The sequence below is a fragment of the Streptomyces sp. PTY087I2 genome (genome assembly GCF_001687325.1).
Lineage (GTDB): Bacteria > Actinomycetota > Actinomycetes > Streptomycetales > Streptomycetaceae > Streptomyces.
This window is the reverse complement of record NZ_LZRD01000001.1, coordinates 1-115343: the sequence shown is the minus strand read 5'-3', so window position 1 is coordinate 115343 and position 115343 is coordinate 1. Positions and strand designations below refer to the sequence as shown.

At 72.3% G+C, this 115343-nt stretch carries 98 protein-coding genes, 1 pseudogene and 1 riboswitch (1 of these 100 running past the window's edge); of the genes and pseudogenes, 50 read left to right on the top strand and 49 right to left on the bottom strand.

The genetic code is table 11. From position 1 onward, the window contains the following. A protein-coding gene (locus tag A3Q37_RS37525) for a DUF5682 family protein (protein ID WP_255311686.1) crosses the window boundary here: on the top strand, positions 1-1185 show its end. It extends 3198 nt beyond the left edge of the window; 1185 of the gene's 4383 nt are visible here — the last part of the coding sequence; its start codon lies off the left edge, out of view; its stop codon occupies positions 1183-1185. Next, positions 1182-3260, top strand: coding sequence for a hypothetical protein (locus tag A3Q37_RS00485; protein ID WP_065475869.1), 2079 nt, complete (start codon positions 1182-1184; stop codon positions 3258-3260). The genes A3Q37_RS37525 and A3Q37_RS00485 overlap by 4 nt, the downstream gene beginning before the upstream one ends. On the opposite strand, the gene A3Q37_RS00480 is transcribed toward A3Q37_RS00485, so the two are convergent. From A3Q37_RS00480 to A3Q37_RS00470, 3 genes are all read right to left on the bottom strand, one after another. Beyond that, entirely contained in the window at positions 3255-5312 is a 2058-nt protein-coding gene (locus A3Q37_RS00480; protein WP_079137587.1) for an acetoacetate--CoA ligase, read from the bottom strand. The genes A3Q37_RS00485 and A3Q37_RS00480 overlap by 6 nt on opposite strands. A 38-nt stretch (positions 5313-5350) precedes the next feature. Next, a complete protein-coding gene (locus tag A3Q37_RS00475) occupies positions 5351-6331 on the bottom strand; it encodes a VOC family protein (RefSeq protein WP_065475866.1) in 981 nt (326 codons plus the stop codon). A 99-nt stretch (positions 6332-6430) separates the two neighbouring features. Beyond that, on the bottom strand, positions 6431-7294 hold the full coding sequence (locus A3Q37_RS00470) for a fumarylacetoacetate hydrolase family protein (protein ID WP_065475862.1): 864 nt from the start codon (positions 7292-7294) through the stop codon (positions 6431-6433). 113 nt (positions 7295-7407) lie between these two features. On the opposite strand from A3Q37_RS00470, the gene A3Q37_RS00465 reads away from it, so the two are divergent. Together A3Q37_RS00465 and A3Q37_RS00460 are read left to right on the top strand one after the other, a co-directional pair. Beyond that, positions 7408-8106: a GntR family transcriptional regulator gene (locus A3Q37_RS00465; protein ID WP_065475858.1), complete on the top strand. Its 699-nt coding sequence runs from the start codon at positions 7408-7410 to the stop codon at positions 8104-8106. A gap of 72 nt (positions 8107-8178) precedes the next feature. After that, the gene (locus A3Q37_RS00460) at positions 8179-9588 is read left to right on the top strand and encodes a CdaR family transcriptional regulator (RefSeq protein WP_065475855.1); all 1410 of its coding nucleotides are present in this window, start codon (positions 8179-8181) and stop codon (positions 9586-9588) included. A 30-nt stretch (positions 9589-9618) separates the two neighbouring features. Here the strand turns inward: A3Q37_RS00460 and A3Q37_RS00455 are convergent, their stop codons facing one another. Beyond that, entirely contained in the window at positions 9619-10827 is a 1209-nt protein-coding gene (locus A3Q37_RS00455; protein WP_065475849.1) for an acyl-CoA dehydrogenase family protein, read from the bottom strand. A gap of 309 nt (positions 10828-11136) precedes the next feature. Here A3Q37_RS00455 and A3Q37_RS00450 point away from each other — a divergent pair, with 309 nt between their 5' ends. Further along, a complete protein-coding gene (locus tag A3Q37_RS00450; protein WP_065475843.1) occupies positions 11137-11706 on the top strand; it encodes a flavin reductase family protein in 570 nt (189 codons plus the stop codon). A 99-nt stretch (positions 11707-11805) separates the two neighbouring features. Here the strand turns inward: A3Q37_RS00450 and A3Q37_RS00445 are convergent, their stop codons facing one another. Further along, complete coding sequence (locus tag A3Q37_RS00445) at positions 11806-12546, bottom strand: IclR family transcriptional regulator (protein ID WP_255311685.1); 741 nt, start codon at positions 12544-12546, stop codon at positions 11806-11808. Between the two features lie 147 nt (positions 12547-12693). Here A3Q37_RS00445 and A3Q37_RS00440 point away from each other — a divergent pair, with 147 nt between their 5' ends. The 4 genes from A3Q37_RS00440 (at position 12694) to A3Q37_RS00425 (ending at position 16606) form a co-directional block, all read left to right on the top strand. Beyond that, positions 12694-13656 carry an amidohydrolase family protein gene (locus A3Q37_RS00440; protein ID WP_065475835.1) on the top strand — a complete coding sequence of 321 codons (963 nt, stop codon included), beginning with the start codon at positions 12694-12696 and terminating at the stop codon, positions 13654-13656. Between the two features lie 140 nt (positions 13657-13796). Then, positions 13797-15236 (top strand): amidohydrolase family protein, encoded by a 1440-nt coding sequence (locus A3Q37_RS00435; RefSeq protein ID WP_065475832.1) that lies wholly within the window; start codon positions 13797-13799, stop codon positions 15234-15236. A 50-nt stretch (positions 15237-15286) separates the two neighbouring features. Further along, on the top strand, positions 15287-15883 hold the full coding sequence (locus tag A3Q37_RS00430) for a nuclear transport factor 2 family protein (protein WP_065475829.1): 597 nt from the start codon (positions 15287-15289) through the stop codon (positions 15881-15883). A gap of 78 nt (positions 15884-15961) precedes the next feature. Beyond that, positions 15962-16606, top strand: coding sequence for a ScbR family autoregulator-binding transcription factor (locus A3Q37_RS00425; RefSeq protein ID WP_065475826.1), 645 nt, complete (start codon positions 15962-15964; stop codon positions 16604-16606). Positions 16607-16911: 305 nt separating this feature from the next. On the opposite strand, the gene A3Q37_RS00420 is transcribed toward A3Q37_RS00425, so the two are convergent. The 5 genes from A3Q37_RS00420 to A3Q37_RS00395 all read right to left on the bottom strand — a co-directional run bounded on the left by A3Q37_RS00420 (position 16912) and on the right by A3Q37_RS00395 (position 20973). Next, positions 16912-17739 carry a pentapeptide repeat-containing protein gene (locus A3Q37_RS00420; RefSeq protein ID WP_065475822.1) on the bottom strand — a complete coding sequence of 276 codons (828 nt, stop codon included), beginning with the start codon at positions 17737-17739 and terminating at the stop codon, positions 16912-16914. 99 nt (positions 17740-17838) lie between these two features. Beyond that, positions 17839-18009, bottom strand: coding sequence for a 50S ribosomal protein L32 (rpmF, locus tag A3Q37_RS00415; RefSeq protein WP_065475816.1), 171 nt, complete (start codon positions 18007-18009; stop codon positions 17839-17841). A 71-nt stretch (positions 18010-18080) separates the two neighbouring features. Continuing rightward, positions 18081-18782 carry a 2-phosphosulfolactate phosphatase gene (locus A3Q37_RS00410; protein WP_065475814.1) on the bottom strand — a complete coding sequence of 234 codons (702 nt, stop codon included), beginning with the start codon at positions 18780-18782 and terminating at the stop codon, positions 18081-18083. A 414-nt stretch (positions 18783-19196) separates the two neighbouring features. Continuing rightward, positions 19197-20009 (bottom strand): dimethylargininase, encoded by an 813-nt coding sequence (ddaH, locus tag A3Q37_RS00400; protein WP_065475808.1) that lies wholly within the window; start codon positions 20007-20009, stop codon positions 19197-19199. Between the two features lie 19 nt (positions 20010-20028). Then, positions 20029-20973 (bottom strand): methionyl-tRNA formyltransferase, encoded by a 945-nt coding sequence (locus A3Q37_RS00395; RefSeq protein WP_065475805.1) that lies wholly within the window; start codon positions 20971-20973, stop codon positions 20029-20031. A 212-nt stretch (positions 20974-21185) separates the two neighbouring features. On the opposite strand from A3Q37_RS00395, the gene A3Q37_RS00390 reads away from it, so the two are divergent. The 3 genes from A3Q37_RS00390 to A3Q37_RS00380 all read left to right on the top strand — a co-directional run bounded on the left by A3Q37_RS00390 (position 21186) and on the right by A3Q37_RS00380 (position 24691). Continuing rightward, a complete protein-coding gene (locus A3Q37_RS00390; RefSeq protein ID WP_065475797.1) occupies positions 21186-22763 on the top strand; it encodes an amidohydrolase in 1578 nt (525 codons plus the stop codon). Between the two features lie 149 nt (positions 22764-22912). Then, positions 22913-23131 (top strand): hypothetical protein, encoded by a 219-nt coding sequence (locus A3Q37_RS00385; protein WP_065475794.1) that lies wholly within the window; start codon positions 22913-22915, stop codon positions 23129-23131. Positions 23132-23365: 234 nt separating this feature from the next. Then, positions 23366-24691, top strand: coding sequence for an MraY family glycosyltransferase (locus A3Q37_RS00380; protein WP_065475791.1), 1326 nt, complete (start codon positions 23366-23368; stop codon positions 24689-24691). 17 nt (positions 24692-24708) lie between these two features. Here A3Q37_RS00380 and A3Q37_RS00375 read toward each other — a convergent pair whose 3' ends face one another. Next, positions 24709-25596 (bottom strand): glycosyltransferase family 2 protein, encoded by an 888-nt coding sequence (locus tag A3Q37_RS00375; protein WP_065475787.1) that lies wholly within the window; start codon positions 25594-25596, stop codon positions 24709-24711. 89 nt (positions 25597-25685) lie between these two features. On the opposite strand from A3Q37_RS00375, the gene A3Q37_RS00370 reads away from it, so the two are divergent. From A3Q37_RS00370 to A3Q37_RS00360, 3 genes are all read left to right on the top strand, one after another. Beyond that, positions 25686-27905, top strand: a complete 2220-nt coding sequence (locus A3Q37_RS00370; protein WP_065475780.1) for a hypothetical protein — start codon at positions 25686-25688, stop codon at positions 27903-27905. A 162-nt stretch (positions 27906-28067) separates the two neighbouring features. Continuing rightward, positions 28068-29048, top strand: a complete 981-nt coding sequence (locus tag A3Q37_RS00365; RefSeq protein ID WP_065475777.1) for a metallophosphoesterase — start codon at positions 28068-28070, stop codon at positions 29046-29048. Next, on the top strand, positions 29045-29764 hold the full coding sequence (locus A3Q37_RS00360; protein ID WP_065475774.1) for a 4'-phosphopantetheinyl transferase: 720 nt from the start codon (positions 29045-29047) through the stop codon (positions 29762-29764). The genes A3Q37_RS00365 and A3Q37_RS00360 overlap by 4 nt, the downstream gene beginning before the upstream one ends. A 76-nt stretch (positions 29765-29840) precedes the next feature. Here A3Q37_RS00360 and A3Q37_RS00355 read toward each other — a convergent pair whose 3' ends face one another. Continuing rightward, a complete protein-coding gene (locus tag A3Q37_RS00355; protein WP_065475771.1) occupies positions 29841-30431 on the bottom strand; it encodes a histidine phosphatase family protein in 591 nt (196 codons plus the stop codon). 113 nt (positions 30432-30544) lie between these two features. Further along, positions 30545-30681, top strand: a riboswitch (adenosylcobalamin (AdoCbl) riboswitch). A gap of 15 nt (positions 30682-30696) precedes the next feature. Between A3Q37_RS00355 and A3Q37_RS00350 the strand changes: the two genes are divergently transcribed. The 4 genes from A3Q37_RS00350 to A3Q37_RS00335 all read left to right on the top strand — a co-directional run bounded on the left by A3Q37_RS00350 (position 30697) and on the right by A3Q37_RS00335 (position 33482). Next, complete coding sequence (locus A3Q37_RS00350) at positions 30697-30912, top strand: CbtB domain-containing protein (RefSeq protein ID WP_030717040.1); 216 nt, start codon at positions 30697-30699, stop codon at positions 30910-30912. A gap of 85 nt (positions 30913-30997) precedes the next feature. Beyond that, entirely contained in the window at positions 30998-31753 is a 756-nt protein-coding gene (locus tag A3Q37_RS00345; RefSeq protein WP_079137584.1) for a CbtA family protein, read from the top strand. A gap of 215 nt (positions 31754-31968) precedes the next feature. Beyond that, positions 31969-32730 carry an SDR family oxidoreductase gene (locus A3Q37_RS00340; protein WP_065475765.1) on the top strand — a complete coding sequence of 254 codons (762 nt, stop codon included), beginning with the start codon at positions 31969-31971 and terminating at the stop codon, positions 32728-32730. A 32-nt stretch (positions 32731-32762) separates the two neighbouring features. After that, entirely contained in the window at positions 32763-33482 is a 720-nt protein-coding gene (locus A3Q37_RS00335; RefSeq protein WP_065475762.1) for a TetR/AcrR family transcriptional regulator, read from the top strand. Between the two features lie 38 nt (positions 33483-33520). Here A3Q37_RS00335 and A3Q37_RS00330 read toward each other — a convergent pair whose 3' ends face one another. After that, positions 33521-34189, bottom strand: coding sequence for a hypothetical protein (locus A3Q37_RS00330; protein WP_065475758.1), 669 nt, complete (start codon positions 34187-34189; stop codon positions 33521-33523). A gap of 112 nt (positions 34190-34301) precedes the next feature. After that, positions 34302-34667: a M48 family metallopeptidase gene (locus tag A3Q37_RS00325; RefSeq protein WP_065475755.1), complete on the bottom strand. Its 366-nt coding sequence runs from the start codon at positions 34665-34667 to the stop codon at positions 34302-34304. A gap of 146 nt (positions 34668-34813) precedes the next feature. Between A3Q37_RS00325 and A3Q37_RS00320 the strand changes: the two genes are divergently transcribed. Then, a complete protein-coding gene (locus A3Q37_RS00320) occupies positions 34814-35779 on the top strand; it encodes a pirin family protein (protein WP_065475752.1) in 966 nt (321 codons plus the stop codon). Positions 35780-36178: 399 nt separating this feature from the next. Continuing rightward, positions 36179-37561, top strand: a complete 1383-nt coding sequence (locus A3Q37_RS00315) for a flavin monoamine oxidase family protein (RefSeq protein WP_065475750.1) — start codon at positions 36179-36181, stop codon at positions 37559-37561. Positions 37562-37709: 148 nt separating this feature from the next. Here the strand turns inward: A3Q37_RS00315 and A3Q37_RS00310 are convergent, their stop codons facing one another. Then, on the bottom strand, positions 37710-38363 hold the full coding sequence (locus tag A3Q37_RS00310) for a TetR/AcrR family transcriptional regulator (RefSeq protein ID WP_065475747.1): 654 nt from the start codon (positions 38361-38363) through the stop codon (positions 37710-37712). A gap of 320 nt (positions 38364-38683) precedes the next feature. Between A3Q37_RS00310 and A3Q37_RS00305 the strand changes: the two genes are divergently transcribed. Continuing rightward, entirely contained in the window at positions 38684-39385 is a 702-nt protein-coding gene (locus tag A3Q37_RS00305; RefSeq protein WP_065475744.1) for a DUF1345 domain-containing protein, read from the top strand. Between the two features lie 84 nt (positions 39386-39469). Here A3Q37_RS00305 and A3Q37_RS00300 read toward each other — a convergent pair whose 3' ends face one another. Continuing rightward, entirely contained in the window at positions 39470-40531 is a 1062-nt protein-coding gene (locus A3Q37_RS00300; RefSeq protein WP_065475739.1) for a zinc-binding dehydrogenase, read from the bottom strand. A gap of 251 nt (positions 40532-40782) precedes the next feature. On the opposite strand from A3Q37_RS00300, the gene A3Q37_RS00295 reads away from it, so the two are divergent. Further along, positions 40783-43998: a bifunctional cytochrome P450/NADPH--P450 reductase gene (locus tag A3Q37_RS00295; RefSeq protein WP_065475735.1), complete on the top strand. Its 3216-nt coding sequence runs from the start codon at positions 40783-40785 to the stop codon at positions 43996-43998. A 70-nt stretch (positions 43999-44068) separates the two neighbouring features. Here A3Q37_RS00295 and A3Q37_RS00290 read toward each other — a convergent pair whose 3' ends face one another. After that, positions 44069-44695, bottom strand: coding sequence for a TetR/AcrR family transcriptional regulator (locus A3Q37_RS00290; protein ID WP_065475732.1), 627 nt, complete (start codon positions 44693-44695; stop codon positions 44069-44071). A gap of 132 nt (positions 44696-44827) precedes the next feature. On the opposite strand from A3Q37_RS00290, the gene A3Q37_RS37520 reads away from it, so the two are divergent. Then, complete coding sequence (locus A3Q37_RS37520) at positions 44828-45112, top strand: hypothetical protein (RefSeq protein WP_255311684.1); 285 nt, start codon at positions 44828-44830, stop codon at positions 45110-45112. Beyond that, entirely contained in the window at positions 45061-45777 is a 717-nt protein-coding gene (locus tag A3Q37_RS36740; RefSeq protein ID WP_255311683.1) for a diacylglycerol kinase family protein, read from the top strand. The genes A3Q37_RS37520 and A3Q37_RS36740 overlap by 52 nt, the downstream gene beginning before the upstream one ends. Before the next feature lie 97 nt (positions 45778-45874). Here A3Q37_RS36740 and A3Q37_RS00280 read toward each other — a convergent pair whose 3' ends face one another. The 11 genes from A3Q37_RS00280 to A3Q37_RS00230 all read right to left on the bottom strand — a co-directional run bounded on the left by A3Q37_RS00280 (position 45875) and on the right by A3Q37_RS00230 (position 59315). After that, entirely contained in the window at positions 45875-46741 is an 867-nt protein-coding gene (locus A3Q37_RS00280; RefSeq protein WP_065475729.1) for a phytanoyl-CoA dioxygenase family protein, read from the bottom strand. Positions 46742-46884: 143 nt separating this feature from the next. Next, positions 46885-47517 carry a sodium:solute symporter family transporter gene (locus A3Q37_RS00275; RefSeq protein ID WP_079137582.1) on the bottom strand — a complete coding sequence of 211 codons (633 nt, stop codon included), beginning with the start codon at positions 47515-47517 and terminating at the stop codon, positions 46885-46887. A 73-nt stretch (positions 47518-47590) separates the two neighbouring features. After that, the gene (locus A3Q37_RS00270; RefSeq protein WP_079137581.1) at positions 47591-49270 is read right to left on the bottom strand and encodes a class I adenylate-forming enzyme family protein; all 1680 of its coding nucleotides are present in this window, start codon (positions 49268-49270) and stop codon (positions 47591-47593) included. A 42-nt stretch (positions 49271-49312) separates the two neighbouring features. Then, positions 49313-50869 (bottom strand): long-chain fatty acid--CoA ligase, encoded by a 1557-nt coding sequence (locus A3Q37_RS00265; protein WP_065475722.1) that lies wholly within the window; start codon positions 50867-50869, stop codon positions 49313-49315. Between the two features lie 99 nt (positions 50870-50968). Next, positions 50969-52225 (bottom strand): aspartate aminotransferase family protein, encoded by a 1257-nt coding sequence (locus tag A3Q37_RS00260; RefSeq protein ID WP_065475719.1) that lies wholly within the window; start codon positions 52223-52225, stop codon positions 50969-50971. Between the two features lie 17 nt (positions 52226-52242). Beyond that, complete coding sequence (locus A3Q37_RS00255; RefSeq protein WP_065475717.1) at positions 52243-53358, bottom strand: Zn-dependent alcohol dehydrogenase; 1116 nt, start codon at positions 53356-53358, stop codon at positions 52243-52245. Positions 53359-53387: 29 nt separating this feature from the next. Next, entirely contained in the window at positions 53388-54746 is a 1359-nt protein-coding gene (locus A3Q37_RS00250; protein ID WP_065476696.1) for an NAD-dependent succinate-semialdehyde dehydrogenase, read from the bottom strand. Positions 54747-54772: 26 nt separating this feature from the next. After that, a complete protein-coding gene (locus A3Q37_RS00245) occupies positions 54773-55477 on the bottom strand; it encodes a transporter (RefSeq protein ID WP_065475714.1) in 705 nt (234 codons plus the stop codon). Then, positions 55474-56868 carry a flavin monoamine oxidase family protein gene (locus A3Q37_RS00240; RefSeq protein WP_065475711.1) on the bottom strand — a complete coding sequence of 465 codons (1395 nt, stop codon included), beginning with the start codon at positions 56866-56868 and terminating at the stop codon, positions 55474-55476. The genes A3Q37_RS00245 and A3Q37_RS00240 overlap by 4 nt, the downstream gene beginning before the upstream one ends. Then, positions 56852-57787 carry an alpha/beta fold hydrolase gene (locus A3Q37_RS00235; RefSeq protein WP_065475708.1) on the bottom strand — a complete coding sequence of 312 codons (936 nt, stop codon included), beginning with the start codon at positions 57785-57787 and terminating at the stop codon, positions 56852-56854. Before A3Q37_RS00235 ends, A3Q37_RS00240 begins: the two co-directional genes overlap by 17 nt. Then, complete coding sequence (locus tag A3Q37_RS00230) at positions 57780-59315, bottom strand: NAD(P)/FAD-dependent oxidoreductase (RefSeq protein WP_065475705.1); 1536 nt, start codon at positions 59313-59315, stop codon at positions 57780-57782. Before A3Q37_RS00230 ends, A3Q37_RS00235 begins: the two co-directional genes overlap by 8 nt. Positions 59316-59765: 450 nt before the next feature. On the opposite strand from A3Q37_RS00230, the gene A3Q37_RS00225 reads away from it, so the two are divergent. From A3Q37_RS00225 to A3Q37_RS00215, 3 genes are all read left to right on the top strand, one after another. Next, positions 59766-60854: a dihydrodipicolinate reductase gene (locus A3Q37_RS00225; RefSeq protein ID WP_255311682.1), complete on the top strand. Its 1089-nt coding sequence runs from the start codon at positions 59766-59768 to the stop codon at positions 60852-60854. Continuing rightward, the gene (locus tag A3Q37_RS00220) at positions 60851-62206 is read left to right on the top strand and encodes an FAD-binding oxidoreductase (RefSeq protein ID WP_065475702.1); all 1356 of its coding nucleotides are present in this window, start codon (positions 60851-60853) and stop codon (positions 62204-62206) included. Before A3Q37_RS00225 ends, A3Q37_RS00220 begins: the two co-directional genes overlap by 4 nt. Positions 62207-62394: 188 nt before the next feature. Beyond that, the gene (locus A3Q37_RS00215) at positions 62395-63630 is read left to right on the top strand and encodes a CdaR family transcriptional regulator (protein ID WP_065475694.1); all 1236 of its coding nucleotides are present in this window, start codon (positions 62395-62397) and stop codon (positions 63628-63630) included. Positions 63631-63700: 70 nt separating this feature from the next. On the opposite strand, the gene A3Q37_RS00210 is transcribed toward A3Q37_RS00215, so the two are convergent. The 7 genes from A3Q37_RS00210 to A3Q37_RS00180 all read right to left on the bottom strand — a co-directional run bounded on the left by A3Q37_RS00210 (position 63701) and on the right by A3Q37_RS00180 (position 72883). Next, a complete protein-coding gene (locus tag A3Q37_RS00210; RefSeq protein WP_065475690.1) occupies positions 63701-64702 on the bottom strand; it encodes an alpha/beta hydrolase in 1002 nt (333 codons plus the stop codon). Between the two features lie 114 nt (positions 64703-64816). Then, a complete protein-coding gene (locus A3Q37_RS00205; protein WP_065475684.1) occupies positions 64817-65854 on the bottom strand; it encodes a hypothetical protein in 1038 nt (345 codons plus the stop codon). 28 nt (positions 65855-65882) lie between these two features. After that, on the bottom strand, positions 65883-67163 hold the full coding sequence (locus A3Q37_RS00200) for a TRAP transporter large permease subunit (RefSeq protein WP_006129243.1): 1281 nt from the start codon (positions 67161-67163) through the stop codon (positions 65883-65885). 4 nt (positions 67164-67167) lie between these two features. Beyond that, on the bottom strand, positions 67168-67800 hold the full coding sequence (locus A3Q37_RS00195) for a hypothetical protein (RefSeq protein ID WP_065475679.1): 633 nt from the start codon (positions 67798-67800) through the stop codon (positions 67168-67170). Continuing rightward, positions 67797-69926: a hydantoinase/oxoprolinase family protein gene (locus A3Q37_RS00190; protein ID WP_065475676.1), complete on the bottom strand. Its 2130-nt coding sequence runs from the start codon at positions 69924-69926 to the stop codon at positions 67797-67799. Before A3Q37_RS00190 ends, A3Q37_RS00195 begins: the two co-directional genes overlap by 4 nt. Positions 69927-70110: 184 nt before the next feature. Continuing rightward, positions 70111-71724: an FAD-dependent oxidoreductase gene (locus A3Q37_RS00185; protein ID WP_065475671.1), complete on the bottom strand. Its 1614-nt coding sequence runs from the start codon at positions 71722-71724 to the stop codon at positions 70111-70113. A 58-nt stretch (positions 71725-71782) separates the two neighbouring features. Next, positions 71783-72883, bottom strand: a complete 1101-nt coding sequence (locus A3Q37_RS00180; protein WP_065475666.1) for a LacI family DNA-binding transcriptional regulator — start codon at positions 72881-72883, stop codon at positions 71783-71785. A 205-nt stretch (positions 72884-73088) separates the two neighbouring features. Between A3Q37_RS00180 and A3Q37_RS00175 the strand changes: the two are divergent. From A3Q37_RS00175 to A3Q37_RS00160, 4 genes and pseudogenes are all read left to right on the top strand, one after another. Beyond that, a pseudogene (locus A3Q37_RS00175) lies at positions 73089-74692 on the top strand (adenosine deaminase). 260 nt (positions 74693-74952) lie between these two features. Beyond that, positions 74953-75393, top strand: a complete 441-nt coding sequence (locus A3Q37_RS00170) for a nuclear transport factor 2 family protein (RefSeq protein ID WP_065475659.1) — start codon at positions 74953-74955, stop codon at positions 75391-75393. Continuing rightward, on the top strand, positions 75390-76586 hold the full coding sequence (locus tag A3Q37_RS00165) for an MFS transporter (protein ID WP_065475655.1): 1197 nt from the start codon (positions 75390-75392) through the stop codon (positions 76584-76586). Before A3Q37_RS00170 ends, A3Q37_RS00165 begins: the two co-directional genes overlap by 4 nt. An 87-nt stretch (positions 76587-76673) precedes the next feature. Beyond that, positions 76674-77339 carry an ATP-dependent endonuclease gene (locus A3Q37_RS00160; RefSeq protein ID WP_065475650.1) on the top strand — a complete coding sequence of 222 codons (666 nt, stop codon included), beginning with the start codon at positions 76674-76676 and terminating at the stop codon, positions 77337-77339. Positions 77340-77394: 55 nt separating this feature from the next. Here A3Q37_RS00160 and A3Q37_RS00155 read toward each other — a convergent pair whose 3' ends face one another. From A3Q37_RS00155 to A3Q37_RS00135, 5 genes are all read right to left on the bottom strand, one after another. Further along, positions 77395-78420: a LacI family DNA-binding transcriptional regulator gene (locus A3Q37_RS00155; RefSeq protein WP_065475645.1), complete on the bottom strand. Its 1026-nt coding sequence runs from the start codon at positions 78418-78420 to the stop codon at positions 77395-77397. A gap of 61 nt (positions 78421-78481) precedes the next feature. Beyond that, complete coding sequence (gene rhaS, locus A3Q37_RS00150; protein ID WP_065475643.1) at positions 78482-79564, bottom strand: rhamnose ABC transporter substrate-binding protein; 1083 nt, start codon at positions 79562-79564, stop codon at positions 78482-78484. Positions 79565-79608: 44 nt separating this feature from the next. Beyond that, positions 79609-80601: an ABC transporter permease gene (locus tag A3Q37_RS00145; RefSeq protein ID WP_065475640.1), complete on the bottom strand. Its 993-nt coding sequence runs from the start codon at positions 80599-80601 to the stop codon at positions 79609-79611. After that, entirely contained in the window at positions 80594-81634 is a 1041-nt protein-coding gene (locus tag A3Q37_RS00140) for an ABC transporter permease (RefSeq protein WP_065475637.1), read from the bottom strand. Before A3Q37_RS00140 ends, A3Q37_RS00145 begins: the two co-directional genes overlap by 8 nt. Continuing rightward, positions 81631-83148, bottom strand: a complete 1518-nt coding sequence (locus A3Q37_RS00135) for a sugar ABC transporter ATP-binding protein (RefSeq protein WP_065475632.1) — start codon at positions 83146-83148, stop codon at positions 81631-81633. Before A3Q37_RS00135 ends, A3Q37_RS00140 begins: the two co-directional genes overlap by 4 nt. 260 nt (positions 83149-83408) lie before the next feature. Between A3Q37_RS00135 and rhaI the strand changes: the two genes are divergently transcribed. From rhaI to A3Q37_RS00115, 4 genes are all read left to right on the top strand, one after another. Then, positions 83409-84569, top strand: coding sequence for an L-rhamnose isomerase (gene rhaI, locus A3Q37_RS00130; RefSeq protein WP_065475627.1), 1161 nt, complete (start codon positions 83409-83411; stop codon positions 84567-84569). 161 nt (positions 84570-84730) lie between these two features. Continuing rightward, positions 84731-86770, top strand: coding sequence for a bifunctional rhamnulose-1-phosphate aldolase/short-chain dehydrogenase (locus A3Q37_RS00125; protein WP_065475623.1), 2040 nt, complete (start codon positions 84731-84733; stop codon positions 86768-86770). After that, the gene (locus tag A3Q37_RS00120; protein ID WP_065475620.1) at positions 86767-88236 is read left to right on the top strand and encodes a rhamnulokinase family protein; all 1470 of its coding nucleotides are present in this window, start codon (positions 86767-86769) and stop codon (positions 88234-88236) included. The genes A3Q37_RS00125 and A3Q37_RS00120 overlap by 4 nt, the downstream gene beginning before the upstream one ends. A gap of 53 nt (positions 88237-88289) precedes the next feature. Next, complete coding sequence (locus tag A3Q37_RS00115; protein ID WP_065475617.1) at positions 88290-91493, top strand: alpha-L-rhamnosidase; 3204 nt, start codon at positions 88290-88292, stop codon at positions 91491-91493. Between the two features lie 58 nt (positions 91494-91551). Here the strand turns inward: A3Q37_RS00115 and A3Q37_RS00110 are convergent, their stop codons facing one another. From A3Q37_RS00110 to A3Q37_RS00100, 3 genes are read right to left on the bottom strand one after another with little or no spacing between them, the layout of a single operon-like run. Continuing rightward, the gene (locus A3Q37_RS00110; protein ID WP_065475612.1) at positions 91552-93699 is read right to left on the bottom strand and encodes an iron ABC transporter permease; all 2148 of its coding nucleotides are present in this window, start codon (positions 93697-93699) and stop codon (positions 91552-91554) included. Positions 93700-93701: 2 nt separating this feature from the next. After that, positions 93702-94676: an iron-siderophore ABC transporter substrate-binding protein gene (locus A3Q37_RS00105; RefSeq protein ID WP_065475605.1), complete on the bottom strand. Its 975-nt coding sequence runs from the start codon at positions 94674-94676 to the stop codon at positions 93702-93704. An 8-nt stretch (positions 94677-94684) separates the two neighbouring features. After that, positions 94685-95596, bottom strand: a complete 912-nt coding sequence (locus A3Q37_RS00100; protein ID WP_176711310.1) for an ABC transporter ATP-binding protein — start codon at positions 95594-95596, stop codon at positions 94685-94687. A gap of 403 nt (positions 95597-95999) precedes the next feature. Between A3Q37_RS00100 and A3Q37_RS00095 the strand changes: the two genes are divergently transcribed. Beyond that, positions 96000-96443 carry a subtilase-type protease inhibitor gene (locus A3Q37_RS00095; RefSeq protein ID WP_065475599.1) on the top strand — a complete coding sequence of 148 codons (444 nt, stop codon included), beginning with the start codon at positions 96000-96002 and terminating at the stop codon, positions 96441-96443. A 198-nt stretch (positions 96444-96641) separates the two neighbouring features. Here the strand turns inward: A3Q37_RS00095 and A3Q37_RS00090 are convergent, their stop codons facing one another. The 5 genes from A3Q37_RS00090 to rpmG form a co-directional block, all read right to left on the bottom strand. Beyond that, positions 96642-98261 carry an MFS transporter gene (locus A3Q37_RS00090; protein ID WP_065475596.1) on the bottom strand — a complete coding sequence of 540 codons (1620 nt, stop codon included), beginning with the start codon at positions 98259-98261 and terminating at the stop codon, positions 96642-96644. An 82-nt stretch (positions 98262-98343) separates the two neighbouring features. Then, complete coding sequence (rpsR, locus tag A3Q37_RS00085; protein WP_065475590.1) at positions 98344-98592, bottom strand: 30S ribosomal protein S18; 249 nt, start codon at positions 98590-98592, stop codon at positions 98344-98346. Positions 98593-98687: 95 nt separating this feature from the next. Next, on the bottom strand, positions 98688-99842 hold the full coding sequence (locus tag A3Q37_RS00080; RefSeq protein WP_065475584.1) for a GTP-binding protein: 1155 nt from the start codon (positions 99840-99842) through the stop codon (positions 98688-98690). Next, positions 99839-100093 (bottom strand): type B 50S ribosomal protein L31, encoded by a 255-nt coding sequence (locus A3Q37_RS00075; RefSeq protein ID WP_030584208.1) that lies wholly within the window; start codon positions 100091-100093, stop codon positions 99839-99841. The genes A3Q37_RS00080 and A3Q37_RS00075 overlap by 4 nt, the downstream gene beginning before the upstream one ends. Before the next feature lie 60 nt (positions 100094-100153). Then, a complete protein-coding gene (gene rpmG, locus A3Q37_RS00070) occupies positions 100154-100318 on the bottom strand; it encodes a 50S ribosomal protein L33 (RefSeq protein WP_006129270.1) in 165 nt (54 codons plus the stop codon). A 70-nt stretch (positions 100319-100388) separates the two neighbouring features. Between rpmG and rpmB the strand changes: the two genes are divergently transcribed. Continuing rightward, positions 100389-100625: a 50S ribosomal protein L28 gene (rpmB, locus tag A3Q37_RS00065; RefSeq protein ID WP_032765457.1), complete on the top strand. Its 237-nt coding sequence runs from the start codon at positions 100389-100391 to the stop codon at positions 100623-100625. Further along, positions 100625-100930 (top strand): 30S ribosomal protein S14, encoded by a 306-nt coding sequence (rpsN, locus tag A3Q37_RS00060; protein ID WP_065475576.1) that lies wholly within the window; start codon positions 100625-100627, stop codon positions 100928-100930. Before rpmB ends, rpsN begins: the two co-directional genes overlap by 1 nt. Before the next feature lie 110 nt (positions 100931-101040). Here the strand turns inward: rpsN and A3Q37_RS00055 are convergent, their stop codons facing one another. Continuing rightward, positions 101041-102318 carry a hypothetical protein gene (locus A3Q37_RS00055; RefSeq protein WP_065475571.1) on the bottom strand — a complete coding sequence of 426 codons (1278 nt, stop codon included), beginning with the start codon at positions 102316-102318 and terminating at the stop codon, positions 101041-101043. A 201-nt stretch (positions 102319-102519) separates the two neighbouring features. On the opposite strand from A3Q37_RS00055, the gene A3Q37_RS00050 reads away from it, so the two are divergent. The 11 genes from A3Q37_RS00050 to A3Q37_RS00005 form a co-directional block, all read left to right on the top strand. Then, positions 102520-103503, top strand: coding sequence for an ABC transporter substrate-binding protein (locus A3Q37_RS00050; protein WP_065475568.1), 984 nt, complete (start codon positions 102520-102522; stop codon positions 103501-103503). Beyond that, on the top strand, positions 103500-104561 hold the full coding sequence (locus A3Q37_RS00045; RefSeq protein WP_065475565.1) for an iron ABC transporter permease: 1062 nt from the start codon (positions 103500-103502) through the stop codon (positions 104559-104561). Before A3Q37_RS00050 ends, A3Q37_RS00045 begins: the two co-directional genes overlap by 4 nt. Continuing rightward, complete coding sequence (locus A3Q37_RS00040) at positions 104558-105625, top strand: iron ABC transporter permease (RefSeq protein ID WP_065475562.1); 1068 nt, start codon at positions 104558-104560, stop codon at positions 105623-105625. The genes A3Q37_RS00045 and A3Q37_RS00040 overlap by 4 nt, the downstream gene beginning before the upstream one ends. A gap of 17 nt (positions 105626-105642) precedes the next feature. After that, entirely contained in the window at positions 105643-106509 is an 867-nt protein-coding gene (locus A3Q37_RS00035; RefSeq protein WP_255311681.1) for an ABC transporter ATP-binding protein, read from the top strand. 68 nt (positions 106510-106577) lie between these two features. Beyond that, the gene (gene amiA, locus A3Q37_RS37515) at positions 106578-106712 is read left to right on the top strand and encodes a streptamidine family RiPP (RefSeq protein WP_255311680.1); all 135 of its coding nucleotides are present in this window, start codon (positions 106578-106580) and stop codon (positions 106710-106712) included. A 144-nt stretch (positions 106713-106856) separates the two neighbouring features. Beyond that, positions 106857-107801, top strand: coding sequence for a hypothetical protein (locus A3Q37_RS00030; protein ID WP_065475558.1), 945 nt, complete (start codon positions 106857-106859; stop codon positions 107799-107801). After that, positions 107798-109354, top strand: a complete 1557-nt coding sequence (locus A3Q37_RS00025; RefSeq protein ID WP_065475553.1) for a CocE/NonD family hydrolase — start codon at positions 107798-107800, stop codon at positions 109352-109354. The genes A3Q37_RS00030 and A3Q37_RS00025 overlap by 4 nt, the downstream gene beginning before the upstream one ends. Next, positions 109351-110718: a YcaO-like family protein gene (locus A3Q37_RS00020; protein WP_079137609.1), complete on the top strand. Its 1368-nt coding sequence runs from the start codon at positions 109351-109353 to the stop codon at positions 110716-110718. Before A3Q37_RS00025 ends, A3Q37_RS00020 begins: the two co-directional genes overlap by 4 nt. A 14-nt stretch (positions 110719-110732) precedes the next feature. Next, the gene (locus A3Q37_RS00015; protein ID WP_107471460.1) at positions 110733-112436 is read left to right on the top strand and encodes a nitroreductase; all 1704 of its coding nucleotides are present in this window, start codon (positions 110733-110735) and stop codon (positions 112434-112436) included. After that, the gene (locus tag A3Q37_RS00010) at positions 112433-114172 is read left to right on the top strand and encodes an ABC transporter ATP-binding protein/permease (protein WP_065475548.1); all 1740 of its coding nucleotides are present in this window, start codon (positions 112433-112435) and stop codon (positions 114170-114172) included. The genes A3Q37_RS00015 and A3Q37_RS00010 overlap by 4 nt, the downstream gene beginning before the upstream one ends. Next, on the top strand, positions 114169-115343 hold a 1175-nt coding region (locus A3Q37_RS00005), incomplete at its 3' end, for an ABC transporter transmembrane domain-containing protein (RefSeq protein WP_255311679.1). The genes A3Q37_RS00010 and A3Q37_RS00005, both read left to right, overlap by 4 nt.

Below are 115343 nucleotides of genomic sequence, written 5' to 3'. Positions count from 1 at the left end.
GCCTTCACCAAGGCGGCCCCAGCCACGGAACCCCCTGCCGAGGCGACCCTCGCGCAGGCTCCCTCCCGTACCCTCGCGCCCGCCGACCGGTGGCGGCTCGTGCTCGGTCGGAGTGCCGACCGGCTGCCGTCCGGAGCTGCCCGTCTCGCGACCGCGCTGGACGAGCTGTACGGCGCGGGGCACGGCGAGGGTTCCCGTAGCGGCATCCCCGGGCGCGACGGTTCCGGAGCGGGCGGTGGCCGGGAGCCGTCGTTCCCCGGCGTCCGCGAGTGGTCCGAGGAACTGGCCTCACTGTTCGGCCCCGGTGTTCGCGAAGAGGTCCTGGCCGCCGCGGCCGTGACAGGGCGGCAGGACGTCCTCGCCGAACTCGACCCGGCCGCCGCCACGCCCTCCGTAGAACTGCTCCGGACGATCTTGCAGTACGCCGGCGGCCTTCCCGAAGCCCGCCTCGCGGCGCTCCGCCCGCTGGTGCGCCACCTGGTCGACGAACTGACCCGGCAGCTTGCCACCCGGCTGCGACCCGCGCTGACCGGTACGACGACGGCCCGGCCCACCCGCCGCCCCGGCGGTCGGCTCGATCTGCCGCGCACCCTCCACGCCAATCTGGCCACCGCCCGCCGTACGGCCGACGGCACGATCCAGGTGATCCCCGAGAAGCCCGTCTTCCGCAGCCGCGCCCGCAGATCGGCGGATTGGCGTCTGATCCTGGTCACCGACGTCTCCGGATCCATGGAGGCCTCCACGATCTGGTCCGCGCTGACCGCCTCCGTCCTGGCCGGGGTGCCGACCCTGAGCACCCACTTCCTGGCGTTCTCCACGGAGGTCGTCGACCTCACCGGCCATGTGCGCGACCCCCTTTCCCTCCTGCTCGAAGTGAGCGTGGGCGGCGGAACGCACATCGCAGCCGGGCTCCGCCACGCCCGCGGCCTGATCGAGGTGCCCTCGCGCACCCTCGTTGTCGTCATCAGCGACTTCGAGGAGGGGGCGCCGCTCGCCGGACTGCTGGCCGAGGTGCGAGCGTTGGTGAACACCGGCTGCCACGTCCTCGGGTGCGCGAGCCTCGACGATGCCGGTCGGCCCCGGTATTCGACGGGCGTCGCCGGGCAGCTCGTGGCCGCCGGGATGCCCGTGGCAGCCCTCAGCCCACTCGAACTGGCCCGTTGGATAGGGGAGAAGACCGCATGAACGCCGACCGGTTGCCGCCCGTCGCGCCGGAGGTCACGGCGACACTCGTGGAGGGCCTTTCGCCCCGGCTGCGCAAGCGCCTGGACGCGGCGGTCGCCAAGCTCGCCGCCCGCCCGACGCACCGCGACGGGGACACCGCGACGATCGAGGTCGACGACGAGACCGAGCTGCGCCTGCACGCCCCGGGCGGGGTGGTGGCGAGGGCCGAGGACATCACCTGCGGCTGCCTTCTCGCCCCGGCCTGCGTCCACCGCCCGGCCGCAGCCTGCGCCGCCCCCGTGGCCGACCCGGCGCCGGAGCCGGTCGCTCCGCCCACCCTGGAGACCCCGGGGGCCCCTGGAGCGGCCTCGGCACCCGGGTCGGCCGAACAGCCCACCCCGGAAGCCCCCGGGGCGGCCGCAGCGCCTGGGCCGGCCGACACCCGTGAAGCCCCCGGAGCAGCCTCAGCACCGGACCCGGCCGCCGCCCTCGGCCTTGCCCCGGCGCCCGACACCGGCTCCGGCCTCGCCCCCGCCCCCGATACCGCCCGAGCCCTCGCGCCGGATACCGCCCCCGACGCCGCCCGCGCGTCCGCGAAGGACACCGCCCCCACCCCCAACATCGCCCCCGCCCCCGACACAGCAACCCCCGACCAACGTGCCGCCGCCGACGCTCTGTGGGCGGCTGGCGCCGCCGTGTTGGAGGTCGGGGTCGACGGGGCCGGGGCCGTCACCCAGTCCGTTCTTCTGCGGGCCGCGCACACCGCCCGGCTCCGGAACCTGCCCCGCGCCGCGGGCGCCGCGCTCTCCGTCGTCACGCTGCTGCGCGCGGCCCGCGCCGGGGACCCGTCGTACCGCACCGCCGACCTCGTCACCGCCCTGGCCGAACTCCTGGGCACCGCCCGCCGCGTGGGGACGGCGTCCGGGGCGGAGCTGGAGGCCGTCAGAGGGCGGGTGCGCCGCCCGTACAGCCCCGACGGGTCGCTCCGCCTGTACGGCCTGTTCACCGAACCCGTGGTCACCGACTCGGGGCACGGCGGCGTCCGCACCTGGGTCGCCGCAGCCGACGGCCGGCTCTTCACCGTCGGCGACGTGGCGCCCGGCGGCGTGGGGCGCGCCCTCGGGGTCGCCGACCGGGCCGTGCGGCTGGGGGACAGCGCCCTCACCCACCGGGAGCTGGGCCGCGCCGGCCTGGCCGTCTCGGGAGCGACGGTCTCGCCGGACGGCAGACTGGGCGCCGGAAAGGGTGTCAAGGCCGTTACCGCCCGGGGCGCGGCCTGGACGGAAGCGCCGCTCGCCGCCCTGTGGGAGACGCCACCGGCCGAACAGGCTGCCCGCGCCCTGCGGTCCACCTCCCGGTACGCGGACCCGGACGGCGCCGGCGGCGACCTGCTCTTCCTGGACGTCGAACTCCTCGGCGCGGTACGGGAACCTGGTGGCACCTGCCTGCTCGCGCTGTGCGAAGGAGGCGTCCTCGTCCGGCTCGCCGTCGCCGACGACGACCCCGCGCTGGCCCACCGTGACAACCTGGCCCTGCTGGCCGCGGCGCCCGGGACCCGGCTGCGGATCATCGGCCGCCTGGTTCCCGCCGCCCACCCCCGGCTCACCCTCCTCGCGTGCTCGCACCCCACCGGCGACGGCGCGATCGGCGAGGGCACGATCGACCTCGGCCTCGACCGGCTGCGCCGCGCCGACCTCCCGGACCCGGCCGCCCCCGCGCACTTCGCCCCGCCACAGCCCGCGGGACCCGGCGCGCAATCGCCCCTGTACCTCCTGGAGCGCCGGGTCGAACAGACGGTTCCCGCGGGCCGCGTCGCCCTCGGCATGCTGGGCGACGTCAGCGCTGAGACCCGTCGGCTCCGCCGCGGTGGTCTCCCCACGGCCGCCGCACTGCTCACCGCCCTGTGCGCCTCGGCGGCCCAACGTGATCGCGATCTGTTCGGCCGTCTGCTCCCGGCCGACACCGACGGCTTCGCCGCGTACTGGCTGGCCGCCGCCCGCTACACCGCCGCCGTGTCCGAATCGCTGTGCGCGGCAGCCTGGAACCCGGCACGAGAGGACGCCGACGAAGTGGCCCACCACAGAGCAGCCTCATGAACTCCCGTCGGCGAACTCGGCGAACTCGGCGGACTTGGCGAACTTCGCGGACCCTGCGGACGACGGCTTCGCGAACCGGGTGAAGAACTCCAGCGCCGCGATGTCGTCGACGGCCTCGCGTCCGGCGACCTGGTCGACGGTGGCGCCCTGGAGCAGGCGTTTGACGGGGACCTCCAGCTTCTTTCCCGTACGGGTGTGGGGCACGGCGGGCACCTCGATCACGGTGTCCGGGACATGCCGCGGCGAGGCGTGGATCCGGATCGCCGTCGCGATGTCGGCGCGCAGGGCGTCGGTGAGCCGGTGGCCGGGTGCCATGACGACGAACAGCGGCATCCAGTACGTCCCGTCGGGGAACTCGGCGCCGATGACCAGGCTTTCGCGGATCCCGGGCAGCTCGTCCACGACGGCGTAGATGTCGGCGCTGCCGAGCCGCACCCCATGGCGGTTGAGGGTGGAGTCGGAGCGGCCGGAGACGATGACGCCGCCGTGAGCCGTCATCGTCATCCAGTCGCCGTGCCGCCACACTCCGGGGAAGGCGGAGAAGTACGCCTGGTGGTAGCGGGTGCCGTCCGGGTCGTTCCAGAAGGCGAGCGGCATCGAAGGCATCGGGCGGGTGACCACGAGCTCTCCGACCTCGTCGGTGACGGGCCGGCCCCGGGGATCGAAGGCGTGGAGGGCCACGCCGAGCAGCGGGGCGGAGATCTCTCCGGGCCGTACGGGGACGGTCGGGGAGCTGCCGGCGAAGCCGCTCACGATGTCCGTGCCCCCGCTGGTGGAGGCCGTCTGCACCCGGGGGCCCACATGGTCGTGGACCCAGTGGTAGGAGTGGGCGGGCAGCGGGGCGCCGGTCGAGCCGAGCGTACGCAGGGCCGAGAGGTCGAGATCGCGGCCCGGTTCCAGGCCCGCCTTGGCCGAGCCCTGGAGATAGCCGGGGCTGACGCCGAGGACGGCGGTCCGGTGTTCGGCGGCCAGCTCCCACAGCCGCTCGGGGCCCGGATGGGTGGGACTGCCGTCGTAGAGGACGATCGTGGCGCCGACCAGCAGGCCGGAAACGACCATGTTCCACATCATCCAGTTGGTGGTGGTGTACCAGCAGAACCGGTCGCCGGGGCTCAAGTCGAGGTGGAGACCCAGGAGTCTGTGGTGGTCGAGGAGGACTCCACCGTGGCCGTGGACGATGCCCTTGGGGGTGCCGGTGGTGCCGGAGGAGAACAGCACCCACAGGGGCGCGTCGAAGGGCAGCTCCTCGAAGACGCACTCCTCATCACCGGCGAGTGCGTCCTGCCAGGTCACGGTGGTCCCGTACGGGGCGGAGCCCGCGGTGGCCGGGTCCTCCGGCAGGCCCAGGTTCGGTATCCGTACGGCGACCCGGACGGACGGCAACGCCTCGCGCAGCGCGGCACTCTCCGTACGGCGGTCGTGTGCCCGGCCGTTCCACCGGTAGCCGTCGGCGGCGAAGAGCACGACCGGTTCGAGCTGGCCGAACCGGTTCGCGGCGCCCTCCACGCCGTAGTCCTGCCCGCACGCCGACCAGACCGCGCCGATGGCGGCGGATGCCAGGAACGCGACGACGGAGTGCGACGTGTTGGGCAGGTAGCCCACGACGCGGTCTCCCGGCCGGACCCCCTGCCGCCGCAGCCAGGCCGCCAACGCGCCGACCTGGGAGCGTAGTTCCGCCCAGGTGGTGTACGTGGTCGTGGCGTCCTCGCCCACCGAGATCATCGCGGTGGCGGCCGGGTCGCCGGTGCGCAGGGCGTGTTCGGCGTAGTTCAGGCGGGCGCCGGGGAACCAACGGGTGCCCGGCATCGGGGTGTTGTCGAGGACCTGGTCCCAACTGCCGGTCATCCGGAGGTCGAAGAAGTCGGCGACGGCCGACCAGAAGCCGGCCAGATCCTCCACCGACCACTCCCACAGGGACCGGTAGTCGGCGTGGGCGGTGCCGGTGCGCCCGGCGACGAATTCGGCGAACCGGGTGATGCGCGCCCGCGCCGCCTCGGCCGGATCGGGGAGCCAGACCGGCTCGGCGGCGCCGGTCCCGTACGACGTGCTCACTGTGCTCCTCCGGTGTGCTGGTACATGGCGGTCGCCTTTCACTGCGCCGGGGTGTGGGCGCCGGTCATGAGGGCCGCGAGGTCCTCCGGGGCGAGGAACGACGGGGGCGGCGGCGGACCCCAGGCGTAGAGACCCTTGGCGCCCTCGAAGACACCGGGCTTCCACAGGGCGTCGTCGACGATGCAGTCGAGGTCGGAGTAGTACTCGGAGAAGGTCCCGGCCGGATCCTTCAGGTACCAGAAGAAGTTGGAGCCGATGTGATGGCGGCCCAGACCCCAGGTGTGGCGGTCGGGGTCCGCCTCCAGCATGGCGGTGGCGCCCCGGCCGATCTCGTCCACGTCGTCGACCTGCCACGAGGTGTGGTGGAGGAAGGCGACGGGCGCCTGCTGCACGAGCACGTTGTGGTGGTCGGTGGAGCAGCGCATGAAGGCGGCGAGGCCCTTGACGGTGTCGCTGACCTTGAAGCCGATCCCCTCCAGGAAGAAGCGCTGGGAGGCCTCCTGGTCCGTGGAGCCGAGGACCACATGGCCGAGCTTGCGCGGCCGGACGGGCACCTCGCGCAGGATGCCGGGGGCGCGTTCACCTTGGCGGACGGCGGCGCCCGGGGTGTTGTACGGGGCGGCAGGCGGCGGGGTCTGCCGAAGTCGCGGCGCTGTCTCCACCCGTACGAGGACTTCGGTGCCCGGGTCGACGGCGCTGACGCTGCCCGCCGTACGGTGCACCGGCACGTCCAGCCGGGCGAGCGCGGCGGCGACCCGGTCCAGGTCGTCGGGGTCGTCGGCGCCCACGCCGAGTTCGACCAGGCGGCGGCGCGGTGTGTGCACGATGCGCAGCTGCTCGCCGCCGTCGGCGGTCGACAGGACGTGCCCGGAACCGGCGGCGGCCGTCTGCGGGGCGGCGGGACGGGAGCCGTCGGCGGGGGAGGCGCCGGGGGTGAGGCCGAAGTCGGTGTAGTAGGCGGCCGTCTGCTCGACGTTCGGGACGCCCATGACGATCTGGGTCAGTCGGTGCAGGGACATGGTTGCGGCTCTCTTTCGGGTCGGCGAAGCGGAGCGGGGAGGTCGGGCTTGTGAGGGAAGGGCGGCCCCGAGCGGGAAAGGCGGCCCCGCGGGCAGCTGTCAGGCCGCGAGCATCCGGGTGCGCAAAGTGCCGATGCCTTCGATCCAGGTCTCCAGCACGTCCCCGGGCGCGAGGAACTTCTGCGGGGTGCGGGCGCCGCCCACCCCGGCCGGGGTGCCGGTGAAGACGAGGTCGCCGGGGAGCAGGGGGCAGACGGCCGACAGCCGGGTGATGAGTTCGGGGACGTCGAAGACCATCGCGGAGGTCCGGCTCTTCTGAAGGATCCCGCCGCCTTCGAGCCGGCAGCCGATTTCCAGGTCGCCGGGGTCGGCGAACTCGTCGGTGGTGACGAGCTCCGGGCCGGTCGGGGCGAAGCCCGGGTAGGACTTGCCCAGGGAGAACTGCGGTGCGGGGCCCGTCAGTTGCAGGCGGCGCTCCGAGAGGTCCTGGCCGACGGTCAGCCCGGCGACGTGCGACCAGGCCGTCTCGCGGGTGGCGCGGTGGCAGGGGCGGCCGATGACCACCACGAGTTCGGCCTCCCAGTCCACGAGCCCGTCGGGGAGGGGGACCGCCGCGTCGTGGCCGGTCAGGGAGGTCGGGAACTTGGTGAAGACGGCCGGTTCCGACGGCACCCCGAGGTTCGACTCCGCGATGTGGTCCCGGTAGTTGAGGCCGATCGCGAAGATCTGGGCGGGCCGGGGCACCGGCGGACCCCACACCGCGCCCGGCTCCGTGCCGACCAGGGGCGCGTCCACCGCGCCGGGCGACGCGAGGAACTCCCGCGCCCAGGACGAGAACGCCTCCCAGTCGCCCAGCGCGCCCTGCGCGTCGGGACCGAAGCGGCCGTCACCCGCCCGCGCCGCGTCGATGTAGCCCCGAGGGCCCTTGATGGCCAGCCGTCCGTCGATGTTCGCCAGGCGCATGGTCGTCCTCCGTGTCGTTGTCGTTTCGGCGCAGTCTTCGCGCAAAATATCGCTGAGGCAAGAAAATAACGATAATTAATGAAGTTGTCGTTCGGCTGCTACGCTCTGCGGCCATGGCTGGTGAGAAGGCGACGAAGGCGGCGAAAGCGACGAGGGGTGGCATCGTCCACGCCCAGATCCGTGAGGAGATCTTCCAAGGGCTCCTCGCGCCCGGACAGCGGCTGCGCCTCGTCGAACTGGCCGAACGCTTCTCGGTGAGTCAGTCGGTCGTCCGCGAGGCCCTGACCCGCCTGTCGGAGCAGGGCCTCGTGCGGGCCGCTCCCCAGCAGGGCTTCAGCGTGGTCACGGTCTCCCGGCACGACCTCGACGAGCTGACCGAGGCCCGCATCGAGATCGAGACCCTGGTCCTGCGCCGGGCGATGGAACGCGGCGACCTCGCGTGGGAAGCCGCCGTGGTCGCCGCCCACCACCACCTGGCGGGCATCGACGCCGTACGGCCGGACGGCACCGTGGACAGCGAGTGGTTCACGGTCCACGAGCACTTCCACCAGACGCTCCTCGCCGCGTGCGGCAACGCCCGGCTGCTGGCCGCCGCCACCACCCTGCGGGACGCGGCCACCCTCTACCGGCGCTGGTCGCGGCCCGTGGGCCACGACACCGGGCGCGATGTGGCGGCCGAGCACCAGGAGATCGTCGACGCCGTGCTGCGCCGGGACGCCGACGCCGCGGCCGGACTGCTCGCCCGGCACATCGACCGCACGTCCGACGCGTTGCGCGCGGTCATCGACGAGGACCCCGCCACGACGGCGTAGCCCGGTCCGGCCGGCCCCGGCGGGACCTGCCGCACGGGTGCATGCTGGTCCCACGACGGCAAGGACGGTGCCATGACGGATCACCGGGACGAGATTCCCTCCGACTGGGTCCTCCGGCTCGCGCCCGGCCCCGCGGACCCACCGCCTCCGCCGCCCGCCAGCTCGGCCCGGAGCATCGCGGAGGCGACGGACCGGCTCGGCCCCGGGCCCGTGGCCTGGGCCGTCGCCGTCGGCCACGAGCTGGCCCGGGTCATCACCCGCGAGGTCCCCGAACTGGGCGGCGGACCGGCCCCGTTCGCAACCCTCCGGATGGGCACCGAGGCCGCGACCCTGCACACGCTGCTCCTGCTGGTCGACCCCGATCCCGACCCCGGGACCGGCCGCCGGATCCCCGAGGAATCCCTGCTGGGAGACCGCGAGTTCGCCCGCCGCCGGCTCGGCCTGGACAACGTGCTGCGCGGCATCCGCGTCGCCCACGCGGTTCTGGCGCGCGCCCTCACCGACGCCTGCCAGGAACTCGCGGCCCCGGCCGAACGGGCCGATGAGTTCCGCCGGCTCTTCGACCTTCTCCTCACCTTCATGGACGCGTTCTCCTCCCGGATGACCGCGGAGTACTCCGCCGAGCACGACCGGTGGGTCACCAGCGGCGCGGCGGCCCGGGAGGAGACCGTCCGCACGATCCTGGACGGGCGCCCGGTACGGGAGGAGGCCGCGGCCGACCTGCTCGCCTACCGGCTGGAGGGCCGCCACCTGGCGGTCGTCGTCTGGTGCGAGAGCCCGACGGCGGACACCACGGGCGATCTCCAGCGGGCGGCGGCGGACCTGCTCCACCTGCGCGGCTGCACCGCGACGCTGCTGGTGCCCGTCGGCCGGACCACGGTCTGGGCGTGGGGCGACGTGCATGCCGCCCCCGCCGACGTACACCCGACGGACCCCGGGCCCGCCGGTGCGACGTACCCGGAGGGCATCGCGACCTACCCGGAGGGAATCCGGTTCGCCTTCGGCTCGGTGCGCCAGGGGGTGGCCGGGTTCCGCCGGTCGCACGAGGACGCCCAGCACGTGGTCAGGGTCGTGCAGCTCAACCCCCTGGGCACCGGACCGGCCGTCGACTACGCCGAGGTCGAGCTGGCGGCCCTGCTCTCCGCCGACCTGCCCGCCCTGCGCCGCTTCGTCCACGACGAGCTGGGCGCCCTGGCGGCGGACACCCGGCAGGCGGACCAGTTGCGCCGGACCCTGCGCCTCTACCTGCGCAACGAACGCGGCCTGACCGTCACCGCGACCCAGCTGCACGTGGCCCGCAACACCGTGACCTATCGCGTCAAGCGCGCCCAGGAACTGCTCGGCCACGATGTGACCGGCCGGCTGCCCGAGGTGATGGCGGCCCTCGAAGCGGCCCGGACCCTCGGTTCCGCTGTGCTTCCCACGGATGCGGACGGCTCGCACGGCGCCTCTCCTCCTTCCTCTTCTTCCCGTCGCTCCTGACCCCGGACCGCCCACCGGCCCGACGGCCCGTCAGATCAGCGGGGTGACCTGCTCCTCGACGCCCAGCAGCGCCCGCCCGTACAGCTCGCCCGCGATGGCCGGGTTGATCACCGCGTGCCGGCTGCCGGTCTCCTGGTCCCGCCAGATCCGCTGGAGCGGGTTGGCCTCCGCGAAGCTCCCCGCCCCCTGGACGCTGAGCAGCAGATCCAGGGCCTCCCGGGAGCGGCGGGCCACATAACCGGTGTCCATCCGCACCCGCGCCCGGGTCCCGAAGGGCATGTACGCCTCCGAGGCCGCCCAGGTGTCGATGTCCTCGGCCGCCCGCATGAGGTGCAGCCGGGCGGTGTCGACCAGCTGCGCCGCCTCCGCCAGCTGGATCTGCGTCGAGGGAGCCTCGTCGGCGCGCTCGTAGAACGTGTACGAGATGCCCCGGCCCTTGGCCAGCGAGGCGGTGACCACGTCCATCCCCGCCTGCGCCAGGCCCACTTGAGGGCCGGCCAGAACCAGCGCCAGCACCGGGACGAGGGCCGAACGGTAGAGCGTCTCGTCCTTGTGCTCGGTGGGGTAGTCGCCCTGGACGGCCCGGGTGACCGACAGGACGCGGTGCTCGGGTACGAAGACCTCGTCGGCGACGAGCGTGTTGCTGCCGGTGCCGCGCATCCCGGCCACGTACCAGGTGTCCTCGACGGTCAGTTCGCGCATCGGGATCAGCGCGGCGCCCTGGTCGGTCTGGCGCCCGGAGGCGTCCACGACGGGGATCCCGAGCGAGGCCCACTGGGCGTGGTGGCTGCCGGAGGCGAAGCCCCAGCGGCCGGTGACGACCAGTCCGCCGTCGACGGCGCGGGTGGTGGCGCTGGGAGCGAGCACCCCGCAGACCCGGGCGTCGGGGTTCTCGCCCCAGACCTCCTGCTGCACCCGGTCGGGGTAGAGGCCGACCATCCAGTTGCAGACGTTGATCAGGGTGGCGACCCAGGCGGTGGAGCCGCAGCCGCGGGCGAGTTCGGACGTGACGTCCAGGAAGGTCCGGAAGTCCGCCTCGTGTCCGCCGAGGCGCCTCGGCACGGTCAGCCGGAACAGCCCGGCCTCGGTCAGGGCCGCGATGTTCTCCTCGGCGATCCTGCGGTCGGCCTCCGTACGGGCGGCGTTCGCCCGCAGCGCGGGGACCAGTGCCGCCGCACGTTCCTTGAGTTCTGCGGCCGGGACTGCGGCCTGCTGCGGGACGTCGGTGCTCGTGGTCATGGTGTCCTCCGGCGGTTCGCGGCTCGGATGGCGTACCTCGTACGACGAGGAGCCAGTACCGGGATTCCACGCCGGGGCGGCCCCGCTGTCCTGTGTCCCGGACCGCAGAGTCGGCCGCGCGTTTTGGGCTGCCGGACCAGTCGGGCCACGGCTTGGGCCCGGGGACCAGGGCGGGGCGCCGGAGTTGGCCGCCCGGACCAATGCCCCGCGGAGACGATCGTGGATTCACTGGGACGCATCCCGCGCCGCCGACGCCGCGTACCGCCCCGGGCGTCGTACGGTCCGGCTCCCGCACCTCTGGAGGTCGCTGTGCCCGCACCCGCATCCGCCCCCGCCGCCACCGGTCTGCCCGCCACCACGGCCGACCCCGCGGTCTTCCGCCGCGTGCTCGGCCATGTGCCGACCTCGGTGTGCGTGGTGACCGCCACGACACCGCAGGGTCCGGTGGGCGTCACGGTCGGCAGTTTCACCTCCGTCTCCCTCGAACCCCCGCTGGTGGTCTTCTACGCCGGCCGGCACTCGGCCAGCGCCGCGGCGGTCGTGGCCGCCGGGCGCTTCTGCGTGAACGTGCTGGCCGAGGACCAGCAGCAGGTGTGCACCGCCTTCGCCGGACCCGCCGCGGACCGGTTCGCCACGGGAGACTGGGACCATGCCCCCGGCACGCCGCCCCGCCTGGGCGCGGCCGCCGCCTGGATCACCTGCGATGTCGAGGAGAGCTTTCCCGCCGGTGACCACCTGGCGGTCATGGGCCGGGTACGGAGCCTGGCCGCGGCCGACGCGCGCAAACCGCTGATCTTCCACCGAGGCCGGCTGGTCCGGCTGGATCGCGCCTGCGGTGTGGACGTGCCGTCCCACCCTTTCGGCTGGTGGGACATCTGAGGCCTCCGACCAGCCCCAACAGCGTCCACCGGCCAATGCCAGCCCCCGCTGGCCCCCGCCGGCCCCCATCGGCCTTCGCCCGGCGCTTTCGGCGGAGCCTCAGCCGGGCGGCCGGACCCCGTCCGCCGAGAGCTGACGTGAGACGGCCCGCGCCGCGGCCCGTACGGCCGGACCGTACCCCGCGTCGGCGAAACCCGTACGGGGCGCCACCACCGACAGCGCCGCCACCACCCCCTCGCCGTCCCGTACGGGCGCGGCCGCGGTGCTCATCCGCCAGGGGTGGTTCTGGTGGGCGACCGCGAAGTCGCCGTGCCGCACCTCCGCGAGCATGCGGCGCAGGTCGGCGGGGGAGCGGAGGGAGTCGTCGCCCCGCCCCGGTACGTAGGCGTCGATGACCGAGTCCTGGAGGGCCGGCGGGGCGAAGGCCAGCAGCACCAGCCCCACGCCTGTCGAGGCCAGCGGCAGCCGCCCGCCGACCCGGTAGCGGACCGGGCTCGCGTCCAGGGCGGACAGCCTCTCCACGAGAAGCGCCTCCCCCTGGTCCAGCACCGCGAGCAGCACATGCTGACGTGTCACCTGGAAGAGGTCCTCCATGAACGGCATCGCCACCGACCGCAGACCGTGACCGCGCGGCGCCAGGGAGGCGATCTCCAGCAGCCGCAGCCCGACTGTGTACCGGCCGTCGTCCAGGCGCTCCAGCGCACCGGTGTCCACGAGCGCCCGGGCGAGCCGCAGAGCGCTGCTGCGGGGGATGTCGCTGCGGTGGGCGAGATCGGCCAGGGTCAGCACACGATGGTCGCTGTCGAAGGCGTTGAGCAGGGCGAACGCCCGCTCGATCACCGGCTGCCCCTCGGCCGGCCTGCCTCCGCGCCGGGGCCGGGGCGCGTCATCCGAAGTCCGCGTTTCATTCATCGGCATCACCGATGCCATCCTACGGCCGCCGTTCCTACGGTGGCCTCGATACGGACCAGTCAGCAGGAGGCACTCATGGCACCCACCGGGCTCATCGACATCCACGCCCACTTCGTCACCGACGGCTATGTCGCGGCGGCGCGATCCGCCGGCATCGAGCACCCCGACGGCATGCCCGGCTGGCCCGACTGGAGCGCCGAGCGGCACCTCCGCCTGATGGAGCGCGGGGGCATCGAGAAGTCCTACCTCTCCGTGTCCTCCCCGGGCGTCCACTTCGGCGACGACGAGGCGGGCCGCGCCCTGGCGCGCGAGGTCAACGAGTTCGGGGCCCGGGTGCGTACCGAACACCCCACGAGGTTCGGCCACTTCGCCTCCCTCCCGCTGCCCGATGTCGACGGCTCGCTCGCCGAGGCCGCGTACGCGCTCGACGTGCTCGGCGCGGACGGGGTGACGGTGGAGACCAACCACCACGGCCGCTACCTCGGCGACGAACGGTACGAACCGCTGTGGGAGGAGCTGGACCGCCGCGGCGCCGTCGTCTTCGTCCACCCGACCTCGCCGCCGCACGCCGGGGCGATCTCGCTGGGCCGGCCGCGCCCGATGCTGGAGTTCCTCTTCGACACCGCCCGCACCGCGAGCGACCTGCTCCTGCGGGGCGTTCTCGCACGTCACCGGCGGATCCGCTGGGTCCTCACCCACGGCGGCGGGGCCCTGCCGCTCCTCGCCGACCGCCTGGAGCTCTTCCGCTCCCTGCTCGGCGGCGACGGGCCGGCGGACGGGCCGGGCGCGGTCGAGGAGCTGGGCCGCCTCTGGTACGACATGGCCGGGACGCCCTTCCCGCGCCAGATCCCGGCCTTCGACGCGGCCTTCGGCACCGAACGCCTCCTGTACGGCAGCGACCACTGCTGGACACCCGCCGAAGCGGTCCTCGCGCAGATCGCCTCCGTCGATGCCGCGGAGCAGCCGGCCGCCGCCGGCACCTGGCGGGAACTCACCACACGTAACGCAAACCGCCTGTTCACCGAGGACGAGCGGTGACGCGCCGAGAACCGAACCGAAACCGCCGAACCGACGCCGCCGAACCGATACCCGGACCGCTGCCTGAACCGATGTCCGACCCGCTGCCTGCACGGATGCTCGCCCCGGCATCCGCACCGACGCCCGAAGGAAGGACACCCGTGTCCGCGACCTCCGCACTCCTCCTGCGCTCCGCGACCGTCGTCAGCACCCGTGACGGCTCGCACAGCCCCGCCACCGACGTCCTCGTCCAGGACGGCGTCATCACCGCCGTCGGCCCCGGACTCACCCCGCCGGACGGGGCGCGGACGGTCGACGTCACCGGCCGCTACCTCGTCCCCGGGTACAACGACATGCACGCCCACCCCCTGGGCCGGGGCGGTGACGTCGCCGCCACCCTCGAACTCATGCTGGTCCACGGCATCACCGGCTACCGCCAGATGTCCGGCGACCTGGATCTCCTGAAGGCGCGCGCCTCCGGCGACCTGCGCTTCCCCGCCGCGTCCCCGGCCCTGCTCGCCATGCCCGGCCCCCTCCTGACGATGCTGAACACCGCCACCCCGGAGGAGACCGCGCGGACCGTACGCGACCAGGTCGCGGCCGGGGCCGACTTCGTGAAGTCCGCTGCGATGACCAAGGAGCGCTTCTTCGACGCACAGGCCGAGGCCCTGCGGCTCGGCGTGCCGATCGTCGGCCATCTGCCCGGCGGGATCGACGTCCTGCGCGCCTCCCGGCTCGGCATGAAGTCGATCGAACACTTCGGCTCCGGACTCGGCGTCCTCGCCTGCTGCTCCACCGATGAGCACGCCATCCAGCGGGCGGCGGGCCAAGGACAGCGGCTCAAGCTGCCGAAGATCAGGCTGCCGTTCCTGGGCGGAGTGGTGGACCGGGTCATGGGCGCGGTCATGCGGCGGATCGTGCTCAACCCCGTCAACCTCAACAAGCCCGAGGACGTCGCCCTGGTCGACCGGGCCGTACGGACGTACGACGAGGAGCGTACGCGGGAACTCGCCGAGCACTTCGTGGCCGACGGCACCTGGCACGTCCCCACCCTCATCCGGCAGAGGACCAGCAAGCTCTGCGACGACCCGGCCTTCCCCGCCGATCCCGACCTCCGCTACATCTCGCGCGCCACGCTGAAGACCTGGAACGGCGCGGTCGCCACCTTCCGGAAGAAGTTCGGCCCCGAGCAGCGTGCCACCTTCGCCGCCTCCCACCGGTACGAGTACGACATGGTCCGCGTCTTCGACGAGGCGGGCGTCGGCATGCTCGTCGGCACCGACTCCTCCGGCGCCGTCTGGGTCGTCCCCGGCGCCGCGCTCCACGACGAGATCGACCTGCTCGCCGAAGCCGGGGTCCCGCCGCTGCGGCTGCTGCGGATGCTCACTCTGTCCGCCGCCGAGTTCCTCGGCACCACGGACTCGATGGGCACCGTCGAGCCGGGCCGGAACGCCGACCTGGTCCTGCTGGCCGCCGACCCCGTCGAGGACGCCGCCCATCTGCACGGCGTCGTCGGCGTGGTCCGCGCCGGTACGTACCACTCGGAGCGGGACCTGACGGCCGCCAAGGACCGGCTCGCCGCGGCACGGGCCGTCGACTGACCCCGCCCCGATCCCCCGACCGACGCCCCCCCCCCGCGAGGAGAAAACCCATGACTGACATCGACGCCATCACCCAGACGGTCCTGCGTGAACGCCAAGGACGCGACCGCGGCTGGTGGGACGAGATGAGGGCCTGCTACTGGCCCGACTCGACCGTCTCCCTCAGCTGGTACCAAGGGGACGGCCCGGGGTTCGTCGACGCCTCCGAGGCCATGGCCGGCCGCGGCGACGTCAGCGTTCACCGGCTCTCACCGCCCGCCGTACGCATCGAGGGCGACCGGGCCTTCGCCGAGATGCCCGCCGCCATCGAGGTGCGGACCATCATTGACGGGGTCACCGCGGACCTGACCTCTCGCACCCGCGTCCTCTACCGCCTGGAGCGCCGCGACGGCCGCTGGGGCATCGTCGCGCTCGACTGCGTGTACGAGCGCGACACCCTCGCCCCTGCGGTGCCCGGCGAGCCCCTCACCGTCCGCCCGGCGGACCTCGCCCCCTACCGGGCGTCGTACGCGGTCCTCGCCTGGCATCTGGACCGGCGCGGGTACAGGGTCGGGGACGACCTGCTCGGCGACGACCGGCCCGAGCGGACGGCGGCCTTCTACGCGGAGACGTGGGAATGGCTCCGGGGGAGCGGCGGGGCTGCCTGAGAGCATCCGGCCGCGTCCCGGGAGCGCACCGCCGGGACCCCGGGTAACGTCGGACGCGGCTGAGGAAAAGGTGTGGCCATGACGCAGGATCGCGGGGAGCAGACGTTTCAGCGGATCGTCCAGGCCGCCGGAATCGTGATCGACCGGGACGGCTACGCCGGTGCCACGACCCCGGCGATCCTCCGGCTGGCCAATGTCTCCCGCAGCGGCTTCTACCACCATTTCGCGTCGAAGGAAGACCTCGGCGACGAGATCCTGGCCCGCCAGCACACGTACTTCCAGCAGGTCTCCGACCAGATGGCGGCGGGCCCGGCCCCGGAGCTCTGGCTCCAGGCCCTGGTGGACATCAGCCACCACTACACCGCCGGCCTCCTGGAGGACCCCGTCCTGCGGGCCGCCGTGCGCCTGTCGATCGAGCCGGGCCCGTACCAGACCGCCGAGAGCTACGCGGGTTCGCTGGGCGCCGTCACCGCCGCCCTCGAATCCGCGCGCGAGGCGGAGGAGCTCCAGGACCACGTGGAGCCCGTGGAGGCCGCGCGGACACTCGTCGGCTGCTACAGCGGCGTACAGATGCTGTCCCTCGCCCTGGCGGAGCGGGACGCCCTGCACCAGCAGGTCAGCGCCATGTGGGCCCTCGTCATGCCCGGCATCGCCCGTCCGGAGGTCTTCGCCCGCTTGCGTCTGGGGCCGCCGCGCTCCATGGGGTCGTCCCCGCCACGCTGAGCTCGCGGTCGCCTCACCAACACCGCCTCCGCCGCCGTTGTCCCCCAGTCCCCACCGCCGACCACCCCGTGGACCGACCTGGAAGTCGCTCAACGGGGAGTGGGGGTTCCTCCGGCGACACCGCGTCCACCGACGGAGCCCGCCAGGACGCCTCCTACCGTACGGTCGCCGGGCGGGCCGACCCCGCTGCTACTCCTCCGAGTCCGTCAACGCCCCGGGCCGCTACCTGCGACACGCCGACAGCACCTGGTCGCCGGCCGCACCGTGGGCACCCTGACAGGCTGAGTCCGAGGGTCCGCCAGGATCTAGGCCGCCCAGTGGGACGGGTGGTTCAGCTCCTGGGGGACCTTCGTGCGGGCGTCGCCCCGCGCGGCGTTCAGCTGGGCCTGGGTGAGGAACAGCGCACCGCGCAGATCCGCCCCGCGCAGATCGGTGTCCCGCATGTCCGCGCCGATCAGGTCGGCGTCGCGCAGATCGGAGCCGGACAGGTCGGCCGCGACGAGAAGGGCGCCGCGCAGGCTGGCACCGCGCAGCTTCGCGCCGCGCAGCCGGGAGCCCATGAGATCGGCGCCCCGGTGGTCCTTCTTCCGCCCCGGGACCGCCGCCCGGACCAGCTCGCTGGCCCGCAGCAGCAGCGGGTTCACCTCGCCGCGCAGCGCGTCCGCGTCGGCGGCGAGCAGGGTCTCGACCGGGTCGTGAGTGAGGGCGTCCAGCCGCTCGTAGGCGCGACGCAGCTCGGGGTGCACGGGCCCGGCCGCGGGCAGATCCAAGGCCTGCGCGAGGTACTTCAACAGCTCGTGGAGCCGGCGTACGACGGGGAAGACCTCGTACATCGCGCGAGCCGAACCCGGCTCCTCGCGCCAGCTGACGCCCTTGAAGGTGACCTGGGAGACCTTCTGGCCCGCCCCGAAGCAGTCGAACACCGTGCAGCCGTTGTACCCCGTGTCGCGCAGCCGCTGGTGGATGCCGCAGCGGAAGTCCTCCTGGAGGTTGCCGCAGGGCGTGCCGGCGGACTTGTTCACCGGGAAGTCCGACGACCGCGAGAAGGGCAGCGCCACGCAGCACAGCCCGAAGCAGCTCCCGCAGTCGGCGTGCAGGTCGGGCTGGGCGGCGTACGAGGTGCGCTCGGACAAGACGGTGACTCCTGGCGGCGTGCGGGCGGGCAGCGGTGTGCCCGGCTGGACGCCCCATTGTCCCGCGTGTGTGGAGTACGCACGTGGGAGGGAAGTCGGTCAGCTCTCCGGACGCAGGAGCCCGCGCTCGTAAGCCTTCACCAGCCGCTGCGGCACGTGGTGGACGGTTCCGTCGATCGTGACGGGGACGAGCTGAGGCGTTGTCGCCTTCCACTGGGCGCGACGGTGACGGGTGTTGCTGCGGGACATCTTCCGCTTGGGGACTGCCATGAGGAACCACCTTTGTCGTTGACCTCGAACGCTATATGAAAACGATAGTCAACACCAAATGGTGGCCGGGGTCAGGCCAACACCCCGTCGACCGAAGCGGGTACGCCGTACGGGCGCAGAACCATCAGCGAGTCCTCCAGGGTCGCGACCATGGCGAAGGGGAACCGGTCGACTTCGAGGCAGAGGGCGACGTCGTCGCGGTGGGATCCTTCGCGGACGCCCTCCGTCAGTTCGGCGGCGGCGCGCGACTGCGCGGCGCGGTGCACGAACGGGCTCGCGTCCGCCCCGGTTCCGGCGGCCCTGTCCGCGATGTACTGGGCGCACGCCAGGTCCTCCTCGGCGCGCCCGTCCTCGCCGGTGACCACGAACGTGACGGCGTCGCCACCGCGTTGGCGCAGGAGCTCCGCCGTCGCCTCCGCGACCACGAAGCCGGCGCACAGCACCAACGACGCTTCCTTGACGGCGAGGGCGCCCACCGTTCCCGCCGTGGTCTTCTGCACGACGGTACGTCCGCCGAGGTAGGCGGAGCGCAGCTGCCCCGGTGAGTTGACGGCGTCGAAGCCGGGCGCGGGCGCGCCGTCCTTGAGCGCCACCCAGTCCGGGTGACGCGCCTTGAGCGCCAGGGCGTCGTCGAGCGACTCGGCGAGGACGATCTTCTCCGCCCCCCGGGCGAAGGCCCAGGCGGCCACGGTGTAGGCGCGCATGACGTCGATCACGACCGCCACGGACGGTGTTTCGGTGAGCTCGGGGATGCCGAGGAAACGAGTCTCCATCCGGTCATGATCGAGTACGCCCGTCCCGCGACACCCGGCTTCGTGACCCACTTCACACCGGCAGGTCCGCCCGCCACGGTTCCCTCGATCGGACACATTGGCCCAGTCCGAACTGGCTGGGAGTGGACGAGGGGGATGCCATGCCGGGCTGAGCCAGGAGGCGGCTGCGTCACGGGCTGGGATCAGCGCCCGAGCGCTGCGCGACATCGAACGCGCCCGGGCCCTGCGGCGCCCCGGGCGTACACCCTGCGGAGCCTGGCCGGCCCGGTACCGTGCACGTGTCCGCGACCTCGAACTCCACGCCCTGCTCCCAGGGTTCGAAGTCGGCCACCGTCCTCGGCTCGGTGGTGGTCATGCGCCCACGCCGACGGCCTCCCCACAGGATTTCCGTGGGGAGGCCGCCCCGCTCGTGCGTCAGGCGTCCCGGCGCAGCTCCAGCGTGCAGCACTTCACGCTGCCGCCCGCCTTGAGGAGCTCCGAGAGGTCCACGCCGATCGGGTTGAACCCGCGCTCACGCAGCTGCCCGGCCAACTCCGTCGCGTTCTGCGGCAGAACCACGTTGTACCCGTCCGACGTCGCGTTCAGCCCGAACACCTCGGCGTCGGCGGCGGTGGCCAGGAGGGCGTCCGGGAACAGCCGCTCCAGGACCGCCCGGCTGCCGGGGGAGAAGGCCGCCGGGTAGTAGGCGACCGTTTTCTCGTCGAGCACGGACAGGGCGGTGTCCAGGTGGTAGTAGTCGGGGTCGACGAGGGTCAGCCCGATCACCGGGCGTCCGAAGTACTCCTGCGCCTCGTCGTGCGAGCGGGGGTCGCTGCGGAAGCCGGTGCCCGCCAGCAGCCAGTCGCCCGCCAGGAGATAGTCGCCCTCTCCCTCGTTGACGAAGGCGGCCGTGCGCAGCTCCGGAAAGCCGTTGTCGCGCAGCCAGTTGTGGTAGGCGGGGCCCTCGGCGATGCGCTCGGCGTCGCGGAACCGGGCCACGAGGGCCCGCCCGTCGACGACCGTGGCGCCGTTGGCGGCGAAGACCATGTCGGGGAGGGAGGGGACGGGGTCGATCGTGTCGACGGTGTGCCCGAGGCTCAGGTAGACCTCGCGCAGCCGCTCCCACTGGGCGATGGCCAGCGGAGTGTCGACGGGCTTCGTCGGGTCCATCCACGGGTTGATGGAGTAGACCACGTCGAAGTAGGTGGGCCGGCACATGAGGTAGTGCCGGGCACGTGCGGTACGCATAAGGGGTAGGTCCCGATCGTCAGGGGCGGCCGGTGAGATATCCGCCCATCGAGGTGAAGTACTCGGTCGCGGGCAGCTCGCGGCCGTCTTCGGTCCGTACGCGGGTGATCGCCAGGCCGCGGTTGCGGCCGAAGCGGGCGTCGGCTCCGGCGACGATCACGACGCCGTCGCCCTCGCGGTAGAAGACGCGGCCCGGGGTGCCGCCGTAGCGGCCCTCGGACACGACCGCCGAGACGACTTCGATCCGCCGCCCCCGGTGGTACGTGAAGGCGGCCGGGTACGGGGCCGACTGGGCGCGGACCAGGCGCTCCAGGTCCTCGGCCGGCCAGTTCCAGTCGATGCGGATGTCCTCCTCGGCGCGCTTGTGGAAGAAGCTCGCCTTCGACCGGTCCTGCGGGGTGAACTCCTTCTGCCCGGAGGCGATCAGCCCGAGGGCCTCGACCGTGACCGGCGCGATCAGATCGACCGTACGGTGGAAGAGGTCGGTCGCGGTGTCCGTCGGTCCCACGGGCACCGCCCGCTGGACGACGATGTCACCGGCGTCCAGCTCCTCGTCCATCATGTGGGCCGTGACGCCGACCTCCGGCTCGCCGTTGATGAGCGCCCAGATCAGCGGCGAGAATCCGGCGTAGGCGGGCAGCAGCGAGTCATGGATGTTGAGCGTGCCGTGGACCGGCAGGGTGAAGATCTCCGGCGGCATCCACGTCCGCCAGTTGTTGGCCACGATGATGTCCGGGGCCACTTCCCGCAGCTGGTCCACGAGTTCGGCGTCCGGCCGGTTGCGGATGATCACGGGAACGCCGTGCTTCTCCGCGAGATCGGCGACCGAATCGCTCCAGATCTTCTCGTAGGCGTGCTCGCTCCGGGGATGGGTCACCACGGTCACCACGTCGTGCTCGGAGTCCAGCAGGGCTTGCAGGGTGCGATGGCCCCAGGTCTGGTATCCGAACATGACGACCCGCATGAAGGTGCCTCCTTGGAGAGCGATAACCGGCGCTTCAGTAAAGCAAGGCTTACCTAAGATCACAACGCCCCATGATTCACAGGGAGGTTGGCAGCCGATGACGGCCGGAAACACACCCTGACGTCGACAGGAAGGAACGGGCGGGTTAACTTGACCCGGCCCGCTCTCCGGCCGCGCGCCGTGGGTCCGAACGCGACGGGGAGGGATCTCCCATGCTCTGTACGAGGCTGACGAACGCGCGCTTCCTCACGATGGACCCCCGCCACCCCGTCGCCCACGACCTGGGGATCTGGCGGGGCCGGATCGTCGGCATGGACGACGCGGTGACCTCCCTGCCCGCCCGCGAGGTCGTCGACCTGGGCGGGGCGACCGTGCTGCCCGGCTTCATCGACAGCCATGTCCACCTAGCCTGGGCCGGGTTGAAGGCCGGTACGCCGAGCGTCGCCCCGTGCGAACGGATCGAGGACATCCTCGCCGTGGTGGACGCGGCGGCCCGGCGAGCCGCTCCGGCCGGTGCCTGGGTCGACGTGGTCGGATATGACCAGCGGGCCCTGGGCCGGCACCTGACCGCCGCCGAACTGGACCGGGTCAGCCACGGCCGCAAGGTCTTCCTGATGCACGACTCCGGGCACGCCTGCGTCGTCAACACGGCGGTGCTGGACCTGCTGCCGGACGGGACCCCGCACGAGAACGGCTTCCTCGCCGAGAGCGCCATGACCACCGCCCGCCGGCTGCGGCTCCCGTACTCCCAGGAAGAGCTGGCCGACGCGATCGAGCTCGCCGCCCGCGCCTGCCTGGACGAAGGGATCACCGCCTGCGCGGAGGCGGGCATCGGCGGCGGACTCCTCGGCCACAGCCCCGTCGAACTGGGCGCCTACCAACTCCTCCGCGACCGTGGCCGACTGCCCCTGCGGGTCCAGCTCATGGCCTCCGGCGACACCCTGCGCCCCCGCGCGGCACACACCGACGACGGGTTCACCCAGGCTCTGGATCTCGGCCTGCGGACCGGATTCGGCGACGACTGGCTGTCGCTCGGCGCGCTCAAGATCTACACCGACGGCGGGATGATGGCCCGTACGGCGGCGCTCACCTCCCCGTACGAGGGCACGAACGACAACGTCGGCCGCTTCCAGGACGACCCGGAACGCCTCGCCGCCCTCATCGTCGACGGCCACCTCGCCGGCTGGCAGCTCGCCGTCCACGCCATCGGCGACCGCGCCGCCGACCTCGCCCTGGACGCCCTGGAGCGGGCCCGGAAGCTGCGGCCCCGCCCGGACGCGCGCCACCGCATCGAGCACGCCGGGCTGATCCGCCCCGACCAGCTGCCCCGGTTCGCCGCGCTCGGCGTGAGCGCGGTGGTCCAGCCCAACTTCCTGCGCTACTTCGGCGACGACTACGCGACGGTGATGGGGGAGGAACGGGCCGGCTGGATGTACCGGGGGAGGGGCTTCCTGGACCACGGCGTCGCGCTCGTCGGCAGCTCGGACCGCCCCGTCACGGACGGCTCACCCCTGCGCGCGATCCAGTTCATGGTCGAACGCGCCTCCGTCTCGGGCCGTCTCGTCGGCCCGGACGAGGCCGTCACCGTCGACGAGGCGCTGCGCGCGTACACGGTCGCCGGCGCCCACGCCTGCCGCTGGGAGGACAGGGCGGGGACCCTCGCGCCGGGGATGCGCGCCGACCTGGTGGTGCTGGGCGACGACCCGCACCGCGTCGACCCCTCCCGGATCGGGGACATCGAGATCGTCCGGACCTTCGTGGACGGCCGGGACACCCGCGCCGCAGCGTGACGGCTACGCTCGACGCCATGCGTACGGAGAAGGCGGGGAGCGGGACGGACACCGCGTGGGTGACCGTCGTGTCGTACGAGAACCTGCCGGGCTGCCCGCGGCCCCCGGCGGCCCTCCGCGCTTGACTGCGTGACCGCGGTATCGACTGGATGCCCTTCGCCGGGGAGCGGATCCGCTGCGATCTGGCCTGCGGCATCGGCGCTGACGGGCACTGGCGCGGCCGGTACGCCGTCCGGGTCGACGCCGACGCGCTGCGCACCCTGGGCCTGCACCCCGATCAGCCCTCCTCCGTGATCACCGCGCCCTCGCCGCCGCGCTGGTGGCGCGCCGCCGCCGAGCGCAACGCCGAACGGCACCCCGGGGGCTGACGGCCCCTCCGCCCGCACCGCCTCCCAACTCGTGCTCTGCCGAGGTCCATTGAGGCCCATCACCCGATCGACGCGTGCCGCGCCGCGAGCGGGCGACAGAACAATGCGTCGCCCTTTTCGTGTTATTTAGGGTGAATCTGGGCATTGGCCCGTAGGTTGGGGACCGGGCGGCCGCAGTTCCGCCGGCCGCCCGGCACCCGCGCCGCAGGTCATGAACGAGGAAAGGCAGGGCAGGTGAACGTGCTGGGGATCATCGCCTCCGGTGTGGCCGCGCTGTTCATCACGGTCGCACTCGCCAAGAGTGCCCGCCGCATGGCGCTCCGCCCCCACGTCCCGGACGAACCGGGCGGGCGTGCGCCACGGGCCGAGGCGCTGCGCAGGACGGGCGGTGCGACGGCCGTGCTCGGCGTCGGCACGGCGACCGGCGTGGCTCTGTGGCTCGGCGCGGCGGGCGACGCGGCGAGCTCCGTCGCGGGGCTGCTCGCCGGGGCCGGGATCGTGGCGGCCCTCGGTCTCGTCCACGACCTGAAGCGGCTGCGGCCCGCCCTGCGCCTCGCCGCCCAGATCGCCGCCGCGATCCTCGTCGTCCACTTGGCCGGGCTCTCACCGGCGGCGGGCGTCCTGGCCGTGCTCTGGATCGTCCTCGTCACCAACGCGTTCGCCCTCCTCGACCACGCGGACGGGCTGCTCACCGCCGTCGGACTGGTCACCGCCGCCGGGCTGCTCGCGTGCGCCGCCGTCGGCGGGGACCCCGCTCTCGCGCTGCTCCCGGCGACCCTGGTCGCGGGCCTCGCCGGCTTCCTCCTCCACAACTGGCACCCCGCACGCCTCCGGCTCGGCGCGTCCGGTGCGCAGTTCACCGGATTCGCCCTGGCGGCCTCCGGCGCGCTGATCCAGGCGGCCGCCCCGTCGGGCCGCGCCGCGTGGGCCGCGCTGCCGGCCCTGGCCATGGTGGCCCTCGCCGACAGCGCCCTGGTCCTGATCTCCCGCCGCCGCGCGGCCCGTTCCCCGCTGCGCGACACGGACGACCACATCGCGCACCGCCTGCGCCGGGTCCGCGTCACCGTGCCGGGCGCCGCGGTGCTGACCGCGCTGTGGGCGGCGGTGCCCGTGGCCACCGGGACGCTGGTCCACGCGGAACTGCTGCACCCGGCGTTCCTCCTCCTGCCGCTGGCCGGTACGGCGGCGGCGGTGTTCGCCCTGCTGAGGATCCCGGCGTACGGTCCGCCCCGCACAGGCTCCTCCCGTACGACTCCGTCTCGTACGGCTTCGACCGGCGTGGCTCCGTCCGGTGCCGCCTCGTCCGGCGGGACTCCTCCCCGTACGACCCCGTCCGGCGCGACCCCGTCCCGTACGGCTGCCGCTCCGCGCACCGAGGCGTCCGCCACCGGTGCCGCGATCCCCGCCGCGGCCCCCGCGCCGGGCGCCGAGGGCTCGGCTTCCGGACAGGCCGCGCCCGCCAGCCCCTCCAGGACCGCCGCGGGACACCCCACCGTGCCGCCTCCGCCCACCGGCCGCCCCGCCGCCGAAGCCGCCACGGCCGCCGCCGAACGGGGCTGACGCCGCACGCCGCCCGATCACCCCCGCAGCCGCCCGAGCGTGGCGCGGGCCGCGGTGCGCGCGTACGGGGAGACCATCAGATACGGCGCCCACGGCCAGGTGTGCCGCAGGCAGTACACCCACCACTGGCGCGGCGGCAGCTCCCGCACGGAGGTGACCCGGCGCAGCGCCTCCCGGACGCCGATCCCCGGCTCCCGGCTCCCGGGAGCCGCCGGTCCGTCCACGCACGCGCCGGCGTGCCCCGGGGCGACGAACGCGGCCACCCCGGCCCGCCGCGCGCGCCGCCCGTGGTCGTAGTCGCCCATCCGGTGCCGGAAGACCTTGTCGGGGTCCCCGACGACGTCGTACACGGCACGGGGCACCAGCAGCACCCGCCCGTCGTACGTGTCGCAGCGCTCGGGCCGGTGCGCGCCGGGCTCGACGAGCGTCAGGGACCGGCCCCGCCGCCCGGAGTACACCGTGTCCCCGTACGCGTTCCGCACCGCGCCGACGACGACCGCGCCGGACCCGGCCGCTTCCGACGTACGCAGCAGCGTCGCGAGGGCGCCCGGGAACAGCTCCACACCGTCGTCGAGCCACAGCTGATGCGTCCACGCGTGGCTCGGGCCGCCCGGGGCGCCGCCGAGCGGGCCGCCGCCCCCGCCGCCGCTGCGGCTGTTCCGGCTCGCGATGCGCAGCGCCTGATTGCGGAGGACGTCCGCGCCCACCGACATGACCTCCACCGCCGGATGGCGCAGCCGGACCGCCTCCGGCGTACCGTCGGTACTGCCGGTGTCCACGAGATGCACACCCAGCGTCGTCCCGGCGGGGAGCCCGCGCTGCTCCTCCAGGGCGCGCAGCGCGGACAGCGTCCGCGCGCGGCGGTCGTGACTCGTCATCAGCACGGCCAGGTGGACGGGGTGCACAGCGGGCTCCTCAGCTCCTGAGTCCCATCATCAGCTCCTGAGTCTCATCATTCATGCATAAAAGCTGATATTCCACATAGGCTGGGTGGGTGAGTGCCGAACCGACCGCGAGCCCGCTCGGACCCGTGCGGGGCCCCAGGCCCCCGCGCCGGTTCGGCCGTCTCGTGCCGGTGCTCGCCTTCCTGCTGGCGGTCCTGTGCGTGAGCACGGTCGCGCTGACCGCGACCGTCCGCTCCACGGTCGCCTCGCCCGGCTTCTACCAGGCGGTGCTGGACGAGGAGTCGGCCTACGACCGTCTCTACAGCGAGGTGCTCGTCGACCCGGAGATCTCGCCCGTCACCCGCGATCTGCTCGCCCATCTGCCCGTGCCCGAGGCGCTGGTGACGTCGAACATCAAGGTCGTGCTGCCGCCCGCCACGGTCCGGGCCCTCACCGACCAGCAGATCGAGGCGGTGACCGGCTATCTGCGCGGTGACCGCGACGAACTCCGGCTGACCGTCGACCTGACCCCGGTGCTGGAGAACCTCGCCGACCTCGCACGCGTCTACTTCGGCGACCTGGTGGCCAATGTCCAGGGCAAGGACCAGCCCGACTTCGAACGGTTCACCGCCGACCTGGCCGCCGGGCTCGACGAACTCAAGGAGGGCCGGGCCCCCGAACTGCCCAGGCTGCCCCTCACCGAGGACCAGGCCGACCGCGCCGCCGACGCCCTCCTCACGACGGTGCCGGAGGAGCAGCGGACGGCGCTGCGCCCCGAGATCGAGGTGGCGCTGGGCGAGGGGGACGTGTCGACCGCGCTCGCCGCCACGGCCGCCGCCGCGCTCTCCGACGGCTCCCGCAGCGCGGCCGCCGACCTCCGCGCCACCCTCCAGGACGGTACGTGGGACCTCACCGGCACCCTGACCGCCGCCGGGGCGGACCTCACCGCCCTCGACGAGGCACGCGCCACCATCAGGCTCCTGACCTTCCTCCAGGTCCTCGCCCTCACCCTCGCGCTCGCCGCCCTCGCGACCCTCTGGTTCACCGGCCCCGCCGCCCCGGCCCGCAGGCTGATGCGGCTCGGGCAGGCGCTCGCCTGCGCGGGCGTCCTGACCGCCGCAGTCGTGCTCCTGGCCCGGCTGATCACCGGCGGACGTCTGCTCACCACCCCGTCCTCGTGGGCCCCGAGCGTCACCGCGCTCGTCGACGACCTCCAGCGCACCGCCGTGAACCAGGCGATGACCACCGGCCTCGGCGCAGCCCTCGCGGCCCTCGTCGGCGGCGTACTCCTCACGGGCGCGGGCTGGGCGCTGCTGGTGCGGCCCGACCGGATGCCGACACCGACCCCGACGGCCGTGCGGACGACGGCGGCGGGCGTGGCCTGTGCCGCGCTGGCCGGCGTCCTGGTCGTACCACCCGTGTTCGGCCCGTCCGCGCCCCGCCAGTGCCTGGGCGGCAGCCGTCTGTGCGACCTGCGCTACGACGAAGCCGCCTACCTCACCTCGCACAACGCCATGTCCACCACCGCCGACCGGTTCATCGGCCCCCTCCAGGACCCCGACATCACCACCCAGCTCAACACGGGGGTCCGGGCCCTCCAGCTCGACACGTACCGCTGGGAGAGCCCCCAGGACATCGCCGCACGGCTCGACTCCCCCGAGTTCACCCCCGAGCAGCGGCGCCTGATCACCGGCGCCATCGACAAGGTCAATCCGCCCCGCGAGGGCCTCTGGCTCTGCCACGGCGTCTGCCGCGCCGGGGCCATCGAACTGGTCCCGGCCCTGGAGGACATCGGCGACTGGCTGCGCGCCCACCCCACCGAGATCGTGACGCTCATCGTCCAGGACGACATCAGCCCCGAGGACACCGAGCAGGCGTTCCACGCGGCCGGCCTGGACGACCTTCTGCACAGCCCCGACCCGGACCCGGACGCCCCGTGGCCCACCCTGGAGGAGATGATCGACAGCGGCCGCAGGCTGGTGGTGTTCGCCGAGAAGGCCGACGGCCCGGCCCCCTGGTACCGCAACTTCTACCGGTACGGCATGGAGACCCCGTTCGCCTTCCGGAACCCCTCCGAGATGACCTGCGCCCCCCACCGGGGCGGCACGGGGAAGCAGCTCTTCCTGCTCAACCACTTCATCACGAACGCCGGCGGCAGCCGCCTGGACGCCGGCCGTGTCAACGCCCGCGACTGGGTCCTGGAGCGGACCCGGGCCTGCGAGGAGGAGCGCGGCAGCCCGGTCACCTTCATCGCCGTCGACTACACGACGATCGGCGACGCGCTCGGAGCGGTGAACGAACTGAACTCCCGCCGTACGCAGGACGACTGACGGCTCGGCACCCGCCCGTCAGCACTCCCGGCCCCGGCCGACGCGGCCGCACCGGAAACCCCGGGAGAGCCGGGAGGGGAGCGTGAGAGGCTACGTCTCCAGGGGCTCCCCACCGTGCGGACGGAGCCGGACGACTGCCGACAGATCAGGAACTCAGCGCCCATGACTCCTCCGAGCGACCCGGCACCGCACGGTGCCCCCGCCGCCGTACCGCCCCCCGGCGACGGATCCCGACCGCAGGGCCGGGGCCGTCTGCTGGCCGTGAGCGACCTGCACGCGGCGGTGACCGACAACCGGCCGATCGTCGAGTCCCTGCACCCGACGTCCGAGGAGGACTGGCTGATCGTCGCGGGCGACGTCGCGGAGCGCCCCGAGGAGATCCGGTGGGCGCTCGGGCTCCTCGCCGAACGCTTCGCCCAGGTGATCTGGACCCCCGGCAACCACGAGCTGTGGACTGTGCCCAAGGACCCGGTGCAACTGCGCGGCCAGGCCCGCTACGACCACCTCGTCGAACTGTGCCGGGAACTCGGGGTGACCACTCCGGAGGACCCCTTCCCGATCTGGCCGGGCCCCGACGGGCCGGTGGCGATCGCGCCCCTCTTCCTCCTGTACGACTACACCTTCCGCGCCCCCGGAACGCACACGAAGGAGGAGTCCCTCGCCGTCGCCCACGAGAGCGGCATCGTCTGCAACGACGAGTACCTCCTGCACCCCGACCCCTATCCGGCCCGGGAGGACTGGTGCCGCGCCCGGGTCGCCGAGACCGCCCGCCGGCTCGCGGAGCACGACCAGCGGATACCCCTCGTCCTCGCCGGACACTGGCCGCTCGTCCGCGAACCCACGTCGGTGATGTGGTACCCGGAGTTCGCCCAGTGGTGCGGCACCGAACTGACCGCCGACTGGCACCGCCGCTTCAACGTCACCGCCGTCGTCTACGGCCACCTCCACATCCCCCGTACGACCTGGTACGACGGGGTGCGCTTCGAGGAGGTCTCCATCGGCTACCCCAGGGAGTGGCGCAAGCGGGGTCACCCGCGCGGCCTGCTCCGGCAGATCCTCCCGTACGACGGTGAGCCCGCCCCACCGGAACGGACCGGGGCCGGACCGTCGGCACAGCCGAGCACCCCCGGAGGCACCTCGTGATCGAGCTGCTGCTGCCCGCCGACGTCTCCTCGGCGGCCACCCGCGCGGAGACCGTCCCGGACGGAACCCTCTTCCCCGAGGAGGAGGCGCTGATCGCCAAGAGCGTGGCCAAACGCAGGAACGATTTCGCGACGGCCCGCGCCTGCGCCCGTCGCGCCATGGCCGGACTCGGCCTGCCACCCGTGGCCGTACTCCACGGTCACCGGGGAAGACCCCTGTGGCCCGAGGGAATCGTCGGCACCCTCACCCACTGCGCCGGATACCGGGCGGCCGCGCTGGCCCGCGCGAAGGACGTGCTGTCGCTGGGCATCGACGCGGAGCCGCACGCCCCGCTCCCCACCGGCGTACGGGAGTTGGTGACCCTGCCCGCCGAACGCGAGCGGATCGGTCCGCCCGCGCCGGAGGGCACGGGCGAAATCCACTGGGACCGCATCCTGTTCAGCGCCAAGGAGAGCGTCTTCAAGACCTGGTACCCGGTCACCGGTGTCGAACTCGACTTCACCGAGGCGGAACTGACGTTCCATCGCACGGACGCCCCGGGAAGCGGTGGCGGGGCTGAGGGCTCTGCCGCCGCCGAGGGCACGTTCACCGCCCGTCTGCTGCTCACCGATCCGGCCCTGCCGACGACGCTGCACGGGCGGTGGCGGGTCGAGGACGAGATCGTCGCCACGGCGGTGCTGGTCAGGCCTGACTGGCAGGAGAGAGAAGGATCTTGACAGTCAGTTAGCTACGCGGGGCGCGAAGGGCTGTGGGGGTGCGGTCAGCCGCCCGGTGAGGGCCGGGCCGTGGTGGTCAGTCGGCCGGGGGAGCGGTGAGGGGGCGTCCGAGCCCCACGTTCCACCGGCCGGAGCGCCCGCTGAGTTCGGTCAGCGTCAGCGGGGCGACGTCCAGCCGCCAGAACGCCTCCGCCGGCAGCCGCAGGCCGTGGACGACCGCCGCCCGGACTACCGCGGCCTCGGTCACCGCCAGGACTCTCCCGCCAGATGCGTCCGGTCTGCCGAGGGAGTCCAGCCACGCTCCGACCCGTTCGACCAGGTCGCGCAGGGACTCGCCGCCGTGCGGAGCCGCCGACGAGTCGCCGAGCCAGGCGGCGACCTCCGCGGGTTCGGCGGCGGCCACTTCGTCGAGGCGGCGGCCGGCCCAGCCCGCCAGGTCCCAGCCGGCCAGGGCCAGTTCGGTGCGGGCCGCCAGGCCGAGGGCCACGGCGGTTTCGCGGCACCGGCCGGAGGTGCCGCTGAGAGTGAGCCCGGCCGTCGGCACCGCACCGGCGGCGGCCCGCGCACGCTCCCGGCCGGACCGGTCGAGAGGGGAGTCCCCGTCGAAGCGCGCCTCCCGGAGCGCCGCGTTCATCGCCGGTGAGATCAACATCACCCGTACTGTCATGTCCCTGCTTTCCCTCCCGTATCAGGGGGCCCAATGCCCTGTCGCCCCAAGGAATCCGCCCTCCGGGGCGCCGCACATTCGACCATGGCGGTGCCTGCGTACAGGCGGTATGGTCACGTCGACCATGACGAGGGTGGCACGGAAGTCCGGTGGGAATCCGGCACGGTCGCGCCACTGTGAAGCCGCCTTCGGGCGGTAAGTCAGACCCGGCACCTTCGTCTGAGGCACCACGACAGGGACGCGTGTTCCCACAGGAGGTTCTGCCATGGCACAGTCCGCCGTTTCCGCCACGGGGACATCCGAGATCACTCCGATCTCGGCGAAGGCCCTTGCCCCGTGGGCGGTCTTCTTCGGCATTCTCATGCTCGTCCTGCTGTACTTCGTCGGCGCCGAACAGGGCGCCACCGCACTCATCTCGGGCGAAGGCGTCCACGAGTGGGTTCACGACGGCCGCCACCTGCTCGGCTTCCCCTGCCACTGACACACCTGAGTAACCAGGGCACCGAGGAACACATCCGCCGGGGGGACCGGCGGACGCGGCAAGCAAGAGAAATCAGGAAACCATCGTGAACTCCATATCTGTCAGAGCCCTGCTCGTGCGCGGCATGCTCGCGGGTCTGATCGCGGGCGCGCTCGCGCTCGTCGTCGCCTACTTCCTCGGCGAGTCCCAGGTGGACGCGGCCATCGCCCTCGAAGAGGCCCACAGCCATGACCACGGCGGCGGCGAGGAACTGGTCAGCCGCACCATGCAGGCCACCGGCGGACTCGCCACCGGCGTCCTGGTCTTCGGCGTCGCGGTGGGCGGGATCGCCGCCCTCGTGTTCTGTTACGCCCTCGGCCGCATCGGCAACTTCGGCCCCCGTGCCACGGCGGCGCTGATCGCGGGAGCCGCCCTGCTCACGGTCTACGTCGTGCCGTTCCTCAAGTACCCGGCGAACCCGCCCGCCGTCGGCAACCCGGACACCATCGGCAAGCGCACCACCCTGTTCTTCCTGATGGTCGCCCTCGGCGTGCTGCTGGCCGTCGCCGCCGTCATCATCGGCAAGCGGCTCGCCCCCCGCCTGGGCAACTGGAACGCGAGCATCGCGGCCGTCGCCGGCTTCGTCCTGCTGATCGGACTCGCCTACGCCTTCCTGCCCTCCTTCGACGAGGTGGGCAAGGACTTCCCGGCGACCCTGCTGTGGCAGTTCCGGCTCTCGACGCTGGCGGTCCAGGCGACGCTGTGGACCACCTTCGGCCTCGTCTTCGGCTATCTCACCGAGCGGCTTCTGACGCCCGCTGCCCGCGAGGCGGCACCGCGTACCGCGAGTGCGGTGAGCTGAGCCGTACCGACGCACGCCGCACGACAGAACCCGCCGGGGAGCATCCGGCGGGTTCTGTCGTGTGCGGGCGGGCCCGGGGCGGGTAACGATGACGGGTAGCGATGCTTATTAACGTCGCTACGATCGAGAGGTAGCGTCGCTATCGTATTGGTGTTAGCGTTGATGTCATCGGGTTTCACGGAACGGCCGCGACCCCCGTCGCCAGGAGCGAAGCCATGACCGAACAGTCCACAGCAGCATCGACATCCGCCCCTCGCCGGGTGGCCGTGGTCACCGGAGGATCCCGGGGCATCGGCCGCGAGAGCGCCGAACGCCTCGCCGCCGACGGCTTCGCGGTCGTCGTGAACTACGCGGGCAACCGGACCGAGGCGGAAGCCGCCGTCGCCGCCATCACCGCCGCGGGCGGCGAGGCGATCGCCCGGCAGGCGGACGTGGCCGACGAGGTGGCGGTCGCCGCGCTCTTCGACGCCGCCGAGGAGGCGTTCGGCGGCATCGACGTGGTGGTGCACGCGGCGGGCGTCATGGCGCTCGCCCCGCTGGCCGAGCTCGAACTCGACACGCTCGACCGGATGCACCGCACCAACATCCGGGGCACGTTCGTCGTCGACCAGCAGGCGGCGCGGCGGCTGCGCGCGGGCGGGGCCATCATCAACTTCTCCAGCTCGGTGCTGTCGCTGTCCCTGCCCGGATACACCGCGTACGCCGCGACCAAGGGCGCCGTCGAGGCCATGACTCTGATCCTCGCCCGGGAGCTGCGCGGCCGGGACATCACGGTCAACGCCGTGGCGCCGGGGCCGACCGCCACCGCGCTCTTCCTGGACGGCAAGGACGAGGAGACCGTCGCGCGGATGGCAGCCCAGCCGCCGCTGGAGCGGCTGGGGACCCCGCAGGACATAGCCGAGGTGGTGTCCTTCCTCGCGGGTCCGGCCCGCTGGGTCAACGGGCAGGTGCTGCGGGCCAACGGCGGCATCGTCTGAGGGCCGCCGTGCCGCTTGATAGCGTCCGTCCGGTGAGCACGAGTACCCGGACACGCATCCTGGAAGTGGCCGCCACCCTGGTCAGGGAATCGCCCGACGGCGACATCTCCACGCGCGCCGTGTGCGAGGCGGCGAAGGTGGGCGCGCCGGCCCTCTACCGTCACTTCGGCGACAAGGAAGGACTGCTGTCGGCCGTCGTCGACCACGGCTTCGAGAAGTACCTGGCGACGAAGAGGGAGCGCGGCGAGACGACGGACGCCGTGGAGGACCTGCGGCGGGGGTGGGACAGTCACGTCGCCTTCGCCCTCGACAACCGCAATCTCTACCGGCTGATGAACTCGCCGGCGATGCGCACGCCACCTGCCGCCGCCCTGGAGTCCCACCGGATCCTGACCGGGGACCTCGAACGGGCCGCCGCCCAGGGCCGGATACGCGTCGCGCCCGAGCTGGCCGCCCAGATGATCATGTCGGCCAATGTGGGGGTGGCGCTGATGCTGGTGTCCCGTCCGGCGACGTTCGACGACATCGAGGTGTCCCACCGGGTACGGGACGCGCTGTACGCGACGGTGCTCACGCCCGAACTGCCGCCGGAGGAGTCGCCGGGCGCACCGGCGGACGCCGAAGTCCCCACGGCGGCGGCCCGGCTGAGCGCCCTGCTGCGGAAGGAGCACGGGGCGGGCCTGAGCACCGCCGAGGCGGCGCTCATGAAGGAGTGGCTCGACAGGGTGGCGAACGCCCGCCCGGAGACCTGACCCGAGGCGTCGGGCCCGGGGGCTTCGGGGTCCTGACATCAAGGGGTGGGGGACGGGGAGGGGGCATCCTGGTCGCGCAGGCCGTTCTCCATACGGCGGGCTGCGTTTCTGATGATCCGTTCGAGGTTCTTCCGCACCTCGCGTTCCGTGCTGCCGTGCGGTGCGTACGCGGACACCGTGAGCACCAGGTCGCCGTTCCACAGGAGGAGGGTGCGGCCGGGGCGGCCCCGGTCGTCGGCCGGTAGCGCGTAGGCGGTGTCGTGCACCTTCTCGGGACCGCGCCCGTGAGCGCGGTCGAGGTCCTGCTTGACGCGGTACGCGTGACGGGCGGGCTCGGGGTCCTCGTACACCCTGGCCGTGGCGCTGAGCTTCCAGAACGTGCCGTCCGAGCCCTTGAGATCCGCGAGACAGCCGGTCTGCCGGTAGCGCGGCCGTGCGCCGTCCTTGCCGACGTCCTCGCGGATGTCGGGGGAGGCGGAGTCCGTGGTGCTGCCGAGGCTGAACCCCTCGGCGGGCGGTGCGTCAGTGAGGAGGTCGCACGGTCTGCCGGTCCAGCTGTGGACCCCCGGCGGACGGGCGATCGGCTCTGCCCCCGCCTCCCCGTTCGTCCCGTCGCCGCCGGAGCAGCCTGCCGAGGCCGCCACCGCCAGCCCGATGAGCGCGGCCGACCGCGCCCGGCGTAACGCGGCGCTCCTGGATCCGGTCATCCCCCACCCCTTCGTTCCGAAGATCCCATTGTCCGATGCTCGTACCGACGGGTAAAGGAGGCCGGGCCCGCACCGAAGGGTGCGGGCCCGGCAGGTGGCGCGGGGTGGCGGCTCAGGAGCGGTCGGTTCCGGGACCGAAGTCACCGGTGAGGGCCGCGGCCATCCGCAGGTGCGGCGCCGCGTCACCGCTGCGCCCCTGGCGCTCCAGCGTCCGGCCCAGCATGAGGTGCGCGTACGTCTCCACCGGGTCGAGCTCCAGAACCCTCCGCAGCTCCTGCTCGGCCTTTCCCAGCCGGGCGGAGTGGTAGTAGGAGCGGGCCAGCAGCAGCCTCGGGGCGACCTGCTCCGGCGCCTCCTCGACAAGTCCGCCCAGGATCCGCGCCGCCGTCAGGTACTCCTTCGCCTCGAAGAACATCTGCGCCCGGTCCCACCGGTCGGCGGCGGTGCCGAACTCGTAGTAGGTCTCGGTCTCGCTCACCTGTCCTCCTTCGTGTGGTGCGGTCCGTCTCCGGACCGCCCGCCGTACGTTCAGCCATGAGAACACCCCACACTGGTTGAACATTCCACTAATATTCCGGCGTGGGGCCCGGTGGTCCACGCCTCTACGGGAATAGGTTGAGCGCCATGAGCAATCTCGATCGCCAGGCCGTGCCCTCTGTCTGCGGAGGGCGGGGTTTCGTCGTCGCCGAGCCCGTCCGTGAGTTGCTGGCTCCCCGCCGCGTCCAGCTGGGCGAGTCCACCGAGGTCCGCCGCCTGCTGCCCAACCTCGGCCGGCGCATGGTGGGCGCGTGGGCCTTCGTGGACCACTACGGCCCCGACGACATCGCCGACGAACCGGGCATGCAGGTCCCGCCGCATCCGCACATGGGGCTCCAGACCGTCAGCTGGCTCCACGAGGGTGAGGTGCTGCACCGGGACAGCCTCGGCAGTCTCCAGACGGTACGCCCCCGGGAGCTGGCCCTGATGACCTCGGGCCGCGCCATCAGCCACTCCGAGGAGAGCCCGAAGGAACACGCCCGGCTTCTGCACGGAGCGCAGCTCTGGGTGGCTCTTCCGGACGCCCACCGCCACGTCGAGCCGCACTTCCAGCACCATGCGGACCTGCCCGTCGTCACCGCCCCCGGCCTCTCCGCCACCGTCATCCTCGGCGAACTGGACGGGGCGGCCTCGCCCGGTACGGCGTACACACCGATCGTCGGCGCCGACCTGTCCCTGACCGGCGGCGCCGAGGCCCGTCTGCCCCTGGACCCCGACTTCGAGTACGCGGTCCTGTCCATGTCGGGCGAGGCCGAGGTCGACGGCGTACCCGTGCTGCCGGGATCGATGCTCTACCTCGGCTGCGGCCGCACCGAACTGCCGCTGCGCGCCGTCTCCGACGCCGGTCTGATGCTCCTGGGCGGCGAGCCGTTCGAGGAGGAGCTGGTGATGTTCTGGAACTGGATCGGCCGCTCCCAGGAGGAGATCGAACAGGCGCGAAAAGACTGGGAGGAGGGCTCTCGGTTCGGCGAGGTGCGGGGCTACGACGGCGCTCGCCTGCCCGCCCCGGAGCTTCCCGCCACTCCGCTGAAGCCGCGCGGACGGGTGCGCTGACCTGGGGGAACCCATTTCTCGAGTTGGTCGTGCTCCCGGTGACGGCCACCACGCCGGAACTCCGGTACGCATCCTGCCCTGTGCTCGGACTCGGAGGTCTGCCGGCTTCGAGGTGAGACGTGTCGAGTCCCACGTCTGAGCTTGTGCGTCAGGGTGCGATCGGATCGATGCTGACCTTTCGCTGACCTTTCCTGACGACTGGTCAGGTGCTCCTGGTCGCTGTCTGCCGTCCGGGTGCCGCGGCAATTCGCCCCTCGGTCTGCCGGTGTCGGCCAGGATCCTGGCGCAGGCGCGCTGCGCACCCTCACCAGGTTGAGTCAACGGTCACTTCTGCCGCTTCGCCGTTTCCATACAACGTATGGTAACAATGAGGGGACGTTCCGAGTGAAGGAGAAAACCGTGACAGAGAAGATCAAGGGCGGCTCCGGAGCCGCGTCGGTGGATGTCGTGATCGTCGGTGCGGGCTTCGCCGGCTTGACTGCCGCAGAGCGGCTTGTGGACATGGGCGTATCCGTCCTGGTCCTCGAAGGTCGGGACCGGGTCGGTGGCCGTTCGTTCTCAGGTGAGGTGGCCGGGGTGAAGGTCGACCTCGGGGCGACGTGGGTCGCCGAACGCCACACCGCGGTCCTCGACCTCGCGAAGCGGCTGGGGTGCTCCACGACCGGCCAGTTCCACGAAGGACTCAACGTCCTGTGGATGGCCGGGCAGCGTCGCACCTGGACGGGCACCATGCCGACGGTCGACCCCGTGGACCTGGAGAACCTGGGCCGCGTCCAGGCGGCGATGGACGAGCTCCTTGCGACCATCGACGTCGACGCCGCCTGGAACTCCCCCGACGCCGAGAAGCTCGACTCGATCTCGTTCGGCGAGTGGCTCGACCAGCAGCAGGCGGCGCCCAGCACCCGCGCGTTGATGACCATCGCCAGCAAGGTGCAGTGGGGCTGCAACCCGGGAGAGGTGTCGCTGCTGCACGTACTGCGCTACATCCAGGCCGTCGGAGGGCTCGACCACATGCTCGCCGTCGAAGGCGGGCAGCAGCAGGACCGCATCACCGAGACCACTCAGGAGATCGCCAACCGGCTCGCCGAGAAGCTCGGCGACAGGGTCGTTCTGGACACCCGTGTCCGCCAGATCTCCCAGGACGACGACGGCGTCACGGTCCACACCGACTCGGCGGTCATCAGCGCCAAGTACGTCATCGTCACCGCGGCCCCCGAGCACCGTTCCTCCATCGAGTTCCTCCCGGCCCTGCCGGAAAAGACCGAGGGGCTCACAAGGACGTGGCCCATGGGTGCGCTGAGCAAAGCGTTCGTCGCCTACGACAAGCCCTTCTGGCGGGCCGAGGGGCTCTCGGGTGAGGCACTGATGGACACCGGGACGGCGTTCATCACCTTCGACGTGACGCCGGACAACGGACCGGGCATCCTGATGGTCTTCTGCGCCCCCCGTGTGTACGACGGCTTCGACCCGGAAACCCGACGCAGCCGAGTCGTCCAGCAGCTGGTCGACCTGTACGGTCCCCAGGCGGCCAACCCCATCGACTACGTGGACCATTGCTGGGGCGCGGAGCCGTTCGCCCCCGGTGGCCCCCACCCCGCTGTGGGCCCCTACGCGGTCACGAGCTACGGCAGCGCCCTCACCGAGCCCCACGGGCGTGTCCACTGGTCCGGCACCGAAACCGCAGGCGAGTGGGTCGGAACCCTGAACGGCGCTGTCCTGACGGGTCTGCGCACCGCCGAGCAGGTCGCTCAGCGACTCGGCGTCGAAGGAGCCTCCGAGTAGGACTCCCCGGCACCCCGGCGGCCCCGGTCCGCACGTTGACGGCCGCCCTGTGACGCGAGCCAGCTGTCAGGGCCGAGAGCGGCAGTGGCCGTGGCGATCAGGGCTGCCGTCCCTGCCCGGGGGCTGCCGGCGCCAGGAAAGACCCGGCTCACAGACCGGCGTCCCGGCCGTCGCCCTCGCCGGCCAGCCGGTTCTCCAGACCCGTGATCAACGTGTCCGTCATGAGACGGAACATGTGATCCAGGTCAGGACCGTCAGGCGCCCCATCCGCGGATTCGGGGGTCGCGTCCCCGGCGCCGTCCGCGCGACCGTCGGAACGGCCTGGCTCGAGGGCTGACCACCGACGGAGCGAGCCGTTGAGTTCGGCGCCGAGGACACCGATGACGACGGCGGCCAACAGCGCCGCGGTCTTCGAGACTTCCGGCCGCGGAACTCCGGCAGCCTCCACGGACTCGGTGAGCGCGATCCAGAACGGATCGTCGGAGTGCAGGAAGTCGGGCTGACGGCTGAACGAGTAAGCCATCAACTTGGGGTGACGGTGCGCCAGGGACCGGAGGTCTGCTGCGAGCAGGCGGAGACGCTCCTGCCAAGGAGCGTCCTCAGGCGTGGCGGTACGGAACTGGGCCCCGACCATCCTTGTCACGCCTCGCGTGACGGCATCCTTGTTCGCCACGTGGTGGTACAGCGACATGGGGTTCGCGTCGAGCTCGGTGGCGAGTTTGCGCATGGTGAGCGCCTCGACGCCGTCCGCGTCGATCAGCCGCAGGGCGGCCGAGTAGATCCCGCCCTCGCTCAGGGGCACGTCCCTCTTCCTCGTCCCCCGTGCAGGCCGCCTCGTCTTCTTCTCCATACGTCGTAGGGTAGCCATGCCGTACGGCATGGGCTTCTTCAAGGTGTCGCGGTCGGCCGGGGCTTGGCCGAGGGAGACCGGGTAGTCCGAGGCTGCCGGCGCGGGCGATGGGCAAGCGCGGCGAAAACGGGAAGCGCGCGTACCAGTGTGTCGCGCACGGGGCATCGGCCCTCGGTGGCCTGCCTCTCGTACGATCACGCTCTGTGCCCGGTCCCTTCGCGGGGTGAGTGGTTGCCCCGGGCGCGTGGGACGATCGAGAGGAGGCACTGCCGGTGCATTCATGGCTCTCCGAGCGCCGCAGGTCCGCGGTGAGTACGGTCGTCGGCTTCTGTGTTGCCGGGCTCCTCGGCCTGCTGGGGGTTGCCGCGCCGGGTCTGGTGTCCGTCTCCAGCGCCGACCTGGGGGTGGTGGCGCTCTTCGCCTACCTGCTGTGCTACCTGGTGGTCACGCTGAGAGCCTTCTCGGCCGCGCCGCCGGAACGGGTCCGGCTGTGGGCCCGGCGGGAGGCGCGGGGCACCGTGCTTCAGCGCTATTTCCTGGGAACCGCGCCGGGGCCGGGAGTGTCGGTTCTCATCGCGTCGGCGGCGCTTGTGGTGTCGGCGGTCTGGCGTCCCGGGCATCTGGGTTCCGCTTTCCCGGCGACGGTGCGGGTGCTGATGGCGCTCGGCCTCGTCGTCGTCGCCTGGATCTGCGTCCTGGCCGCTTTCGCGGTCGCGTTCCATGCCGACAACCTCGTGGAGGACGAGGCGGCGCTGGACTTCCCGGGTGAGAAGACAGGTGAGAAGACAGCGGCCTGGACCGACTACGTGTACTTCGCCCTGTCGGTCATGACCACGTTCGGCACGACGGACGTCACGGTGATGTCGCGGGAGATGCGCCGGACGGTGTCGGCCAACGCGACCATCGCGTTCGTCTTCAACACGGTGATCGTGGCCGGCATGGTCGCGACGCTGGACAGTGGGCAGGGTGCCTGACAGGTGCCGTTGACCCCGGGCGGCGGGGGCGGTGGCCGGGGCCAACGGCGCTGGGTGGGGTGAGCCGGCCTCCGCCCTTCCCGCTCAGGGGATGAGTACGAGGCGGATCGGGTCTCCGGTCTTCTTCTCCAGCTGGGCGACGGCGTCCGCCGCCTCGGCCAAGGGGATGTGGGCGCTGATGGAGGGGCCGAGGTCGATCCGCCCGGTGGCGGCCAGTCCGACGAGCTGCTCCACGTGCTCCGGCTCGGAGCCGTAGTGTCCGCGGATCTGCTGGACGTTGAAGCAGAAGTCGATGCTGTCGGCGACGGTGACCGGCTCCGGGGTGAGGCCGGCGAGCACCAGGACGCCGTTCGGGCCGAGGACCGTGGTGGCCTGGGCGCGGGCCGCTCCGACGCCCGCGAAGTCGAAGGCGACGTCGATGCCCCGGCCTGCCGTGGCCTCGCGTACTGCCTCGGTGAAATCTCCGGCCATGGGGTCGAGCGCGTAGTCGGCGCCGAAGAGGAGGGCACGCCTGCGTGCCGAGGGCAGCGGGTCGACGGCGATGACGGGGGCGGCGCCGACCAGGCGGGCCAGCCGGATGCCGTGGGCGCCGAGACCTCCGGCGCCCCAGATGCCGACGGCCTGCGCGGGGCGGACCGCGCCCGTGTCCACGATCGCGGCGTACGGGGTGGAGACGGCGTCGGGAATGATCGCGGCCTGGTCGAAGGGCAGGCGGTCCGGTACGGGGAGCAGGGTGTCCTCCCGCGCGAGGGCGTACTGCGCCCAGCCCCCGTCGTAGTCCACTCCTCGGGTCAGGGGCTGCCGGCAGGTCATGTGGCGCAGGCAGTCGGCGCAGTCGCCACAGGCCTGGCCGGCCTGGAGCACGACCCGCCGGCCGGGGGTCCAGCCGCCCTTCACGTCGGGGCCGACGGTGTGGACGACGCCGGCCACCTCGTGGCCGGGGGTGATTGCGCCGGAGGCCTTGACGGCGTCCACGGGGTAGAAGGGGCTCAGGCTGCCGTCGATGAGATGGATGTCGGACAGGCAGACGCCGGCGGCCCGCACTTCGACGAGGATCTCGCCCGGGCCGGGGACCGGGATCGGGACCTCCTCGACGGCGAAGGTACGGGTGTCCAGGCGCAGCCGTCCGGCCAGCATGGTGTTCATGCGGAAACCTCGATGGATTCGGTGAGAAGAGCGCACGCAGCTGGGGCGCTCGGGATGGTCGATCGACCATGTCGCTTAACCGTGTCGAGTGACAATGTCGCCTGTCAAGCAGCTGCTGCCAGGACGTTCTCGGAGGGTCGCGAGTTCCTGAGTATGACTGTGTTGATCAATACAGTCGCTCGACATGTTCACCTGACACAGTCGCGTGTAAGTTGATGGGCGACTGCTGGAGTGCAACGAAAGGCACGCTCATGACTCAGGTGTCCGTAAGCGCGGCGCGGGCGATCCCCGAGCGCCCCCCGCTGCCCCTCGTAGGCCACGCGTTCAACGTTCCGGCGGGCGCGGACTTCCTGGCCTACCTGCTGAAGGAGTTCAGGGAGTTCGGGCCCGTGTACCGGCTGCGGCTCTTCGGGAGGGACACCGTCATGGTCGGCGGTCTGGACCTTGTGACCGAACTGTCGGACGAGACCCGCTTCCGCAAGCACGTCCACACCGACCTGGTCGAGGTCCGGGCGTTGGCCGGGGACGGTCTGTTCACCGCCTACAACCACGAACCGAACTGGCGCAAGGCCCACGACATCCTGATGCCCGCGTTCTCGCTCGGCGCGATGCGCAGCTACCACGACCCCATGCTCAAGGTCGCCCGCTCGCTGATCGGCAAGTGGGACCGGCTGGCCGGGGTGCAGACGGTGGACGTGCCCGACGAGATGACCCGGCTGACCTTCGACACGATCGGCCTGTGCGGCTTCGGCTACGACTTCCAGTCCTTCCGCCGTGACGACCTGCACCCGTTCGTCGAGGCGATGGCCCGGGCTCTCGTCTTCGCCCAGGAGAAGGGCGAGTCCATCCCGGGCTCCGAGCTGTTCAAGAGGAAGAAGGTCGAGCAGTTCCGCGCGGACGTCGGCCTGATGACGGACCTCGTCGACGATGTGATCAGGGAGCGCCGCGCCTCCGGCGACACCGGTACGGACGACCTGATGGGGCTGATGCTGCACACCAAGGATCCGGCCACCGGCGAACCGCTGGACGACGTCAACATCCGCCACCAGGTGATCACCTTCCTGATCGCCGGCCACGAGACCACCAGCAGCTCGCTCTCCTTCGCTCTGTATTACCTGACCAAGCACCCCGAGGTGCTCTCCCGGGCCCAGGCCGAGGTGGACGCCCTCTGGGGTGACACCGACTCCCCGGACCCCCAGTACGGCGACATCGGCAAGCTCACCTACATCCGCCAGATCCTCAACGAGAGCCTGCGGCTGTGGCCGACGGCTCCCGCGTACGCCGTCGAGCCGATCGAGGACACCGTCATCGGCGGCACGTACCCCGTGCGCAAGGGCGAGTCGCTGATGGTGATCAACTCGGCCCTGCATCGTGACGCCGCCTGGGGGGAGAACGTCGAGCTGTTCGATCCCGAGCGCTTCACCCCCGAGCGGGAGGCGGCCCGCTCGGTCCACGCCTTCAAGCCGTTCGGCAACGGCGAACGGGCCTGCATCGGGCGCCAGTTCGCGCTGCACGAGGCCACCCTGCTGCTCGGCCTGCTGGTGCACCGCTACCGCCTGATCGACCACACCGACTACCAGCTGAAGATCAAGTCGACCCTGACCATCAAGCCCGACGGGTTCAGCCTGCGGATCGCCCGCCGTACCAGCGACGAACGGCGCCTGCCCACCGCGGCGGCGGCGGACCCCGCCGCGGGCCGGACCGCTGCCGTGACGCGCCGGGCGAGCGGGACCGCGCTGACCCTGCTGCACGGCTCCAACCTCGGCACTTGCGCCGGCCTCGCCCGCGATCTGGGCACGGACGGCGAGGAGCACGGTTTCGCCCCGACCGTCACCTCCCTCGACCGGTACACGGAGAGACTGGCCGGTGCCAAGGGCCCCGTCGTCATCGTCGCCGCCTCCTACAACGGCCGACCCACCGACGATGCCGCCGAGTTCGTCGCCCGGCTGGAGAAGCTTGCCCCCGGCTCGCTCGCCGGGCTGCGGTACGCCGTCCTCGGTGTCGGCGACCGCAACTGGGCAGCCACCTACCAGCGCATCCCCACCCTGATCGACGAGCGTCTGACCGCTGCCGGCGCCGTCCCGCTCCTGGAGCGCGGGAGCGCCGACGCCTCCGGCGACTTCGGCGGAGCGGTCGACCAGTGGACGGAGAACCTCTGGAAGGTGCTCCTGGACGAGTACGGCGAGGCGATCGCCGGTGAAGCGGCCGATGTCACGCCGGAGGTCGAAGGGGAAGGGCTGTACGAGCTGGAGGACACCTCGGAGTCGGTCCTCGGTCCTCTGGCCGAGCGTCACGGTGTTCAGCCGATGAAGGTTCTCGAAGCGTACGAACTCGTCGACACGGACCACGAACTGGGCCGCTCCAAGCGGTTCCTGAGGATCGGGCTGCCCGAAGGCGTCTCCTATCGGACCGCCGACCATCTGGCCGTCCTGCCCAGCAACCCCGAGGCGCTCGTTCAGCGCGTGGCCGACCGCTTCGGCCTCGACCTGGACCGCACCGTACGGCTGCGCGCCCGCCGCCGGAGCCGGGCCGCCCTGCCCGTCGACCGGCCGCTGACCCTGCGCCGCCTCCTCACCGACTTCGTCGAACTCCAGGACGCGGCCACCCAGGAGCAGGTCGCCGTGCTCGCCGAGCACACCGCCTGCCCGCCCGAGAAGCAGCCGCTCACCGCCTTCGCCACCGCCGATCCCGAGACCTTCCGGGAACAGGTGACCGCCGCGGGCCTCAGCATCCTGAACCTCCTGGAGCGCTACCGCGCGTGCGAGTTGCCCTTCGAACGCTTCCTGGAGCTGCTCCCGGTACTGCGTCCCCGGCACTACTCGATCTCGTCGTCCGCCGCGGCCCGGCCCGGCGAGGCCGACCTGATGGTGTCGCTGCTCGCCGCGCCCCACCGGTCGGGGGAGGACACCTTCCGGGGGATCGCCTCGCACTTCCTACAGACCGTGAACGCGGGTGACGTGATCCAGGCCCGGGTCCTGCCGTGCAGCGATGCCTTCCGCCTCCCCGAGGACACTTCCGTACCGGTGATCCTGGTCAGCGCGGGCACCGGCCTCGCACCCTTCCGCGGCGCCGTCCTCGATCGCCACCACACCGGCTCGACCGGGACCCTGCTCTGCTACTTCGGCTGCGACCACCCCGACGTGGACTTCCTGCACCGGGAGGAGTTCGAGGCGGCCGAGTCGGCCGGGGCCGTCAGCATGCGCCCCACCTTCATGCACGCGCCCGAGAACGGCGCCCGCTTCGTCCAGGAGCGCATCGCCCGCGAGAGCGAGGAGGTGTGGTCGGTCCTGGAGGCGGGCGGACGCGTCTACATCTGCGGTGACGGCCGCCGTATGGCCCCGGCCGTACGGGAAGCCTTCATGGCGATCTACCGTGAGCGGACCGGCGCGAGCGATGAGCAGGCCGTGGCATGGCTGGGCGAACTCGTCGAGTCCGGACGCTACGTCGAGGACGTCTGGGCCGGCTGATCTTCCGGAGCAGGCAAACACGTTGTGGGCGCACCCGGAATGGTGCGCCCACGAACGTGTCCGCGTCGCGTCAGGCCGTCGGCACGTCCGGGAGTTCGAGGTCCCCCTTCGCCAGCGCCACGGTCGCGGCCACGAGTGCCCTGAGACCCGTCCGCTCTGCGGCTTCGTCGGGCAGGGCCACAAGGACCTGCATGGTGAGCCCGTCGAAGCCGGAGAGGAAGAACCGGGCCACCGTTTCAGGAGACTCGGCCAGCTTCTGCCCCGTCCTCTTCGCCGTCTCGGTGATCACCTGTGCGGTCACCTCTATGACCCGCTGGTAGTGGCCCTGCCGGGCCTCGTTGAGGCCGGGCACACGCAGGGCGAACATGGTCAGCTCAATGAGCAACTGGTGGTGCGACGTCGGCTCGCGCACGGTTCCCCACAGGGACTGCGCGAAGGCGATGATGGTCTCCTCGAAGCCCGCGTCCTCCGGCGCTGCGCGCTTCACATGCGCGACCAGATCGTCGGTGATCTGGTCCATGACCGCGCGGTAGAGGTCCTCCTTCGAGCCGAAGATGTAGTGGACGGTGGTCTGGGCGACACCGAGCTCCGCGGCGATGGCACGGGTGCTCCCCGCGGCCACACCCTCCCGGGTCATGAGATCGATGGCCGCCTTGATCAACTGAGGGCGGCGCTCCGCCGCGGAAACATGAGCCATGAGATCACTATATCGACTCAGTCGCTCGACACAGTCGGATCCCTCAGCCCCCGGCCTGAGAGCCCGGTGACTGGGCGCCACGCCAGGCTGATGATGAGAATGGGATGGCCCCCCACCTTTGAGGAGAGGGCCATGGACAGGACACGAAAGGCACGGTCGTGGGCATGGCCGGCCGCCCGGCTGCTCGCGCGGTGCGCCGTGGTGGCGGCCACCGCCGCCATGCTCGTGCTGCTGCTCGCGCTGGGCGCGGGCGGACTGCTCGTGGTGGTGGTCGGGCTTTTCGGGCTGGCGATCTGCGCCGCAGGCATCTGGTGGTCCGTGGCCCGGCGCGGTCCGGTGCGGTTGCTCGGCGCAACCATTTCGCCATGGATCTCGGCCTCGACCGCTCCGACCCGGCTCGCTGCCTCGATGCCTTGACCGACGGCGAGGAGATCCGGGTCGATCTCGGTGACGTCTCCGGGCGTCCTTTCGTCAACACGGTGTCCTTCGGCGTGTACGCGGACATCGTGCAGAGCCCGGAGTACCGCGAAGACAAGACGGGCACCGCCCTGAAGCTGATGCCGGACCTCCTCACCAGGCCGGGCGCGCGACGACTCGATGCGTGCGTGGACGGGGCCTGGCTCGCCGACCAGCAGGCGCTGTTGCTCAGCAACAACCCGTACATCTCGCCCGACGAACTGAGCGGCGCCGGGCGCCGGCCCGTGCTCGACGACGGCGAACCGGGTGTCATCGGGCTCGGAGTGGAGAAAGCGGCACAGGCGGCAGAGCTGGCCCTATGGGGCTCACAGGCGCCGGGGCTCACCGTGGCGACCGCGCGGCGGGTCGAGGTGACGGCGGGGGGACCGCGGCACCCGGTGACGGCGGGAGGGGAGGAGGCGCGGCTTCCGGTGGCGGTCGACGGGGAGGCGCTGTGGCTGCGCACACCGGTCGTGTGCACGGTACGGTCCCGCGTGCTGCGCGTGCTGCTGCCACGCGAGCGCCACGGTGAGCCGCCTCCAGCGCCTCCTGTCGACTGGCGGAAACTGCTCGCCCTTGCGTTCGGTCCCGCCCAACACGCGGAATCCGGTGAGAGCCACACCTGATGGCCGTCCCGTCCCTGTCGTCCCCGGTGACACCCGCGCCTCGCTCCGACGATGCACGAGCCCCCGACCAGGGTGCGTCAGCTGATCGGGCCGGCTTCTAGAGATCGAGGTAGTCGCCCAGATCGGCGTAGTCGACCTGCCACAGGCCGGGGGAGCCCGTCGGGTACTGGGAGCGGAAGCCGAGCATGCGCTGGACGCGCGGCGAGAGCGTTCTCGCGATCTCCATGTCGACCAGGAAGGGGTACGCCTCCTCGCCGGTGAGGAACCCCGGGTTGAGAGCGAAGGCCACGGCCCGCCGGTGTTCATCGCTCGTCCGGTTCTCTCCGCCCCCGTGCGCGGTCTTGCCGCTGAACAGCAGGGCGTCGCCGGCATTCATGACCGCCGGAATCGTCTGCTCAGGAGTCCCACGGTCCTTGAAGTCGCCCCAGTGGTTGCTCCCCGGGATGACGCGGGTGGCGCCGTTCTCTTCTGTGAAGTCGGTCAGGGCGATCAGGAAGTTGACGGCGACTTCCGGGCCACTGGGCCCCATCGCGACGAACGGGAACCAGTTCTCCAGGTCCCGGTGCAGCATCTGCGCCTGGCTGTGCGGGCCGATCTCGATCACCTGTGCGGTGGTCATCCAGTACGTGCCCGACTCCGGGAGGAAGATCCGGTCACAGATCTCGTGGACCAGGCGGTGCTCGAGGATCTCGTTGCGGAACGTGGCACTGTGCGTGACCAGGTTCGTGAGCCGCTTGGTGTTGCTGCCGTGGAACGCGGCCACCACGTCGTTCTCGTGGGTCGAGCCCGGGCGAAGCGCCTGCATCGGCGGCTCGATCTCGGAATTGAAGCGGCTCATCTGCTCCTGCGTCAGGAAGTCCTTGACGATGAGGCCGCCGTCGCGGGTCAGGAGCTCAAGGATCTCGTCCGCCGGAGTGCCGACCGCTACCGACGACAGAGTCTGGGGCTGCTTCTGTGCTGTCATGTGAATCTCTCCTCTACTACATGAACTCCGGCTGATCGGCCGGCGGAATCCTGGCTTTCGTGGTCGACCGCGCGTTTGTCCTGGCGACGGTCAGGTGAGCTCGATCGTCATGGCGCTTCTTCGTAGTTCTGTGGCGGGTGGCGTCACTTTCGCCCGACGCCGTCCCGGTCGGAGCCGATGCCTGCCCAAGGGCCATCGCGGCCGGGCGCCGGGACGTTTCCCTGCCGTCCTGCCTCCGGCGACGCAGCGTGCCGACGCCCTGCGGCCCGCTCCCACGGACGCGCGCTGCCGAGCCATCCGAGCAGGAAGGCCGCCGGGACGGAGACCAGTCCAGGGGTGTGGAGCGGGAACAGGTCGAAGTCCCGGTCCGGCAGCAGCGCGTACGCTGTCCCGGACACCGCGGGGGAGAAGAGGGTCAGCAGGACGCAGAGGGACAGTCCTCCATAGACGAGCCACAGCAGCCCTCGGCGGTCGAAGCCGGTCCAGAGGAAGGAGTAGACGAGCGCGGGACATACACATGAGGCCGCGAGACTCAGCGAGAACGCGAGGAGAAAATCGATGGGGTTGCGGTGCACGGTCGTGGTGAGAACGAGGCTCACGGCGCAGAGCGCGACCACGGACAGCCGCATGACCGTCGGCTCCCCTATGCCGGCCCTCGCAAGGCCCCTCTGCCCGATCAGGTCGCGGGTCACGGAGACGGCGGCGGCGAAGGTCACACTCGCCACGGCTGTGAGGACGGCGAGGAAGGCGACGCAGGCCACGAGGGTGATGAGCACGACCCGGCCGGTGGAATGGTGGGGGAGGACCTCCGATGCGAGGAGGATCGGGGCTCCGGTTCTCGCTCATGGATCAGTCCTTCGAGGGGGAGGCCGGCCCCGGACCGTCGAGGCCGCGGAGCGCGGCGCGCCGGATCTTGCCGCTCTGGGTCTTGGGCAGGTCGGCGAGGAAATGGATCGTGCGGGGGCACTTGTAGGCGGCCAGCCGGTCGCGGGAGAAGGCGATCAGCTCGTCCGCCGTGGCGTTCAGACCCGCCTTGAGCGAGACGTAGGCCACGACGGTCTCGCCGCGGTAGGCGTCCGGTTGTCCGATGACCGCGGCCTCATGCACCGACGGGTGCTCGTACAGCGCGTCCTCGACCTCACGTGGCCAGACCTTGTACCCGGACACGTTGATCTGGTCCTTGAGCCGGTCCACCAGGTAGACCCAGCCCTCCTCGTCGATGACGGCGACGTCGCCGGTACGGAGTCGGCCCTCGGGCATGGTCCGACGGGTGGCCTCGGGCTGGTCCCAATAGCCGGGCACCACCTGCGGCCCGCTCAATTCGAGTTCGCCCTGCTCCCCGCTCGGCACCGCGTCACCGTGAAGGTCCACGACGCGCGCGGTGACGTGCGGCAGGGGTTTGCCGATGGACAGAGTCCCGCTCGGCCGGTGCACCGGCGCTCTTTCCCCTGGTGGCACGGCGATGACGGCGGAGGTCGTCTCGGTCATCCCGTAGCCGTTGTGGAGGTAGACGCCGAACCGCTCCTGGAACCGCTCGACGGTCGCCGGGGGGATCGGCGCACCCCCGGAGTACAGGGCCTTTGCCGACGTGAAGTGCTCCGGTCCGGCCTGCGGCAGCTCGTGGATCGCGTTGTACGCCGTGATGGAGCCGATCGTGAAGGTCACCCCGTGCTCGGCGAATGCCTCCAGGGCGACCCCGGGGTGGAAGCGGCCCGTGAGGACGAGCGTGGTGTCGGTGAGCAGGGAGATCGTCGCGTTGACCACCGCCCCGGTGATGTGGAACAGCGGGGCCACGGCGAACACGACGTCCCCGTCGCCCACGCCCATCCACGACGCGCAGGTCGCCACCACGCTCAGGACGTTGCCGTGGGTGTTCATGGCACCCTTCGGCGGCCCCGTCGTTCCCGAGGTGTACGTCAGGAACGCGACGTCGTCGCGGGTCAGCTCCACGGGCGAGGGGCCGCGGCCCCCGAACTCGCCGATCAGGGCCACCAGGTCGCCGTCCGGCGCCGGGGCGTGGCGTTGCGTCGTCGTGAAGACCCGCGGATCGTTCCTCGACTGGTAGTCCAGCGCCGACGTGCTGATCAGCCAGCGCACCGTGCTCCCCGCCAGCGTGCCCAGCGTCTCGTGGACGTCCGCGTCCGCGCAGACGACCCCGACCGCCCCGGAATCGTCGATGATGCGGCGGAGCTCCTGGCGCCGGTACATCGGGTTGAGTCCCAGCGCCGTGGCCCCCAGCTTCCACAGGGCCAGCAGCACCAGCGCGTACTGCGGGACGTTCTGGAGGTACACCCCGACCCGGTCGCCGCGCCCGGTCCCGCGCGTCTCGAACGCGGCGGCCAGGGAATCCGACGCGGAGTCCACCTCCCGCGCGGACAGGACGCCGTCGAAGTAGCGCAGCGCCGCGCCCTCCGGGTTCTTCTCCACGCGCGCCTTCCAGGCGGCCACCAGCGATGCGGGGGCCGCGTCCGTCCCCGTACCGAACCCGCCGGGGAACGTCTCCCGCCGTCGGCCCTCGTCCACGGTCATCTGCCGTCCTTCCCAGCCGAGTTCATGCGCTCGGCGTGCCGGTCATGTGAGTGCGCGCTTGAGGATCTTTCCGGTGGACGTCATCGGCAGGGTCGGCACGATCTCCACGATGCGCGGGTACTTGTAGCCGGCCATCTGCTCCTTGCCCCAGGCGATCAGCTCGTCGGGGCGGGCCTCGGCACCGCGGTCGAGGATGACGAACGCCTTGATCTCCTCGCCGTGGCTCTCGTGGGGCACGCCGATGACCGCGGCCAGGCTGACCGCCGGGTGCGTCATCAGGACCTCCTCGATCTCGCGCGGGTACACGTTGAAGCCACCGCGGATGATCAGGTCCTTCGCCCGGTCGACGATGTAGTAGAAGCCGTCCTTGTCCCTGCGGGCCAGGTCGCCGGTGCGGAACCAACCGTCCCTGATGGCTTCGGCGGTGGCCTCGGGGCGGCCGTGGTAGCCCTTCATGACGTTGTGGCCCTTGACCGCGATCTCCCCGATGGCACTGCCCGTGCCGTCGTCCTCGACCTCCGACCAGTCCGGCCTGACGAGCTTGACTTCCACGCCCCAGATCGGCACGCCGATGGAACCGGGCCGGGGCTCTCGCGCCGGATCGCTGAAGGTCACCACCGGCGAGGTCTCGGAGAGGCCGTAGCCCTCCAGGACCTGGACGCCCAGTCGCTCCCTGACCTGCTTGAGGATCTCCGCGGGGAGCGAGGCGCCACCGGAGACACCGACGCGTAGGTTCCTCGCGATCCTCTCGGCGTCGACGTCCTCGTCGAGCGCTTGCAGCAGGCCCCACCACATGGTGGGGACGCCCGCGAAGAAGGTGATGTCCTCCTGCCGCATCAGGGACACCGCCTGCCGGGCGTCGAACCGCGGCAGCAGCACCAGCGTGCCGGCCGTCGAGAAACCGGCGTTCATCTGCACGGTCGCGCCGAAGGAGTGGAACAGTGGCAGCACGACCAGGTGGGTGTCCAGGGCGGGTCGGTTCTCCAACAGCCTGTTGCAGGCTAGGGCGTTGAGTACGAGGCCGGCGTGGCTGAGTTCGGCGCCCTTCGCCTGTCCTGTCGTCCCGCTCGTGTAGAGGAGCACGGCCGGGTCGTCCCCCGAGGTACCGATGCTGTCGAATGTCGTCGCGGTTCCCTGCACCGCGGTGCCCATGGTCTCGACGCCCTCGATCGGGCTTTCGGCCGCGGAGTCGGCGGTGATGAGGAAGAAGTGCTCGCACTCCGGGGATTCGCTGAATCCGGCGTGTCCTTCCGCGCCCATCGGCAGACCGGCGTCACCCTCGAAGCAGAAGTACGCCTTCGCCTCCGAGTCGGCGAGATGGTAGGCGACCTCCCGGCCCTTGAGCAGGATGTTGAGCGGTACGACGACTGCGCCGGCCTTGAGGATCCCGTAGTAGACGATCGGGAAGCAGAGCACGTTCGGGCAGCTGAGTGCGACCTTGTCGCCGGGCCGGATGCCGCGGTCGACCAGGAGGTTGGCAACCCGGTTGGCGGCGGCCTCGACCTGGGCGTAGGTGAGACGCGTCGTGCCGAGGACGACGGCGTCCCGGTCAGGGTGCGTGCGGGCGGCGTCTTCGAGCAGGACCGAGAGGTTCAGCATGGTGGGTCTTCCGGGAAGGTGGACCGGGCCAGGCCGCGGGGAACAAACACGCGGACTGGCTCGGAGCGGGTGGGGGTTACGCGTGGCTCGACGCGGGCGTCACAACGTCCGCAGGAGCCGGTCGAGAGCCTCGGCCGTCGCCTCGATGTCGGCGCTGGTGTGTGCCGTGCTGAGAAAGACCTTGCCGGACGGCATGAACAGGAAGCCTTGACGGAGCATCCCTTCGAGGATCTCGGTCCAGAGCCCGCTGGTTCCATGAAGCTCCGTGGTCCCGCCGGCAGGGACGTACTGGAGGAGCGAGCCGACCCGGTTGGAGCGGCCGAACTCGGCGGATGGACCGAGAGCGCCGCCGACGCGTGCCTCGAACTCGGCCGAGGTCCGTTCGAGCAACTCGTAGACCGCGGGATCGGCCAGGGCCCGCATCGTCGCCGCGACGGCCGCCAGGGCGATCGGGTTGGCGTTGAAGGTTCCGGCGTGCACGACGCCGGTCGTCACCTGATCGACCAGTTCGGCCCGGCCGACGACGGCGCTCTGGGTGAACCCGCCGGCCATCGCCTTCCCGAAGACGGACAGGTCGGGCAGCACGCCGTACTTCTCGGCCGCCCCGCCCCGGGCGATCCGGAACCCGGCGATCACCTCGTCGAAGACGAGGACGACGCCGTGCCGGTCGCAGAGGGTCCGCAGCGTCGACAGGAACTGCGGTGCGGGCGCTTCGACGCCGGCGTTGCTCATCACCGGATCGACGAGCACGGCCGCGATGTCGCGCTCGACGGACTCGCTCAGCAGGCGCTCGGCCAGCTGTACGTCGTTGAAGCGCGCCACGACCAGGTCGTCGAGCACGCTTGCCGACTGTCCCGGTCCGCCGGGGGTGGCGGGGCGTCCGCAGTCGTCCTCGGACATCCCGGCGTACACGGTGTCGTGCCAGCCGTGGTAGCTCTTGGCGAACTTGAGGACGCGGCGCCGCCCGGTGGCGGCCCGTGCGAGCCGCAGCGCCACCTGCACCGCTTCGGTCCCCGTGTTGCTCCACAGCAGTCGCTCGCCGTGCGGCACGGCCTCGAGGACCGCTTCCGCCGCGAGGTACTCGAGCGGGTGGCCGGTGCCGACGACCTGCATCCTCGTCGCGACCTCGGTCACGGCGGACACCACGCGGGGGTCGCCGTGACCGAGGACGAGCGGGCCCCAGGCCATCACGTAGTCGATGTACCGGTCGCCGTCCAGGTCCCGGACGTACGCGCCTCGCGCCTCGCGCACGAAGAGCGGATGGGGAGGCATCGCGGCGCGCAGCCCCGACCCCACTCCTCCGCCGACGCTGCGGCGGGCTCGCTCGAAGGCCGAGCGTGATGATTCCAGGGCCATGAGATCGTCCCTGCCTTTCAGTACGTGATCACCGAGCGGATGCCGATGCCGCGCTTCATCTGGTCGAACGCCTCGTTGATGTCCTGGAGACGGATCTCGCTCGTCACGAGGGAGTCCAGGTCGATCCGGTGGTTCATGTAGTGGTCGATCAGCAGCGGGAAGTCGGAAGCCGGTTTGCTCGATCCGTAGTTCGAGCCGATGAGCTTGAGTTCCTGATCGGACATGACGAAGGGGTCGATGGAGATCCGCAGGCCGTCCGCCACCTGCCCGGCGACCACCGCCGTGCCGCCCCGGGCCAGGACCTCGTACGCCGACTCGATGGTGCGGGGCAGCCCGATGGCCTCGATGGCGATCTCCACACCGCGTCCGTCGGTGTGCTGGCGCACCCTGTCGGCGAAGTTCTCGCGGGCGTTGTTGATCAGGTCGGTCGCCCCGAAGACGCGTGCCTGCTCCAGCTTCTCGTCGGAGACGTCCGCGGCGATGATCTTCCGCGCGCCGGCGAGCCGGGCCCCCTGGATCGCGTTCAGACCGACGCCTCCGCAGCCGAGGACCAGCACGGTGTCGCTCGGCCGCACGCCCGCGGTGTTGACGGCCGCGCCGACGCCGGTGGTGACGGCGCATCCGACCAGAGCCGCCTGGGGGAACGGGGCGTCGTCGCGGATGGCGATGGCGCCCGATTCGGGCACGAGGGCGTACTGGCCGAACGTTCCGAGGCCCGCGAAGCTGTAGACCTCGTCCCCGTCCACGGAGGTGACCCGGGTCCGGCCGTCGAAGGACAGGTGGTTCGCCGAGTGCCGGCTGACCATGTCACACAGGACAGGCCTGCCACTGATGCAGTAGTGGCAGCGGCGACAGGAGGGCGTCCAGGACAGCACGACGTGGTCGCCCTTCTTCAGGGTCGTGACCCCTTCGCCGACGCTCTCGACGATCCCGGCCCCCTCATGGCCGAGAATCATCGGCGCAGGAACCTCCCACTCGCCCACGAGCACGTGAAGGTCGCTGTGGCACACCCCGCTTGCTTTGAGCCGCACGAGCACCTCGCCGGGGGGAGGCGTCGAGGGGATCGTCACTTTCTCGATGCTCAGCGGTTCGTTCGGTGTCCTGAAGACAGCGGCGTCGAATTCGATGGTCATGAAAGGTCTCCTTCCGAGCCCTGTGGCGATCAGACCCGAGCGGTGCGGATGAGCTTCTTGTTGGCGAACTCGTCGATTCCGGCCCGGCCCAGTTCACGCCCGAAACCGGACTGCTTGACCCCGCCGAAAGGCAGTTCCGCGCCTTCGAGGCCGACGCCGTTGACGAAGACCATGCCGGCGTCGATCCTGTCGGCGACACGCAGCGCCTGCTCGGCGTCCGTCGTGAACACGTAGGAGCCCAGCCCGTACGGCGTTTTGTTTGCCAACTCGACGGCCTCGTCCTCGGATCCGACGCGGTAGACGGTCGCGACGGGGCCGAAGAGCTCCTCGGCGGCCGACGGCGATGTCGGAGAGACGCCCGTCAGAACGCCGGGCGGGAAGTACGCTCCCTCGCGCTGTCGTGCGGACACGAAGGTTGCCCCGTCAGCGACGGCTCGCTCAATCTGCTCCCCCAGATACTCGGCGGCGGCGACCGAGGAGAGCGGCGTCAGCCCGTCGGTCAGGGCGAGTACCTTCTCGGTGAACGTGTCGAGGAAGGCGTCGTAGAGGCCCTCGGCGACGATGAAGCGCTTTCCGGCGTTGCACGCCTGCCCGGTGTTCTCGAACCGCGTCTCGACCGCCGCCTGGACCGTGGCGTCGAGGTCGTGGGTCGACAGCACGATGAAGGGGTCCGAGCCGCCCAGTTCGAGCACCACCTTCTTGAGGCTGCGCCCGGCCTTCTCGGCGACCTCCGCGCCGGCCCGCTCCGAACCGGTGAAGGAGACGCCCTGCACGCGGGGGTCCGCGATGATACGCGCGATCTGCTCGGCGGTGGCGTGGACGTTGACGTAGCAGCCCTGGGGGAAGCCCGCGTCCGTGAACAGCTGCTGGAGCGCCTCGGACGACTCCGGACACTGCGACGCGTGCTTGAGCACGATGGTGTTGCCCAGCGCGAGGTTGGGCGCGGCGAATCGGGCCACCTGGTAGTACGGGTAGTTCCAGGGCATGATCCCCAGCAACACGCCGACCGGCTGGCGACGGACGAAAGCGGTGCCCTCTCCCTCCAGGAGCTCGATCGGTTCGTCGGCGAGGAACTTCTCCGCGTTCTCGGCGTAGTACCGGTAGATCGAGGCGCTGAACTCGACCTCCGCGACGGCCTCGTCCACCGGCTTGCCCATCTCCCGGTGGATGATCTCGGCGAGCTGCACGCTGCGCTCGTCGTGGAGGGCGGCGACGGTGTTCAACAGCCGGGCGCGCTGTTCCACGGAAGTCTGCCTCGACCACTGCGCGTAGGCTTCCGCCGCCGCGTCGACCGCCCCCTCCACGGCCTCGTCCGTCGCGGTCGGGTACTCCTTGACCAACTCGCCGGTGGCGGGGTCCACCACCGCGTACACGTGCCTCTTCGCCATGCTGACTCCTTCTTCGTTCTCGGGGTTCATGCGAGGGTTCCGGTCGTGTGGGCCGGGTTCGCGTCCAACGCCGCGTTGTGGTCGTGCAGCGCGCGGTAGGCACGGAAGTAGACGAATCCCTGGGTGCCCCACGTCGCCAGTGCGGCGGTGTAGAAGATCGTGCGGTCCGCGTCGTCGAACGGCAGGGGGAAGAAGTCGTAGGTGATCGCGATGGCGGTGCCGGCGGCCGTGACCAGGCCCGTCCAGATCGCGGTCCGCTTCGCGCCCGCGTTCCAGAGCCGCTTGGCGACGTACCCGAGGAAGACCGCCGTGAGGAGATTGGCGACCACGAAGAAAACGGCGACCCAGAACGCGGCGCGGTCGGTGTGCAGGTCCGCGCCGTGGAACTGCCGGAGGAAGAGACCGGCCACGATCGCGACTCCGAACACGGCGATGTCGACTCCGCGGCTCGGCTTGTGGCGATGGGTGACCTGCATCAAGCCCATGACCAGGATCAGCGTGATGCCGACCGCCCTGGAGAAGGCGTCGAGGAAGTACGCCAGGTCGTACAGGACGCTGCCGCTGTCGGCTCCGGACAGTGACCAGAGCAGGAAGTTGCTGCCCGATGTGGCGACGACCATCCACTCGAGACCGAGGAGGTAATTGCCGTACCGGCGGATGAACTTCCAGCCGTAGAAGTAGCCGGCGAAGATCATCCACAGGTCGGCGAGCAGGAACAGTATGTCCTTCATCGCAACGCCCCTTCCCGGACGTCGCGGGACAGGAGGGTGATGACGCTCTCGGCGGCGCGTTGGCCGGTCAGAACCGCGCCGTTCATGGTGCCGGCCCATTCCCCGGCGGTTTCGCTGCCGGCCCAGTGGATGCGCCCGTGGGGCTCGGACAGTGCCTTGCCGAAGCTCGTGGTCGCGTAGGGGGCGACGGCGGGATTGGGACCGCCCGGGGCGAAGGGCTCCGCTCCCCAGCGGTGGTCCACGTAGTCGATCGGGGTGCGGGCCTGCGGGCCGTAGAGGTCGGCGAGCTGCTGGACGACGCGGTCGCGCCGGGTCCCGGGGCTGAAGCCGTCGAAGACGCGCGGATCGCAGAAGGCCATCAGGACGCCCGGTCCGCTGGGGGCGGGGGACACGTCGAAGGTGATGAACACGGTTCCGGTATCGGTCACCGCCTCCCCGGAAAGTCCTTCGGCCCGCCAGAACGGCTTCTCGTACGCCACGAAGGCCTTGCTCAGCACGCCCATGCGCCAGGTTCGCGTGAGCCCTTCGCCCCGCTCGGGCAGGGCGGGGTCGAACTCGATGGCGGCGCGATGCGCAGGCGAGGCCGTGACGATCGCGTACCTGGCGTGGAACTCGCCGGAGCCGGTGCGGACGGTGACGCCGCCGCCGTCCTGCGCGATGCGGCGCACCGGTGTCTCCAGGCGCACCCGGTCGCCGAGCCTCTCTGCCACCCGTTCGGCGATCTCCTGGGTGGTTTCGACGATCCGGTCCTGCTGTTGACCACCTTCGACGTCGAGCATGTGGTCGAGTCCGCCCGCCGAGCGGATGTAGCGCAGCGCGTGCAGCAAGGAGACGTCCCCCGGGGTACACCCCCACTGCACCTTGCTGATGACGGTCATCAGCGCACGGGTGCTGGGCAGCGCGTTCTTCCGGTCGAGCCACTCGCCGAAGGAGAGGGCGTCGAGCCGGCCGGCCCCGGGCGTCTCCCAGGCGGCGTCGACGTCGATGGTCGCGACCAGCTTGTTCACCGCCGCCTGCATACGAGCCATGTCTACCAGGGCCAAGGGGGAGACCTTGGGAATGGTGCCGCTGTAGGTGCGACGCCGACCCGTCATCCACAGCACGTTGCGGCCCTGGGCGAACTGGTCGGTCGTGGTGCACCCCATCCGGCTCGCGAGGTCCCGGACGGCGGTGTGGCGCCGTGCCACCCACGTCGCTCCGAGGTCGACCTTCACGCCCGCCACCTCGCCGGAAAGTGAACGGCCTCCGACCCGGTCGCGGCCTTCCACGACCACCACGGACCGCCCCGTGCTCACCAGTCGCTCGGCAGCGCTCAGCCCGGCGAAGCCGGCACCGACGACGACTACGTCGACCGTGGTGCCCTTGGAGCGGGGCTCACGAGATCCGGACATGGTTCCCTCCTTCACCCACGCGGTTCGCGTGCTCCGAGATGTAGGTCGTGATGGGGTCGACGAGGGCTTCGGGGATGTGGTGGCCCATGCCGGGAATGACCACATGCTGTGCCGAGCGGATCGCCCGTACGGTCGCGGCGCCGCCGCTCGGGTCGACCAGCGGGTCCCGGTCGCCGTTGATGACCAGGGTCGGGGCCGTGATCCTGCTCAGCTCGGCCGTCCGGTCGCCGGAGCGCTGTATCGCCTGGATCTGGCGCGCCGTGCCGGCCGCCGGTTCACCGGCGCTGCGATCCCATCCCCGCGCCGCGACGGCGGCCTCGGCCGCATCGTCGATGGGATGGTCCGTTCCCGCGATGTGCCGGGTGAGCCGCAGGTGAGCGCGGACCGCCGCGGTTCTGTTCCTTGCCGGCGGAGCGGCGAGGAGCCGGATCGTCGACAGAGTCGGCCCGCCCACCTTCTTCGCTCCGGTGGTCGAGTAGAGGGAGGTCAGCGACAGCACGCGCTCGGGTGCCGTGGCCGCGATCGTCTGGGCGATCATCCCGCCCATGGACCGCCCCACCAGGTGCACCCGCGAGATCCCGAGATGGTCGAGCACGCCGATGCCGTCCTGCGCCATGTCGGCCAGCGTGTACGCGTCGCCGCGCGGGCACGCGGCGATCTGGCGCCAGAGCTCGGGAGGAGGAGTGGCGACGAACGTCGACTGGCCGGCGTCGCGGTTGTCGATGGCGACGACCCGGAAGCCCCGGGTAACGAGTGAGCCGACGAACGGGTCGGTCCAGAAGGTGAGGTCCTCGCCCAGCCCCGCGATGAGCAGCATCACGGGGTCGGCCTTGTCGCCGTAGTCCCGGAAGCAGATCGTCATCCCGGACGGCAGGGTCGCGTACGCGTCGGCGCCCTCGGCGTCGCTCGCCTCAGGCATGGGTGGCTCGCCTCCCGCCGGGCAACGACGCAGCCGCCCGCCGGGTGCCGAACTCGAGGTGTTCGTCGGCGACCGGGCCGCGGAGGGCCTTGGCGTCCTCGGGGTACGACATCGCCATCCGCCAGGGCTTCTCGAGGCCCTGCTTGGGCAGGAGCTTCTCGCCGCGCTTGGCGTATCCGGCCTGGAGGTCCATGACGGGCTTGCGCTCCGTACCCGACGGTGCGACCGGAACCACCGTGTCGTAGCCGCGGGTGTCCATGTGCTTGACCAGATCGATGAAGTAGCGACACATCAGGCCCACCTTGAGCGTCCAGGACGAAGTGGTGTACCCGATCGCCATGGCCCAGTTCGGGATCCCGCTCAAGAGCATTCCGCGGTAACAGAGTGCGTCCGCGATGTCGACCTGGCGCCCGTCGACCACGATGGGCATCCCGTCGAAGAGCTGTAGGTTCAACCCTGTCGCGGTGACGATGACGTCGGCTTCCAGTTCCTCGCCCGACGCCAGGACGATTCCGCGCTTGCTGAACCTCGCCACGACGTCGGTGACGACGGAGGCCCTTCCCTCCTTGATGGCGTCGAAGAAGTCGCCGTCCGGTGCCAGACACAGCCGCTGGTCCCACGGGTCGTACGGCGGGTTGAAGTGCTTGTCGACGTCGAACCCCTTGGGAAGGCGCTTGATGTTCTCGCGCCGGATGAATGCCCTGCCGGCCTTGGGGAAGGTCCGCAAGCCCTTGACGACGGCGCGGTCGGTCCAGATGTTCTTGAACCGCGTCACGGCGTACCCGCGTTCTTCCCCGAGCAGCTTCGTGAGCGCCAAGGCGACTTTGTCGACGCGGGGGAGCGCCATGACGTAGGTGGGCGTGCGTTGCAGCATCGTCACGTGCCGGGCGGCGCCCGCCCCGGTGGCCAGGTTCGGCACCAGCGTGATCGCGGTCGCGCCGCTGCCGATGACGACGACTTTCTTCCCGCTGTAGTCGAGACCCTCGGGCCAGTGCTGCGGGTGGACGATCCGGCCCTCGAAGTCGTCCCGCCCCGGGAACTCCGGGGAGAACCCCTCGTCGTACCGGTAGTAGCCGGTGGCGGCGAAGACCCATCCCGCGCGGATCTCCTTGGTCCGGGTCTCTCCCGTAGCGAGGTCCGACGTCTGGACGGTGAGGGTCCACTTCGAGTCCGCTGAGGACCAGGCCGAGCGGATGACCCGGTGGCGGAGCCTGAGGACGCGCTCCAGGCCGTTCTCCCCGACCGCTTCCTGGAGGTACTCCTGTATGAGGGGAGCGTCGGCTATCGCGGCTTCGTGGCGCCACGGTTTGAACGCGTAACCGAACGTGTGCAGGTCGGAGTCCGAGCGGATACCGGGATAACGGAACAGGTCCCAGGTGCCCCCTATGCTGTCACGCGCTTCCAGCACGACGAGCGACTTCTCGGGGAGCTCCCGGCTGACATAGGCGGCCGCGCCGATCCCGGAGATCCCTGCTCCGATGATCACCACGTCGAACTCCTCGACGGCGTCCAACACCTCAGCTGTCATGGCGTTTCCTCGCTGTTCCTGTGGCGGTTGCCTCACTGTCGCGAGCGGCGGTCTCCTGCGAGAACGACAGCGAGCACCTCCTTCGCCGGGTCTCGGTGCACGATGCACAGGCGGGCCGGGCCGCTGCGCCCATACGGTGTCCGGCGTTCGGGGCGCGGCCCCGGTCGAGCCCGCGGCCCGGCCCTTCCGGGAGCAGGGCGGCCGGAGACGGCTGTCCGGCGCTTCCGCCGTCACCGACGGCAACACCCACGACTGCCCCGCTTCGCCGACCGGGCTGGGCGCGACCGGGCTGTGCGCCGTGCACCATCCCCGGGAAAAGGAGGTGCTCAGTGTCGTTCTCACCGCGGTCGTGGCTGAGGACAGTGAGATACGAGGCAATCGCCGCAGGCGAAGTCCAGTTCTGCCGACCGGGGTGTCCAGGGGTGTGCGTTGAGTAACCAGACTGTCATCGTGGGGCTCGGTGCCACTGGCCGGGCCATCGCTTCTTCCTTGCTGCAACGCGCGGACGTGGAGATCGTCGGAGCAGCGGACCATGACCCCCGCGTGGTCGGTCAAGACCTCGGAGTGCTGCTCGGCGGCGTCGCGAACGGCGTCGTCGTCGTGAGCGACCCGGCCGACCTGCCCGCCGCCGACCTCGCGATCGTGGCGACCATTTCGGACCTGCGCAGGATGGCCGACGTCCTGCTGCCGCTCTTGGAGCGTTCGTACAACGTCCTGAGCATCTGCGAAGAGCTGGCCTATCCATGGCAGAGCCACCCCGACCTGGCCCGACGGCTCGACGACGTGGCGAAGGCGCATGGCGTGACCGTCCTGGGCAGCGGGGCGAACCCGGGCGTCCTGATGGACACCCTTCCTCTCCTGCTGACTGCGTTGACCCAGCGCGTGGAGAGCGTACGGATCCGCCGCCGGGCGAACATGTCACGCTATGGCGCGATCCTGTCGAAGTTCGGCCTCGGTCTGACCATGCGCGAGTTCGCGACCGCTCGTAGCCGGGGCGAGGTCGTCGGGCACTACGGCTTCGAGCAGGCCATCGGGGCGCTCGCGGCAGGGCTCGGATGGGATCTCGACACGGTGGACGTGGCAGAGGTCGAACCCGCTGTCGTGACGACTTCGCCGCGCGTCGGGGATCACATGCGTATCGAACCGGGGCAGATAGCGGCTGTCACCCATGCCGCCCGGGGCGTACTCGAAGGCGAAGTGGTGATCGATCTGGAGATCACGTTCGGGTTCTTCGAACCGGCCGATGAGGTGGCCGCGGGGGACGACTACCGGATCGTCGGAGAGGAGCAGGTCGTCGACCTTCGTTCCTCCGTGGGCTTCGACTCCTTCCTCAGCACCATCGCAGCGGCGGTCAATGCCTCCGCCGCGGTCGTCGAGGCGCGTCCCGGTCTTCTGTCGATGGGGGACCTTCCGGCCCGCTCGGTCGCGGCCAAGGGAGAGCGACGAGCAGCCAGGGCCTCGGGGGGTGCTGCCGAGCGGGCCACGCGGAGCCCGAGGCAAGCCGGAAATCCCATCCAGAAGGAGATCAGGACATCATGAGGACCGACGGCACGAAGTACAGCAACTTCACCGGCTGGATCGACCGGCCGGACGACGTTCAGCCCGCACTGGACGGCGACCTCACCTGTGACATCGCCGTCATCGGCGGCGGCATGGGTGGCATGGCGGCGGCGCTGCGCCTCGCGGAGCGCGATCAGGACGTGGTCCTGCTGGAGGCCGAGTTCTGCGGCTACGGCGCGGCCTCGCGCAACGGCGGCCAGATCGCCGGGGCGCCGGGTGGCGACCTGCGGATGCTCAGCCTCCAGTCCCCGAAGAAGATGCCGGTCATGGCCAAACTCGCGGAGCACGCGGGCCACTACGTCGAAGACCTCATGAAGAGGCACGACATCGACTGCGACTACGTGGCGAACGGCCTGGTGTGGGGTGCGGTCTCACCCCTCATGATGCTCAGGGTGCGCACTCAGGCGGCGATCCTGCGCGCCTTCGGCGGGAACGGGACCGTCGGGAGCCGGGAGGAACTCGGCCTCCCTGCCGGCTTCGTGGGTGGTATGCGGGAATCCATCGGCGGGATGCTGAACCCGGGCAAGCTCGCCCGTGGTGTGCGTCGCGCGCTGCTCGCCTCCTCGGCCAAGGTCTTCGAGCAGTCGCGGGTGAGCGACGTCCGGCGGACAGGCGGCATCGTCGAGCTCACGACACCGCACGGCACCGTGCGGGCCGACAAGGTGATCCTCGCGACCAACGTCTACGGCGGCGAGTGGGACATCACGCCCAAGAACCTGGCGACGCCGCTGTACGTCATCGAGATCGAGTCGGAGCCCATCGCGCCGGAGCGGCTCGCCGAGCTGGACTGGACCAGCCGGTCCGGCATCATCACTCAGCACCAGCTGATGACCCACTACCGGCTCACCGAGCGCAACACCATCGTCTGCGGGGTCCGCCAAGCACAACGGGGTCAGACCTTCCCGCTCCCGGACCGGGTCCCGGACCCCGGAGTCGTACAGGACATGGGGAAGGACCTGGCCAAGCGGTTCCCGTCGCTGTCCGACGTGGCGATCGAGCGGGCCTGGGGCGGTTGGATCGGCATCAGCCCGGACTGGCTGTCGGTCGCCGGTCAGGTGGGCGACAACGTCTTCTACTCGATGGCCTGCAACGGCCACGGCCTCTGTCAGGTGCCGTACGTGGCCCATCAGCTCGCCGACTACGTCGTCGACGGTGAGATGTCGGATGACCTCGCCAGCATCTGGTCGAACGCCACCAAGTACCCGCCGTCCATGTCGCTGCTCATGCAGCCCCTCGTCCTCCGAGCGATCTGGAGGCTCGACCGGTTCAACGATTTCTTCAACGGCAGCAAAACGCTGGCGCGCCGACGTCGCAGGCGCGGGGACTCCTGAAGGTTCGGGCGGAACCGCCGAGTTCTGCGAAGCTGCCGTAGTCATCGCATCAGGTCCAGCCTGATCCTCCGCAACTGCGCGCCTGTGGACGCTTCGTCATCGTCCAGGCCGCCGACGAGCCCTTCATCTGCCTGTGACGCGGCATGTCGGGAGCCTCGGTTCCCCGAGAGCAGAGGGACACTGAGAACATGGATGAGCTGTGGCCCCCGCCCTCGCCTGAGGTCGCGGATGCGATCAGGTCCCTGTGTCAGCGCCTGCTGACGGAAACGGACGCCCTGGTCGGCGCCTTCGCAAGGCCCTCTCTCGTCGCCCAGAACGATCCCGCCCTCCTCGCGGACGCATCGCTGGTCGAGGAGGATCGCGCGCTCAACCGCTCTGACCTGGTCCAATGGATGACCGCGAATGTTCAGCAACCGGGACGGCGGGTAGAGCCCTACGTCAGCCCCAGGACCACGGCGTACATCAACGATCTGGTCTCCCGGGGCATCGCGCCCGACTTCGCCGGTGCCTGGCGCGTGGCCCTGGGGATCGGCTGGCGGCGGTGGCTGGAGGAGTGCGTGGCGGACTGTGCCGACTCCGCCCTTCTCGTGGAAGTCCTGGACGTGACGGCGCAGTCGCTGGTGCAGTACGCCCTCGACTCCGTCGCGGCCCTGCGTCAAGCCGGCCTCGCCGCGGCGATGGGGAACACGGATGCCGAGGGGATCGCGCTGATCCAGCTGATCGCCAGTGGGGCGCCGATGGCGGAGGACCTTGCCGAAGGCCGCCTGCGCTACCGGATGGCGCGGTGGCACGTGGGTCTTGTCCTGTGGGTCGATGACCCCCGGCAGGCCGGTGCCCTGGACGACGAGGTCTCCGCCGTGCGCTCCGCCGCTGGCGGCCGGAGCGCGCTGGTGGCGCGGGCCAGTGCCACGTCGCGGTGGATCTGGCTCTCGGGAGAAGTCGTCCCGGACCTTCACCACGTGGAGAATGATCTCGCGGCGGCCGACGAGGTCCGCGCGGCGGTGGGACGGCCGGGGCGCGGTCTCGATGGATTCCGCTCCAGCCACCAGGACGCCCTCGCGGCGCAGGCGCTGGTGATCCGGCTGGGATCCGACCGGCGATTCACCGCCTACGCCGATGTCGAGCTGATCGACGCGCTGACGAAGGATCGTTCCGGCGCACGCAGGTTCGTCCTCAACACCCTCGGGCCATTGGCCGAAGCCGACACAGCGCTACGACAGGCCCTCCTCACCTACGTGCAGTGCGGCTTCAGTACCACCCGGGCAGCCGCCAACCTCTATGCGCACCGCAACACCGTCGAACGGAGGGTCTCCCGCGCCAACGAGCTCTCGGCCGTCAAGGTGGAGGCCAACCCGGCCCACGTGGCGGCGGCGCTCCTGGTGCTGGACATCGCGCCTGACATCGTGACGATCGCTCCGAGCTGAGCTCACACCACGGGGTTGTGAGGCCACCTCCTGCCGCTCCTGCTGACTTTCGCTGAGCCGCCGACCGCTCTCAAGCCGCGGGGCCGCGTGCGCTGACCCGGGACCCGGGCTGCCCACCGGGCCCGCCCAGTGCCCGGCGCAGTACCGCGATCTGTTCGCGGGCCGCCCGGCGCGGCAGTGTGAGGTGGGGGAGTACGCCGTCGAAGCCGTGGAACGCGCCGGGCCACAGGTGGAACTCGGTCGACACGCCCGCCTCGATCAGGCGCAGCGCGTACCGGACGCACTCGTCGCGGAAGACCTCCAGCTCGCCGACGTCCACGTACGCCGGAGGGAGCCCGGACAGATCGGCGGCGCGGGCGGGCGCGGCGTACGGAGGGGTGTCCTCGCTCCCCGCGAGCGGGCCGAGCAGGGCCGCCCAGCCGTAGAGGTTGTTGGCGCGGGGCCAGGTGACGGCGTCGGTGAACTCCCGGCTGGAACCGGTGGTGTTGCGGTCGTCCAGCATCGGGCAGAGAAGGAACTGGAAGATCAGGCCGGGACCGCCGCGGTCCCGGGCCAGCAGGGCGGTGGCGGCCGCGAGTCCGCCGCCCGCGCTGATCCCGCCGATCGCCAGGCGCCCGGGGTCGATCATCAGAGGCCCCGCCCGGTCCGCCGTCCACCGCAGGGCGCGGTAGCAGTCCTCCACGGGCCCGGGATACGGGTGTTCGGGTGCCAGTCGGTAGTCCACCGAGACCACGGCGCAGTCGGCCTCCAGGGCGTACGCGGACACCCGGGCGTCGTCCATCTCGGGGGAGCCCAGGACCATGCCACCGCCGTGCACCCACACCAGACAGGGCAGCACGCGGGAGCCCGCCGCGCGCGGCCGGTAGGTCCGGACACGCAGTGGGGTGGGGCCCGGCAGGTGGCGGTCGGTCACCACGACGCCCTCGGCGGGCGGGGCGACAGGCCGCGCGGCGCGCTCGGCCCGCAGCGCGGCCAGGTCCTCGTACGGCAGGCCGTCGAGCACCGTGGGCGGCGGCGGGTCGGTCGCGAGCGCGGCCGCCATTTCGGGGTCCAGGTTGGGGTGGTGAGTCATGGGCGGGGGCAAGCCTTCCTCGGTGCGACGCGGTTCGGTGTCCCGTGGCGTGCGTGGGGTACGCGCGCGGGGGTGCGCCGGACACCTGTCCGGCGCACCCCCCACCCTCCCGCCTCAGCCGCGGGCCACGCAGATCGATCCCTTGAGGCGCTCGCCCGCCTCGTAGACCATGTACGGCACACCCCGGTCCGTACCGAAGCTGGGCGCGGCAGCCCGGCCGTTCTCCGGGGCCGCGTTGCTCGACTCGTAGAAGAGGCCGAGGTGGTTGCGGCGGGAGAAATCGTTGCCGACCTCGGTGATCAGCATGTTCCCGCCGGTCTCCTTACCGGTGTGGTAGACGACGTACGTGCTGTTGTTACGGGTCAGCAGGTGCGCGCCGCTGATGTTGTTCGCGCCGACGTCCGAGTGCCGGATCAACGGCTGCTGCGCGAACGTCCAGGTGCGGCCGTCCTTCGACCAGCCCCAGCCGACGTCACGGTGGTTCGACTGATTGTTGACCATGAAGAGCATCACGTAACGGGCGTCCCGCGCGGGCAGGTTGTGCCGGAACACCCGTGCGTACGAGGTCTCGCTCGTGCCGGCCGGAAGCATGTCCTTGGTGAGCACGGTCCTGTCGTACGTGAAGGTGATGCCGTCCTTGGAACGGGCGAGGCGGGTGGTGTGGTTCTCGCCGTGGAAGTACAGCCAGAGCTCCTTGACGTCCTCGTTCCACAGGACGTGCGGCGAGGAGACATGGCTGACCTTGTAGTGCGGTTGCCAGTCGTTCGAGACGATCGGGTTCGCCGGGTACTCCGTGAACGGCCCCTCCAGCGAGTTCCCGTAGGCCAGGCAGATGCCGCCGGGGGCGTCGTGCGGGGCGTAGTACAGGTAGTAGCGGCCCAGGGGGTCGGCCAGCCGGTCGTAGACGCCCCGGATGCACGGGAAGATGATCTCGCCCGTCGGGTTGTACTTCAGCTGGGAGGGTGTCAGGAGCGGCTTGAGGTGCTTGTAGTCCGGGAAGCCGCCCGGTGCCGCGGCTGCCGGGCTCGCCGTCGCTCCGGTGGCGGCCAGGCCGGCGGTCGCCGCGATTCCGGCGACCGTCCCGCGCAGGAAGATCCGGCGGCTCGGCCGCCCCGCGTCGGGCGTGAAGGAGGAGTCCTCGTGCTGTGTCATGTCGTTCTCCGTCCCGAGAAGTGATGGATCACAGATAGGTGGCGGCGGTGACGCAGAAGCCGCCGAGCGCGACGGCCCAGACGTACGGCAGGGTCCGCAGCATCACCTGCTGCGGGGTCACCCCGGCGTACTGCGCGCTCCACACGGTCTGGGTGCTCGTGGGGTCCGACACCCCGAAGACCTGGTTGTACGAGGTGGCGAGCCCCAGCACCGCGACGGCCGGGTAGATGCCCGCCGCGATGAGGACCCCGGCGATGCCCGCGCCGAGACCGAAGACGTTGAGCGGACCTCGGTAGAGGCAGAGCGGTACGAGCAGCGTGAACACCAGCACGAACAGCACCGGGTTCTGCGGGCTGACCGCCTTGACCAGCGGCTCCAACGACTCGACCGCGCCCGGCAGTTTGACCGCCGCGAGCAGGATGCCGATCGCGATGAACAGCACCATCGGGGCCGCCGCGACCTCGAACGCCCCGTACAGGGTGCGCAGCAGCCGCTTGTTCATCTCGCGCGGCCGGGTGGTGGTCAGCAGCGCGTACACCACGCCGGCCAGCATCGACGGCAGGATCGCCACCTCGAAGCCGAGGGCCAGCACCAGCGGTACGACCGGGGTGAGCAGCGCGTACCACGGGGCGTCGCCCAGCTGCTCGCGGCGCGAAACAGGCTTGGCCGAGGCCGACTTGAGCGACCAGGCGTGCTCCACACCCCGGCGCCGGGTCTCGACGAGGACGAACAGCACGGCGGCGGCCAGCGCGAACGGGAACAGCTTCAGCATGAAGCCGCGCACCGTCGGGATCGGCAGTTCCAGCGCCGTGGAGAAGAACTGCCAGATCGGCAGCTCGAAGGGCATGCCCGCGGCGATGCCCATCAGGATGGTCCCGGCTGCGGTGACCTTGGGAATGCCGACCGCGATCATGGCGGGGATGCCGATGATCCCGGCGAGCATCGCCGCGGGGGCCGACCCGGTGACCGTGCCGACCAGCGTGGAGACCGCGAGGACGCCGAGGGCGACCACCACCGGCCGGTCCCCGCCGAACTCGACGATCTTGCGGACCAGGGTGCCCGCGATACCGGTCTCGTCCAGCAGCTTGCCCAGCCAGGAGCCGAGCAGGATGGCGACCATCGTCGCCGCGAGCGCCGGGGCGCCCTCCTGGAGGACCGTGTCCAGAACACTGTTCTCGCCGGTCAGCGGCGCGCCCGCGATGAAGGCGATGGCGACGGCCAGCAGGACGAGCGCGAAGCCCGTGGGGAGCTTGCGGGTGAGCATCGCGGCGACACCGGCCGCCATGACAAGAAGGATGACGACGCCCATGGCGTTACTTCTCTCTTCCGTGCGGGGATCCGTGCGCGGACCCGTGCTGCGGCTCGGCCGCCGTGGCCAGCGCCGCCGTCAGCAGGAGGGGGCTGCGGCCGAGGCCGCAGACCGTGCGGGCGTGGGCATGGGCGGCGATCTCGTCGGCACCCGCGACATGGCCGTACAGAGTGTGCCGACCGGCGCGCAGCACGACGTGGTCCAGGGCGCGCTTGAGGTCCTTCTTCCGTGGCCCGTGGTGCAGTCGCTCGTGCACCGCCTCGTGCGCGATCGCCGCGGCCCGTACCGAACCGGCCGGGTACCAGTGCCGCCAGCCGAGCAGATCGATCAGCTCGTCGGCGAGCGCCAGCGTGTCGGTGAACAGCTCGACGGTCGGTACCGGCCGCGAGGTGTAGCGGGCCAGCAGCCCTTTCGCCAGGCCCCCGTCGCTCTCCACGATCCGGGCGGTCGCCGCGACCGGCTCCAGCCCCGCCCCGAACGCGTCGGCCGTCGCGGCCCAGTGGCGCAGCAGCGCCGGATCGCGCCGCTCGTGCGTGGGCGTGTTCCGCAGCAGCCGTACGCCGAACTCGACGTCGTCCGCCGCCTCCAGCTCCGCGATCGCCGCGCGCGCCGCCCGGTCCAGCAGCGCGGCCGTCACGACCGTACCTCCACCACGGCCACGACCGGCTCGTCGGCCGCCCGCGACCGCAGCTCGCTGCGGGCCAGCGCCAGCAGCGGGTCCGGATCGAGCACCCCCGACAGGTCGGCGATCCGCGAGCCGAGCAGCAGCCGCAGCGCCGGGGCCCGCACCCCGCCGTCCCCGTACGACGTGGCCTCCTTCACCAGGCCCGCCAGCACCTCGGGGGCCCGGCCCACCGTGGTCGTCTCCACCCGGGCGTCCGGCGCGTGCAGCCGTACGACGCCGTCCGCGTCCACCACCCGCACCGGATGCCGGTCCGCGCGGAACCGGCGCCGCACCTCGGTGCCGTACACCGTGTGGGCCGGCGTGCCCGCGAGGACCCGCACGGACGCCGGGTCGGTGCGGAGGCTGTCGGCGGCGGCGCGCAGCCGGTCCGCCTCGTCCGCCCGGTGGGCACGGTCCTGGGTGCGCAGCTCGGTGGCGCCGGTCGCGACCGCCCGTACGGTGCTGGTCTGCGGGTCGACGGTGACCTCCACCTCCACCCCGTCGGCGGCGGCCCCCTGGGCGATCACGGCGGCCTCGGCCTCCGCCCGTACGGCGAGGATCTGCTCCTGGCCGGCGCCCGGGATGATCCGCTCGACCTGCTCCCGGATCAGCGCGAGGGCCACCCCGATGGGGCTGATCACCTCGTTGTGCCGGGCGATCCGCCCCTCCTGGCCGATGACGGCCGCCAGGTGCGGCGTGACGGAGGCGGCCCCTCCGCCGCCCCCGACGAGCACCGCGGTGTCCTTCTCCAGGCGGTAGTCGCGCATCATCGACTCGACCACCGACTTCACCTGGTCGGTGCCCGCGTCCAGCAGCTTCGTCGCCGCCGTGACGACATCCGTGCCGAGCGCGGCGGCCAGCGGGGCGAGCGCGGCCCGCGCCACCTCCTGGTCGCAGCGGGCGAAGTCCCCCTCCGGTACGCGCCCGAGCGCGTTCGCCGCACAGGTCATGGTGATCGCGAACCGGCCGCCCGCAGCGTCCAGCACCGCGTAGTCCGCCGGGTCGTCGGCCATCGGCCGGACCGTGGTTACCTGCGCGTCCCGCAGATCCTCCGCGCTCGCGAAACAGGCGTACGGCAGGCCCGCGATGTGCGCGCTGCGCGGCCCGACGCCGACGACCTTGCCGCCGTCGATCCGGACCATCGAACCGCCGCCGACGCCCACCGTGCGCACGTCGAGCGCCGAGAGGTACGACGTCCGGCCCAGCATCGTGGCGTGCCGTACGGCGACCTTGCCGCGCCGGACGACACTGATGTCCGTGGACGTGCCGCCGGTCTCCAGGAACAGGCCCTCGCTGATGCGCTCCTGCATCAGCGCCCCGGCGACGCCCGCCGCCGGACCCGACAGCACCGTCAGCAGCGGTCTGCGCCGCATCTCGTCCAGCGACATCACCCCGCCGTCGCAGCGCATCACCATCAGCGGCGCGCTCACGCCCGCCTTGGTGATGGAGGCGTCGACCAGATCGGCGGTGGCGAGCATGCGCGGCAGGATCGCCGCGTTCACCACGGCCGTCCGGGTCCGCTTGTGGAGCCCGTACAGCGAGGTGATGTCGTGGGCGGCTGTCGTCGGCAGCCCACGCTCCCGGGCGGCCGAGGCCACCGCCTCCTCACCCTCGGGGCGGTCGACGCTGAACGGCTGGCTGGCGACGACGACTTCGGCCCCTTCGCGGACGACCTCGTCGAGCGCGGCGCGTACGGCGGGGGCGTCGTCCGGGTCGGCGACATGGGCGTAGGCGAGCGGCAGCCGCTTGCCCGGGGTCAGCTCCAGCTTGCGGAAGGCGGCCAGCCGGCGGGTCAGCGTGGCGCCCGGACCGGTGCCGATGCCGATCAGCCCGACAGTGGCCACATCGCCCTCCAGCAGGGCGTTGGTAGCCTGGGTGGTCCCGTGGGCGAGGAACGTCACGTCCTCGGGCGTGTGGCCGGTCTGCTCCAGCAGCCGGTCGAGAGCTTCGACGATGCCGTGGGCGACACCGTCCTCGTGGTGGTGGCTGGTGGGTACCTTCACCTGCCCCAGCAGTCGCAGGGTCGTGGCGTCTACGGCCACGGCGTCGGTGAAGGTCCCGCCCACGTCGATGCCGACGCGGATGCGGTGGGTGTTCATGGCTGGGCACCTCCTCGTGCGGGTGGGCAGGGCGAGGGCGGCAGGACCGGGCGTCGGCAGACGCCGTGGGTCCTGGGCCGGGCGGGTACAGGTGGAGCTGCGCCCGCCCGGCGCTCCGCTGCCGCCCCTGGGGGCCGTGCGGTGCAACAGGTCGTGCAGATGAAGCGGGCCGGGGGTTCCCCGGTCAGTAGCCGCGTACGTCCGGCCAGTGGCGCTGGACTCCGTCGCGCTCCAGCAGCCGGGCGAACACCTCGAACCGCTTGTCCTCGGCCTGCACCCGGTGCGGCTCGACGTTCTCGGCGACGCAGTGGGCGGCCAGGGCGCCGGCGACCTCGCCGATGTTCCATTCCACCGGGTGGAGCCGGTAGCAGCCGTTGGTGATGTGCGTGGTGCCGATGTTCTTGCCCGCGGGCAGCAGATTGCGGACCCGGCGGGGGATGAGCGCGCCGAGCGGGATCTCGAACGGCACCGAACCGATGTCGATGTAGTTGTCGCCGCCGGTCGACGGGTGCAGATCGATGCGGTAGTTGCCGACGCCGACCGAGTCCCGGTAGCGGGTGCCGCCGTACGGGCCGACGATGTCGATCGACACGTCGTGCTCGGTGACCGTGGTGACGGCCTTGATCCGCCGCGACTCCCGGATGTACGGGGCCTTCGCCAGGCCGTCCGCCGTGCCGGTGACGTCCGGCCGCAGTCGCAGCCCCGGGAAGCCCTGGCCTCCGTCCGCCCGGGGGGCCTCGGTCTGGAGCCAGTACAGGACCGACAGCGACAGCTGGCGCGCCCCGTGCAGCGCGGCGGCCGCCGTCTCCTCGCCGTCGCCGATCAGCGGCTTCAACCAGTAGTCGTTCAGCGGCCAGTTGACCAGCGTGATGTCCGAGTCGAACGCGCCGGGACGGTGCAGCTTGCGGGCCAGGATGCGGCGGAAGCCGAACAGCTCCTTGTCGCCCGCGTCGGCGGACTGGTCGGCGCTGACGTCCAGCGGGTCCAGCTCCGGGTTGGGCACGAAGGTGCGCGGGACGGCCTCCAGGCTGCGCGGGTCCGGGGCGAGGAAGCCGAGCAGCGGACCGGGCCAGAACTCCGGCCGGTAGGTGCGCCAGAAGTCGTAGTCGGCCGGGCGCTCGATGGTGTGGTCCTCGCCCTCGTGGTGCGAGAGCGCGAAACACACCGTGATGCCCTGCTGGTTGAGGGGCTGTGCCTCTTCGGGGGCGTGCGGCTCGTCGAACTCGCTCCGCGCCTCGGCGCCGATCGCATGCTCCACCCCGGCGAGTTCGAGCAGTTCGCCGGTCTCGGTGGCGTCGATGACGTAACGGGCCCTGATCGTAAGGTGGTTGCCGCCGCGCGTGTCGGACAGCGTGACCGACTGTACGGTGTCGTCGTCGCCCGCCTCGGCGGCCACCGGGCGGTGTTCGGTGAGCAGCGTGAGCAGTCCGGCGGAGCGGTGCGGGGCGATCATCGCCTCCATGACCGCGAGCGCGACGCGCGGCTCGTGGCACAGCTTGCTGACGCGGCCCGCACCCGGATTGAGGGTGCGCTGGGCCAGCGCCTCGGAACGCAGCGGGTACCACTGGCGGTAGTAGGCGCGGATGGACTCGCGCAGGGTGCGGTACGAGGCGGTCGTGCCGAACTCCTCGACCCACGGGTGCTCGTCCGGCGGGACCGCCTGCGAGGTGAGCTGGCCGCCGATCCAGTCCGTCTCCTCGGTGAGGACGACGGTGCGCCCCGCCCGGCAGGCGGCGATGGCGGCGGCGACCCCGCCGAGTCCGCCGCCCACGATGAGGATGTCGGGTTCGGATATCACGGTTCTCCTTGAAGTGCTGGACGTACGTGGTGCGGTGACGAGACCTCAGGTCTAGAGGTCAGTACCGGGCGGGGGCCGGGCCCGCCGTGGAGCCGGACCGGAAGGTGCAGGCGACCAGGGGTTCGGCCGCCTCCTCCCCGGAGACCAGCGCGGCGAGCATGCGGACGGCCGCCGCGCCCAACTGCGGCCGGGGAATGTCGAATCCGGTGGGCACAGGTTCCTCGGCCAGGTCCGGCGGCGGGCTGCCGAGCAGCGCCAGCGAGGCGTCGCGCGGGCAGTCGATCCCGACGAAGTGAGCGGCCCCGTGCAGGGCGCGCCAGGCGTCCCCGGTGTCGGTCTCCTCCGCGACGAACGCGGTGACGCCCTCGTCGAGCCAGCCGCGCAGCCGCTCCGCGGTCAGCTCCCGCTCGGGGTCGGCGGAGCGGAAGACGGCGGCGGGCCCGCCGGGCAGCCCCGCCTCCTCCAGGCCCTTGAGGAAGCCGTGTTCACGGTCGGTGGAGGCGGGCGCGTCGTCGTCCTCCCGGACCAGCACGATGCGCCGGTGGCCGAGCGCCGCGAGATGGGCGACGACCTCCTGGCTGGCGCTGATGTAGTCCGCGCCGACCCAGGCGAGCCCCTCCAGCTCGTCCCTTCGGCCCAGATGGACCACCGGGAACCCGTCAGCGACCAGCCGCCGCAACTCCTCGGCCGGCGCGTGCCGCCCGAGGAACAGGCAGCCGTCGGCGAGCCGCACCCGGGCCAGGGCGTTCGGCCCGGCCGCCCCCGCGCCGCCCGTGCTGGACCCGGTGAAGAGCACCAGGTCGTAGCCGCGGGCCGCGGCCTCCTGCTCGACGCCGACCAGAAACGGGTAGTACGAGTGCTGCACATCGGTCGGGAACGTCGACGTGAAGCTGAAGACCCCCAGCAGGTTGTTCCGCGCGGCCGCCAGCCGGCTGGCCGCCGGATCGGGGACGTAACCGAGCGCCCGCACCGCGTCGAGCACCTTGCGGCGCGTCTCCTCGGAGATCGTCGCGCCCTGCTTCCCGGCCCCGAGCACCAGCGAGACAGTCGCCTGCGAGACCCCGGCGAGCCGGGCGACCTCGGCCTGCCGCGGCCGGGACGTACGGCCCGCGGGGGCGGGCGCGCGGCCCGGCCTGGCCCGCTTCCTGGGTTCTTCCACGGTGTTCCTCCGAATCGCTAATGCGTATTACTAATGCGCATTAGTGAGTCACTGTGGACCCTCGCCCCACACCGGTCAAGGGATCGCGCAAGACTTCTTTCGGCCCTTCTGCCGTCAGGCCCGTACAGCACACGATCGGGTGGAACCCGCGTGCGCCCATGAGTTTCGCGCGGGCGGGCGCCGGGCCCGACGCGATCATGCGGCGGTGATCTCAACGATTCGGACGGCCCACCGTCCCCACTCCCTGGTCCCGGCCGGGATCGCCGCCCTCGCCTTACTCACGATGCTGCCCGCGGTCCCGGCCGCCGCCGCACCGGCCGAGGACCCCGCCGCCCCGGCCGCGTTCCGCGTCACCACCCCCGCCGAACGCAGAACGGCCGCCCGCCTCGACGCGCTGGGGGACGACCCGGCACGGCTCAAGGCCTTCTTCGCGGCGCTGCCCAAGGGCGGCGACCTCCACAACCACCTCTCGGGCGCCGTCACCACCGAGTATCTGATCCAGCTCGCGGGCGAGAACGGGCTGTGCATCGACGCCACCGACACCGCGGTGCGCCCGCCCTGCGGACCGGGTACCCGGCCGGCCGCCGACGCCCGCACGGACGCCGAGTTCCGGCAGCGGATCGTCCGCGCCTGGTCGATGCAGGACTTCCCCGAAGGCGAGTCGGGCCACGACCACTTCTTCGACACCTTCGGCAAGTTCGGCGAGGCGACGCGCGACCGCGGCAAGATGCTCGCCAATGTCGCCAACACCGTCGTGGAGCAGAACCAGTTCTATCTGGAGACCCTGGTCACCCCCGCCTCGGACGCCGCGAAGAAGCTCGCCGACTCCGTGGGCTACGACGCCGACCTCGCCGCCTTCCACCGGAAGCTGGTCGCCGGCGGAAAGCTCGACGGGGTCGTGAACGAGGCCGTACGGGAGGCGGACGCCGCCGACGCCCAGTTCCGGGAGACGGCGCACTGCGACACCGACCGCCCCGACCCCGGCTGCCGCCTGCCCGTCCGGTGGATCTCCCAGGTCTCCCGCGGCAGTTCGAACGAGCGCGTCTTCACACAGATGGCCGTCGGCATGCGACTCGCCAGCACGACCCGCGGTTCGTCGCCGTCAACCTCGTCCAGCCCGAGGACGGGGAGAGCGCACTGCGGAACTACCGCCTCCAGATGCGGATGCTCCAGTATCTGCGCACCCAGTACCCGGACGCCCGCCTCACGCTGCACGCCGGTGAGCTGACCCCCGGCCTGGTCAAGCCCGAGGATCTGACGTTCCACATCCGTGAGGCCGTCCTCGTCGCCGGAGCCGAACGCATCGGCCACGGCGTCGACCTGGTCCACGAGGACGACTGGCAGCGGCTCGCCCGGACGATGGCCCGGCGCGGTGTCGCCGTCGAGGTGCCGTTCAGCAGCAACAAGCAGATCCTGGGCGTGGCGGGCGACGACCACCCGTTCAACGCCTACCGCCGCCACGGCGTCCCGGTGGTCCTCGCCACCGACGACCCCGGCGTCTCGCGCATCGACATCAGCCATGAGTACCAGTACGCCCGCGCCACCTACGGCCTGAGCTACACCGAGCTGAAGGACCTGGCGCGCGCCTCGCTGGAGCACGCCTTCCTCGACGGCGACAGCCTGTGGGCCGCCGGCTCCGCGCGCACCGGCTACCGCCCGGTCCGCGCCTGCGCCGGATCGCAGCCGGGCATCGCCCCGCCCGCCCCGGCCTGCGCCCGCCATCTCGCGGACAACGCGAAGGCGGCCGCCGAGTGGCGCCAGGAAGCCGCGTTCGCCGGATTCGAACGCCGCCAGGGCGGAGCGCGCTGACCCCGCGCCACCGCTGAACACCGGGGGCGGGGCCCGCGCGGTCCCGCCCCCGGCCCCTAGGGGGTGTCTTGCCGATCAGGCCGGGCTCGCGTGCCCTGGTGCCGCACCTCGCCGCGTTGTCGTCACTCGCCATGGCTCCGCCATGACTCCCTCCTCCGCCTTGCGATGCACGGCACCAGACCCCGCTCCCTGATCCGGCCTGATCGACAAGACACCCCCTAGAACGCGCGGCCCGCACGGCCCACGGTTACGCTCGCCGCATGGCACAGAGCGGAGAGGAACAGGCCCCCGGGCCGCCCCCGGACCGGGGAGCGTCCGACGCCGACCACGCCCGGCTCACCGCGATTGTCGACGACTGGGCCGCCGCGATCGTCGCGAACGACGCGGCACGGATCGCCGGCTTCATGGCCGACGAGTGGGTCATCGTCTCCGAGTCCGGCATCACGGACCGGGAGACGTTCCTCGACTACGTCCGGTCCGGCGATCTGACCCACTCGGCGATGGAAGCCATCACCCCGCCGAGGGTCCGGGTCCACGGCGACACCGCCCTCGTCACCGTCCGGATCACCAACACCGCCCACTACGGCGGTCAGCGCTTCGACGCCGACGAATGGACCACGGACGTCTTCGTACGGCGCGACGGGCACTGGCGGTGCGTGCTGAGCCACATCACCCCCGCGGCCCCGCCCGCCGGTTCATGACCTCTCCGCCACGCAGCGGGAAGCGTCTCGGCTACCCGGCCGCCGCGGCCGTCTTCGCCATCGGCATGGCGGGCACCACGCTTCCCACCCCGCTCTACGGCCTCTACCGGGAACAGCTCGGCTTCTCCGAGCTGATGGTGACGGTCGTCTTCGCCGTCTACGCCCTAGGAGTGATCGCCACCCTGCTGCTCGTCGGGAACGTGTCCGACGAGGCCGGGCGGCGGCCGGTCCTCCTGGCCGCCCTGGGCTTCTCGGCGGCCAGCGCGCTCTGCTTCCTCTTCGAGGGCGGGCTCCCCGCCCTGTTCGCCGGCCGGCTCCTCTCCGGGTTCGCCGCCGGACTGCTCAGCGGCGCCGCCACGGTTACGGTCATGGAGCTGGCCCCGCCGGGGCGCGCGGCCCGCGCAGGGCTTGCCGCGACCGCCGCGAACATGGGCGGCCTGGGGTGCGGACCGCTTCTGTCGGGGCTGCTCGCCGAGTACGCCCCCTGGCCCCTGCGGCTCCCCTTCCTCGCGCACCTGGCACTCATCGCCGTGGCCGCCGTGCTGACCTGGTTCCTCCCCGAGACGGTCGCCTCCGCCCGGGTGCGGGGACTGCGGCTGCGGCCCCAGGGCCTGGCCGTCCCGCCCGCGATGCGCGGCGTGTTCACGACCTCGGCGCTGGCCGCCTTCGCCGGGTTCTCCCTGCTCGGCCTCTTCACGGCGGTCGCCCCCGCGTTCGTCGCCGAGACGCTCGACGTGCACAACCTGGCCCTCACCGGGCTCGTCGTCTTCACCGTCTTCCTCGCCTCGACGGCCGGGCAGTCGCTCATGGGGCGGGTCGGGCAGCGCCGCGCCCTGCCGGGCGGCTGCTTCGTCCTCGTCGCCGGACTCGCCCTGGTCGGCGCCTCGCTGCTGTTCACCTCACTGTCCCTGCTGGTCGCCGGGGCCGTGTGCGGCGGCCTGGGCCAGGGGCTGGCGTTCCGGGGCGCGGTGGCGGCGATCAGCGCGGCGGCCCCGCCCGAGCACCGGGCCGCGACCGTGTCCGCGTTCTTCGTCATCGCCTACCTGGGCATCTCCCTGCCCGTCGTCGGCGTCGGCGCCCTCACGCTCGGCATCGGACTCCGGAACGCCGGACTGACCTTCTCCGGCTGCGTCCTGGCCCTCGCCCTGGGCGTCGGCCTCTACCTGGCCCGCAGGCCTCCCGCGCCCCGGTGACGTAACGCTGCCCGTGTGAACCAGGGCCTCGTCGGCGTACGCGAAAACCCTTGTCGTACCCGCCGATCACGGTGCGAGACTGGCCGGGTGGACACAGCGACACGCTTGAGGCAGACGGTCATCTCCTGGGCCGCCGACGACAGCGACACCCCGGCGCCCGCCGAGGCCGGTGCCGCCCGTGAGCTGGCGGCCGGGCTTGGCCTGCGTACAGTGGTGCTCGTCGAGGGCGTCAGCGACCGGGCGGCCGTCGAGGCGCTCGCCGAACGCCAGGGCCGCGCCCTGACCGCCGAGGGCGTCGTGGTCGTGCCGCTCGGCGGTGCCACGAGCATCACCCGCTTCCTGCGCCTGCTCGGCCCGGACGGGCTCGATGTCCGGCCCGCCGGTCTCTGCGACGCGGCGGAGCAGCGCTTCTTCCTCCAGGGCCTGGAGCGCACCGGCTTCGGCACCGGTCTCGCCCCCGACGACCTGGAGAGCCTGGGCTTCTTCACCTGCCACGCCGATCTGGAGGACGAGCTGATCCGGGCGCTCGGCACCGACGGCGTCCAGCAGGTCATCGACGACCAGGGCGACCTGCGCACCTTCCGGCTCTTCCAGAAGCAGCCCGCCCAGCGGGAACGGCCGGTCGAGGCGCAGCTGCGGCGCTTCATGGGAACCATCGGCGGCCGCAAGGAGCACTACGCCCGGGCGCTCACCGAGGCCCTGGACCTCACCCGCCTGCCCCGCCCGCTCGACGGCCTCCTCGCCCACCTCTGACCACCGGCCCGCGCTCCGGACCACCGGCCCCCACCTCTGACCACCGGGCGTCTCCTCAGCGGGCGGCGAGACTCGACCGCCGCACCACCAGTTCCGGCTGGAGGACCACCCGCCGGTGCTCGTGCGCCCCCGCGGACGCCCCTGCCCCGGTCTCCTCCAGGAGCAGACCCGCCGCCAGCGCCCCCATCGTCGCCGCCGGCTGCCGCACCGATGTGAGCGGCACCGCGGCCGCCGCCGCGAACTCGATGTCGTCGTACCCCACCAGGGCCAGATCGTCGGGTACGGAGACCCCGGCGGCGAACAGCGACTGCAACACCCCCAGCGCGAGCAGGTCGTTGGCGCAGAACACGGCGGTCGGCCGGTCGGAGAGCCCCAGCAGCCGGGCCCCCGCGTCCCGGCCCGCCGCCACGTCCAGCCGCTCCGTCGGCAGCTCCCGCAGCGCCTCCGGACCGAGCCCCGCCTCGGCGAGCGCGGCGAGCGCCCCCGTACGGCGGTCCCGGACCTGATTGAAGCCGGGCGGCCCGCTCACGTACGCGATGGAGCGGTGCCCGGCGTCCAGCAGATGCCGCACCGCCAGCGCCCCGCCCGCCACGTCGTCGACCGACACCGAGCACTCGGTCGTTCCCTCGGCGACCCGGTCGACGAGGACGAACGGGATGCCGTGCCGCCGGAAGGCCGCGATGTTGCGCCCGGTCGCGTCGGCCGGGGTCAGCAGCACCCCTCGGACCCGCTGTTCCGCGAAGAGCGACAGATACTCCGCCTCCTCGCCGGGGCTCTGCGCGCTGTTGCAGACCATGACGCCGAGCCCCGCCTCCCGCGCGGCCCGCTCGGCACCGCGCGCCACGTCCACGAAGAACGGGTTGCCCATGTCGAGGACCAGCAGCCCCATGATCCGGCTGCGCCCCGCCCGCAGCTGCCGCGCCGACTCGCTGCGGACGTAACCCAGCCGGTCGATCGCCGACAGGACGCGGGCACGGGTGTCGGAACCGACCGTGTCCGGGCGGTTGATGACGTTGGAGACCGTGCCCACCGATACTCCGGCGGCCCGGGCCACGTCCTTGATACCCACCGACCGGGCCATCAGACGGAGACCTCCAGAGGGGTGAGGGACGCGGAACGAGCCCTCAGCCTATCCGCGCGCATCAGAAGTCGAAGTCGTCGATGTTGTCCTGGTCGAACACCGTCGGCTTCCCCAGGTCCACCACCCCGTCCTTGCCGATCGTGTACGTGCCCAGCTCGCCCGCCTCGAAGGTCTGGCCCTCCTTGCCGGTGATCTGCCCGGACGCCAGGGCGATCGAGGCATGGCCGGCCAGCTCGCCGAGCTTCGCCGGGTCCCACAGCTCGAACGCCTCGACCGTGCCGTTCTTCACGTACGACCGCAGATCGTTGGGGGTGCCGAGGCCGGACAGCTTCACCTTGCCCCGGTACTTCGAACCGGACAGGTACTGCGCCGCCGCCTTGATGCCGACGGTGGTCGGCGACACGATCCCGGCGAGCTTCGGATACTCCTGGAGCAGCCCCTGTGTCTGCTGGAAGGACTGCTGGGCGTCGTCGTTCCCGTACGCCACCTTCACCAGCTTCACGTCCTTGTACTTCGGGTCCTTCAGCTCGTCCTTCATGTAGTCGATCCACAGGTTCTGGTTCGTCGCCGTCTGGGCGGCGGACAGGATCGCGATCTCGCCCTTGTAGCCGATCTGTTCGGCGAGCAGCTGGACCTGGGTGCGGCCCAGATCCTCCGCACCGGCCTGCGAGATGAACACGTTGCGGCAGTCGGTCTTGGTGTCGGAGTCGTACGTGACGACCTTGACGCCGTTCTTCATGGCCTGCTTGAGCGCGGTGCACAGCGCGCCCGGGTCCTGCGCGGACACGGCGATGGCGTCGACCTGCTGCTGGGTGAGGGTGTTGACGTAGGAGACCTGGCCGGAAGTGTCGGTGGCGCTGGTCGGGCCGACCTCCTTGAAAGTGGACCCCAGCGCCTCGACGGCCTTCTGCCCGCCCTTGTCGGCGGTGGTGAAGTAGGGGTTGTTGACCTGCTTGGGCAGGAAGCCCACGGTCAGCCCCTTCTTGGTGGGAGCGTCCGGGTCGGCCTCGCCGGCCGAGGCGGCCGCCCCGCTCTCCTTCTTCACATCGCTCTTGGTGGTGCCCCCGCAGGCGGTGACGGCGAGCGCGAGGGAGGTGACGGCGGCCAGGGCCGCACAGGTACGGCGGATCGATGACGTACGCATGGCAGGGTCCTTTGCGGAAGATGGGCGGGTTTACGAAGACGTGGTCAGGGAGTCGGGGCCGAGGCGGCCCGCCGCCCCGCCCTCGCGACGGAGATCTGGCGGACGACGCGCGGGCCGAGCACGGAGAGCACGAGCAGTACGCCGGTGACGACGATCTGGGACTGCGCGGAGACGTCCCCGAGGCTCATCACGTTCTGGAGCGCGCCGAGCAGGAACACACCCGCGATCGCGCCGCCGAGCGTGCCCTTGCCGCCGTCGAAGTCGATGCCGCCGAGCAACACGGCGGCCACGACGGACAGTTCGAGGCCGGTCGCGTTGTCGAAGCGGGCGCTGGCGTAGTGCAGCGCCCAGAACACCCCGGTGAGCGAGGCCATCAGACCGGTCACGGTGAACAGGATCAGCTTCTGCCGCTTCACCCGTACGCCCGCGAACCTGGCGGCTTCCTCGTTGGCGCCCGTCGCGAACAGCGAACGCCCGAACGGCGTTGCGTGCAGGGCGAGTACGGCGACGGCGAGCAGCGCCAGGAAAGGGAGAAGGGCGTACGGGACGAACGTGTCGCCGATCCGTCCGGCGGCGAAGTCCAGGTAGGGGGACGGGAAATCGGTGACCGCGTCCGAGCCCAGCACGATCTGTGCGATGCCCCGGTAGGCGGCCAGCGTCCCGATGGTGACGGCGAGCGACGGCAGTCCCAGGCGGGTCACCAGCAGCCCGTTGACCAGCCCGCACACCACGCCGAGCAGCAGACAGACGGGGATGATCGCCTCGATCGGCAGGCCCTGGTTCCACAGCGCGCCCATCACCGCTCCCGAGAGGCCGGCCGTGGACGCCACCGACAGATCGATCTCGCCGGAGACCACCAGCAGCGTCATCGGCAGCGCGATCAGCGCGATGGGCAGGGTGTTGCCGATCAGGAACGACAGGTTGAGGGCGTTGCCGAAACCGTCGACGAAGCCGAAGGACAGCAGCAGCACCACGATCAGGAGAGCGCCGACGACCGTGTCCCAGCGGACGGCGCGCGCGAGTGCGGAGTCAGCCATGGCGGGCGTTCCTCTTCTTCAGGGCGGACGCCACGCGCAGGGCCACGATCCGGTCGACCGCGATGGCGAGGATGAGCAGGATTCCGTTGATCGCGAGCACCCACACGGAGCTGACGCCGAGCGCGGGCAGCACACTGTTCACCGAGGTCAGCAGCAGCGCGCCGAGAGCCGCCCCGTACACCGTGCCGGAGCCCCCGGTGAAGACCACCCCGCCGACCACGACCGCGCTGACGACGGTGAGTTCGTACCCGCTGCCCGTACCGGAGTCGACGTTCCCGAAGCGCGCCAGATACAGCGCTCCCGCGAGCCCGGCCAGCGCCCCGCAGAAGGTGTAGGCGAGCAGGATCCGCCGGCGTACGGGAATCCCGGCCAGCCGCGCCGCCTCCGGGTTGGAGCCCAGGGCGTACAGCTCGCGCCCGCTGCCGAAGTGCTTGAGGTAGTACGCCGTCGACACCAGCACCGCCAGGGCGATCAGCGCGAGCCACGGCACCGCCGAGATCCCGCCGGAGCCGAAGTCCACGAATCCGCCCGGGAGATCGGCCGCCGTGATCTGCCGCGAGCCGACCCAGATCGAGTCGATGCCCCGGATGATGTAGAGCGTTCCGAGCGTCACCACCAGGGCGGGCACCTGGCCGAGGCTCACCAGCAGCCCGTTCAGCAGACCGAAGCCCACGCCGAGCAGTACGGCCAGGACCACGGCCACCACCGGGTGCCCGCCGCCCTGGAGATACGTACCGGCGGCGAAGGCGCTGATGCCGAGGGTCGAGCCCACCGACAGGTCGACGTTGCGGGTGATGACCACCAGTGCCTGGCCGGTGGCGACCAGCACCAGGATCGTGGCGTTGAGCAGCAGGTCCTTGACGCCCTGCTCGGAGAGGAACGCGCTGTTGCCGAGCTGGGTGAGTGCGAGCATCGCCAATAGAAGGACGAAGATGGCGAGTTCACGCATCTTGAAGACACGGTCCACCAGCCGGGTGCTGCTGGAGGCGGGGATCGGCGCGACGGGCGCCGGTTCGGTCGTCGTCGCCGTCATGCGGCGGCCCTCCCGGTGGCTGCGGCCATCACGGTCTCCTCGGTGGCGTCGGAGCGGGGGATCTCGGCGGTCAGTCGGCCCTCGTGCATCACCAGCACCCGGTCGGCCATGCCGAGGATCTCGGGCAGATCGGACGAGATCATCAGCACCGCCACCCCGTCGGCCGCCAGCGCGCTCAGCAGCCGGTGCACCTCCGCCTTCGTGCCGACGTCGATCCCGCGCGTCGGCTCGTCGACGATCAGCACGGAAGGTGTGGTCGCCAGCCACTTGGCCAGCACCACCTTCTGCTGGTTGCCGCCGGACAGGGTGGAGACGGCATCCGCGATGCGGGCGTACTTCACCTGGAGCCGGACCGCCCAGTCGAGCGAGCGGCTGCGCTCCGCACCCCGGTCCATCAGCCCCGCCCGCCGGGTGGCGCGCAGCCCGGTCAGCCCGATGTTCCGCTCGATGGACATGCCCATCACCAGGCCCTGGGCCCGCCGGTCCTCGGGGACCAGGGCGAGCCCGGCGGCCATGGCGGTGGACGGGGCGCCGTTGACGAGCGCCCGCCCCGCCACCTCGACCTCACCGGCGTCCCAGCGGTCCACGCCGAAGACCGCCCGCGCCACCTCCGTACGCCCGGCGCCGACCAGCCCCGCCATACCGACGATCTCGCCGCACCGCACATCGAAGGAGACGTCGGTGAACACGCCCTCGCGGGTGAGCCGCCGGACGCTGAGGGCGACCTCGCCGGCCTCGACGTGCTGCTTCGGATACAGCTCGTCCAGATCCCGGCCGACCATCCGCCGGACCAGGTCCTCCTCCGTCATCCCGGCCAGCGGTTCACCGGCGATCAGCGCCCCGTCCCGCAGGGTCGTGACGCGCTCGCAGATACGGAAGATCTCCTCCAGCCGGTGCGAGATGAACAGCACGGCCGCCCCCTGCTCGCGCAGCGCCCGGACCACGCCGAACAGACGCGCCACCTCGCTGCCGGTCAGCGCGGCCGTCGGCTCGTCCATGATCAGGACACGGGCGTCGAAGGAGAGGGCCTTGGCGATCTCCACGATCTGCTGGTCCGCGATCGACAGGCCGCGCGCCGGACGGTTGGGGTCCAGCTCGACCCCGAGCCGGTGCATCAGGGCGGCCGTGGCGGTCCGGGTGGCCCGGTGGTCGATGCGGCCGAGCGCACGGCGGGGCTGCCGGCCCATGAAGATGTTCTCGGCGATCGACAGATCGGGGAAGAGCGTCGGCTCCTGGTAGATGACGGCGATCCCGGCGTCGCGGGCGTCGGCGGGGCCGTGGAAGGTCACCGGCTCGCCGTCCAGCAGAACCTGGCCGCTGTCGGGCCGGTGCACTCCGGCGAGCGTCTTGATCAGGGTCGACTTGCCCGCGCCGTTCTCCCCGGCGAGCGCGTGGACCTCGCCGGGGAACAGGTCGAGGGACACGCCCCGCAGGGCGCGCACGGCGCCGAAGGACTTGGAGATGTCCCTCAGGGCCAGCACGGGGGCCGGATCCTTGGCGGACCGGTGGGTCATCGGTGGCTCCTCGACGATGCGGAGGGCGTCCTCACGACATCGTGAAAGGTTTCAAATGAGTTGCCGGGACGTTAGGCAGGTACCTCGGGGCGCGTCAATGGGGCTGAACGGAAATTCTCAACTGCCCCGTGCATTCATAAGGTTCTGCGGCGTCAGGTCTGCCGGAAGGGTTGACAGCCCTCAGGGGCGCTCCTACCTTCAACCCACATGAATCGTTTCAGATTCATTCGCGTTCACACCGACGTCACAGGAGCGACGAAGTGACCGAGCACGCCACGGTGAAGGCCGCCCTCACGTCCCAGGCCATCGAGACGCCCTCCTGGGCGTACGGGAATTCGGGGACCCGCTTCAAGGTCTTCGCCCGGCCCGGCGTGCCCCGCACCCCGCAGGAGAAGCTGGACGACGCGGCGAAGGTGCACGAGTTCACCGGAGCCGCACCGACCGTCGCCCTCCATATTCCCTGGGACACGGTCGACGACTACGCGGCGCTCGCCGGGCACGCCCGCGACCGGGGCCTGGCCATCGGGGCGATCAACGCCAACACCTTCCAGGACGACGCCTACCGGCTCGGCAGCGTCTGCCACCCGGAGGCCGCCGTCCGCCGCAAGGCCCTGGACCACTTGCTGGCCTGCGTCGACATCATGGACGCGACGGGGTCCCGGGACCTCAAGCTGTGGTTCGCGGACGGCACGAACTACCCTGGCCAGGACGACATCCACGAGCGGCAGGACCGGCTCGCCGAGGCGCTGGCCGCCGTCTACGAACGGCTCGGCGACGATCAGCGCATGCTCGTGGAGTACAAACTGTTCGAGCCCGCCTTCTACACGACCGACGTCCCGGACTGGGGAACGGCCTACGCCCACTGCCTCAAGCTGGGCCCGAAGGCCCGGGTCGTCGTGGACACGGGGCACCACGCGCCCGGCACCAACATCGAGTTCATCGTCGCGACGCTGCTGCGCGAGGGCCGGCTCGGCGGGTTCGACTTCAACTCCCGCTTCTACGCCGACGACGACCTGATGGTCGGGGCGGCCGACCCGTTTCAGCTCTTCCGCATCATGTACGAGGTCGTCCGCGGCGGAGGGCTCACCGCGGACGTCGCCTTCATGCTCGACCAGTGCCACAACATCGAGGAGAAGATCCCCGCGATCATCCGCTCGGTGATGAACGTCCAGGAGGCCACCGCGAAGGCGCTCCTCGTGGACCGCGCGGCCCTGGCCGACGCCCAGCGCACGGGCGATGTCCTGGAGGCCAACGCCGTGCTGATGGACGCGTACAACGCCGACGTACGCCCGTTGCTCGCCGAGATCCGCGAGGAACAGGGCCTGGACGGCGACCCGATGGCCGCCTACCGGCGCTCCGGCTGGGCGATGAAGACCGCCGAGGAGCGGGTCGGGGGGCAGCAGGCGGGGTGGGGGGCGTAGGCAGTCCCGGGACGCGCACACGTCGGCCCCGCCGCGTCGCCCGCCCGCCGCACCGCCCAAGCCCACCGCGCCCCGCCGGAAGCCGGCCCCGCCGCTCTGGCCGCCCGCCGCACCCGAACCCCTCCCCGCCCCTCCCTCAGCGAAGGACACCGAGGAACCCCATGCCACTCCACCCCGAAGCCGCCGCGCTCCTGGCCCGCTCCCACCGGCTCGGCTCCGACCCCCGTAACACGAACTACGCGGGCGGCAACGCCTCCGCCAAGGGCCTCGCGCCCGACCCGGTCACCGGCGACGACGTCGAGCTGATGTGGGTCAAGGGCTCCGGCGGCGACCTCGGCACCCTCACCGCCGAAGGGCTCGCCGTCCTCCGCCTCGACCGCCTCCGCGCCCTGCGCGGCGTCTACGCGGGTGAGGAGCGCGAGGACGAGATGGTCGCCGCGTTCGACTACTGCCTGCACGGCAAGGGCGGCGCGGCCCCCTCCATCGACACCGCCATGCACGGGCTCGTCGACGCCCCGCACGTCGACCATCTGCACCCGGACTCCGGGATCGCCCTCGCCTGCGCGGCCGACGGCGAGAAGCTGACCGCCGACTGCTTCGGCGACACCGTCGCCTGGGTCCCCTGGCGGCGCCCCGGATTCCAACTCGGCCTGGATATCGCCGCGGTGCAGGCGGCCAACCCCGAAGCCATCGGCTGCGTCCTCGGCGGCCACGGCATCACCGCCTGGGGGGCGACGTCCGAGGAGTGCGAGGCCAACGCGCTCCACATCATCCGCACCGCCGGGACCTTCCTCGCCGAGCACGGCAGGACCGAGCCGTTCGGCCCGGTGATCGAGGGGTACGAGGCGCTGCCCGAGGCCGATCGTCGCGCGCGGGCCGCCGCCCTCGCCCCGTACGTACGCGCCCTCGCCTCCCGGGACCACCCCCAGGTCGGCCACTTCGACGACTCCGACGCCGTGCTGGACTTCCTCGCCCGCGCCGAACACCCGAGGCTCGCCGCCCTCGGCACCTCCTGTCCGGACCACTTCCTGCGGACGAAGGTCAGGCCCCTGGTCCTCGACCTGCCGCCGACCGCCGAACTCGACGCAGCCGTCAGCCGCTTGGGCGAACTGCACACCGCCTACCGGGAGGAGTACGCCGCGTACTACACCCGGCACGCGGAGCCCGGCTCGCCCCCGATGCGAGGCGCGGACCCGGCGATCGTGCTCATCCCCGGGGTGGGGATGTTCAGCTTCGGCAAGGACAAGCAGACCGCCCGTGTGGCGGGGGAGTTCTACCTCAACGCGATCAACGTGATGCGCGGCGCGGAAGCCGTCTCCTCCTACGCCCCGATCGAGGAGTCGGAGAAGTTCCGCATCGAGTACTGGGCCCTGGAGGAGGCCAAACTCCGGCGGATGCCGCGGCCGAAGCCGCTGGCCACCCGGGTCGCCCTGGTGACCGGGGCGGGCAGCGGCATCGGCAGGGCCATCGCCCGCCGCCTCGTCGCGGAGGGCGCCTGTGTGGTCGTCGCCGACCTGGACGCGGTGAACGGGGCCGCCGTCGCCGAGGAACTGGGCGGCCCCGACCGGGCGGTGGCCGTCACCGTCGACGTCACCAGCGAGGAGCAGGTGGCCGACGCCTTCGCGGCGGCGGCACTCGCCTTCGGCGGCGTCGACCTGGTGGTCAACAACGCGGGCATATCCATCTCCAAGCCGCTGGCCGAGACCACGGTCCGGGACTGGGACCTCCAGCACGCCATCATGGCCCGGGGTTCCTTCCTCGTCGCCCGCGAGGCCGCGCGCGTCATGCGGGCCCAGGGCCTCGGCGGCGACCTCGTCTACATCGCTTCGAAGAACGCTGTCTTCGCCGGTCCCAACAATGTCGCGTACTCCGCGGCCAAGGCCGACCAGGCTCACCAAGTGCGGCTGCTGGCAGCAGAGTTGGGCGGCGACGGTATTCGCGTCAACGGGGTCAACCCGGACGGTGTGGTGCGCGGCTCTGGCATCTTCGCCGGAGGGTGGGGTGCGCAGCGCGCCGCGACGTACGGGATCGAGGAGGAGAAGCTCGGCGAGTTCTACGCCCAACGCACTCTGCTCAAGCGGGAAGTGCTGCCCGAACACGTGGCCAACGCCGTGTTCGCCCTCACCGGCGGCGAGTTGACCCACACCACCGGCCTCCACATCCCGGTCGACGCCGGGGTCGCCGCGGCCTTCCTGCGATGAGCGCCGCCCGTACGAAGACGTTCGCGGCCGTCGACCTCGGCGCGTCCAGCGGACGGGTCATGGCCGGCCGCGTCGGCCCGGACACCCTGCACCTCACCGAGGCCCACCGCTTCCCCAACCGTCCCGTGCACCTGCCGGAGGGCCTGCGCTGGGACATCCTCGGCCTGTACGGGGGAGTGCTCGACGGGCTGCGCGCGGCGGGCCCGGTCGACTCCGTCGGCATCGACAGCTGGGCGGTGGACTACGGGCTCCTCGCCGCCGACGGGTCCCTCCTCGGCAACCCCGTCCACTACCGGGACCGGCGCACCGAAGGCGTCCCGGAGCGGGTGTGGGCCACGGTCCCGCCCGACGACCTCTACCGGGCGACCGGAATCCAGTACGCCCCGTTCAACACCCTCTACCAACTCGTGGCCGCGCAGGGGACCCCACAACTCGCCTCGGCCCGCCGTCTGTTGCTGATCCCGGACCTGATCGCGTACTGGCTCACGGGGGAGCAGGGCACCGAGCTGACCAACGCGTCCACCACCCAGCTCATCGACCCGCGCACCGGCGACTGGAACCGCGCCCTGGCCGGCCGTCTCGGCATCGACCTCGCGCTCTTCGCCCCGCTGCGCCGCCCCGGCGACCCGGCGGGCACGCTGCTCCCGGCGGTCCGGGAACGGACCGGGCTGCCCGGACCCGTACCGGTGACGGCCGTCGGCTCGCACGACACCGCCTCCGCCGTCGCCGCCGTCCCGGCCGAACGAAGGGAGCGGTTCGCGTACCTCTGCACGGGAACCTGGTCGCTGGCCGGCCTCGAACTCGACGGGCCCGTCACCACCGGGGCGAGCCGCGCCGCGAACTTCACCAACGAGCTGGGCATCGACGGCACCGTGCGCTTCCTGCGCAACATCATGGGCCTGTGGCTGCTCCAGGAGTGCATGCGCACCTGGGAGTTGACCGACGTCACCCCGCTGCTCGCCGAGGCCGCCCGCCTGCCTGCTCTGCGGTACGTGGTGGACGCCGCCGCCCCCGAGTTCCTGGCGCCAGGAGACATGCCGGGGCGCATCGCGGCCGCCTGCCGAGCCACCGGCGGGCCGGTGCCCCACGGCCCGGGGGAGATGACCCGCTGCGTCCTCGACTCGCTGGCCCTCGCCCACCGGCGGGCGATCCGTGAAGCGCAGCGCCTCGCCGACCGCGAGATCGACGTCGTGCACCTCGTCGGCGGCGGGGCGCGCAACGCCCTGCTCTGCCAACTCACCGCCGACGCCTGCGGGGTGCCCGTGGTCGCGGGCCCCGCCGAAGCCGCCGCGCTCGGCAACATCCTCGTCCAGGCACGGGCCCACGGCCTGCCCGGCGGCCTGGCCTCCACCCGCGAACTCATCGCCCGCACCCAGCCCTTGACCCGCTACGAGCCGTCGGGCGACCCGGCGGCCTGGGAGGTGGCGGCGCGTCGCACCGAGGACGCCCGCCCCTTGCCTGCCTGACCGAACGCCCTATCTGCCCCATTCCCCTTCCCCTCGCCGAATCGGAGCCGAGTGTGATCAGCCGACGACGACTGCTCAGCACGACCGCCACCGCCCTGGGAACCACCCTCATCGCCGGAGCCATTCCCCCCGCACAGGCCGCGGAACGCGGTGCGCAAGGGGCCGGAAAGGGCCTCCGGGTGGGCGGCTCGACCGCCGAGTACGTGAAGAACCCGCTCGGCCTCGGCGCCGCCCGCCCCCGCCTCGGCTGGCCGCTCACCGCCACCGCGCCGGGCCGCACACAGAGCGCCTACCAGGTCCGAGTAGCGCTGAGCGAACGCGCCCTGGAACGGCCCGACGTATGGGACAGCGGCAAGGTCGAGTCGACCGACTCCACGCAAGTCCTCTACTCCGGGCCCGAGTTGCGCTCCCGTACGCGCTACTACTGGACCGTGCGGGTGTGGGACGACGAAGGCCACGTCTCCGCCTGGTCCGAGCCCGCCTGGTGGGAGACCGGCCTCACCGAGGCCTCGGACTGGTCCGCGCGCTGGATCGGCGCCCCGGCCGCCCTCGTCGGCGCGCCCGCCCTGGACGAGGCCTCCTGGATCTGGTTCCCGGAGGGCGACCCGGCGACCAGCGCCCCCGCCGCGACCCGCTGGTTCCGGGGCGCGTTCGACGTACCGGACGGGGTGACGCGGGCCCGCCTCGTGCTCACCGCCGACGACGGGTACGTCGCCCACCTCGACGGTACGGAGGTGGCTCGGGCCGAACCGGACGAGGTTGCCCGGGCCTGGAGCCGCCCCTCGGTCACCGACGTCACCGAACGGCTGGCCCCCGGCCGCCACGTCCTCGCCGTCGCCGCGACCAACGAGGTCACCGGCCCCGCCGGACTGCTCGGGGCCCTGGAGCTGACCACCGCCGACGGCGTACGCACCATCGCCACCGGCGACGGCTGGAAGGCCACCGACGTCGAACCCACGGGCGACTGGCAGGCGTTGGACTACGACGACGGCGCCTGGCCGACCGCCAAGGTCCTCGCCCCCTGGGGCTCCGGCCCCTGGGGCAAGGTCGCCCCCGCGTACGCCCCCGTCGCCCAGCTGCGCCACGAGTTCCGGCTGCGCCGCAAGCCCGTCGAGCGGGCCCGGCTCTACTCCACGGCCCTCGGCCTGTACGAGGCACACCTCAACGGCAAGCGGATCGGGACGGACCGCCTCGCGCCCGGCTGGACGGACTACGCCAAACGCATCCAGTACCAGACGCACGACGTCACCGAGTTGCTCACCTCCGGGGCCAACACCCTCGGCGTGGAGCTGGCGACGGGGTGGTACGCGGGCAACGTCGGGATGTTCGGCCCGCATCAGTACGGCGAACACCCCGCATTCCTCGGTCAGTTGGAGGTGACCTACCGGGACGGCACCACCGAGCGGGTGCTGTCCGGCACCGACTGGCGGGCCGCCACCGGCCCCATCACCCTGGCCGATCTCCTCGCCGGCGAGAACTACGACGCCCGTCTGGAGACCGACGGCTGGCTCCGCACCGGCTTCGACGACTCCGCCTGGGCGAAGGCCGTGCCCGCCGAGGAGGAGGTCACCGGCGAACTGGTCGCCGAGCCCGACGGGCCCTGCCGCGTCATCCAGGAGCTCAAGGCCCAGAAGATCACCGAACCCCGCCCCGGCGTCTTCGTCTTCGACCTCGGCCAGAACATGGTCGGCACCGCCCGCCTGCGCGTCACCGGCCGCGCCGGCACCACCGTACGGCTGCGCCACGCCGAGGTGCTGAACCCCGACGGCACCGTCTACACCACCAACCTCCGCACCGCCGCCGCGACCGACCACTACACCCTCAAGGGCGGCGGCCGCGAGACGTACGAGCCGCGCTTCACCTTCCACGGCTTCCGCTACGTCGAGGTGACCGGCTACCCCGGCAAGCCACCGCTCGACGCGGTCGTCGGGCGGGTGATCCACACCGACGCGCCGCTCACCATGGAGTTCGAGACGAACCTCCCGATGCTCAACCAGCTCCACAGCAACATCACTTGGGGCCTGCGCGGCAACTTCCTCTCCATCCCCACCGACACCCCCGCCCGCGACGAACGCCTCGGCTGGACCGGCGACATCAACGTCTTCGCACCCACCGCCACGTACGCCATGGAGTCCGCGCGCTTCCTGTCCAAGTGGCTGAGCGACCTCCAGGACGACCAGACCGCCGACGGTGCCTTCACCGACGTAGCACCGCACGTCGAGGGCCTCGGCGCGGGCTCGGCCGGCTGGGGCGACGCGGGCGTCACCGTCCCCTGGGCCCTTTACCAGGCGTACGGCGACACCCAGGTGCTGGAGCGGGCCTGGCCCTCGATGCTGAAGTGGCTCGACCACCTCGACGCCCACAGCACCGGACGGCTGCGGCCCGCCACCGGGTACGGCGACTGGCTCAACATCGCCGACGACACACCCAAGGACGTCATCGCCACCGCCTACTACGCGCACAGCGCCGACCTCGTGGCCCGTACCGCCCGGGTCCTGGGCAAGGACCCGGCCCCGTACACCGCACTGTTCACGGAGGTTCGCGAGGCCTTCCGTACCGCCTACGTCACCGACGGCGGCCGGGTGAAGGGCGACACCCAGACCGCCTACGTCCTCGCGCTCTCCATGGACCTGCTGACCGAACAGGAGCGGACCACGGCCGCCGACCGGCTCGTCGCCCTCATCGAGGCGAAGGACTGGCATCTGTCCACGGGCTTCCTCGGCACCCCGCGTCTGCTCCCCGTCCTCACCGACACCGGGCACACGGACGTGGCGTACCGCCTGCTGCTCCAGCGGACCTTCCCCAGCTGGGGCTACCAGATCGACCGCGGGGCCACGACCATGTGGGAGCGCTGGGACTCCATCAAGCCGGACGGAAGCTTCCAGGACGCCGGGATGAACTCCTTCAACCACTACGCGTACGGCTCGGTCGGGGAGTGGATGTACGCCCACATCGCGGGCATCGCCCCCGCCGCGCCCGGCTTCCGCAAGGTCACCGTGCGGCCCCGCCCCGGCGGCGGCATCACCCGCGCCCGGGGCCGCTTCGCCTCGCTCCACGGGCCGGTCACCACCGACTGGAGGACGGAGAAGGGCCGCTTCCAGCTGACCGTGGGCCTGCCCGTGAACACCACCGCCGAGGTGTGGATCCCGGCCGCCCGCGCCGAGGACGTCACCCACCCCGGCGCGCGCTTCCTGCGGATGGACGACGGCTGCGCGGTCTTCGCCGTCAGCTCGGGGAACCACCGCTTCACGGCCTGAGGCGGCGGGGACGAGAGGGACGCCGTACCGGCGGGCTCGGACCCGCCGGGACGGCCCGTCAGCCCTCGCGCCTCGACCGCCAGAGCAGCCAGATGAAGTACGGGGCGCCGATCACGGCCGTGAGGAGGCCGACCGGGATCTGCGCCGGGGCGATGACCGTCCGGCCGACCGTGTCGGACACGACCACCAGCAGCGCCCCGAGCAGCGCGCTGACCGGGAGGACTCGCGCGTGGCGGCGGCCCACCAGGGCGCGTGCCGCGTGCGGGGCGACGAGGCCGACGAACCCGATCACGCCGACCGCCGCCACGGCCCCCGCCGTCAGCAGGACGGCGAGGCTCAGCAGGCCCAGCCGGGTGGCCCCGAGCCGCACGCCGAGCAGGGCGGGCGTCTCGTTGTCCAGGCCGATCAGATCCAGTTCACGGCGCATCACCGCGAGGACGGGCAGCGCGACGACCAGCGCCACCAGCACCGGAATCAGCTCGGGGAACGTCCGCCCGTACGTCGATCCGCCCAGCCAGGCCAGCGCCTTCGTCTCGTTGTACGGGTCGGTGAGCACGATCAGCAGACTCACGAACGCGCCCGCACCCGCCTGGACCCCGATACCGATCAGCACCAGACGGTTCTGCTCCAGACCACGCCGTGCGGCGAGCCCGAACACCAGCGCCGCGGCCGCCGCCGCACCCGCCAGCGCGGAGCCGCCGATCAGCCAGAAGCTCGCCAGCGGTACGACGGTGAGGACGGCGACCGCACCCACCCCCGCCCCGCTGACGACGCCGAGCACACCCGGTTCCGCGAGCGGGTTGCGCGACACCGCCTGGACGACGGCTCCCGCGACCGCCAGCGCCGCACCGGCCAGCAGAGCCGCGGCGACCCGGGGGACCCGCGTGTCCAGGACGTAACTGACGAACTGTCCCGACCGGCCCGCGAGCCAGTTGCCCACATCGCCCAGCAGCAGCGTCGCGTCGCCGAACAGCGTCGCCACCACCACCGCGCCGAGCAGCCCGACCGCCGTCGCCACCAGCGTGACGACGAACGCGCGCCGGCTGCGCAGCCGGGCGAACGCCGTCGAGCCGCTGTCCGTGCCCATGTCACGCGACCGGTACGCCATGACGATCAGGACGAGCGCACCGAAGCAGGTCGTGACGATGCCGGTCGGCACCTCGGCCCCCGCCTGGGCGCCGAACACCGCGCGCAGCAGCACATCCGCGCCGAGCACCACGAGCACGCCCGCGACCGCCGACGCGGGAATGAACGCGCGGTGCCGGACCAGCCCGGGGATCCAGGTGCTGAGCAGCCGGACCACCGCGGGCGCGCACAGGCCGACGAAGCCGACCGGCCCCGCGACCGCCACCGACACCGCCGCCAGCAGCACCGCGAGGATCACGGCGATGGAGCGCGTCAGCCGGGGGTTAACGCCCACGACCGCCGCCCCGTCGTCACCGAGGGCGAGGATGTCGAGGCGCCGGCCCAGCAGCATGAGCCCGGCGAACGCCACGAGCGCGACCGGGGCGAGCCGGTCGATGGACTGCATGCCGATCTGGGCGAGCGAACCGTTGCCCCAGGCGAACAGCCCGGTCGTCTGCTGGGAGCGCAGGAGCAGGAGCATCCCGCTCAGCCCGGACAGCGCGAGGGTGAGCGCGGAACCCGCGAGCACCAGCCGGATGGGTCCGGCCCCGGCCCGGGACAGGCCGAGCACGACGGCCGCCGCGAGGAGTCCGCCGAGGAACGCCGTCGCTCCGGCGGGCAGCGCGGGCAGGGAGATGCCGAACGCGGCGACGGTGACCACCGCGAGGTACGCGCCCGCGTTCACGGCGAGCGTGTCGGGGGACGCCAGCATGTTGCGCGACACCGACTGGAGGGCCGCGCCCGCCGCGCCGAGCGCACAGCCGACCAGGAGCCCGGCGGCGAGCCGGGGCAGCCGGGAGTCCAGGACTACGGCGGCCGTCTGCTCGTGCGCGGTCCGGTCGGACGACGAGCCGGTCGCCAGCTCCCAGAGCGTGTGCAGATCGACGGCGGCGGTGCCCTGGCTCACGTGGGTGAGCGCGAGGGCGGCCAGGGCGAGGAGCCCCGCGAGCGCGATGAGGAGCGTCCGGCCGTGACGGGCCGGTGGGCCGGCCGACGCCGGGGACACGGTCCCGGCCGGACCGGCCGCGCCCGCCACCGTCTTCACGGGGGCGGGCGGGGCGGTTGTGGTGCGGGTGCTCATCGTCAGGCGGTCAGCGCGCCGACGAGGGCGTCGATGTACTCGCGCATCGACGCGGTGCCGCCGAACATCCAGATGCCGTCGGGCAGCCGGTGGACCTCGTCGTTCTTCACGAACGGGAGGGACTTCCACACCGCGTTGTCCTTGAGGCCGCCGGCGAACGGGTCGCCGCCGTCGGAGTCGTTGGCGATGTAGGCGAACCGCGCGTCGCCGATCTTCGTCAGGCCCTCGACGTCGGTCGCGGCCAGGCCGTAGGCCTTGTCGCCCTTCAGCTTCCACGGGTCGACGAGACCGAGTTCCGTGTTCACGTCGGAGAGCAGCGAGCCCTTGACGTACGGGCGCACCGAGACCTGGTTGCCCTCCTGCCAGCCGTCGGCGAAGGCGACCTTCTCGCCGCCGAGCCCGGCGTCCGCCAGCTTCTTCTTGCCGTCCGCGATCGCCTTGCGGAAAGAGTCGATCTCCGACTCGGCCTTGTCCTCGGTGCCGGTGGCCTTGGCGATGAGGTTGACGTTGTCGATCATCTGGTCGATCTGCCGGCTCGCGTCGGCCGAGCGGACCACGGCGACCGGGGCGGCCTTCGACAGCTGCGCGATGGCGGAGTCGGACAGGTCGGTGGTGGCGACGATGAGGTCGGGCTTCAGGCCGGCCACGGTGGCGACGCTGGGCTCGCCCCGGGTGCCTATGTCCTTGACGCCCTTGGTGAGCGGGGCGGCCGTGTCGTAGGCGGTGTAGCCCTTGACGTCGGCGACGCCGACCGGCTGCACGCCGAGGGTCACCAGGGTCTCGATGACGTTCCACTCGGTGCCGACGACACGCTTGGCCGGCCCGTCGAGCGTGATCTTCTTGCCGCGGGAGTCGGTGACCGTCACCGCGCTGTCCCCGGCGGACTCCTTCTTCGGCGCCTCGCTGGTGCCGCACGCCGTGAGGGCGAGCGCGGCCGCGGCGGCGAGGACGGGCCACGTCAGGTGCTGGTTCTTCATGAGGGTGTTCAGGGCCTTTCGGTACGAAGGTGGTGGCGGCCGACCGCGCGGGTGCGCGGGATGCCGGTGGGGGAGTCGAGTTCGACGTCGATGCGGATGCCGTAGGCGTCGGTGAGCCGCTCGGGGGCGTACACCTCGGCGGGCGTTCCCGCGGCGACGATCCGCCCGGACGAGAGAAGGACGACCTGGTCGGCCACGGCGGCGGCCTGGTCCAGGTCGTGGAGCACGACCCCGACGGTGACGCCGTGGGTGTCGGCGAGATCGCGGACGAGGTCGAGGATCTCCACCTGGTAGCGCAGGTCGAGATAGGTGGTCGGCTCGTCGAGCAGGAGTACGTCGGTGTCCTGGGCCAGGCAGCAGGCGAACCAGACGCGCTGCAACTGCCCGCCGGACAGGCTCTCCACCCCGCGGTCGGCGAATTCGGTGAGGTTCGTGACGGTCAGCGCGTGCTCGACCATCCGGGCGCCGTCCGGGTCGGTTCCCCGGATCCGGCCCCGGTAGGGGTGCCGGCCGAATCCGACCACGTCGCGCACGCTGAGCCCGGCCGGTGCGTTGCGGCTCTGCGCGAGCAGGGTGACGCGGCGGGCGAAGTCGGAGCGCGACAGGGCGAGGGCGTCGACGGGGACGCCGCCCTCCGCCCCGGCCGCCACGGTCACGCTGCCGGTACGGGCCTTGTGCAGCCGGGCCACGGCCCGCAACAGGGTGGACTTCCCACTGCCGTTCGGCCCGATGAGCGCGGTGACACGGCCGCGCGGCAGCCGGAGGTCGGCGCCGTGCACGACGTCGGTGCCGTCGTACGCGATCGTCATGTCGCGGGCGTCGAGGCCCGCGTCGTCGGCGGGCGGCGCGGTGGCACCGGCAGCGGGCGCGGAGGCCCGGTGCGGCGGTGGGTCTTCTCGGTCGAGGGCAGGAGCGATCACGAGCGTGAGGTTAGCCTAACCTAAATTCTCCTGGTCAAGAGGGATTCGGAATCGTGTCCTCCGCGTGACCCCGGGCAGCTCGCTGACGGGTCGTCCGGAGGGGTGTCCGGGTGTGCAGAGGCCGTTCGAGGCCTCGGGTGGCGGTACTTTCCGGCCGAAGCGGCGAATTGGCGCATCAAGTCGCTGTGGCGTATCCGCAGGTCAGACGGTTGTTTCGGATTGAACCGCCGAAGTCTGTCCATATGTTGGACGCTTCGCGCGGGGCCTCTGAGCTGCCCGAATGACCATTCGGTCGGTTCGAACATTCGTCTGCGGCTGGAAGCTGGCCGTCGATGTGCGCCTACTTTCCGCATGCGTAAGACTCCTGACCGCAATCAGGCACCCGAGCAAGGAGTTTTCACCAATGCGACGCAACCCTCACGCCATCTTCGCAACCATCACGGCGAGCGCCCTGCTGCTCGGTGGTTTCGCGACCGCCACCGCGCAGGCCGCACCGGCGAAGGCGGAGAGCCTCTACGCGCCCTCGGCGCTCGTCCTCACCGTCGCCCGCGGCGAGGACCCGATGACCGCCACGGTCGAGCGGGCCGTGACGCTCTCCTGCGCCCCCAGCGCCGAGGGAACCCACCCCGACCCCACCACGGCCTGCAAGGAACTGGCCGCGGTACAGGGCCAGTTCGCCGAACTCGCCGCCGGCCCGTCGAACCGGACCTGTACCCGCCAGTGGGACCCGGTCGTGGTGACCGCCCACGGTGTCTGGCAGGGCAAGCCGGTCCGGTTCAGCACCACGTACGGCAACGCCTGCGAGATGGCGGGCAGCATGAACGACAACGCCGTCTTCGCCTTCTGATCCACCGGGGCGTGCCGACGCCGGGCCGACGGAGCACCACACCGTCCCGCCCGACCGCGTCCGGCCACCCGCCCCGCCCGGCGTGCCCCGCACACGCCCCCGTCCACGACGACCGGGAGCCCGCGGTCGCCCCAGCCGTCTCCGCCGCGGCCGGCAGCGATCCGCCCCGGTCGGTTGGGCACGAACCCCTCGGCCCGCTCACTGTCCCGAAGGCTCCTCCTTCGTCACCCGGGTTCCCGGATGGCGCAGCGAGACCAGGAACGCGATCCCCAGGGCGATGGCCATCCCGTAGAACACCCACTGGTTCGCCTCGGCGAAGTCCATCCGGATCGCCGCCATCGAATCCCGTACGGTCTCCGCCACCGGCCCCGAACCGGACGGCCCCCGGGAGTCCGCGTGACCGGTCACCGACTGCGCGACGGACTCGGCGATCTCGTGCGACTCACCGCTCGGTACGCCCTTGTCCCGCAGGGTCTCCTCCACCTTGGTGATCGTCGTACGGGTCAACAGGGTGCCGTAGACGGCCAGTCCGGTGCTGGCCGCGAAGTTCCGCACGGTCTGGGTGATGCCGGTGACCTCGCCGTAACTGGCGTCGATCGCCCGGTTCACCGCGTCCGTCGAGGCCGGCGCCAGCAGCAGCCCGATACCCGCGCCCGCCATGGCCGCGTACAGCCACTGGTCGTGCATCGAGAGCGTCGTCAACTGCCCCGCCCACAGGGCGAACCCGACCGCGCCGAGCGCCGTGCCGAGCTTCATCGCGGGGCGGGCGCCGCGCTTGTCGAGGATCCGGCCGCCCCACTGGGAGGCCAGCCCGAAGCCGATGAAGAAGTACAGGAGATACAGCGCGGCCTGGTTCGGCGACGCGCTCAGCGAGACCTGCGCGTACACGGAGGCGAAGAAGAACACCGGGACGAACGCCAGCATGGCGAAGAACAGCACGGCGTTGTCGACGCTGAACGCCGGATCGCGGAAGACCCGCAGTTTGATCAGCGGGTAGCGGGTGCGCAGCTCGAACCGGCAGAAGACCGCCAGCACCACCAGACCGCCCGCGATACAGGCCCAGGTGGCGACGGAGTCCCAGCCCCAGGTGGACGACTGTTGCAGCCCCAGCACCGTCAGTCCCATACCGACGGCCACCAGCGCCGCCCCGGGCAGGTCCAGCGGCTCACGGCGGGCCCGGTCCGGGATGCGGGCCAGCAGCGCCAGGACGATCGCGACGACGGCTACGGGGACGTTGACCCAGAAGATCGCCCGCCAGGTCCACGCGGTGAGCCAGCCGCCGAGCAGCGGCCCGACCGCGGTGAGCGCCCCGGAGATACCGAAGAAGAGCGCCAGCGCCCGCCCGCGCCGCTCCACCGGGAACACGGCGATGACGACGGCGAGCGCGGCGGGGAACATCAGGGCCGCGCCGATGCCCTGGACGGCCCGGAACCCGATCAGCCAGGCCTGCGCGACATCGCCGGACGGCACCGCGCCGCACAGGGCGGAGGCGATGACGAAGACGAGCGTGCCGATCAGCATCACGCGGCGGTGCCCGAAGATGTCGGACAACCGCCCGCCCAGGGCGAAGAAGGCGGCCAGCGTGAGCAGATAGGCGTTGACGACCCACTGCATCTGCGAGGAGGTGAGCCCGAGTTCGTCGATGATGTCCGGCGCGGCGATCGCGACGATCGTCTGGTCGATGAACGTCATCGACACCGCGAACAGCATCGCGGCGAGAGCGAGGCCCTGGTTCGGCGGGCCGCCCCGTCGGTCCGCTGTTCCCGGATCCGCTGACCTCGGACCGGGGGCGCCCTTCTCCGGGATGTCTCTGCCCATGCGTCCATGGTGCTCGGACTGCCGTCGTGCTGCATCCCGAGCCGCGGACGCGGCCCCCGCCGCAGGCCGGGGGCGTCGCGCGCTACTTGCCCGGCGCGGCTCCGGAGTAGGGCAGCAGGGCCATCTCGCGGGCGTTCTTGATGGCCGCGGCCATCTGGCGCTGCTGCTGGGCGCTGATCCGGGTGACGCGTCGGCTGCGGATCTTCCCCCGGTCGGAGATGAACCGCCGCAGCAGATCGGTGTCCTTGTAGTCGATGTACGTGATCCCTGCGGCGTCCAGGGGGTTCGGCCGGCTCTTGAGCGGCTTGCGGGGGTCGTGCTGACGTGCCATGAGGCTTCCTCGTGCTCGGTGGGCTGGATGTGCGGTCGGTGGATACGGGTCAGGGGCTGCGGAGTTGAGGGGGTACGGGGGTGGGCCGGCCGGTCTCAGTGCACCGGGTCGAGGAGCGCGTCGAACGCGGCGGGCAGGCTCTTCCACGCCTCCCGGCCCGACCCGTACTCCTCGTCCGTGAGGAGGCAGGAGTCCAGCAGACCGGTCAGCCCCTCGCGGTCGAGGCCGGGGGAGACGAAGACCAGGTGCTGGCAGCAGTCGCCGTGCTCGGGGTGCCAGTCCAGCGCGGCGGCCGCCTGCCGGTAGGGCGGCACCATGGACCAGGCCGCGTCCGGGAGCGAGGCGAGCCAGGGCCCGGTGTTCTCCACACAGAGCGCGCCGCCCGCCGCGTCCCAGGAGAGCAGGGTGTCGGGCCGGTCCGCGAGCCAGAACCGGCCCCGGCTGCGGGCCGCCGCGCAGCTCAGGTCCTCCAGCGCGTCGAGCAGGCGCTCGGGGTGGAAGGGCCGGTGCCGCCGCCAGACGAGCGTGCCCACCCCGGCCTCCTCCGCCTCCTGCGGCAGCAGCGCGCAGGCCGGATGCTGGCCCGCTGCCGCCGCCTCCACGTCGAACCCGGCGAACGCCAGCCGGGCCAACTCCACCGATCCAGCCGCTGCCTGACGTGCCGTCGGGTTCAACTGCCGGATCAGGGCGCGGTCCTCGTCGTCGGCCGCGGGGTTCGGCGCCACGGCCAGGACGGGGGCGTACTCCACCTGCCGGGCCCAGGTGTCGCCGATGGTCCGCCGGTCGGCCGGCGCCGCCGCGAGACCGGCCTCGGCCAGATCGTCGCCGTTGGAGAGGCAGGGCAGGACGAGCGTCGGGTCGATCGCCGTGAACACATTCGTGACCTCGGCGGCGTCGGTGTGCGCGGCGATCACCTCGGCCATGGACTTCGGCTCGACGGAGTCCCAGAGCTCCAGGACGGCGAGCCGGGTCACCCCGTCCCCCGCGAGCCGTTCGAGCTCCGGGACGAGGTCCTCACGCAGCGCGCAGCAGGCGCAGTCGTTCACCAGGGGCGCTTCGCCGGAGGCCAGCTCGCCACCGGCGTCCCGCAGGGAGCGGCGGACCGTCCCGCCGGTGGCCGTCGACAGGTCGTGGTGCAGCGCGACGCTCTGCGGTACGTGCCGCAGCAGCCCCTCCACGACCTCGCCGCGCGCCTCGGAGTGCAGGCCGCAGACGATGACGACGGGCAGTTTCGTGGTGCCCCCGCTCACCGGGCCTCACCGCGTCCGTAGCGGCGCTCGAAGCGCTCGACGCGTCCGGCGGTGTCCAGCACGCGGGCGGTGCCGGTGTAGAAGGGGTGGCTCGCGGAGGAGATCTCCACGTCGACCACCGGGTAGGTGTTGCCGTCCTCCCAGGTGACGGTGCGGTCGCTGGTCATGGTCGAGCGGGTCAGGAACGCGAAGTCGGCGGCCTTGTCGCGGAAGACGACGGGGCCGTAGGCGGGGTGGATTCCGGGCTTCATGACGGTGTCCTCGGGTGGGGCTTCAGGGGTGTGCGGGATGTGCGGTGTGCCGGGCGGGACTCAGCGGTCCTCGCGGAAGTCGACATGGCGGCGGGCCACCGGGTCGTACTTGCGCAGCACCATCCGGTCGGGGTCGTTCCGCCGGTTCTTACGGGTGACGTAGGTGTAGCCGGTCCCCGCGGTGGAGCGGAGCTTGATGACCGGGCGTACTTCGTTGCGAGCCATGGGCGCTACTATATGGCAATGGTTTCCATTTTCAATAATGGATGCGTCGAAGGAGAGGCAGGTAACTTTCATGTCCGCCCACTGCCAACTGACCGGCTCGAAGCCGGGATTCGGCAACAAGATCTCCCACTCGCACCACCGGACGTCCCGCCGGTTCGACCCGAATGTCCAGCGCAAGCGGTACTGGCTGCCCGGTGAGGGGCGCTATGTGCGCCTCACGCTGAGCGCCCGGGCGATCAGGACCGTCGACAGCATCGGCATCGAAGCCGCGGTGGCGCGCATCCGCGCGCGAGGGGAGAAGGTCTGATGGCGAAGAAGAGCAAGATCGCGCGGAACGACAGCCGCCGGGCGACCGTCGAGCGTTACGCGGCCCGCAGGGCCGAGCTGAAGGAGATCATCCGCCGGCCGGGCACCCCGGAGCCTGAGCGTCTCGCCGCCGTGGAGGAGCTGCGGCGTCAGCCGCGTGACGCCAGTGCCACCCGGGTCCGTAACCGGGACAGCGTCGACGGCAGGCCGAGGGGGTATCTGCGCACGTTCGGCCTCTCCCGGGTCCGGATGCGTGAGCAGGCCCACGCGGGATTCCTGCCCGGAGTGACCAAGTCCTCCTGGTGACACGGGGCTGAACGGAGCAGGTGGCGCGGCGAGGGCTCGTCGCGCCACCACCCGTGGCGCCGGTTCAGCGGCGCGGCGGATCTTGCCACGCCCCCCGTGACGTGCCGGTCTCAGCGGCCGACCGGATCGGCGTGAGCCCCGTCCCCGGGCGTCACGAGGGCGAGATGCCCCCCGTCGTCCAGGGGCGTCGGGACGGTCAGGGTCGACAGCAGGGCCGTCTTGTCCGCGTCGAAGACGTGGACCTCGCCGTGGCCGCCCCGGCTGACCGCGACCAGGCCCCCGCCGGGAGAGGCGGCGACGGCCCGCCGCTGTACGCCGTCCCAGGGGGTCCCGCCGCGCCGGGGCGCACCGGACATGGCGGGCAGGGGCAGCCGCGCGCCGATCTCCGGGCGGGCCCCGGCGGCCGGGGGAGCGGTGAGCAGGATCAGCTCGTCGCCGTCCGGATGGACGCGGGTGAACGCGATGTGCCGGGCGGTCACCGCGAGCCGGAAGACCAGCCCGGGCCCCAGATCGAGCCGCCCCGTCCCGCCGGTGTCCAGGTGATGCCACCAGACGTCGTTGGACCAGTCCGGCCACTGCCCGGGGTCGCCCGGACCACCGCGCACGCACGACCAGAGCATCCGCCGTACGGGATCGAGCCGCAAGTAGTAGCCGCGCCCGCCGGAACGCCCGTCGGCGGACCAGGGCAGGGGCGCCTCGGGAATCAGGTCGTCCCCCTCCCGCCGTGCGCGATGCACGCCCGAGCCCGCTGCGGCGAACAGCCGCCCGGTGAGCGGGTCGTGGGCGTCCCCGTGCCCGTCGTCGTCCGGCAGGGCGATCCGCCGCACCGGGACCGCCGGCGGGCAGGATGGGGCCGACCGCATCAGCTCGTCGTGCCGGTGGACCAGCAGCTCGCCCGGCTCCCGGTGGCGCACCACCACGAGCGGGGACGCCCCGCCGAGGACCGTGACCCCCGGTTCGCCGGTCCGCCCCCGTACGCGTACGGCGACGGCGCCGTCCGGGGCGTCGAGGTCGACGGCCGTCAGCAGTCCGGTCCACGCCTCCTCGTTGCGGCCGAGGCCGGTGGTCACCGCGAGGCGCCGCCCGTCCGGGTCCGCCGCCAGATGCTCGGCGGGGACCGCGACCGGTATCCGCCGCCGGACCAGCGGCCGCCCGGCGCCCGGCCCGTACGGATCGAGGACGAGCAGCTCGCCCGCCCGGTCGTCCACACAGGCGACGAGCCCGTCCGGCAGCGCGAGAAAGCCCGCGTGCTCGGCGAGGTGCCGGTGGTTCAGCTCCGCCCGCTCCGTGCCGTCCGGGAGGTCCAGCAGGCTGACCCGCCCCGCGACCTGGTCGGAGACCAGCAGGCGCGGCGGCGCGTGGGGATCGGGGGGCGAGGCGTGCGACATGACGAACTCCTGGGGTCGGCGGGGCCGGTGAGGGTGGGCGGGAGCGATGGGGCGTGCCGGATCCCGGCGGAAGCCCCGCTCACTTTATTGGAAATGATAATCATGTGTAAGGTTTCGGCTTGTGGCGGGGATCGCTCCCGGGGCTCCGCCGCCAGCTCTGCCGCATCCCCGGGACCGCACAGGAACGTTGAGGAACCGTCGATGCCACGAACCGCGCTGAGAGTCCGCCGCTGGGCCGCGATCGCCGTACTGGGAGGCCTGCTGGCCGGCTGCGGCACCGGGGACGCCGACTCCGGCAAGCCACCGGCCGCGGCGGCCGGTGCCCAGGCCCGTACGAGTACGGAGGTGCGGCCCATCGAGGCCGCCACCCGGATCACCGACGCCAAGGGCGTCACGGTCTCCCTGCCGAAGCCGCCGGAGAAGATCGTCTGCCTGGTCGCCCTCTGCGACGACATCCTCGTCGAGCTGGGCATGACCCCCACCGCCACCAACTCCCAGGTACTGGCGCACCCGGAGTTCCTGGGCAAGGAGAAGGCGGCGAAGGTGCCGGTCGTGCCCGGCGGCTTCCTCAGCCCCGAGGTCGAGGCGATCCTCGCCCACAAGCCCGACCTGGTCATCGGCCTGGAGGACACGCACGGCAAGCTGGCCCCCGCGCTCAAGGGCGCCACGACGTTCTGGCCGGTCCAGCCCGGATCCTGGCAGGACAGTGTCGGCTACCTGCGCGACCTCGCCGCGCTCACCGGCCGCACCGCACAGGGGGAGAAGGCGGAGAAGACCTTCCGCACCCGCCTGGCAGCGGCGGAGAAGCAGAAGAGCGACAGGACCGCGCTGATCATCTTCGGCAGCGACGAGAACTTCGGCGTGGCCACCCCGGAGACCGACGTGGCGGCCGGACTGTTCCCGAAGATCTCCCACTACCCCTGGAAGAGCCGAGGCGTCGACGGCAGTTACAGCCTGGAGGAGATCCTCGCCCGGGACGTCGACGTCCTGTTCGTGGAGACCCTGTCCTTCGGCGCGCCCGACGGGAAGCTCTCCGAGAAGCTGGCGAAGAACCCGCTCTGGTCCCGTATCCCGGCCGTGAAGAACGGCAAGGTCTTCGAGGTCGACTCCGAGGTGTGGGCCAAGGGGCGCGGCACCCGGTCGCTGGGCGTCGTCCTCGACGAGGCGACGGCCGCACTGCGGTGAGGCGTCCGCCCGTGGCGCTGCTCTGCCTGGGCGCGGCGGCCCTGGCGAGCGCGGTCTGCGCGCTCAGCCTCGGCACGCCGTACGTCCCGCCCGCCCGGCTCCCGGCCACGCTGGGGGCCGACGGGCTCGCGGGGCTCGTCGTCACCGAACTGCGGCTGCCCCGCATGGTGCTGGCGCTGGTCGCGGGGGCCTGCCTGGGCGCCGCGGGTCTCGTCCTCCAGGAGGCCCTGCGCAACCCGCTGGCCGTGCCCGAGATGCTGGGGGTCTCCTCCGGAGCCGCCCTCGGCGTTGCCGCACCGCTGGTCCTGTCCCTGGCGATCCCGCTCGGACTCCAGCCGTTCCTCGCCCTGGCCGGGGCGGCGCTCGGCGGTCTGCTCACCCTGATCGCCGCCGGATTCGGGCGGAGCCCGTCGGCCGTTCTGCTGACCGGGGCCGCCGTCGCCGCCGCGCTCCAGGCGGCGCTGCTGGTGCTCATGGTCATGGCCGACCAGCTCGACCTCCAGCTCATCTACCGTTATCTGCTGGGCAGTCTGTCCGCCCGCACCTGGGACGACGTCACCGGTCTGCTGCCCTGGCTCGCCGTGGCCGTCCCGGCGCTGGTGCTGTGCGTGCCGGTCCTCGGTGTGCTGCGGCTCGGCGACGACGACGCCCGCGCGCTGGGCGTACGGGTGGAGCGGGCGCGGGTGGCCGCCCTGGGCATCGCCGTCGTCCTCATCGCCCCTGTCGTCGCGGTCTGCGGACCGGTGGCCTGGGTCGGCTTCCTCGCCCCGCACCTCGCCCGCCGCCTCCGCCCGGACGGCGGCGCGGCCGGGTGGCTCGTCCGGTCCGCCGTGTGCGGTGCGGTCGTCGTGCTCTGCGCCGACCAGCCGGCCCGGCTCGCGCTCGCCCCGATCGAGACGCCCGTCGGCGCCTGGACCGCCCTGGTCGGCGTGCCCGTCGGGGTCGTGCTGCTGAGACGGGGGAGGCGGCCCGCCCGAGCGCGTCGCCCCGTGCCCCTGCCCGCGCAGGCGACTCCGCCGGACGCCCCCGTTCCCGTACTGCGGAAGGCGGAACGATGACCTCCATCGATACCGCGCCCGGAACGGCACGCCGCGCCCGCCGGGCCCTGCGCGCACCGGGTGTGCGGATGGGCGGTTTGGCGCTGCTCGGCGCCGTGGTCGCCTGCGCCGGACTGTTCGCCGGCCGGGGCGTCACCCCCGAAGGCGTACGGGCCGTGCTGCTCGGGGCCGGCGACGACCCCACCGCCGAGCACATCGTGCTCCAACTCCGGTTGCCCCGCGTGCTCGTGGCCCTGGTCGCCGGGGCCTGCCTCGGAGTGGCCGGGCTCGTGCTCCAGTCCGCCCTGCGCAACCCGCTGGCCGGACCCGAGGTCACCGGCGTCACACCCGGCGCGGTGCTCGGCGCGGTGACCGCGACCGGCCTCGGCCTCGCGGGCTGGGAATCCCCCACGGCCGTGGTCGTGGCGGCCTGCGTCGGCGGGTTCGCCGGGGCGGGACTGCTGTGGCTGCTCGCCGGGCGGGACCGGGGCGACCCGGAGCAGACTGCCGTCTACGGGGTCCTCGTATCGGCGGTGCTCGCCGGACTCACCGCGGTCGTCCTCCTGGTGGCCCCCGGTGAACTCGGCAGCGTCGTCCAGTGGTTGATCGGCTCCACCGAGGGCCGGGTCTGGCAGCACTGGAATCTGCTCTGGCCGTGGGCCGCCTTCTGGGGCGCGGCGGCCTGGCTGCTCGCCGGGCCGCTGACCCTGCTGCGCTGCGGCGACGAACAGGCCGCCGCCGCGGGTCTGGCCACCGGCCGGGGCCGGGGCGCGGCGCTCGTGTGCGCGGTGGCGCTGACGGCCGGCGCGGTGTCGGCGGTGGGCGCCCTCGGGTTCGTCGGGCTGCTGGTGCCCCATCTGGCGCTGGCCGTCTTCGGCGCCGATCTGCGCGTCACGCTGCCGGGCGCCGCGCTGTTCGGCGCGGCGGTGGTGTGCGGGGCGGACGCGGCGGCCCAACTGCTGTCCCGGCTGCTGGCCACCGCGCTCGACGCGGACCGGCTGACCCTCCCGGTCGGCGCCCTGACCACCTGCGTGGGGGCGGGGCTGCTGATGGTCGTGGCGCGGCGACGGGTGGACGAGAGATGAGGGAGAGAGCAGTGGATATGAGCACGACGGAGAGCGCGATGAACGGCGCGGTACCGAAAGTCCCGGACGTCGTCCGGGCGGAGGGGCTGGCCTTCGGCTACCCCGGACGCCCGGTGCTGCGCGGGGTGGACCTGAGCATCCGGGCCGGTGAACTGGTCGCCCTGATCGGGCTGAACGGCTGCGGCAAGAGCACCTTCCTCAAGCTCGCCGCCGGACTGCTCACCCCGAGCGGCGGACGCGTCCTGCTCGACGGCGACGACGTGGCGAGGCTGCCGCGCCGCACCGCCGCCCGGCGTGTGGCGCTGCTCCACCAATCGGCGCCGTCCGTACCGGGGCTGACTGTACGTCAACTCGTACGGCAGGGGCGTTACGCCGCCCGGGGGCCGCTCGGGATGCTGCGGGAGGGCGACGACGAGGTGACGTCCCGGGCGCTCGCGGACGTCGGCGTCACGGATTGGGCCGACCGGCCCGTGGACGCTCTGTCCGGAGGTGAACGCCAACGGGTCCGGCTGGCCATGGCGCTGGCCCAGGACGCCCGTGTGCTGTTCCTCGACGAGCCGACGACCTATCTCGATCTGCGGCACCAGCTGGAGGTGCTCCAGACGGTCGTACGGCTGCGCGCGGAGCGCCGGCTGACGGTGGTGATGGTGCTGCACGACCTCAACCACGCCGCCCGGTTCGCCGACCGGATCGTTGCGCTCCGGGAGGGCCGCATCGCCGCCGACGGGCCCCCGGCCGAGGTGGTCACCCGGCGTCTGCTGGCCGAAGTCCTCGGCGTGGAAGGCCGGGTGGGGATCGACGAGGAGGGTGGCTGGCCCGTCTGTTACCCAGATCACCCTCTCGATCCGCTCCAGCTATTGCGGAATGAAAATCATATTCATTAGTGTCTGTGCTGCGGCACGGACCGACGCCGCGACCTACACCCAACCGATCCGAATGGAGTCTTCAACTCATGGAGCAGAACAAGGTGTTCAGCCCGATCGCCGACCAGGGCCAGCTCGCCCACCTCTCCGCCACCCACTCGAACGCGCTCGTCGAGAACCCCTTCGACGACGCCGCCGAGGCCGACACCGCGGCCGAGAAGTAAGCGACTCCTGCCGCTGAAGGCAGGTCTCCCGCGTGGCGCGGGGGCGGGCCCGCCCGGTGGAACAACCCGGGCGGGCCCGCCCCGTTCAGCCCCGGACATCCCGTCCCTGTCTCTCCCCTTCCGCCTTCCGATTCGGAGGATTCCGTGACCCGCAGTCGACTCGCTCCCGGCACCGGGATCGTCACCGTTCCCGGCGCCACCCCCGTGCTCCGGACCTCCGGAGGGGAGTTCCTGCGCATCGACACCGGCGGCGTCCCCGGGGAATCCCTGGTGCGCCGGCTGGCGGGCGAGGAGACGCCGGACGAGGGTCCGCAGACCGCCGAACTCGCGCGGCTGGTCGAGGCGTTCGAGGCCGGTGGACACACGGTGTCCGCCCCGCCCCGGGCCCCGCTCGTCGGCCGCACCGTCCATGTCCTCGGCGACCCCGTGCTCACCGGCCCTCTGGCGCGCTGCGCCGAGGCGGAAGGGGCCGAGGTCCTCCGGATCACCCCGGACCATGTGGCGGAGCTCGTCCGGGCAGCCCCGGACCACCGCACCGAAGGGCGTGTCGCCGTGGTGTGGTGCCTGGACTCGCCCGTGCCCGAAGGGCTCTGGGACACGGCGGACCGGCTGCCGGGCCGCTGTATCGCCTGGCTGCGCTGCCACCGCGAGGGCTCCCACAGCTGGACCGAGCCCCTGGCCGCGGCCCCGGGCGACGTCTCCTCCCGGCATGTCCGACTCCGCAGACTCGCGGCGACCCCCGCCCATCGTGAACTCGCCGCGTACTGGGCGGGTCACCGGACTGCCGATACCGGACCCCATCCCACCGAAGCGTCCGCTGCGCTGATCGCAGCGCTGCTCACGGCTGATCTGATCGCCTGGGCCGGAGTGGCAGGCGGGGCCGAGGCCGAAGGCGCAGGCGCGGGCAGCTCGGCCCGCCTTCCGGCCCGCCGTCGGCTGCGCCGGATCGACCTGCGCGATCTCACCTTCACCGAGCACCCCGTGCTCCCCGTCCCGGATGTCGCCCCGCTGCCCGCGCCGACCCCGGTGGGGGCGCGCGCCGCCGGGGCCGGCACTGCCGGGGGCCGTGCCGCCGGGGCTCGCCCGTGAACACCCGTACCGTGTCCGTCCCCGCTGCCGACGGCACCCCGCTCGCCACCGACGTATGTCTCCCGGACGGGAACCGGCCCCGCCCCGCCGTCCTGATCCGCACCCCGTACGGGCGCGACGCCCACCGTGCCGAGCTGTGCGGCTGGGCGGCGCACGGATTCGCCGCCCTCGCCCAGGACGTACGCGGCCGCCACGGCTCACCGGGGGAGTGGCACCCGTACCGGGACCATGAGAGAGAGGACGGCGCGGCCGCGGTCGCCTGGGTGCGCGCGCAGGCGTGGAGCAACGGGGAGGTCGTCGCCGTCGGAGCCTCCTACGCCGCGTACTGCGCCCTCGTCACGGCACTCGACGCCCCCGGCACAGCCCTTGGCGGTGTGCGCCGCGACGGAATCCCCGACGCCGTCATCGCTGCCGTGCCCGCGCTCGGGCTCCCCGAGACCGCGCGTGAGCCCGGCGGGCCGGAGCGGTTGTGGGCCCGGGCCGGCTGGTGGGCGGCCCACGGCGACCGTCGTGACTCCGACCCCGACGCGCTGGATCGCGCCCTGGCCGACGACCCCCGGCTGCTCGAACACCTCCCGGTCGCCCGCCTGGCGGAGCGGCTGGCCACGGGCCTCGGGCGTGAACTGCCGTCCTGGCCAAGGCTCTGGGCCGACCGGGAACGAGGACGGCTCGTCGCGCGCGGCTCCGCCGCCCGCCTTCCGCTGCTCGCCGTCGGCGGCACCCGCGACCCCTTCGCCGAGGACACCGTGGCCCTCTGGCGCGGCTGGGGCGGACCGGCGCGTCTGCTGCTCGGACCCTGGGGGCACCGCCTCACCGCCGACCGGTCCGTGCCGGCCCGCGCACGCGTCAACCTCGGTGCGCTGTACGTACGGTGGGCCCGGGCCGCGCTCGCCGGGCGCCTGGAGCCGACACGGTGCGGGGCCATCGCCCTCGGCGACAGCGGCCGTTGGCACAGCACCCGCCGTGAGGTGACTCCCCCCGAGGCGGAGCGCCGCTGGTCCTTCGGCTCGTCCACCGGTCTACGGCTGCTCCACGGAGCCGAGTTCAGCGCCGACCCGGAGCGCCCCGTGCGCTCCGACGACCTCGCCGTCCCGGTCGACGGCGACCGAGCCGACCGCTGTCTGCTGCTCTCGCCGCCGCTGCCCCGCCCGCTCGACCTGGCAGGGGCGGCCGTCGCCCGGATCGCGGCCACGGCCGACACGCCATCGGCCGACTGGGCCGTACGCCTGACCGCGCTCGACCCGTCCGGCCGGGCCGATCCGCTCGCCTTCGGCATCGTCCGGCGCACCGGCCCGCCCGGCGAAGCCGCGGACATCACCGTGCCGCTCGGCACCCTGGGCCGCAGGCTGCCCGCCGGAACCCGGTTGCGGGCCGAGATCGCCGGACACCACTTTCCCGCCCACGCCCGTAACCCGCACACCGGCGACGACCCGGTCACGGCCACCCGGCTCGTCCCGTCCCGCCGCACCGTGAACCCCCGGGGCAGCGCCCTCCACCTGCCCGTCGTCGCCCGACGCCGCTACGTCGAGCCCGTACCGGAGATATGCCGTTGACCAGCGCCCTGCCCCTCGAAGCCCTCGTCGACCCCGTCAGCGGGATCGTCCGCGCCGTCGCCCCTGTCGAGCACCCCGCAGGTGCGCCGCCGCGCTACACCGCGATGACCGCCGACGTCGCCGACGCCCGCCGCCTCGGCGCCTGGCCCGCCGACCGGGTCTCGCTCGGTACGACGTTCGGCGACCCCCGGGGTGCCTGGATCGCCGCGGTGGCCGAGGCCGTCGAGCGCTACTGCGGCAACCGCCTTCCACCGCCCGGCCACCCCCAGGAGCCCCGGCGGGCCACCGCGGCCGAGCTGACCGCCGAGGGCGGCCGGATCTACGGACCCGGCGCGCTGCCGACGTACGCCCCGTGGCAGTACGGCCGCCGAGGCTTCCCGTACGCCGAACTCACCCCCGACACGCCGGCACTGTGGACCCGGGCCGTGGAGAACGGGGAACCCTGCTGGGCCCCGGTCGCGCTGACCCATCTCAACTGGCGTCAGGGGGAGCTGCGTTCGCTGCCCCGTACCCACCACCTCAACTACGCGGGCATCGCCACCGGGCAGGGCCTCGACGACGCCGTCGAGCGCGGGCTCCTCGAAGTCGTCGAGCGCGACGCGCTGGAGGTGTGGTGGCACCTGGACGGACCCACCCGCGGCATCGACCCGGCGAGCGTTCCCGGGCTCACCGAGGACCTGGCCGGCTGCGGGCTGGACGTGCACATCGTGGAGATGCCCTCCGAGTTCGCCCCCTGCGTCGCCGCCCTCGTGCACGATCCCGGGCGCGGAATGTACGCGGCGGGGTTCGCCTGCCGGTACGACCCGGCGGAAGCGGCTCGCAAGGCCGTCCTGGAGGCTGTGCACACGTGGGTGTTCACCCAGGGCACGGTGGATGCCGACGGATGGGTGTACCGGGCGGTCGAGGCCGGGATGCTCGCCCGCGGCCTCTACCTCGACCACCGGGCCGACCGGCGCTATCTCGACGACTGCGGGCCCGAGTTCGCCGCCGTCCGGGACCTCGGCGCCCATGTCCAGGTCTGGCTGGACGACCGGTTGGCCCCGCTCGCCCGCCGCTTCACCGAACCGGCCCTGGGCGTCGTCCCGGTCACGGCGATCACCCCGGGCAGCCGCGCCGCGCTCGACGCGGCGCTCGCCGCCGGGGGCCACCGGGTGATCACCGCGGATCTCACGACGGAGGACGTCGCGGAGACCGAACTGCGCGTCGCCCGGGTCCTGGTCTCCGGGCTGATTCCCAACGCCCCTGCCGCCTTCGGCTACTTCGGCTGCCCGCGCTTCGCGGAGGCGGCGCTCGGCCGGGGCTGGCGCACCCAACCACCGACGGCTGCTGAGGACTTCACCCTCGCCCCGCCGCCGCACATGTGAGGGAGCGCGCCACCATGCCCGAAACGCCGGCCCGAGCCGCCGCGCCCACCGACGGGGCGGGCGCGGTCTCGCCCGCCGCCCCGGACCTCCTGCGCACGGCACTCGCGGACGCCCGGTCGCCGCGTGTTCCGGAGCTTTCCCCGTACGTTCCGGAGCGCCCGTTCCCGTGGAGTGGCCCCGCGCTGCCGTTGAGCGGGAGCGGGAGCGGGACCGGGGCCGAGGGCGGGGTGAGGTCCCGGGCCGTGGTCGGTGCCGTCAGCGAGCTCGAGTTCGAGGCCGGGCCCGACCCCAAGCGCGGGACCGACCCCGCGCCCGACCCCGCGACTACGAGCATCAGCCGGCCCGGACCCGCGATCGACCTGGACCGCGTGCTGCGACTCTCCCTCGCCGCGCCCGCCGGCACGCCGGGCGGCCGGCTGCGGCCCGTTCCCTCGGCGGGAGCCCTGCACCCGGTGCGTGCCCACCTGCTGATCGGGCAGGGGTGCTCGATGCCACCCGGGCGGTACGCCTACGATCCGCGCACCCACCGCGCCCACCCTCGTGGCCCGGCCCCCGACGGCGTACCCCCGGGCGCCCTCGTCGTCCTCGCCGTGGCCGCGTCCCGCACCGTCGCCCACTACGGGCACCGGGCCTGGCCGCTGCTGCTCCTCGACACGGGTCATGCCGCCGCCGCCCTCGCGCTGGCGGGGGCCACGACCGCCGACGTGCTGGTCTCTCTCGACGCGGACGGCTCCTTCCTCTCCACCGCAGCCGGGCTGCCCGACGCCCCGGACTGGCAGGACGCCTGGCCCGGCACCGAGCCGGAACTCCCGCTCGCGGCCGTACGGTTGACGCCCCCGGGGCGGCCCGTCGACGCCGCGCCTCCGCTGAGCGCCTGGGCCGCCCTGCCCCTACCCTTGGCCTCGGCCCCGACGCCGCAACCGGGGGCCGACACCACCCCGCCCCGCGAACTCGCCGTCGCACGCCACCTGTTGCACGACCTCGCCGGAGCGCCCGGGCGTCCCGACGGCACCTGGCACCCGGCCCCGTGCCCCGGACAGGTGACCGACGAGGCTCTGGAATCGCGCCGGAGTGCCCCGCCCGAGGACTTGAACCACCCGCCCGGCAAGGACCTGCTCGCCCGGATCCTGGCCACCGCCCAGGGCGTACGGCCGGACGGGCCCGCCTGGACCGTGGCTGTGGGCGGTGCCGACCCGGCCCTGTACGCAGCGGGTCCCGGCAAGCGGGGCCTCGACGTCCGCGCCGAGGGCGACGCGCGCACCACCCTCGCCCACTGGGCCGCGGGCCAGCAGTGGATCGGCGCCGCAGGTGCGGTGCTCCTCGCCCACGGCTGTCCCGAGGGCGCCGCGCGGGCCACCGTCCGCAGCAGCCACCTCGTCGCCGGATACGCGGCCGGCGTGGCCCAGGCGCTCGCCACCGCACTGGGCCTGCGCTCCCGCCCCATCGGTTCCTGGCAACAGGCCGACCTGGGCGCGGCGCTCGGCGACACCCCCGGACGCGAGTGGATCGTGCATGGCCTGGCCCTGGGCGCACTCCCGACGCCAACGGCCGCCCCAGCCAAGACCGCAGCCACGTCAGCCCCCACACCTGCCACCTCACGCCTGACGCCAACGGCCGCCCCGGCGACGCCCCCAGCCGCTTCAGCCCCCACGCCCGTCACCCCACCCACGGCATCCGCCGCCCCTGCGGCCCCGCCCGGCGAGGAAGAACGCCCATGATGCTCCACCCCGAACTCCTGCGCGCCGCGCGCACCGCGCGGCGCCCGCTCGGCCTCGCCACCGCGCTGCTCGCGGCGGTCACCGCCACCCACCTCGCCCAGGCCGTCCTTCTCGCCCTCGTGCTCTCCCGGATCGCCCAGGGGGAGACGGGCGCCCTCGCCCCGCTGCTCACGGCCGTGATCGCCGTCGTCCTGGTCCGCGCCGCCCTCGGCCGCGCCCAGCGCCTGATCGCCGTCACGGCCGGCGCCACCGTACGGGTCAGGCTGCGCGACACCCTGCTGGAACGGCTCGGCGCGCTCGGCCCCACCGCGATCACCGGCGCGCGGGCCGGAGCCGTACGGGCCACGCTGGTGGACGGGGTCGAGGGCGTCGACGCGTACATCTCGCGCTATCTGCCCCAACTCCTCATCACCGCCGCCGTACCGCCCCTGCTGCTCGTCGCCGTCGCACTCGTCGAGCCGTACGCGGCCCTCGCCCTCGGGCCCGCCCTGCTGCTCGCCCTCTTCGGGCCGCGCTGGTGGGACCGGCTGCTCGCGCGGCGCGGCAAGGAGCACTGGGACACCTACGAAGCCCTCGCCGCCGACTACCTGGAGGCTCTCCAGGGGATGCCGACGCTGCGCAACGCCGGTGCCGTGGGCCGCGTACGGGAACGGCTGGAGCGGCGGTCGGCCGCCCTGCACCGGAGCACCGTCGCCAAACTCCGGGTCTCGCTCGTCGACACCGGCCTCACCGACCTGGCCGTCCAGGGCGGCACGGTCGCCGCCGTCCTCGTGGCGTGCTCCTCCGCCGCCACCGGCCGCACCGCGGCCACCGGCACCTACCTCCTGCTCCTCCTCGCCTCCGAATGCTTCCGCCCCGTCCGCGACCTCTCCCGCGAGTGGCACGCGGGCTACCTCGGGGTGTCGGCGGCCGACGGAATCGCCGCCCTGCGCACCGCCGAGGCCGCCGTCCCGGACCGGGGCACCGTGACCGCCGCCTGGGAAGGCGCGCCCGAAATCCGTTTCGAGGACGTGCACTTCACCCACCCGGGGAGTACTCGGCCCGCCCTCGACGGTGTGTCCTTCACCGCCGCCGCCGGGCGCACCACCGCCGTCGTCGGCCCGTCCGGCGCGGGGAAGTCGACCGTGCTGAGCCTTCTGCTGCGGCAACGGGACCCGGACGGGGGCCGCGTCACCGTATCCGGGACGGACACCGCCGCGTACACCCTCGCCTCGCTGCGCCGGGGGATCGCCGTGGTCTCTCAGGAGACGTACCTCTTCCACGCCACGATCGCGGAGAATCTGCGCATCGCCCGCCCGGGTGCCACGGACGGACAACTGCGCGCCGCCGCCCGCACCGCCGGGATCGACGAGGAGATCGCCCGGCTGCCGGACGGTTACGCCACCCTCGTCGGCGAACGCGGCGCGACGCTCTCCGGCGGACAGCGCCAACGGCTCGCCCTGGCACGGGCGTTGCTGGCCGACGCCCCGATCCTGATCCTGGACGAGGCGACCAGCGCGGTCGACGAACGCGGCCAGGCCCGGATCGTCCGGGAACTGGCGGCGGCCGGCCGCGGCCGCACCTGCGTCGTCGTCGCCCACCGGCTCGACGCCGTTCGCCACGCCGACCACATCGTCGTCCTGGACGCGGGCCGTGTCGCCGCGACGGGCGACCACACCACCCTGCTCGCGGGCGGCGGCGTGTACGCCTCGCTCGTCGCGGCCGGCCGCACCACACAGAAGGAGCCCGCGGCATGACCCCGACCCCGGCCCCGGCCCCGACCCCGACCTCGGCCCCGGACCAGGCCTTGCCCTCGGCCTCGGCCTCGGCCCCGGACCAGGCCACGACCCCGCCCCCGACCCCGGCCCCAGACCAGGCCCCGGACCAGGCCACGACCCCGACCTCGACCCCGGCCCCAGACCAGGCCCCAGACCAGGCCACGACCCCGGACCACGCCACGATCCCGACCCCCACCCCGACCCCGCGCCGGGCCCAGGCCCTGGACTCGGCCTCGCCCCCGGCCGACAGCGCACGGCGCGATGGCGCCGAGCCCGACAGCGCCCGGCCCTCCCCTCCCAGCCCTCACCCCGCCCCCACCGACGAGGCCCCCACCCGCGCCCTCCGCTCGCTCCTCCCGGTCCTCGGCGCGCACCGGGCCACCGTGCTGCGCACCTGCCTCGCCGCCCTCGTCGACCAGGCCGCCCTGGTCGCCCTCGTCACCCTCGCCGCGTACACCGTGGGCACAGCCGTCACCGAGCACCGCGCGCCCGCCCCCGGCACCGTCGCCGTCCTGATCGGGCTCGTCCTGCTCCGGGGCCTCGCCACCTGGCGTGAGATGGACCTCTCGCACGACCTCGCCTACCGGGTCCTGGCCGAACTGCGGGTCCGGGTCTTCGACGGGCTGGCCCGCAGCGCCCCCGCCCGGATCGCGGGCCGACGCAGCGGCGACCTCGCGGCCACCGCGCTCGGGGACGTCGAGGCGCTGGAGTTCTTCTACGCCCACGCCATCGCCCAACTCCTCGCCTCCGGACTGGTCTTCGCGGTATCGGCGGCCGTTCTCGCGGCTCTCGGACCCTGGCTGCTGCTCGCCGTCGTACCCGCCGCGCTGCTCCTGATCTGGTCGCCGCTGGTCGAAGCGCGCGGCCGCGCCGAACGCGGGCACCGCACCCGCAGCGCGCTCGCCGAGCTGTCGTCGGAGACCGTGGAGAGCGTCGACGGGCTGCGCGAGCTCCTGATGACGGGGTCGCTGAACCGCAGGCGGGCCCGGCTCCGGTCCGCCGGGCGGCGGCTCGCCCGCGCCCAGCGCGCCGAACAGTCCTGGGAGACCGGGGCGGGCGCGGCCCGCGACCTCCTGGTCGTCGCCGCCGTCATCGGGGTCGTGGCCGCCGCCGCCCACGCCGCGTCCGCCGGACGCCTCGACGGGGCCTG

Bases quoted from the DNA above. Each gene is read 5' to 3' on its own strand.
- A3Q37_RS00320 (WP_065475752.1), top strand. From the start codon at position 34,814: ATGAGCAATCTCGATCGCCAGGCCGTGCCCTCTGTCTGCGGAGGGCGG.
- A3Q37_RS00475 (WP_065475866.1), bottom strand. From the start codon at position 6,331: ATGTCCCTGCACCGACTGACCCAGATCGTCATGGGCGTCCCGAACGTC.
- A3Q37_RS00470 (WP_065475862.1), bottom strand. From the start codon at position 7,294: ATGCGCCTGGCGAACATCGACGGACGGCTGGCCATCAAGGGCCCTCGG.
- A3Q37_RS00145 (WP_065475640.1), bottom strand. From the start codon at position 80,601: ATGGCTGACTCCGCACTCGCGCGCGCCGTCCGCTGGGACACGGTCGTC.
- A3Q37_RS00355 (WP_065475771.1), bottom strand. From the start codon at position 30,431: ATGACAGTACGGGTGATGTTGATCTCACCGGCGATGAACGCGGCGCTC.
- A3Q37_RS00035 (WP_255311681.1), top strand. From the start codon at position 105,643: ATGAGCACGACGGAGAGCGCGATGAACGGCGCGGTACCGAAAGTCCCG.
- A3Q37_RS00135 (WP_065475632.1), bottom strand. From the start codon at position 83,148: ATGACCCACCGGTCCGCCAAGGATCCGGCCCCCGTGCTGGCCCTGAGG.
- A3Q37_RS00350 (WP_030717040.1), top strand. From the start codon at position 30,697: ATGGCACAGTCCGCCGTTTCCGCCACGGGGACATCCGAGATCACTCCG.
- A3Q37_RS00090 (WP_065475596.1), bottom strand. From the start codon at position 98,261: ATGGGCAGAGACATCCCGGAGAAGGGCGCCCCCGGTCCGAGGTCAGCG.
- A3Q37_RS00425 (WP_065475826.1), top strand. From the start codon at position 15,962: ATGACGCAGGATCGCGGGGAGCAGACGTTTCAGCGGATCGTCCAGGCC.
- A3Q37_RS00105 (WP_065475605.1), bottom strand. From the start codon at position 94,676: ATGAAGAACCAGCACCTGACGTGGCCCGTCCTCGCCGCCGCGGCCGCG.
- A3Q37_RS00265 (WP_065475722.1), bottom strand. From the start codon at position 50,869: ATGCTGAACCTCTCGGTCCTGCTCGAAGACGCCGCCCGCACGCACCCT.
- A3Q37_RS00250 (WP_065476696.1), bottom strand. From the start codon at position 54,746: ATGGCGAAGAGGCACGTGTACGCGGTGGTGGACCCCGCCACCGGCGAG.
- A3Q37_RS37520 (WP_255311684.1), top strand. From the start codon at position 44,828: ATGGACAGGACACGAAAGGCACGGTCGTGGGCATGGCCGGCCGCCCGG.
- A3Q37_RS00155 (WP_065475645.1), bottom strand. From the start codon at position 78,420: ATGGCCCGGTCGGTGGGTATCAAGGACGTGGCCCGGGCCGCCGGAGTA.
- A3Q37_RS00210 (WP_065475690.1), bottom strand. From the start codon at position 64,702: ATGACTCACCACCCCAACCTGGACCCCGAAATGGCGGCCGCGCTCGCG.
- rhaS (WP_065475643.1), bottom strand. From the start codon at position 79,564: ATGCGTACGTCATCGATCCGCCGTACCTGTGCGGCCCTGGCCGCCGTC.
- A3Q37_RS00340 (WP_065475765.1), top strand. From the start codon at position 31,969: ATGACCGAACAGTCCACAGCAGCATCGACATCCGCCCCTCGCCGGGTG.
- ddaH (WP_065475808.1), bottom strand. From the start codon at position 20,009: ATGCGTACCGCACGTGCCCGGCACTACCTCATGTGCCGGCCCACCTAC.
- A3Q37_RS00300 (WP_065475739.1), bottom strand. From the start codon at position 40,531: ATGAACACCATGCTGGCCGGACGGCTGCGCCTGGACACCCGTACCTTC.
- A3Q37_RS36740 (WP_255311683.1), top strand. From the start codon at position 45,061: ATGGATCTCGGCCTCGACCGCTCCGACCCGGCTCGCTGCCTCGATGCC.
- A3Q37_RS00110 (WP_065475612.1), bottom strand. From the start codon at position 93,699: ATGAGCACCCGCACCACAACCGCCCCGCCCGCCCCCGTGAAGACGGTG.
- A3Q37_RS00230 (WP_065475705.1), bottom strand. From the start codon at position 59,315: ATGACAGCTGAGGTGTTGGACGCCGTCGAGGAGTTCGACGTGGTGATC.
- A3Q37_RS00365 (WP_065475777.1), top strand. From the start codon at position 28,068: ATGACTCCTCCGAGCGACCCGGCACCGCACGGTGCCCCCGCCGCCGTA.
- A3Q37_RS00270 (WP_079137581.1), bottom strand. From the start codon at position 49,270: ATGACCGTGGACGAGGGCCGACGGCGGGAGACGTTCCCCGGCGGGTTC.
- A3Q37_RS00125 (WP_065475623.1), top strand. From the start codon at position 84,731: ATGCCACTCCACCCCGAAGCCGCCGCGCTCCTGGCCCGCTCCCACCGG.
- rpmB (WP_032765457.1), top strand. From the start codon at position 100,389: ATGTCCGCCCACTGCCAACTGACCGGCTCGAAGCCGGGATTCGGCAAC.
- A3Q37_RS00390 (WP_065475797.1), top strand. From the start codon at position 21,186: ATGCTCTGTACGAGGCTGACGAACGCGCGCTTCCTCACGATGGACCCC.
- A3Q37_RS00050 (WP_065475568.1), top strand. From the start codon at position 102,520: ATGCCACGAACCGCGCTGAGAGTCCGCCGCTGGGCCGCGATCGCCGTA.
- A3Q37_RS00015 (WP_107471460.1), top strand. From the start codon at position 110,733: ATGCCCGAAACGCCGGCCCGAGCCGCCGCGCCCACCGACGGGGCGGGC.
- A3Q37_RS00220 (WP_065475702.1), top strand. From the start codon at position 60,851: ATGAGGACCGACGGCACGAAGTACAGCAACTTCACCGGCTGGATCGAC.
- rpmF (WP_065475816.1), bottom strand. From the start codon at position 18,009: ATGGCAGTCCCCAAGCGGAAGATGTCCCGCAGCAACACCCGTCACCGT.
- A3Q37_RS00465 (WP_065475858.1), top strand. From the start codon at position 7,408: ATGGCTGGTGAGAAGGCGACGAAGGCGGCGAAAGCGACGAGGGGTGGC.
- A3Q37_RS00120 (WP_065475620.1), top strand. From the start codon at position 86,767: ATGAGCGCCGCCCGTACGAAGACGTTCGCGGCCGTCGACCTCGGCGCG.
- A3Q37_RS00040 (WP_065475562.1), top strand. From the start codon at position 104,558: ATGACCTCCATCGATACCGCGCCCGGAACGGCACGCCGCGCCCGCCGG.
- A3Q37_RS00190 (WP_065475676.1), bottom strand. From the start codon at position 69,926: ATGAACACCCACCGCATCCGCGTCGGCATCGACGTGGGCGGGACCTTC.
- A3Q37_RS00395 (WP_065475805.1), bottom strand. From the start codon at position 20,973: ATGCGGGTCGTCATGTTCGGATACCAGACCTGGGGCCATCGCACCCTG.
- A3Q37_RS00385 (WP_065475794.1), top strand. From the start codon at position 22,913: ATGCCCTTCGCCGGGGAGCGGATCCGCTGCGATCTGGCCTGCGGCATC.
- A3Q37_RS00075 (WP_030584208.1), bottom strand. From the start codon at position 100,093: ATGAAGCCCGGAATCCACCCCGCCTACGGCCCCGTCGTCTTCCGCGAC.
- A3Q37_RS00410 (WP_065475814.1), bottom strand. From the start codon at position 18,782: ATGGAGACTCGTTTCCTCGGCATCCCCGAGCTCACCGAAACACCGTCC.
- A3Q37_RS00010 (WP_065475548.1), top strand. From the start codon at position 112,433: ATGATGCTCCACCCCGAACTCCTGCGCGCCGCGCGCACCGCGCGGCGC.
- A3Q37_RS00330 (WP_065475758.1), bottom strand. From the start codon at position 34,189: ATGACCGGATCCAGGAGCGCCGCGTTACGCCGGGCGCGGTCGGCCGCG.
- A3Q37_RS00055 (WP_065475571.1), bottom strand. From the start codon at position 102,318: ATGTCGCACGCCTCGCCCCCCGATCCCCACGCGCCGCCGCGCCTGCTG.
- A3Q37_RS00255 (WP_065475717.1), bottom strand. From the start codon at position 53,358: ATGACCATCGAATTCGACGCCGCTGTCTTCAGGACACCGAACGAACCG.
- A3Q37_RS00430 (WP_065475829.1), top strand. From the start codon at position 15,287: ATGACTGACATCGACGCCATCACCCAGACGGTCCTGCGTGAACGCCAA.
- rpsN (WP_065475576.1), top strand. From the start codon at position 100,625: ATGGCGAAGAAGAGCAAGATCGCGCGGAACGACAGCCGCCGGGCGACC.
- A3Q37_RS00215 (WP_065475694.1), top strand. From the start codon at position 62,395: ATGGATGAGCTGTGGCCCCCGCCCTCGCCTGAGGTCGCGGATGCGATC.
- A3Q37_RS00485 (WP_065475869.1), top strand. From the start codon at position 1,182: ATGAACGCCGACCGGTTGCCGCCCGTCGCGCCGGAGGTCACGGCGACA.
- A3Q37_RS00455 (WP_065475849.1), bottom strand. From the start codon at position 10,827: ATGACCACGAGCACCGACGTCCCGCAGCAGGCCGCAGTCCCGGCCGCA.
- A3Q37_RS00245 (WP_065475714.1), bottom strand. From the start codon at position 55,477: ATGAAGGACATACTGTTCCTGCTCGCCGACCTGTGGATGATCTTCGCC.
- A3Q37_RS00440 (WP_065475835.1), top strand. From the start codon at position 12,694: ATGGCACCCACCGGGCTCATCGACATCCACGCCCACTTCGTCACCGAC.
- A3Q37_RS00240 (WP_065475711.1), bottom strand. From the start codon at position 56,868: ATGTCCGGATCTCGTGAGCCCCGCTCCAAGGGCACCACGGTCGACGTA.
- A3Q37_RS00170 (WP_065475659.1), top strand. From the start codon at position 74,953: ATGGCACAGAGCGGAGAGGAACAGGCCCCCGGGCCGCCCCCGGACCGG.
- A3Q37_RS00290 (WP_065475732.1), bottom strand. From the start codon at position 44,695: ATGGCTCATGTTTCCGCGGCGGAGCGCCGCCCTCAGTTGATCAAGGCG.
- A3Q37_RS00280 (WP_065475729.1), bottom strand. From the start codon at position 46,741: ATGACAGCACAGAAGCAGCCCCAGACTCTGTCGTCGGTAGCGGTCGGC.
- A3Q37_RS00165 (WP_065475655.1), top strand. From the start codon at position 75,390: ATGACCTCTCCGCCACGCAGCGGGAAGCGTCTCGGCTACCCGGCCGCC.
- A3Q37_RS00200 (WP_006129243.1), bottom strand. From the start codon at position 67,163: ATGGGCGTCGTCATCCTTCTTGTCATGGCGGCCGGTGTCGCCGCGATG.
- A3Q37_RS00295 (WP_065475735.1), top strand. From the start codon at position 40,783: ATGACTCAGGTGTCCGTAAGCGCGGCGCGGGCGATCCCCGAGCGCCCC.
- rpmG (WP_006129270.1), bottom strand. From the start codon at position 100,318: ATGGCTCGCAACGAAGTACGCCCGGTCATCAAGCTCCGCTCCACCGCG.
- A3Q37_RS00205 (WP_065475684.1), bottom strand. From the start codon at position 65,854: ATGACACAGCACGAGGACTCCTCCTTCACGCCCGACGCGGGGCGGCCG.
- A3Q37_RS00235 (WP_065475708.1), bottom strand. From the start codon at position 57,787: ATGCCTGAGGCGAGCGACGCCGAGGGCGCCGACGCGTACGCGACCCTG.
- A3Q37_RS00140 (WP_065475637.1), bottom strand. From the start codon at position 81,634: ATGACGGCGACGACGACCGAACCGGCGCCCGTCGCGCCGATCCCCGCC.
- amiA (WP_255311680.1), top strand. From the start codon at position 106,578: ATGGAGCAGAACAAGGTGTTCAGCCCGATCGCCGACCAGGGCCAGCTC.
- A3Q37_RS00095 (WP_065475599.1), top strand. From the start codon at position 96,000: ATGCGACGCAACCCTCACGCCATCTTCGCAACCATCACGGCGAGCGCC.
- A3Q37_RS00460 (WP_065475855.1), top strand. From the start codon at position 8,179: ATGACGGATCACCGGGACGAGATTCCCTCCGACTGGGTCCTCCGGCTC.
- rpsR (WP_065475590.1), bottom strand. From the start codon at position 98,592: ATGGCACGTCAGCACGACCCCCGCAAGCCGCTCAAGAGCCGGCCGAAC.
- A3Q37_RS00260 (WP_065475719.1), bottom strand. From the start codon at position 52,225: ATGGCCCTGGAATCATCACGCTCGGCCTTCGAGCGAGCCCGCCGCAGC.